Here is a 93,696-nt window from a genome sequence, read left to right as displayed (position 1 = left end):
GGCCGCGGTGGCCGGTGGGGCGGGGGCGGCTTCAGGCGGGGCCGCGGGCTGCGACGCGACGCGCAGGCCGCTGACCCGCCCCTTGGCCTGGTAGCGCTCGGGCGCGCCCAGCGAGCCTTGCCAGTTCAGGTCGATGCGCTCGACCAGCCCGCGCGGCGCATAGGCATCGAGCACGCGGTGCGTGGCATCGCCCAGCGGCAGTCGGTCGGCAATGAGGGCCAGCGCGGCCAGGTCGAGCCGGTCGGCGCGCAAGGCGCCCTGCTCCGGCGTGCGGCCCCGCGCGGGGGAGTGCTGCAGCCACAGGTTGCCGCCGGGCCAGCGCATGCCGTCCGCGGTGTCGAACTGCAGGGCGGCGGTCGAGAACTCGAGCTTTTCCTCGTCCAGCTGGCCGGCCAGCCGTCCGGTCACCGCGCGCAGCACCAGCGGCTGCAGGCCCCGGCCCAGCGAGGCGTCGATGCAGTCGAGCCCGAGGTCCGCCGCGCCGCCCACGATCTGCCCCCTCTTCACGTCGGCCCAGAGGCGCAGCGCGCCGCTGCCTTCGCGGATGCGGGCGTCGAGGGAGACATAGCGGCCCAGGCGGGTGACGTCCATGTAGGGCAGGTCGGCATAGACCTGGCCGTCCCAGGTCTGCCAGCGGCCCGAGCGCACCGACAGCAGCGGCTGACGGAACTGCCCGCGCAGCGTGAAGCGCTCGCCCCAGCCGACCGGCGGCGTGGCGTCGAGCCTGAGGCCGTGGCGCCGGGCCGTGTTGCGCGCCACGAAGCGCACGTCGGTCAGGAGCAGGGGCTCGGCCTGGCGCTGCTCGTCGGTCCAGCGCACGGTGCCGCCTTCGACCACCAGCTCGCGCTGGGCGAAAAACCAGTCGGCGGCGCGGGTCTCTCCGGTGGTGTCGGTGTCCATGTGGAGGCCCGCCACGTGCAGCTTGCCGAGCACGTCGCGCCGCACGTCGACCTGCGGCCCCTCGATATAGAGCTGCTCGAAATTGAGGCGCCACAGCGAGCGCGGCGATACGCTCGCCACCACCCGCACGAGACGCAGGGCTTCCCGCTTCTGGGCGTCGTGCAGCACCACGTCGCGCAACTCGAAAGCGGGAAAGAGACTATCGGAACGGGCCGTGATCGACCCGATGCGCACGGGTACCCCGATGGCCTTGCTGGCTTGTGCCTCGAGCGCGCCACGGTAATCGCCGATTCGCGGCACAATCCACGCGTGTAGGACAACCACTGACAGTGCCAGCAGAAGCCATGCAGCGATCAGTAAACCCAGCAGCCAGCGCGCCGTCGCAGCGGTGATCTTGAGCAGACGTGAAGGGGAAGACGCCGTGTCGTTCATTGAGGATCGCGCTGTGTCCGGAATTATGACCGCCAGCATTCAGAGGGGTTCCGCGGAAGCCGACACCAGTGTGAACCAGTTGCCAGCCACGCCATCGACAGAAGCGACCGAGGTCGCGTTCTCTTCCTATTCGCGCTTCGTCCAGCGCCTGCGCCGCAGGTATGCGGCCGAGCTTGCATTGCTTTCCCCTGGCGCGCCGCGGCGCGAGTCGATGTCGAAGGCCTACGAGGCACTGCGCGAACGCGGGGACGGCGTCGGCGATGCGCTGCGCATTGTGCGGCAGCTCGTGATGGAACGGCTTGTAACCCTCGATTGCGATGCGAAGGCGCCGCTGGCCGTGGTGACCACCGCCGTCACCGAGCTCGCTGAATTCGCGCTCGACGTCGCCTGCCGCGACGCCTGCCAGGAACTCGACGCGGTGCATGGCGCCCCGCTGGGCCCCGAAGGCCAGCGCGCGCAGCTCTGGGTGGTGGGCATGGGCAAGCTCGGCGCGCGCGAGCTCAACGTGTCGAGCGACATCGACCTGATCTACCTGTACGACCTGGACGGCGAAACCCGCGGCGATGCCGACGGCCGCAGCCGCCTCTCGAACCAGGAATATTTCTCGCGCGCCGTGAAGCGCATCTATGCGCTGGTGGGCGACATCACCGAGCACGGCTTCGTGTTCCGCGTCGACCTTGCGCTGCGGCCGAACGGCAATTCCGGGCCCAGCGTGGTGTCGCTCGATGCGCTCGAAGAATATTTCCAGGTGCAGGGCCGCGAGTGGGAGCGCTTTGCCTGGATGAAGAGCCGGGTCGTCGCGCCGCGCGACGTGGTCTCGGAAGGCCTTGCGCAGGGCCTGCGCGCCACCGTGCTGCCCTTCGTGTTCCGGCGCTACCTGGACTACAGCGTGTTCGATTCGCTGCGCACGCTGCACCGGCAGATCCGCGAGCAGTCGGCCCGCCGCAGCGCCGGGCGGCCCGAGCGCGCCAACGACGTCAAGCTCTCGCGCGGCGGCATCCGCGAGATCGAATTCACCGTGCAGCTGCTGCAGGTGGTGCGCGGCGGCCAGTTTCCCGAACTGCGCACGCGCCCCACGCTCGACGCGCTGCAGCGGCTCGCGCGCGCCGGCCTGATGCCGCAGGAAACCGCCGACACCCTGGCCGCGGCCTACGAGTTCCTGCGCCGCGTGGAGCACCGCATCCAGTACCTGGACGACCAGCAGACCCACGTGCTGCCGGTGGCCGACGACGACCTGCGCTGGGTCGCGCAGACCATGGGCTACGCCAGCTGCTGCCCGTTCCTCGAGCAGCTCGACACCCACCGCGAGTTCGTGGCGCAGGAGTTCGACAAGCTGCTCGGCGGCGAGAAGCCCTGCAACGGCAAATGCAACGGCAAGAAGGCCGCCGCCCCCACCGACCTGGCCGACCTGCTCGACGACCTGCCGCCGGCCTTTGCCGACCGCATCCGCAACTGGTGCGAGCAGCCCCGCGTGCTGGCGCTGCGCGAGGAAACGCGCGCCCGGCTGCGCCAGCTGGTGCAGCGCACCGGACACTGGCTGAAGGAGCCCGACGGCGACGGCCCCGGACAGACGCCGCGCCATGTGGACGCCGCCTTGCGCTGGGCCGACTGGATCGAGCCGCTGCTGCGGCGCGAGAGCTACCTGGCGCTGCTGGTCGAGCGGCCCGCGGTGCAGGAACGGTTGCTGCGGCTCTTGGGCGCCGCGAAGTGGCCCGCGCGCTACCTGATGCAGCACCCGGGCGTGATCGACGAGCTCGCGAGCGACGAAATGCTCTCGGGCCGCTTCATGGCGGCCGAGTTCGAGCGCGAGCTCGAGGCGCGCCACGCCTCGCTCAGCCGCACCGGCGAGGCCGACGAGGAGCGCCTGCTGAACCTGCTGCGCCACGCCCACCATGCCGAGGTGTTCCGCACGCTGGCGCGCGACGTGGACGGCCGGCTCACGGTGGAGCAGGTGGCCGACGACCTGAGCGCGCTGGCCGACACCACCTTGCGCGTAACCGCCCATTGGTGCTGGCCGCATGTGCGCAACAGGCACCGCGAGCTGCCGCAATTCGCGATCATCGGCTACGGCAAGCTCGGCGGAAAGGAACTGGGCTACGGCAGCGACCTCGACATCGTGTTCGTCTACGAAGACGACGACGAACGCGCGGGCGAGGTCTATGCAGCCTACGTGCGCAAGCTGATCAACTGGCTCACCGTGAAGACGCGCGAGGGCGACCTGTTCGAGATCGACACTGCCTTGAGGCCGAACGGCAATTCGGGCCTGCTGACCACCAGCTTCGAAGCCTACGAGCGCTACCAGCTGGGCCGCGGCAGCAACACCGCATGGACCTGGGAGCACCAGGCCATGACGCGCGCGCGCTTCGTGCTCGGCAGTACAGCGCTGGGCACGCGCTTCGACCAGGTGCGCGAAGCCGTGCTGGTGGCGCCGCGCGACCGCGAGGCACTGAAGGCCGAGATCATCGCAATGCGCAACAAGCTGCGCGGCGCGCGGCCAGTGAAGGCCGATCGCTTCGACGTCAAGCACAGCCCCGGCGGCATGGTGGATGCCGAGTTCGCGGTGCAGTTCCTGGTGCTGTCGGCCTCGGGCGAGCATCCGGAGCTGATTCCCAACGTCGGCAACATCGCGCTGCTGCTGCGCGCCGAAGAAGCCGGCCTGCTGCCCGAAGGCGTCGGCCGCAATGCCGCCGCCGCCTACCGCGAACTGCGCCGCGTGCAGCACCGTGCACGCCTCAACGAAGAACCGACCCAGGTCACCCCGCCCGCACTGGCCGCCGAGCGCGACGCCATGCTGGCCTTGTGGAAGGCGGTATTTGGCTGATTTGGCTCACCCCCAGGCTTCGCGCACTTCGTGTCGCTTCGCCACCCCCCTCACCGGGGGCAACACCGGCGGCCCGGCAAAGCCGGTTCCGCGGTGTTTCTGGCGCGAAATGCATCGAAAAGCAGCGGCGGTGTGTGCCATCGCCGTCGCCGTCCTTCTCGCGGGCTGCGCGAGCGGCACGCGCAGCGGCGGCGCACTGGGCGGCCGCGACGGCCCGGGCAGCAACATCCCGTCCGACCTGGACCGCGTGCCCGATGCCGAGCCCCGCATCGAAGCCATCCGAGGCAGCGGCGGCACCAGCAAGCCCTACACGGTGCTGGGCCGGGCCTACCAGCCGATCACCGACGACCGGCCGTTCCGCGAATCGGGCATCGCCTCGTGGTACGGCCGCAAGTTCCACAGCGCCTCGACCGCGAGCGGCGAGCCCTACGACATGTACGCCATGACGGCCGCGCACAAGACGCTGCCGCTGCCCAGCTACGTGCGGGTGCGCAACCCGGCCAACGGGCGCGAGGTGATCGTGCGGGTGAACGACCGCGGGCCCTTCGTCGACGGCCGCATCATCGACCTGAGCTACACCGCGGCGCTCAAACTCGACCTGCTGCGCGGCGTGGCGCCGGTGGAGATCGAGCGCATCACGAACGAGGACATCCGCACGGGCGCATGGCGGCGCGATTCGGGCACGGCGTATGCCTCGGCCTCGCAGCCGCCGCGCGCCGAGCCTGCACCGGTGGCCGTGCCCTCGGCCTGGGTGGCGCCGGTGGCGATGAACGCTGCAGCGCCGGCCTCGGCAATGCCGGTCGCGCCGCAAACGCCCATGGCATCCACGGCGCCCGCCGACCGGATCGCGCAGGCCGCGCCGGCGCCCGAGCCGGAGGCCGCATCGCCCCGCCAGCCGATCATGGTCACCGACCTCCCGCCGCTGGCGCCGCTCACGGCACCGCCGCCCGCGCCCGCAGTTGCCTCGCAGGGCGCGGCGCCCTCCTCGCCTTCAGCCGCGGCCGCAGGTTTCTGGGTGCAGCTCGGTGCCTTCCGCGAGCGCGATGGCGCCGAGAGCCTGCGGAGCCAGGCCGCGCGCGGCCTGCCCTCCATGGCGCCGCAGCTGCGCGTGTTCAGCGAAGCCGGCACGCACCGCCTGCAGGCCGGGCCGTTCGCCTCGCGCAGCGAAGCCGGCGAGGCCGTCACGCAGCTGCGCGAGAGCCTGCGCATCGCGCCGATGGTGGTCGAGCGACGCTGATTCGAGGCCTCAGGGCATCGCCTTGGCCGCCACCTGCGAGCGCATGCCGACGCCCAGGCGGTTCCAGGCGTTGATCTGCGCGATGGCGATCGAGAGTTCGACGATCTCGAGCTCGCTGAAATGCGCCTGGAGCGCTTCGAACTCGGCGTCGCGGGCTTGGTGATGGTCGGGCAGGCGCGTCAGCGTTTCGGCCCAGTCGAGCGCCGCGCGCTCGCGCTCGCTGAAGAAGCTCACTTCGCGCCAGGTGGGCAGGCTGTTGATGCGCTGCCAGTCCTCTCCCTGCTGGCGCAGGTCGCGCACGTGCATGTCGAGGCAGTAGGCGCAGCCGTTGATCTGCGAGACGCGGGCAAAGACGAGGTCGATCAGCACCTTGCCGAGCGTGCTCGACTCGATGGTGCCGTTGACGCCGATCATGGCCTGGAAGGCCTTGGGCGCGATCTTGAACCAGGTCAGGCGGGGGGCGATGGGGTTGCTCATGGTGCGTGCTCCAGGTGGTTGAGATGAAAAATCTGCTTGCTACCCACTGAAGACGGGCCAGCCATCGGCCCTGTGACACGCCATCCGAAAATTATTTCGACGAATAGATCTGCGCGATGCGCGCGAGCTTGTCGGGGTTGCGCTGCACGCGGACGCGCACGATGCGCTCGTCCTCGATCTCGAAGGTCTGGGCCGATTCGAGCTGCCCGTCGATGAAACGCAAGAGTCCGGGCTCGCCGTTGATCTCCACCAGTTCCATGCGCACCGCGGTGCCCATGCGGCGCCACAGCGCGAAGTACAGCTGCGCGAGCCGCTGGCTGCCGCGCAGGACCTTGCTGAAGCTCTGCACCTTGCCGCCGCCGTCGCCGATGAGTTCCACGTCTTCCGCCATCAGCGCCTTCAGCTCCTGCAGGCTGCCGCGCGCTGCCGCATCGGCAAAGGCGCGCAGCAGGCGCTGGTGGGTTTCGCGCGGCACCTGGAAGCGCGGGCGCGCCTCCTGCACCTGGGCCTTGGCGCGGTGCACCAGCTGCCGGCAGGCGGCTTCGCTCTTGCCGAGCGTGCGGGCCACCTCGTCGTAGTCGGCATCGAACACCTCGCGCAGCAGGAAGGCCGCGCGCGCCTCGGGCGCCAGGCGCTCGAGCACGGCCAGGAAGGCGACGGAAATGTTGTCGGCGCGTTCGAGCAGCTGCTCCGGGGTGTCCGGCCCGCCGGTCAGCGTGGGCTCGGGCATCCAGGCACCGACGTAGTGCTCGCGCTGGACCTTCGCGGCGCGCAGCCGGTCGATCGAAAGGCGCGTGACGACGGTGACCAGCCAGGCTTCGGCACTGCCCAGGTCGGCCTTGTCGGCCTCATGCCAGCGCAGCCAGGCGTCCTGCACCACCTCTTCGGCTTCCGCGACGGAGCCGAGCATGCGGTAGGCGATGCCCTGCAGGCGGCGGCGGTGGCTGTTGAAGGCGAGGGTGGGATCGTCCATGCTCACAAGACGGGCGACCCACCGGGTTTGTGACAGGTGCTATGCGCCCTGGTACTCGGGCCTGGGGCCGAGCGAGGCGGCCAGTTCCTTGCGGTAGCGGTTGAGTTCCTGCACGGTCTTGAAGCTGCGGTTCATCAGCAGGCTCAGGTTGTGCAGGATGCGCTCGCCGACCTTGCTTTCCCAGACCGCGTCGAACTTGATCTGCTTGTCCAGCCAGTGCTCGAGCCAGTCGGGGTCGGGCATGCGGCTCTGGATGGTGTCGTTGGGGAACAGCGCCTTGTTGACGTGCAGGTTGGTCGGGTGCAGCGCCTGGGCCGTGCGCCTCGCGCTGGCCATCAGCACGCCCACCTTGGTGAACGCGGCGCGCGCCTCGTCGCCGAACTTTTCCATGGCGCGCTTCATGTAGCGCAGGTAGGCGCCGCCGTGGCGGGCCTCGTCCTGGCTCAGCGTGGTGTAGATGTGCTTGATGACCGGCTCGGTGTGCCACTGGGCGGCGCGGCGGTACCAGTGGTTGAGGCGGATTTCGCCGCAGAAGTGCAGCATCAGGGTTTCGAGCGGGGGGGCCGGGTCGAAGTCGAAGCGCACCTCGTGCAGCTCCTGCTCGGTGGGCGCATGCTGGGGACTGAAACGCTTCAGGTACTCCATGAGCACCAGCGAATGCTTCTGCTCCTCGAAGAACCAGATCGACATGAAAGCGGAAAAGTCGCTATCGTGGCGGTTGTCGCGCAGGAACATCTCGGTGGCCGGCAGCGCCGCCCACTCGGTGATGGCGTTCATCTTGATGGTCTGCGCCTGCTCTTCGGACAGCAGCGAAGCATCGAACGACTGCCAGGGAATGTCCTTGTCCATGTCCCAGCGGACAGATTCGAGTTGTCTGAAGAGTTCCGGATAAAGCATCAAAGTCTTTCTAAGGCCGTCGATTTTAGTCGGCTCGTTTGGCGCACCCATGACAGACGCGCGATGATGTGTGGATAAGCGCGGTCTTATGGCGCGAAATGCACACTTTTTTGTCTTCAGGAGCCCTCTTATGCGAATCCCTGCCGCCCTGGCCGCATGCCTCCTTGCCGCTGGCACGGCGGTCGCCCAGGCCCCCTCTCCCAGCCCGTCTCCAACTCCCGCTGCTGCCCCATCCACCGCGGCCGACGGTGCCGCGGCCGCCGCCTGCCCGCCCATCCTGCAACACACCTTTCCGCGGCTGCAGGACGAAAAACCCCAATCGCTGTGCCAGTACGCGGGCAAGGTGGTGCTGGTGGTGAACACCGCGAGCTTCTGCGGCTTTACCCCGCAATACAAGGGGCTGGAGGCGCTGGACAGCAAATACCGCTCGCGCGGGCTGGTGGTGCTGGGCTTCCCGTCCAACGATTTCGCGCAGGAATCGGGTTCGAACAAGGAAATTGCCGATTTCTGCGAAAGCACCTTCGGCGTGAAGTTTCCGATGTTCGCGAAGTCGTCGGTGCGCGGCGCCAATGCCAACCCGCTGTTCAAGCAGCTCGCGCTGGCCTCGGGCACCACGCCGAAGTGGAATTTCTACAAGTACCTGATCGGGCGGGACGGCAAGGTGGTGCAGGCCTGGTCCAGCATGACGGCGCCCGACGAGAGCGCCTTCGTCAAGGTCATCGAGAGCCAGCTCGCGGCCGGGGGCTGACGGCTTGCCGCCGTGAACTAACGGTCACAAACGTTTACCACTGGAGGGGGAACCGGACTGGCACACTGTGCTCATAACGAACGAGTGCAGCAAATGCCTTCCAGTTTTCATGTTGCGAGGTCTTCCGGGCGTCTTGCCTGGTCGAAATCCCGAGGCGATTCTTCTCCTCCTCCCTCCCTCCCTCCTTCGCGTCGGGGCGCCTCGCAGCATTTTTGTATTTCCCGCACGGGCGGGGCGCGGCAGACGCCGGCGCCCTGAAACGAAAAAGGCGCCAGAGGCGCCTTTTTTCATGGTTGGGTGTCGATGAAGCTGGGCCGCAGCATCAGCTTGTCGTACAGCTTTGCGAGATTGGCGTGCTCATGGCGCCAGTCGATCTCGGGAAAGCGCAACCCCAGCCAGCCCAGCGCGCAGCCCACGGCGATGTCCGACAGGCTCAGGTGGATGCCGCTGCAAAAGGGCTTGTCGGCCAGCCCCTTGGCCATGGCGGCGATGCCGCCTTCGACCTTGGCGCGCTGGCGCTCGATCCAGGCGGCGCTGCGCTCGCCGTCGCTGCGGCCCGACCAGGTGGCTTCCAGCCGCCAGAGCACGCCGGCGTCCATGACGCCATCGGCCAGCGCTTCCCAGGTCTTGACCTCGGCGCGCTCGCGGCCCTGCTGGGGAATCAGCTTGCCCACGGGGGACAGGGTGTCGAGGTATTCGACGATCACGCGCGAATCGAACATCGCGTCGCCGCCTTCCATGATGAGGCAAGGCACCTTCCCGAGCGGGTTGGAGTGCGCGATGGTGGTGTCGGCCGCCCAGACGTCCTCGATCACGAACTGGTAGTCGAGACGCTTTTCGGCCAGCACCACGCGCACCTTGCGCACATAAGGGCTGGCGGCCGATCCGATCAGTTTCATGAAAGCTCTCTCCCCTTGCATTGATGACGTTTGTTCATGGTCATTTTAGGGGAAGGGCCAAAGATCGGGCCCCGATCCGTGGCAAACGTGCATCGGCGCCAAGCCACCTAAAATTCGGGGAATGAGCTTCTCCACCGTTTCCGCCCTCTCCCCACTTGATGGCCGCTATGCGGCCAAACTCGCGGCCTTGCGCCCGCTGATGAGCGAACAGGGCTACATGCACCGGCGCGTGCAGGTCGAAGTGGCGTGGTTCATCGCGCTGTCGGACTGCGGCTTTGCCGAATTCAAGCCGCTCACGGGCGGCGCCCGCAAGTACCTGCTGGGGCTGGTTTCGCACTTCTCCGAGGCCGACGCGCTGGCCATCAAGGACATCGAGAAGACCACCAACCACGACGTGAAGGCGGTCGAATACTGGATCAAGTCCAAGTTCGAAGCCCGGCCCGAGCTGCTGGCCGCCGCCGAATTCGTGCACTTCGCCTGCACCAGCGAAGACATCAACAACACCAGCCATGCGCTGCAGATCCAGGCCGCACGCGAAAAAGTCATGCTGCCGGCCATCGACGGCCTGATTGCCAAGCTGCGCGAAATGGCGCACCAGTTCGCCGGCGTCTCGATGCTGTCGCGCACGCACGGCCAGACCGCCAGCCCGACCACCGTGGGCAAGGAAATCGCCAACGTGGCGGTGCGGCTTTCGAAGGCGCGCGCGCAGATCGCCTCGGTGCAACTGCTCGGCAAGATGAACGGCGCCGTGGGCAACTACAACGCCCACCTGGCCGCCTGGCCCGACTTCGACTGGGAGGCATTCAGCCGCAAGGTCATCGAAACGCCGGCACCGCTCGGCCTGGGCCTGAGCTTCCAGCCCTACAGCATCCAGATCGAGCCGCACGACTACATGGCCGAGCTGTTCGACGCGGTGGCGCGCGCCAACACCATCCTGATCGACTTCTCGCGCGACGTCTGGGGCTACGTGAGCCTGGGCTACTTCAAGCAGCGGCTCAAGAAGGGCGAGATCGGCTCCTCGACCATGCCGCACAAGGTCAACCCGATCGATTTCGAGAACGCCGAGGGCAACCTGGGCCTGGCCAACGCGGTGCTGCGCCACCTGAGCGAGAAGCTGCCGATCAGCCGCTGGCAGCGCGACCTGACCGACAGCACGGTGCTGCGCAACATCGGCGTGGCCTTCGGCTATGCCACGCTGGCCTACGCGAGCCTGGCCACGGGCCTGGGCAAGCTGGAGCTCAACGAAGAAGCGCTGGCCGAAGACCTCGACGCCTCGTGGGAAGTGCTGGCCGAACCGATCCAGACCGTGATGCGCCGCTTCGGCGTGCAGGGCGCCTACGAGCAGCTCAAGGAAGTGACGCGCGGCAAGACCGTGACGGCCGAGGCGCTGCACGGCCTGATCCGCTCGCTCGACATTCCCGAAGCGGAAAAGGAGCGCCTGCTTGCCATGACGCCCGCGAGCTACGTGGGCAAGGCGGCGGAGCTCGCCAGTAGAATCTAGCCTCCCCGCACGCCGATGCAGCAGCCGCCCGAGGGCGGCTGTTTTCTTCGTGCCACGCCCCCTTTCCAGCCAACGCGCCCCGTGCGGCGCGCCAGCCAACAACCAGGCGGGGCCTTTTCGACGCCCCTGTTGTCCATGCTGCGCGCATCCCTCCGACGCCTCTGGCTCAAGATTCACCGCTGGATCGGCCTCTCGCTCGGTCCGGTCCTGGCCCTCACAGCGCTGCTGGGCGCCGTGCTGGTGGTGGCCTTGCCGATCGACCGCCATGCGCATCCCGCGCTCTTCGTCGCACGAAGCGCGGCCGAAGCGGCAACGGGGACGCCCACGCTGCCGCTCGAACCGCTGCGCCAGCACCTCGTGGCCGAGTTCGGCCCCGACACCACCTTCACGCTGCGCCCGCCGCGCAGCCCCGGCGAGACGCTCTGGGTGTACGTGCGCGGCCCCTGGGACGGCACCCTCTACCTCGACCCCGCCACCGGCGCGGAGCAAGGCCGGCGCGGCTCGCACGAAGGCGCCTACAACCTGCTCTTCGAGCTGCACAGCAGCCTGCTGCTGGAAGACACAGGCAAGGGCATCCTGGCCTTCGTGGCGCTGGCCTACCTCTTCCTGCTGGTCACCGGCGTGGTGCTCTGGTGGCCCGCGCGCTGGCCGCCGTCGCTGCGCATTTCGCTCGACCGCGGCCTGCTGCGCGGGCTGTTCGACCTGCACCGCACCGGCGGCGCGGTGCTCGGGCTGCTGATTGCGGTGTCGGTGTTCACGGGCGCCTACATGGCCTGGCGGCCGCTCGGCGGCTTCATTTCCACCGCCATGGGCCAGGAGCTGGTCAAGCCGCCCGCGGTTCCCAAGGGCTCGCCCACGAGCGCCCGGCTTTCGCTCGACGAACTGGTGGCCCGCGCGCAAAGCGTATTCCCGGGCCAGCCGGTCGGCTACGTGCAGGTGCCGGCCAGGCCGAACCGCCCGATGCGCGTGCGCTTCCGGCTGGCCGACGATCCGCATCCGAACGGCATCAGCTCCGTGTGGCTGCATCCGCTGACCGGCGAAGTGCTGGCGGTGCGCCGCTGGCAGGACCTGGACGCCGGCAACGGCGCGGTGGTGGTGATCTACCCGCTGCACACCGGCGTGCTGGGCGGGCCGGTGCACCAGGCGATCACCATGCTGCTCGGCCTGGCGCTCGGCGGCCTGGGCCTGAGCGGCATCTGGCTCTGGTGGCGCCGCCGCCGCGCGGCGGCCGCCGCCCGCGACATCGCGCTTTCGGGCGGCAACCGCACCACGTCCTGAGCCGGACGCCTGCAGCTTTCGATTTTTATGGATATCCGAGGAGAAGCCTTGTTCAAGCAAAAGAAGTGCGCCGCACTGGTCATGGCGCTGTTCCCCATCAGCTTCCAGAGCCTGGCGGCCGAGGCCGAGCCGGCCGGTGCCGCATCCGGCGCGAAGTCGCTGGAGGCGGTGACCGTCACGGGCGACTGGCTCGGCACGCCCAGCGAGACCAAGGTGCTCGAGCACCCGGGCGCGCGCAGCATCGTCGAGCGCACGCAGATCCAGGAAAGCGGCGCCACCAGCGTGCGCGAGGCGCTGCGCCAGGTTCCGGGTGTGCAAGTGCAGGAGAGCAACGGCACGGGCGGCAGCGACATCTCGCTCAACGTGGGCGTGCGCGGCCTCACCTCGCGGCTGTCGCCGCGCTCGACCATCCTGCTGGACGGCGTGCCGCTGGCCTATGCGCCCTACGGCCAGCCGCAGCTGTCGCTGGCACCGCTGTCGCTCGGCAGCCTGGAAGCGGTCGACGTTGTGCGCGGCGCGGGCTCGGTGCGCTACGGACCGCAGAACGTGGGCGGCATCATCAACTTCGTGACGCGCGCTATTCCCAAGCAGTTCGCGGGCGAAGTGAGTGTGGGCGTGGAAAGCGCGGGCCACGGCGGCGGCACCAAGACCACGCCCAGCCTGTTCATCGGCGGCACCAACGAGAACGGCCTGGGCCTGGCGCTGCTCTATTCGGGCACGCACGGCGACGGCTTTCGCCGGAGCAACGACCACACCAGCATCGACGACCTGATGCTCAAGGGCGCCTACCGCCTGTCGAAGACCGACGACATCGCGGTGACGCTGCATCACTTCGAGGGCAAGGGCCGCATGCCGGGCGGGCTGAGCACCGCGCAGTTCGCGGCCGACCCGTTCCAGTCGGACCGCCCGTTCGACGAATTCACGGGACGCCGCACCGACGGCTCGGTCAAGTACACGCACGACGACGGCGTGAACAAGTTCGAGATGCTGAGCTACTACACGGACTCCTACCGCAGCAGCTACCTCGAGCAGGAAGGCACCGGCGCCAACGCCGGCCGGCGGCGCCTGACCTCCGCGCCGCGCAACTACAAGACCTACGCCTTCGAGCCCCGCTACTCGCGCCTGATCGATTCGGGCAGCGTGGTGCAGGAGATCAGCGTCGGCGCGCGCTACCTCAAGGAAGAAGCCTCCGAAGTGGCGACGCGCAGCGCCTACTACCGGCCGAGCCCGGGCTTCGACGCCTATGCCCTCGCCCAGCCCGCCTACCAGTCGAGCAAGGGCGGCACCACCGCCCACGCGGTCTACATCGACGACCGCATCGACTTCGGCAACTGGACGGTCACGCCCGGCGTGCGCTACGAATCGATCCGCTCGCACAACGACGTCTTCACGCTGGCCAACGGCCGCGTTACCGGCGCGAACTATCCGAAGATCGATTCCAACGAGGTGCTGCCGACGCTCTCGGTGCTCTACCGCATGAACGAGCGCTGGTCGGTGTTCGCGAATGCCGGCGTTTCGTTCGGGCCGCAGCAATATGCGCAGCTCGCGCAGTCCACCACCGGCCTGCACCCCGAGAAGGCCAAGACCTACGAGATCGGCACGCACTACAAGGGCGAGGCCTGGAGCGGCGAGCTGACGCTGTTCAACATCAACTTCGACAAGGAGCTGCTGCTGGCCCGCTCGATCACCGGCGACGTCGGCCAGTGGACCGACCTGGGCGCCACGCGGCACCGCGGCCTGGAGTCGGCGCTGCGCTACCAGCTCGGCAGCCTGAGCGATTCGCTCAAAGGCCTGTCGGTGTCGGCCACTTACACCTACACGCAGGCGATTGCCAAGGCCGGGGCCTTTGCCGGGCGCGACCTGCCCTTCTACTCGCGCCAGGTGGCCACGCTGGGCGCGCGCTACGAGCGCGGGCCGTGGACCTTCAATGCCGACGTGTACGCGCAATCGAAGCAGCGCTCGCCGGGCTCGCCCGACGACGGCGCGCAATACATCACGCTGGAAGACCCGAACGGCCGGCTCGGCAATATCGCGGGCTACGCCACCATGAACCTGCGCGCGGCGTACGACTTCGGCCCCTCGATGAGCAACCTGAAGCTGGCCGTCGGCGTCAAGAACCTGTTCGACCGCCGCTACTACAACCGCTCGGTCGACAACAACGGCGGCAAGTACGTGGGCCAGCCGCGCACGCTGTACCTGCAGGCCTCGGTGGCGTTCTGACGCGGCCCGTGGGGGCGCATACACTCGCGCACCCATGGCCCTCAAATCCACCATCTTCAAGGCCGCCCTCGCGGTGGCCGACATCGACCACGGCTACTACGCCGACCATGCGCTGACCCTGGCGCGCCATCCGAGCGAGACCGACGAGCGGATGATGATCCGGCTCGTCGCGCTCGCGCTCAACGCGCACAAGCTGCAGGACGTTTGCCAGGGCGACGGCACGCTGGCCTTCGGCGCGGGCTTGTCGAACGTGGACGAACCCGATGTCTGGCTGCGCGATTTCACGGGCGAGACCAAGCTGTGGATCGAGGTCGGCCAGCCCGAGGACAAGCCCATCATCAAGGCCTGCGGCAAGGCGGACGAGGTGATCGTCTACTGCTTCAACCATGCGGCCGAGATCTGGTGGCGCGGCATCGAGAACAAGCTCACGCGGCCGCAGAACCTGCAGGTCTACCGGGTGCCGACGGAAGCCTCGCAGGCGCTGGCCGCGCTCGCGCAGCGCAGCATGCAGCTGCAGGCGACGATCCAGGAGAACACGCTGACGCTGGGCGACGGCACCCACAGCATCGACGTCGAGCTGCTGCGCTGGAAGTAGCCTCAGGCCACCGGCATCATCCGGCCGCAGTGCCAGCACTGCTCGAAGCCGCCTTCGATGCGCTCGCCGCAGATGCACTGCCAGTTGCGCTGCGGCCGGTGCTGGGCCGCATGCAGCACCTGCTGCGCGCGCTCGAACTGCGCTTCGTCGTCGATCCAGATCTCGGGCAGGCACTGGTCGGGCGGCAACTGGCCCATGACGGCGCCCAGGTATTCGCGCTGCACTGTCGCCTGCACGCCCTCCTCGCGCAGCGCATGCACCCACAGGGCCGCGATCGCGAGGTTCGGAGCCTGGGCAAGGCGGCGCATGGGGCGGCCTCCTTCAGGGCGCGTCGTCGGGGCCGAGGGGCTCGGCGGGATCGTCGGGCCACTGCGGCGGTTCGGCCTCGCGCGCACGCTCCGCATATTTGTTGAAGCGCCAGGCCGAGTCTTCCATGGTGATGCGGCGCCAGGTCACGCGCTTCTCGGCCGGCGACATGGCGGGCCAGTGCTGCACCTCGTCGAAGCTGCGGCCGCAGCCCTTGCACTGGTCGTCGCCCTGGCTGGTGGAGCAGATGGCGATGCAGGGGGTGTCGGGCGTGCTGTGGTACCAGTCGAGCCAGGCGGCCCAGGCTTTTTCGGGGAAGCCGAACTCGTCGACCTCGTCCTCGTGGTGGAACACCATGAGCGCGTAGACCTCGGCGAGCGCGCGCAATTCGGGCGCCAGCGTGATGCCGTCGGGCGAGGGGCTCTTCTCCCGCCAATGGTTGATGGCGGCCTCGATGTCGGTGATGTGAATGGCGGCCATGAAGAGAGAAAAAACAGCGAGCCGGCGATCATAGTCCGGCAATGTCCCGCGTCAGTCGAAGGTTATATGCGCTACACAACACATAGCAACATAACCAGCAACCACAAGGCTTTCGAGAGCATTCTTTTTGGATCTCGGTAATTTCGAGGTTGCCAGAACAGGGTTTGCAATGCTCTAATTCTCCTCACGAAGGGGAGTAGCTCCCAGCCGCCGTGCACCACGGCGGCCATCGACAGGTCGTCAATACGAAGCACAACACTTCCGGCCTGTTGGACAACACGTGCCCCCGGGCGCGCGCTGTCGAGCAAGACCTTCGATTTGAACCTGCGCAGGTTTGGTCGAAGCGTTCCTGAATCCCCGGTCATCGCCCGGTCTTCGCCATCGCTTCGGCCTACCCGCACGGGATGGATCGAAATGCAACGCATGCGCCGGACCGGCGCCATCCAGCCCAGGATGGACGGACCGCGCGAAGACAAGAGGAATCTATGGAACAGTTCATGACCCCGGAATTCTGGGTCGCGGTCGGTCAGATCATCATGATCGACATCCTGCTCGGCGGCGACAACGCCGTCGTCATTGCCCTGGCCTGCCGCAAGCTGCCGCCTGCGCAACGCACCAAGGGCATCCTCTGGGGCACGGCCGGCGCCATTGCGCTGCGGGTGATATTGATCTTCTTCGCGCTCACGCTCCTGGCCATTCCGTTCCTGAAGCTGGTCGGCGCCGCGCTGCTGGTGTGGATCGGCATCAAGCTGCTGGCGCCCGACCATGACGACGCGCACGGCAACATCCAGAGCAGCGACAAGCTGTGGGGCGCGGTCAAGACCGTGATCGTGGCCGACCTGGTGATGAGCGTGGACAACGTGATTGCCATTGCCGGTGCCGCGCAAGGCGCCGGCCAGGCCCACCAGATGCCGCTGGTGATCTTCGGCCTGCTGGTGAGCATTCCGATCATCGTCTGGGGCAGCCAGCTGGTCATCAAGCTGATGGACCGCTTCCCGGTCATCATCACGCTCGGCGGCATGCTGCTGGGCTGGATTGCGGGCACCATGGCGGTGTCCGACCCCGCGCTGTCGAACACCGCGGCCTGGACCTGGGTGCCGAAGCTGCCGCAGACCGATACCATCCGGTACGCCGCAGGCATTGCCGGCGCGCTGCTGGTGCTGGCCGTCGGCAAGTGGGTGGCCATGCGCCAGGCTCGCCAGAAGCCGGCCGAAGCCGCCACGTCCAGCTGACGGCCACCTGCAGGGGCCTGGCGAAAATGCTCTTCCCCTGCTGCCCGGTCTCTGCCACTCTAATTACTTGAAGGAGCACCCATGGAAAAGGTCATTCTGTACGTCGACGACGCCGGCTATGCGGCCGAGCAGTTCGCCGAGCTTGCCCCCGACGCCAGCAGCGTCGTGGCACGCCACTGGGTACTCGTGGCCTGCGCTCCGCGCATGACGCACCGCATCAGCAAGTGGGTGAGCCACAGCGCACGCGAGAACTGGCGCGCCAAATGGTTCAGCAAGGTGCAGGCGCAATTGCTGCCGCTGCTCGAGCGCAATGGCGGCCAGGTGACGCCGGTGCTGGCCAAGGGCCCGCTGGCCGACCTGACGCAGCAGCTCAAGCGCGAGCATTCGGCCACGCTCGTGGTCGATGCGCGCCGCCCCAAGATCGGCGTCGACCTGGAGCCGGTCACGCTCGACCAGGCGCCGCCGCGCCAGTCGGGCTGGGCCTTTCCCGGCGCCGTGATGGGCATGGGCGCGCTGCTGGTGCTTGCGAACGAACTGGCCGAATAAGCGCGCAACCCCGTCCTGACGAGCCCCGGTGCGGCAACGCGCCGGGGCTCGTTGTTTTGGGGCCTCTGGGGTATCCTGCGCCGCATGCGCATCATCATCAAATGGCTGCTCAGCGCTGTCGCGCTGCTGGCGGTGGCTTATCTCTATCCCGGTGTCCAAGTTGCCAGCTTCGGCTCCGCGCTGATCGCCGCGGCCGTCATCGGCCTGCTCAACATGGTCGTGCGGCCGGTGCTGGTGGTGCTGACGCTGCCGGTCACCATCGTCACGCTCGGGCTGTTCCTGTTCGTGATCAATGCGCTGCTGTTCTGGGCCGCATCGGGCCTGTTGTCCGGCTTCCAGGTCAACGGCTTCGTGGCGGCGCTGATCGGCTCGCTGATCTATTCGCTGCTGGGCCTGGTCATCGAAGCCGCGCTGGGCGGGCTGCTCTCCAAGGGCTGAGCCGCCAGGCGGGCGGCACTTTCTTTATCGCTGCTCGGCTCACTTCAGCGGCGGCTCCTCGGCCTGCCGCTTGACCAGCACCTCCACGGCCCGCGCGCGGGTGTCGATGATCGAGGCCTCGTAGTGGTCGACGGGCACGCCGGGCTTGCGCATCAACTCCTGCGCGGCCTTGAGGCGGTCGCGTGCGGCCGGATAGTCGAGGATGGCCACATTGGCCTCGGCATCGGCGCGCACCGCGCGCACCGAATCGTTCTGGGCGCCATACAGGTTGGCCAGGGCCCGCCAGGCGGTGGCGTCGCGCGGATTCGTGGCCACCCAGTCGCGCAGCACCGGCACCAGGGGCGCGGGCTGCCGCGTGGCCACGGCGGCATCGGCCGCAAGCAGCATCTCCGGCCGCTCCTTCGACTTGGCATCGAGCAGGCCCGCGGCCTTGGGCGCGTTGCCGCCGGCCAGTTCGATCTCGGCGTTGAGCCAGCGCGCCAGCCTGGCTGCGGAGGCGTCGTCGGCGGTGCGCGCCGTCAGCCGCTCGGCCATGGCGCGTGCGGCCCGGAAGTCGCGCAGCTCCTTGGCCGACAGCGCCGCCGCATAGAGCGTGCCGGCCTGCTGGGCCGCACTGCTCTTGGCGAACTCGCCGCTGGAGGCCGCATCGACCCACAGCCGCAGCACGTCCACACCCGGCCGCGTGAGCACGCGGGCACGCGCGGCGATCATGGCGTGGTCCATGGCCAGCGGCATGGCCGGGGCGGCATCGAGTCGGAACTGGAAGCGCCCCTGCATGTCCGAGATGCGCTCCGAGGTGAGCGGATGGCTGCGCAGGTAGGGGTAGGAGCCGTTGTCGTTCAGGCGCGAGGCGTACTGCAGCTTCTCGAACATCGCGGCCGCGCCCTGCGGCGCAAAGCCCGCCTGCGTCATCACGCCGAAGCCGACGCGGTCGGCCTCGCGCTCCATGTCGCGCGAGAAGCTCAGCTGGTTCTGCATGAACAGCGCCTGGCTGCCCATCATCACGGCCTGGCCCGCATCGGCGTTGCGGCTCTTGCCGGCCGCGATCATGCCGAGGATCAGGCCCGCCAGCATCAGCGGCATCTGCTTGCCCTGCTGGTTCATGATGCGCGAGATGTGGCGCTGCGTGACGTGCGACAGCTCGTGCCCGAGCACCGTGGCCAGCTCGTCGCGGCTGCCCACCGTGGCAATCAGGCCCATGTTGAGGCCCAGGTAGCCGCCCGGCAGCGCAAAGGCATTGATGTTGCGGTCGCGCCCCAGCAGGATGGTCCAGGCAAAACGCTCGTCGAGCTCGGGCGTGAGCTCGCCGCGCTGGCGGGCGGCAGCCAGCAGGCGCTGCCAGATGTCCTGTACGTAGGCGGCGACCACCGGGTCGTCGATGTAGTCGGTGTCGCGGTAGAGCTCGCGCGCGATCTGGTCGCCCAGCTGGCGCTCGGCACTGGCGGTCATTTCGCCGCCGTCGCCCAGGCCCGGCAGCACCTGCATCTGGGCGCGGGCCGGCACCGGCAGCAGGACCTGGCCCGCTATCAAAACGGCAGCACAGAGCGACCGCAAGGCGGGCGCGGCGGAAGTCTTTCTGGTGGCAAAGGGAGTCAAGCGCGGCATTCCTCGTCCATTGGCTCGGGCTCGTATGATGCACCTCCACACCGATCGTTCACACATGAGCTCCCTCACCCATTTCGATGCCCAGGGCCAGGCCCACATGGTCGACGTTGCGGCCAAGCCCGCCACCCATCGCGTGGCCGTGGCCACGGGCCGCATCGAAATGCAGCCCGCCACGCTGGCGCTGATCGAATCGGGTACCGCCAAGAAGGGCGACGTGCTCGGCATCGCCCGCATCGCGGGCATCCAGGCCGCCAAGAAGACCAGCGACCTGATCCCGCTGTGCCACCCGCTCGCGCTCACGCGCGTGGCGCTCGCGTTTGCGCTGGCCGAAAAAGGCAATGCGCCACAGGTGGTGTGCACCGCCACGGTCGAGACCGTGGGGCCGACCGGCGTCGAGATGGAAGCGCTGACCGCCGTGCAGGTGGCGCTGCTCACCATCTACGACATGTGCAAGGCGGTGGACCGGGGCATGCGGATCACCGACGTGCATGTGCTCGAGAAGCATGGCGGCAAGTCGGGCAGCTACCTGGCCGCCCCCCAGGGCTAGGGCGCCTGCCCATCCACGGGCAGCCCCTTCAGCCAGCGCTCGTACTCCGCCGGAAACGCGATGCGGAAGCGCTCCGCCTGGTCGCGGGGTGCCTCGCCCTGCCCCATCAGTTCGGCGCTTTCGATCAGCTTGACGATCACGCGCGGCTCGGGCGAGAAATGCAGCGTGCGCTCGGCCAGCGAGTGCATCGCGGCCGCATTGGCCGGCGTGACGGCCGTGAGCGTCAGTTCGGCAAAGTCGACCTGCCTGGCGAAGAGCCATGATTTTTTGGCCTTGGCGAGCGTGCCGTCTTCATAGGCCGGCAGGCGTTCGTCGCGCGGCAGGTAGATCTGGCTGATGCGGATGTAGTCCCAGGCGGCACAGCCGACCACCGCCATCAGCACCGCGGCCGCAATCGAAGACAACACCGGCGGCTCGAGCCACCGGGCCTTGAAGCGCTGCCGCAGCGATGAAGCCGTTGCGGCGCCCCACGCCGGCCACAGCATGCCCAGGCACAGCCCGAACACCAGCTGGAACGGCCCGTACCAGAGCGGATATTCGAGCAGGCTGTGCAGCGCGATCGCGCCCAGCATGCCCCAGGCCATGAGCCGCACCGGATCGCGCTCGCGCCAGGGCCTGGCCGCCATCACCATCCAGAGAAAACCGCCGCAGACCAGCACCGACACCGGAATGCCCATTTCCACCGCCAGGTGCAGCGGCAGGTTGTGCGCGTTGTCCAGGATCTCGGGGAAGCGCGGCCCGTCGTACAGCGTGCTGTAGTGCGCGAAGGCCAGTTCGCCCCAACCCCAGCCCGCGAGCGGATGCGCGGCAATCAGCGAGAGCACGTTGCGCCAGAGGATCATCCGCGTGTGGTCGCCCGGCGCGCCCTCCTGCAGCCGCTGCATCATGCCCTCGACCTCGCCCGCCGCAAGCTGCGGCAGCACCCAGGCGATGGCGAAATAGACCGGCACCATCGCCAGCAGCACCAGCGGCGGCGGCAGACTGAAGGGCGTGCCAGCGTGCTCGGCCGGTACGCCGCGGCGCTCCCGCCGCGCGATGAAGGCGGCAACGCCCACGATCGACAGCAGCTGGAGCAGCCCGGTGCGCGAGGTGGACGCCGCCGCGGCCACCAGCAGCAACAGCGCCGCCGCCACCAGCCAGCGCCGAATGCGCGCCGAAGGCTGCGCCGCATGGATCCAGAGCGCCGCCACCAGCGCCATGCTGATCAGCGTGGCGAACTGGTTGCGCTGGCGCAGGTTGCCATACGCCTGGCCCAGCGCGGGCGTGGTGGTCCAGGGCACCAGCGGCTCGGCCAGGCCGTAGTACTGGAGCAGGCCGAGCACCGCGCTGACGAGGCCGGCTGCGAGCACGCCCACCGCCAGCCCCTCCGATACGGCCGGCCCGCCGCGCGCCATGCCCGCTCCTATGCAGGCTGCGGCCGCCATGGCTGCCAGCACGACCACCGCGGGCAGCCATGCGGCGGCCGTGGCATGCGGGGAGGAAAAAAGCACGACCGCTGCCGCTCCGGCGCCGAGCCAGGCCCAAATGCCGCGCGCCGGCACGGCGACAGGAACGGCCAGAAGCATCGCCGCGAGGCAGACCCAGGTGGCCAGCAGCTGCCAAGCCTGGACCGAGGGACCGGCGACGAGCGGGCAGAGAAACGGGAACGCGACCAACCCGGCACGCAGGGCGCCGACGGCTTTAGGCGAGAGAGCGGCGGCCTCGGCAGGCGCTGCGCGGGAAGTCATTCCGCCGATTGTGACGAACGGGCGGGCCGACGAATGGCGGCGGGTGGGAGACGAGCGGCTTTGCGGGAAAACACATTTAGAGACATTCTTAGACAACTATCTACAACTGTTGCCCGCCCTCTAGCGGAAGGCCCGGAATCGGTCCGAAAGGTGTCTCTTGAAGAAACAAGCAAGCTATCTGCGTCGCGCTGTCCAGGCACGGGGCGGTTCGTCCGGCTTCACGCTCATCGAAGTGATGATCGTGGTGGCGATCATCGGCATCCTGGCGTCGATCGCGATTCCAGCCTACAACGACTATGTTCGCCGCGGCCAGTTGCCGGAGGCCTTCAATACGCTGTCCGCCTACCGGGCAACGATGGAGCAGTACTACCAGGACAACCGTAACTACGGCCCTTCCGGAACCAATTGCGCCGCCAATGCCGCGGCCGCATTCACGCCTTCCGGCGCCAAGTACTTCAGCTACACCTGTACGACTTCAAACAGCCAGCAGAACTATGTCATCACCGCCACCGGAAGCGCGGGGCGAGCGGTCGGACACACCTACACCCTCAACCACAATGGCGACCGCGCGACCACCCAGTTCAAAGGCAGCACCGTAACCCAATCGTGCTGGCTTACAAGCAGCAGCGCTTGCTGATCGAACCATGTCGATCACCATGCGGCAACGCGGCTTCACACTGGTCGAACTGGTCGTCACCATTGCGGTGTTGGCGCTGATCCTCTTCGCCGTCATGCCAAGCATCGGCACTTGGCTGGAAAACACCCGCATTCGCAACGTTGCCGATTCGCTGCAAAACGGGCTCCAACTGGCGCGCGGCGAGGCTGTGCGGCGCAATCAGAATGTGTCGCTCTGGCTGGTGTCGCTCGACAATCCGGCAGTGCTGAGCGATGACTGCTCTCTCTCAGGCGCCAGCGGCGCCTGGATAGTGAGTGTGAATTCGCCGATTGGGCATTGCGCCGACGCGCCGTCGACGACCAGTTCTCCCATGATCGTTACAGGACGTCCCGCCGGAGACACCGGCGGAAGAGTCACGGTGGCGGCGGTTCAAGCCGCTGACGGATCGACCGAGGGCACGAGCGTCACCTTCAACGGTTTTGGGCGCATTGCCAACAGCGATGCCATTGGCCAGATCGACGTGACCGGAACCACGACAGGCGCCCGTGCATTGCGCATCGTCGTCTCGCCCTCGGGCTCGGTGCGCATGTGCGAGCCGGCCATCGTCGACAGCACGGCAAAGGATCCCCGCAAATGCTGAACCGAGTGAATCGCATGCATACGCTCGGCCGAATCCGCCGTGTGCGGCGCGAGCCCCGCAAACCCCAGCACGCTCAAGGCGTTGCATTGATCGAAGTGCTCGTAGCGCTGCTTATCTTCATGCTTGGCGTGCTTGGGCTGGTCGGCCTGCAAGCGTCGATGACGCGCGCGCAGACCGACTCCAAGGTGCGCGCCGATGCTGCCTACCTGGCCAGCGAATTGAATGGACGCATGTGGTCCGACCTCACCAATCTCGCGGGCTATAACGGCACCGGCTGCGCCTCCCAAGCGCGATGCGGCGAATGGCAGAGAAAGGTCAGCAGCAGCCTGCCGGGCGGGACCGGCGCGGTCACCGTCAATGCGAGCTCCGGCGATGTCGCCGTCACCATCAGCTGGACGATGCCAAGCGGTGAAACGCACCAGTACGTCACGCACACAACCGTCGCCAAGGCTGCGAACTGATATGAAGCATCCTTACCAACGCGGTTTCACCCTGGTCGAGCTCATGGTCGGCCTCGTCCTGGGCCTGCTTACAGTGCTGGTCATCAGTCAGGTGCTCGCACTCGCCGAAGGCAAGAAGCGCTCGATCACCATGGGCAGCGATGCACAGGTCAATGGTGCGCTGTCGCTCTTCACGCTTCAACGCGATGTGCAGATGGCGGGCTACGGAGCAGCGGCCAGTCCCGATGCACTCGGCTGCCCAGTGACTGGCAAATACGACGCCAGCGGCGCTTCGTTTGTCTTTCCTCTGGCGCCGGTCGTCATCACCAACGGCACCAGCACAGACACCGGCGCACCAGACACGATCACTGTCTTGCAAGGCCGCACCACAAATTTTTCGGCGCCCATGGTCCTTAAGGAGGACCACCCGCAGTCCAGCAACTACTTCGAGGTGACGTCCTCATTCGGTGCCGTGGCGGGCAACATGATGATCGTCGTGCCGAAATTACAAGGTAGCGGCTTGGGGTGCACGCTGTTCAGCGTGACCAACGACACCTCGACCCCAGCCACAACGCTGGGGCCCACGCGCGTACCGCATGCCGCGACCGCTGCCAGCAAGTGGAACCAGAACAGCATATTTCCAGAAAGCGGATACACATCGGGCAGCTATCTGCTGAACATGGGCTCGATGGTCTATCGCAGCTACTCGGTCAGTAGCGCCAACAGTCTCCAGATGGTCGAACGCTCCCCTGCGAACGGGGCGCTGACCGACCCGCCACTGGAACTCTATCCGCAGATCGTCAACCTCCAGGCCATGTACGGCAAGGACACCAACGGTGATGGCGTTGTCGACACCTACGACAACGTGACACCCACCACCAATGCCGGCTGGCTGCAGGTGCTCGCGATCCGAATCGCGGTGGTGGCGCGCAGCAACCAGTACGAGAAGGAAACCGTCACCGCGAGCGCCCCCCAGTGGGACGTGGGAGCCAACGCCACCATCGCCGGCACCACGACATGCCACGGCAGCAGCAAATGCCTTTCGCTGAGGGTGAGCCACGTTCCCGAATGGGAGCACTACCGCTTCAAGGTCTACGACACGATCGTGCCGCTGCGCAACGTTCTCTGGAATTCCTGACCATCGCCATGCAAATCAGACCATTGAATTCTTCGCCACGCCTGCGCGATCAGCGCGGTGTCTCACTGCTCTTTGCCCTGCTGACCCTGGTCGCGCTCTTGCTTGCAACATTGGCGCTGGTGCGCTCGGTCGACACCAGTACCCTGCTACTCGGCAACATTGGTTTCAAGCAGGATGCTACCTCCGCCGCAGATCAGGCCGCGCGTCAGGCCATCGACTGGTTGACTGCCAACAGCGCCAGCCTGAACACCGATGCCGCGTCGAGCGGCTACTACGCAAGCACGCAGGAGCTTGCTGCCGACGGGGTCACGGCGAAACCTCCGATCGATGTGACCGGCCGGCAACTCTCCGCCAGCAACAACCGCCAGTTGATTGACTGGGATGGCAACACCTGCCAGTCCGCCACCACAGGCACATACAACGGTTGCACCGTAACGACTGCGAATGCCGGCACCATCAACAACAACAGCGCCCGCTTCGTCATCTTCAGGCTGTGCTCCAAAGCGGGCAACTACCTTACCGATGCAAGCATCCGTTGCGCCAAGCCGATTTCAAGCAGTGGCGCCAGCGTGACCAAGAAGGGCGAGATGAACTACGCCGAACAGCCTTTTGCCGCTGGCGCCTCCGGACCGTACTACCGCATCGTGGTGCGGGTGCTGGGTGCGCGCAATACAGCCAGCTTCACCGAAACCATCGTGCATTTCTGATGAGGGAGCGCCGACCTGGCGCCAGACAGAGAACCCAACACCATGAAAACTAGATCCACTCCTGTCCTCGACCGGAAGCCTCGCAGGCAGGCCATCTGCTGCACAGTGATGGCCTGTGCGTTGCTGCTGGGGGCGTTCGCCCCCATCGTCGATGCAGCATCCACGGACCTGTCGAACCAGCCGCTTGCGACACTGCCAGCGGTTCAAGCCAAGCCGAACCTGATGTTCGTTCTGGACGATTCGGGGAGCATGGACAACGACTACATGCCGGACCAAATGTCCAGCGGCAAGTATGGATACCGCTCTGCGCAATGCAATGGCGTGGCATACGACCCCACGATGACTTACTCGCCACCGCTCAATGCGGATGGAACATCCTTTCCCAATGCGGTTTTCACAGCCGCGCGCAGCGATGGCTACGACGCGTCGAGCTCAACGACCAATCTCAACAACCGGTTCTATTACACCTACAGCGGCACTCAACCGAAGATGGGATGGGCTTACACCAGCAGCGGAGCCATCCGGAACACCTTCTATAACGAATGCATGACGTCGACCAACTCGTCGACCAACCTTTTTCACTCGGTGACGGTCACGAGCAATTCCGCCGAAGCTCAAAACTATGCCAACTGGTATTCGTACTACCGCAAGCGCTACCTGCTGATGCGCACCGCCATGGGCCGGGCGATCTCGGCACTTGATTCGAGCTACCGCGTTGGCTTCAGCACGATCAGCGATGGAACTGCGGTGGATGGCGACAACTACTTTCGCGACGTCAAGGATTTCGACAGCGCGCAAAAAACCAACTTCTACAGCAGCCTCTACAGCGCCTCGCCGAACGGCTGGACACCATTGCGCTCAGCCCTGTCCAAGGCCGGGCGCTATTTTGCAAACAAGGCTCCCGACCAAAGCTACGACCCCGTCCAGTACTCCTGCCAGCGCAACTATGCGCTCCTCTCGACGGACGGCTACTGGAACATGTCCAAAGGCCTGAAGCTCGACGGTGTCACCGAGATCGGGCAGCAAGACGGCACCGAGGCTCGTCCGATGCGGGACGACACCCAGGTCATCGTGACCACCGTCACGCCCTATACCGTGGCGCTGACAAGAGACTTCGTCTCTGTCCAGACGCAAACAAAAACCTGGACACGTACCTCCACCACCGTTTCTTCGACGCAAAAGCCCAACAATCCGAACAGGGGGCAATACGCCGTCACCACCCGCACGAATCAGGCCTACACAGAGACACAAACCAGAACGCGCACGACGCGTCAGTCCGCAACTTCGTCTTATTCCGAGACGGTAGTGACTACCGATGGTGTCGAGACGTCAAGAACCACCAGCACACCCGTCACTTCCGCCTGGGTCAACACCCCGGACCCCACTGTCGAATCGATCACAGACAATGGCCCTCCTACCGCCAGCAGCAGTTTCACGAGCGGAACCCTAAGCTCAACAACCTACCAGACTACCAAGGGCGACGACGTACCGGTTTATTCGACCCCGGTCGCAGGCGCTTGGAGTGGATGGTCCGCTCCGCCGGCCACGTCCACTACGACACCGGTCGCCCAATCGCCCGTCCCCGGCACGCCAACCCAAACGCCTTCCACCTCGGGAGGCACCGGCAATACGCTGGCCGACGTTGCTCAGTACTACTTCGCGACAGACCTGCGCACCAGTGCACTCGGCAACTGCACTTCGAGTAGTTCCGGCAGCAGCCAGGATGTTTGCAGCAATATTGTTCGGACGCTGGACAGCGACAAGGCCACTTGGCAGCACATGAACTCATTCACGATCGGTCTTGGCGTGAGTGGAACCTTGCCTTATGACAAGAACTACCTGACGCAGACCGCTGGTTCCTATGTAGACCTGATCAGCGGCAGATTGAACTGGCCCGTGCCCGAAGGTGCGGACCTGAATGATGGCCAAGGCGGCAACGCCACCAACGTCGACGACCTGTGGCATGCTGCCGTCAACGGCCGTGGCCAGTATTACTCGGCGCTCAATGCCAGCGCGCTGAGCGAAGCCATCAACGGCGTCGTCACGTCAGTGCAGCAGGTCTCGGGATCGGGCGCCACGGCGTCGACCAGTTCGCTCCAACTGGTGGCTGGCGACAACAACCTGGTCTTCCGGGCGAGCTACACCACACAATTGTGGACCGGTGATCTGCAGGCCTTTGCAATCAATGGCACGACGGGCGTCATTGCGAATACCGCCACTTGGTCGGCTCAGGCAAAACTCGATGCGCTGGCTGCTTCGGATCGCAAGATCTATTTCAGCAACGGTTCAGCTCTCCAAAGCTTCGAGTACGCCAACCTGAGCACCGCACAGAAAGCCTACTTCAGCAATCTGTGCAGCCAGAGTCTCGTCTCTGCGCAATGCTCGGTGCTCTCTGACAGCAACAAGACGCTGGCCAACAACGGCACCAACCTCGTCAACTACCTGCGGGGCGTACGCACCTACGAAACGGCCAGTGTCGACAGCTCCAACAACAATGTCGCTGCGCTCTATCGCAAGCGCGACCATGTGCTGGGCGACATCATCAACGGCGCCCCGGTCTTCGTCGGAAAGCCTCCCTTCAGCTACGCCGACGCTGGCTATGCCGATTTCGTCACGGCAAAGGCGACGCGCACCCCCGTGGTGTACGTCGCCTCGAACGATGGCATGCTGCATGCCTTCTCGGCTGCCTCCGGCAGTGCAGGCGGTACCGAACTCTGGGCTTATGTTCCGGGCATGGTCATGCCAAATCTCTACAAGATGGCCGACACGAGCTATGGATCGAAGCATCAATACTCGGTAGACGGAGCCCCGGTCATGGGCGACATTAAGGTTGGAACCACTTGGAAGACCATTGTTGTCGGCGGCCTCAACAGCGGCGGCCGCGGCTACTACGCACTCGACATCACCGATCCCAACGATCCCAAGGCGCTTTGGGAGTTCACCGATGCCAACCTGGGCCTCAGCTTCGGCAACCCCGTGATTGCCAAACGCAGTGACGGCACCTGGATCGTTGCTTTTTCCTCCGGCTACAACAACACCGACGGGGACGGCAAGGGCCACCTCTACGTTCTGAACGCGAATACCGGCGCCCTGCTGCTGGACATTGCCACCAGCGATGGCAGCAGCGCCGACCCGAGCGGCCTCGCAAAGATCAACGCATGGATCGAAAGCTCCAGCGACAACACAGCCAAGCGTTTCTACGGCGGCGACCAGCAAGGCAACCTCTGGCGCTTCGACATCGACGGTCTCCTGCTACCCAACCGGGCTGCGATGCGACTCGCCAAGTTCCAGGTCAACGACACGACGCCGCAGCCCATCACCACAAAGCCGGAAACCGTGGAGATCTCAGGCAAGCCCGTGGTCGTGGTTGCAACAGGCCGGTATCTCGGCTCATCCGACATCGCGGATTCGACGCAGCAAAGCATCTATGCGGTGAAAGACACGCTGACCGCCACCGGATGGAGCGACGTGCGTGCCGACACTGATAACTTCGTCAGGCAGACATTCACGTTGAATGGCCCTGCCGCAACCGCGACCTCAGCCTCGGTATCCAACACGTCGGTCAACTGGGCGACCAAGGGCGGATGGTGGATCGATCTGCCGCATTCGCGTGAACGCGTAAATACCAACCTGGGCCTGCAATACAGCACCTTGTCGGTTGCGACCGCCATCCCCAACGGCGACGCCTGCGCGTCGGGCGGCACGGCTTGGCGCTACTACCTCAATGTGGCCAATGGCGGCGTTGTCACGACCAACCCGGCCGGCGGGCTCTTCAGCACCGACGGGCTGATCATGGGCATGACCTGGGTGCAGGACAGCAACGGCAATGCCCGGATCATTTACCAGAAGAGCAATGGCGACAACGTGATCGAGACGCCACCGGTGGCGACATCGTCCGGCTCAGGCAGCGTGCATAGAACCTCGTGGCGCGAGTTGGTGGACTGATTCGACGAGATGAAAGAAAGTGGCCTTGGCCCGGCATGCGCCGGGCCGGACAAGGATGCGATACGTACTTTTTGTGAGCGCAGTGCTCTCCGTGGCACTTCATGTCGCCGCGCTTTCGGCGCGCATTTCGCCCGCCGCCCCGAAGTGGGCCGCGGGCGATGTGATCGGAAGTGCCGCCTCCTCCATGCAGGTACGAACGGTCCCCCTCCTTCTTCCCTCGACGTCGCCTTTGCCTGTCCGTGAGCCCCTACGTCCGACCGAAGCGCTTCATACGTCCGACCGTGCACCCGCCTCCACGGAGGAACCGTCGACGAACACGTCGCCTGCTGCGCCTGCGCCCTCAGCCGCGGTCGAAGACAACAGCGATAGCTTCGTGCCACGCAACCAGCTGTCGACACCGCCCGTTGCCAAGACGGCCATCGTGCTCGAACCTCCGCCTGGCGAAATAGCGGCCGGCCGCGTTGTTGGCATTCTTTCGCTCTTCATAGACGAACAAGGTCGCGTTCAGCGCGTCGATGCCGAAGAGTCGAGACTTCCCCCCGCATTCGAGCAGGCTGCACGCGAAGCCTTCATGGCTGCGGAATTTTCTCCTGGCGAAGTTGACGGCCGTGCCGTCAAGTCGCGTCAGCGGGTGGAAGTGATTTTCGAGTACCGTCCTGAGTCCTAGGAAGAACAACCACAACTCGCACGCCGCTCTTTCAACGCGCGGCGTGCAACGGCGGTAGTGGCAGCAGGCCAATCGCCGGCAGCACAAGAACTGCCATCCTAGTCCTCCGGGTTTCTTGCCTGACCTCTCACGGCAAGCCCCTATCAATATCCCCATCAATGGATGCTTTAGGCCCGAGCAGCCTTATGCTGATTCGAACAGGCACTCGACGCATCTTGGTCCGACCGTATCCCGAGCCCTAGTTCTTTGCAATCAAGGCGGCAATATCAACCGCTTTAAATTCAGGATAATTGGAATCACTAGAAATAGTTTCCCAATTTTTTAGAACTTGACGACACACGCGAGGCATTTGAGTTTTGCAAATTAGCGCTAACGATTGGCTCGCGGCTTCTGGCCGCCCATTGAGTGCAGCTGCTATGGCGTATTTCGTCAATATCGATGGCTGTCCAAACCTTTCAGACACCCTCTTCATCCAGAGTAATTTTTTCTCAGGCATTCCTCGCTCGGGAACTATTTTTGCCATCTCGGCATAGTCACGCAATTGAGTGAGAAATTTCGGACGAGAATAATCGAATTCCCTCTCTAACGAGATATTGGCAAGAGAAAATCGCAATCGTCGCCAGTCACTTTCGAACCGAAGATACTCAATTGAAATCACCGCAAAGGCGATCAATACGATGATTTTCGCACCAACAAACGCGAAATGAAACAGCATGGCAGATTTAGGACGACCTACAATAAGAAGCTCTCCTCGACTCAATGCGCCCATAAAAAAACATACGGGCAATAGGATGTATGCATAGGCAAGAGGATATTCGACCATCGCATGGCAAAAAATCATTCCTATCGCCAGCAAGATACTCCACGATAGAGGGTCACGGCAATTAATTATTTGCTCTTTGACCCAGGAGAAGAGCCAAATAGAAAAGAGCAACGCTACCGGCAATCCGGCCCAAAGCCCAATATCCAAAAAAATATTATGCGCTGAATCGAAAAGCGCATAAGTCGGGGGATATTCTAGCGCGACTGCTTGCTGGGCCACCGACACTTGGCCCCACCCATACCCAAACCATGGAGCTCGGGCAAGGGCATCAACCATGCTATACCAAAGGTTAAGGCGCACATCATTAGTTGTGCGCTCAAGCATTGACACCGGAACCTTCAAAAGCAGCACGCTATTAATTGAAGACCAAGTCAAACTTGCTAGCGCGAAGAAACCGGAAAAAAGCAACACGGCTTTAACTGGGAGTTGCAAGCGAGCCTGTCGCCTTAATCCAAAATACAATGTCAATGCGAAAATCAGTACCAGAATCGCCATTCGGGATTGCGTCATAACCAATCCGAATAGCAAAAATAAAGCCAATGCACAACCCGGAACCGCACTCACAATTTTGCTCTCAAACAGAAAGACGCCGCACGCCAGTCCAATTAGAAGGAGAGCCGCCAGTTGATTCGGCTGCGCCAGATTTGCGCCAAATCTTATTCCATCCAATGGGGGAGAGACAAATTCGACATCTAGCCTAAACCACTGTGCGAGTGAAATACCTACCGAAATGACAGCCGCAATTACCAAAGCAATCACTATCGGTTGCAGTTCGTGGAGAGGATTTTCGAGCGTAGATTCGTTCATCAAGTTCGCTGCAGAAATCATTGTCAGGGCGGCGCCTAATATATATAGCCATGAGACCCAGCCATCGCCCCAAAACACGACCTCTCCAGCCATTGCTTGTAGCAATGGGACAAAGGAAAGTAGAACAAGAAAAAGTGCGGCCTTTGGAAGGCTGATTTGCCTCCACGCAGTGCCAAAGATTAATACGGAGAAGCCCACTCCGACCGCAACATCGTGTCTAAAAGCAGGCCATGGAAAAAAATGATCTGGAATCAAAAGACCGAGCGCCAGCATAAAACCCAAGAAATACATCGTGCGCTCTTTTGATTTTGTAAAACCTAAAAAAAAACGCTCCCTCGGGAGCGTTTTAGAGTTCTAGACAGAATTAACCGCGGCAGGAACCTGGCAGGTATTTAGGAGGAATTGTGGTACCGTCCGCGGAAGCACCACACCTCCAAGCGAAGATCGTCTTACCGGCGTCACTGGTGGTCAGTGCAGTAGCTGCGGCGCTAAGCGGACGGAGAGTAAGGACATCGGCAGAACCAGCGGTCAACTGCGTAATTCCCTGCGATGTCACGGTAACCATGCCATCAGCAGCAACTGCGATGCTTTTCACGTATTTGGAAACAGTTGCTCCGGAAGCGGCCCCTCCATCGCAAGGAAACATTGCGGCCGTAAGAGTCGTTGCGGAGGTCGACTGGACAGCTTCCGTAACGGTGGTGCGGCAAGAAGATGCTGCCAACACGATTTCCGAGACCTTTGCACGAACCGTGTAGTCCTGATAAGCCGGAAGAGCCACAGCAGCCAAAATACCAATGATCGCCACAACGATCATCAATTCGATAAGGGTGAAACCCTTTTGCACATTGCGTGCGATAGAACGACGGTTCATTCAAAACTCCAGGTTGGTTTGTAGAGCCCGGGAACCAAGCCCGGAGCGCAGCAACTTCCGCAGCATCTGTGCCACGCCATCCTGAGGTCCTGCTACGGCGAAACCGAGTACTTTGTACCGACTAAAGTTACACCGAGTGACAAAAACAGCGCTTAGATGCTACGAGTCGTGACAAATTTGTCAGCAAACCCAGCGCGTCCGACTCAAAACGTCAGCACCCCATCCGCCTTCAGCCATCGGATATCCCGCTGCGCCAACCCCGCCACCTGATGCCCGGCCAGGTCCTCGATCTGCCACATGATCTCTTCGGTTTCCGCCGGCTTGGTGTGGGTGATGTAGATCGGAAACTTCTTGGCCGGATCGATGTGCGCCAGCTCGTCGGCCAGCGCGCGGGGCGACAGGTGCAGGCTGCGTTCCGCCAGGGCCTGCTCGCGGTTGCTGAATGCCGTTTCTATGACGAGCATGGCCACGTCCAGGGCGTTGAGGCGGTCCCAGAAGGGGGTGTTGCGCTCGGTGTCCCCGGTGAAGACCCAGTTGGCGCCGCCCTCGGCGCGGCTCACGGCAAAGCCGCAGGCGGGCACGGTGTGCACGGCCGGCAGCACCTCGATGCGCTTGGGGGCGGCGGTGCCCAGTTGCAGCACCTGGCCCACCGCAATGTCGTGAAAGCTCACGAAGGGCGCCTCGGGGCTGGGAATGCTTTCGAAGTCGGGCCAGATGACGTTGTTGAACACGTGGGCGCGCAGCGCCTCGATGGTGGCGCGCAGGGCGTGCACGCGCAGCGGGCGGGTGCGGCGGCCGGCCACGGCGTCGAGCATGAGGGGCAGCGCGGCGATGTGGTCGAGGTGGCTGTGGGTGAGCACCACGTCGTCGATGCCTGCCATTTCTTCGAGGGTGAGGTCGCCCACGCCGGTGCCCGCATCGACGAGCAGGTCGGTGTCGATCAGGAACGAAGTGGTCCGGCAGTCCTTGGCAATGGCGCCCGAGCAACCCAGCACGCGAACCTGCATTGTGAGAGCCCCTCTGCTTGTGTCTTCTGCTGCCGTCATTTGGTTTCGAACCGGGTTGCGCCGTCCCATTCGGGGTCCTGGGGCCGCAACGCCATGGAGGCTAATCGTTGTGCGTAGAGCTGGTAAAGGACTTTTTTGGCATCCGCGGCCAAGAGCGGATCCAGCAAGTTCCGGCCCACGGCCCAGTCCTGGCGGCGGTAGGCGGCAAGCACTTCGGCCCAGCGCTGCAGCTGGGCGGATTGCTGCAGTGCGGCAGGCGTGGGCGCCCCGGGTTGCTCGGTGGCGGCGCCCAGCGGCGTGAACACGGCCACGGCCTGGGCGCGGCCCTTGACGAGCACGCTGTCGAGCTCCTGCCAGACGAAGCCGGGCGCGAGTTCGCGGGTGGCGCCGCTGGCGACGATCTCCACGCCGTAGTGCACGCTCAGGCCTTCGAGGCGGGAGGCGAGGTTGACCGCATCGCCCACCACGGTGTAGCTGCGCCGCGCGGCCGAGCCCATGTCGCCCACGCTCATGACGCCGCTGTTGAGGCCGATGCCCACGCTGATCTCGGGGCGGCCGGTGGTGCGGTGGATGTTGTTGATGTCGCGCACGGCCTCGGCCATGTCGAGCGCGGCGCGCACGGCCAGGGTGGCGTGGTCGGGGGTGTCGATGGGGGCGCCCCAGAAGGCCATGACGCAGTCGCCCATGTATTTGTCGACGGTGCCGCGGTGGGTGCTGATGACGTGGGTGAGCCGGTTGAACACGTTGTTCAGGAAGGCCTGCAGCTCGGCCGGGGCCATTTGCTCGGACAGGCGGGTGAAGTTGCGCATGTCGCAGAACATGACGGTCATGGTCTTGCTCTCGGCGCGCATGCTGTAGCGGCCGGGCGTTGCGAGCATTTCGTTGACGAGCTGCGGCGGCACGTAGGTGCCGAAGAGCCGCACCAGGCCCCGGCGGGCGCGCGATTCGACGAAGTAGCCCCAGCCCATGTTGAAGGCAAAGGCGAGCGCGGCCATGGCCAGCGCGGAAGCGAGCGGCAGCACGAGGCTGTGGTGCTGGTAGAGCCAGGCGTTGACGCCGACCAGGGCCGCGACGGTGGCAATGGCAAGCACCACCGCGCGCGGGGCCGGCAGCAGCGACAGGCCCAGCGCCAGCACCAGGCCCGCGGCCAGCACGCTGAGCACTTCGTAGCCGGGGGCGTAGTCGGGCACGGCGAGCAGGCGGTGGTCGAGCATGGCCGAGACGATGTTGGCATGCACTTCGACGCCGGGAAAGGCAGCGCCGACGGGGGTGGCGCGCAGGTCTTGCAGGCCCGGGGCGGTGGCGCCGACGAGCACGATGCGGTCCTTCAGCTCGCCGGGGGCGAGCCGGCCTTCGAGCACGTCGCCCGCGGACACGTAGCGAAACGACCCGCCCTGCGCGCCGCCGGGGCCGCGGAAGGGCACCTGCATGGAAGCGGCTTCGTTGACGGGTATGCGCAGGCCGCCGACCAGCAATGACTGGAGCGGGGGCGCGGCGCCGCCCGATGCAAAGGCCGGCCGCACGGGCGGCGTGTCGCTGGCGAGCCGGTAGACGGCGAGCCCCAGCGACTCGTAGTAGCCGGGCAGGGCACGGTCGCCTTCATAGCGGGCAATGAGCGGCACGGCGCGGATGACGCCGTCGCCGTTGGACATGACCAGGGTGTTGAGAAAGCCCGCCGCCGGCGCGGCAGCGGCCAGCAGGGGCAGGCTGGCGCCAAAGCCGTTCCAGGCCGTGGCATAGCCGCGGCCCGGCGGAAAGGCCCCGGCCTGCAGCACGGGGGCCGGCGGCAGCTGGCCCTTGGCGCCGGGCCTTTCGGTGCGCGTGAAGTAGTAGCCGAGCGCCACGCGCTGGCCTTGCATGGCGGCGGCAAAGATGGCGTCATTGTCGAGCGTGGGCGCGAGCCGGTCGATTTCCTCAGACAGGCCCGGCATGTCGCGCAGCGGGCCGCGTGCGATCTGGCGCAGCTTGTCGAGGCCGGCGCTCCGGTCGGGCTCGACGAACATCACGTCGAAGCCCAGCGCCGCCGCCTGCTGCCGCCCGGTGAGTTCCCGGGTGAGCCGGGCCAGCCTGTCGCGCGACCAGGGCCATTGGCCCTGCCGGGTGAGGCTGGCGTCGTCGACGTCGACGATCACGATGCGCGGATCGAGCGTGCCCGGCATGGTGGCGCGCAGTCGCGTGTCGTAGATCAGGTGGTCGAGCCGGTCGATGGCATCCAGGCGCCAGAGGCCGGTGGCATGCGCCAGCGCGAGCAGGACCGGCAGCAGGGTGATGGCAATGCGCAGTCCATGGCGCCTCATGGCAGTCACCAGCGCACCCTTGGCGCCGCCACTGCTGCGCCGCAAGAAAAATCAGACCCGCACGAACTGCATGCGCGTGGCGCCGCCGAGCTCGAGCACGTCGCCTTCCTGCAGCCCGACGGGCTCGGCGCCGAGCGGCGCGTCGTTGAGCGTGACGCCGCCCATGATGGTGGAAGCCAGGTAGCTCTGCCGGCGGCGCGTGACGACCGCCACCGCAACGCCGGGCTTGCCGATGGTGGTGACCACCTTCTGCAGCGGCACTTCCTGCCCCTGGTCGGTGCCCGAGAGAACGCGCAGCACGGGTATGCCGAGTTCGAGCAGCGCGCCGGCTTCGGTGGGCGCAGCCGACAGTGGAACGGAGGCCGCGTAGTCGCCACGCGCAGCGCGGGTGGAACCGGTATCGGAAGCCGCGCTGCTGCGGGCGCGGAAGTGCAGGCGGCAGCCGCCGATTTCGATGACGTCGTTGTCCTTGAGCTTCTGCTGCTTCTGGACGACGATCGCATTGACGTAGGTGCCGTTGGTGCTGTTGAGATCTTCAATTTCGACTTCGCCACCGCGCATGTGCAGCACGGCATGCTCGCCGCTGACCGCGAGATTGTCGAGCACGATGTCGTTGTAGGCGCGCCGCCCCAGCGTGGTCCGGTCCTTGGCAAGCGCCATTTGCCCGATGACAGTGCCATCGATCGAAATGATCATCTTCGGCATTGCCGACTCCCTGAATGCATGTTTTTATTCAGGCGCACTGCCAACGCGCGCCCTGGCCAGGACAACTGAAATATTGTCCCGGCCGCCATTGTCGTTGGCAACGGCCACCAGAAGTGAGGCTTTCTGCTGAAGCTCGACATCGTGATTCAAAAGCGTGAAAAGCTGCGCATCCGGGACCATCTCGCTGAGCCCGTCGGAGCAGAGCATATAGAGATCGTCGGGCCTTGCGGTGTGCTCGTGCATCTCGAGCACCACCTGCGGCTCCACGCCCATGGCGCGCGTCACCAGGTTGCGGTGCGGGGAGATCAGCGCTTCCTCGGCCGTGATGGCGCCGGCGTCGAGCTGCTGCTGGCGCAGCGAGTGGTCGCGCGTGAGCTGCTCGAGCTTGTTGTTGCGCAGGCGGTAGCAGCGCGAATCGCCGATGTGGCCGACCAGCACGCGCTGGGGCCGGAACGCGGCCAGCACCAGGGTGGTTCCCATCCCGTGGAGTTCTGCATTGGCCAGGCCGGCTTCGAGGATGGCGGAGTTGGCCTCGTCGGTGGCCGCCTGCAGGGCCCGCCGGACCACGCGCGCGGGCGCCTGCAGGCCGGCCTGCGCGAACCAGCGCGCGAAGCTGGCGCGTACCAGCGACACGGCCATGGCGCTGGCCACTTCGCCGCCCTTGTAGCCGCCCATGCCGTCGGCCAGCACGGCCAGGCCGAGCGCGGGGTCGATGTGAAGGGCGTCTTCGTTGTGGGCCCGTGCGCGGCCCACGTCGGTCAGCCCCGCAAAGTCCCAGGAGAGCTGGGGCCGGGTGGAGAAAAGCGACGCGCCGACACTTGCCATATGTTTTCAGAAGCGTGGACGCGCGACGGTTTCAGCGCCCCGCAGCGGCCTGCGCGCGCCGCTGAAGCAGGCGGCCCACGGCCACCACGAAGAAGGCGCCGGCGGCGGCTGCCGCATGGAGGAGCCACGGATTGGCGGCCAGCACCTCGCGCAGCGACACGTCGCTCGCTATTGTTTCGCCGCCGACCCAGCCGATCAGGGCGGCGCCCAGCATGACGACGATCGGAAAGCGTTCCATCAGCTTGATCATGAGCGTGCTGCCGAAGATCACCAGCGGAATGCTGATGGCCAGGCCAAGGACCAGCAGCACCATGTTGCCCTGCGCGGCGGCCGCCACGGCAATCACGTTGTCCAGGCTCATGACCAGGTCCGCCAGCAGGATGGTGCGCACGGCCGCCATCATGCTGCCGTATTCCTTGGCTTCGCCATCACCCTCGTCTTCTTCGCTCAGCAGCTGCAGGCCGATCCACAGCAGCAGCAGGCCGCCGACGATCTGCAGGTAGGGCAGCGCCAGCAGCCTGGCCGCCACCACCGTGAGCACGATGCGCAGCACCACCGCCGCGCCCGAGCCGAACAGCACTGCCTTTTTCTGCTGCGCTGGCGGCAGCGAACGGGCCGCCATGGCAATCACCACGGCGTTGTCGCCCGAAAGAATGATGTTGATCCAGACAATCTTGATCAGACCGATCCAGAAATCGGCGCCTTGAAGGAGTTCCATGTCTCTTGTTCCACTGTGTTGTAGTGAAAAAAGCGCCCGCAATCCAGATTGCGGGCGCTTTTTCTTTTTGCGTGGTGCGCGGAGAACTGCCGGGGCTTGTTAGAGCTGGGCCTTGAGCAGCTTCGCAAGTTCCGAGAAGTTGCGCGTCACGGTGAAGCCGCATTCTTCCATGATGGCGAGCTTGGCGTCGGCCGTGTCGGCACCGCCCGAGATCAGCGCGCCGGCGTGGCCCATGCGCTTGCCGGGAGGGGCGGTGACACCGGCGATGAAGCCGACCACCGGCTTCTTCATGTGTTCCTTGCACCAGCGGGCCGCGTCGGCTTCGTCGGGGCCGCCGATTTCGCCGATCATGATGACGGCGTCGGTGTCCGGATCGTCGTTGAAGGCCTTCATCACGTCGATGTGCTTGAGGCCGTTGATCGGGTCGCCGCCAATGCCCACGGCCGACGATTGGCCGAGGCCGATTTCGGTCAGCTGCGCCACGGCTTCATACGTGAGCGTGCCCGAGCGCGAGACCACGCCGATGCGGCCCTTGCGGTGGATGTGGCCGGGCATGATGCCGATCTTGATTTCGTCGGGCGTGATGAGGCCGGGGCAGTTGGGGCCCAGCAGCAGGGTCTTCTTGCCGCCGGCCGCTTCCTTGGCCTTCATCTTGTTGCGCACTTCGAGCATGTCGCGGACCGGTATGCCTTCGGTGATGCAGATCGCCAGGTCGAGGTCCGCCTCGACGGCTTCCCAGATGGCAGCGGCCGCGCCTGCCGGCGGCACGTAGATCACCGACACGGTGGCGCCGGTCTGCGAAGCGGCTTCCTTCACCGAGCCGAAGATCGGGATGTTGAAGATCGACTCGCCGGCCTTCTTGGGGTTCACGCCCGCCACGAAGCAGTTCTTGCCGTTCGCGTATTCCTGGCACTTCTCGGTGTGGAACTGGCCGGTCTTGCCCGTGATGCCTTGCGTGATGACTTTGGTGTCTTTGTTGATGTAGATCGACATGACTTGTTCCTTAGGCCTTCTTGACTGCTGCCACGACCTTCTGGGCCGCTTCCGCCATGGTGTCGGCACTGATGATCGGCAGGCCCGAATCGGCCAGCAGCTTCTTGCCTTCGACTTCGTTGGTGCCCTTCATGCGCACGACCAGCGGCACTTGCAGGTTCACGGCCTTGCAGGCTGCGATCACGCCGGTGGCGATGGTGTCGCACTTCATGATGCCGCCGAAGATGTTCACGAGGATGGCTTCCACGTTCTTGTTCTTCAGCATGATCTTGAAGGCTTCGGTGACCTTCTCGGGGGTGGCGCCGCCGCCCACGTCCAGGAAGTTGGCCGGCTCGCCGCCGAACAGCTTGATGGTGTCCATGGTGGCCATGGCCAGGCCGGCACCGTTCACCAGGCAGCCGATGTTGCCGTCGAGGCTGATGTAGGCGAGGTCGAACTTGGAGGCTTCGACTTCGGCCGCGTCTTCTTCGTCGAGGTCGCGCAGGGCCACGATTTCGGGGTGGCGGAACAGCGCGTTGCTGTCGAAGTTGAACTTGGCGTCCAGCGCCATGACCTTGCCCTTGCTGTCACGGTTGAGCGGGTTGATCTCGACCAGCGAGGCGTCCGTCTCCATGTAGCAGGTGTAGAGCTTCTTGAGGATGTCGACCGTCTGCGCGGTGGAGTCGGCCGGCATGCCGATGCCGTCGGCGATCTGCTTGGCCTGTTCGTCGGTCAGGCCCTTTTCGGGGTCTGCGAACACGGTGATGATCTTTTCGGGCGAGGAGTGGGCCACTTCCTCGATGTCCATGCCGCCTTCGCTCGAGGCGATGAACGCGACCTTCTGCGTGGCGCGGTCGGTCACGGCCGAGACGTAGTATTCCTTGTTGATGTCGGCGCCGTCTTCGATGTAGAGGCGGCGCACCTTCTGGCCTTCGGGGCCGGTCTGGTGCGTCTTGAGCTGCATGCCGAGGATTTCGCCGGCGAGCTTCTTGACGTCCTCGATGGACTTGGCGACCTTGACGCCGCCGCCCTTGCCGCGGCCACCCGCGTGGATCTGGGCCTTGACGACCCACACCGGGCCTCCAAGTTTCTGGGCGGCCTCGACCGCCTCCTGGACCGTATAGGCCGGGATGCCGCGCGGCACCGGCACGCCGAACTTGGCAAGGATTTCCTTGCCTTGGTACTCGTGAATCTTCATGAGGGATGTCTCTCGGAAGGAGGAGGTTGAGAACGGGAGATCTGGGGTCTGAGGCGTCTTTGGCTCTGTTGCTCGCGGGCGACGGCAGCCTGACGGCTGGGGGCGGCGAACAACCGCGGACTGTATCATGGTGCGGCGCACCAATACTCGACGTGACCTTGCGGTCAATACGTACTTTCTTCTAGCTCCCCTACGCATACTCCGATATGGCCAAGGTTTTCATCGACGGCGAAGCCGGCACCACCGGCTTGCAGATCCGCGAGCGGCTCCAGACGATGCCGCAGATCGAACTCGTGAGCATTGCGCCCGAGCTGCGAAAAGACGTGGCCGCCAAGCGCGAGCTGATGGCCGGCGTCGACCTCGTGGTGCTGTGCCTGCACGACGATGCGGCGCGCGAATCGGTCGCGCTGATCGACCAGTTGCCCGGCAGGAAGCCCAAGATCATCGACGCCTCCACCGCGCACCGCGTGGCGCCGGGCTGGGTGTTCGGCTTCCCTGAACTGGTGCAAGGCCATTGGCAGGCCGTGGCGGCGGCCGACCGCGTCGGCAACCCGGGCTGCTATGCCACGGGCGCCATCGCCATGGTGCGGCCGCTGGTCGATGCCGGCCTGCTGCCGGCCGACTTTCCGATTTCGCTGCCCTCGGTGAGCGGCTATTCGGGCGGCGGGCGGGCCATGATCGAAGACTACGAAAACGGCAAGGCGCCGCTTTTCGAGACCTACGCGCTCGGCCTCAAGCACAAGCACATCCCGGAGATCATGAAGTACACGGGCCTGACCCGCCGACCGGTCTTCATTCCTTCGGTGGGCAACTTCAAGCAGGGCATGCTGGTGCAGCTGCCGCTGCACCTCGACCTGCTGCCCGGCAAGCCGAAGGCCGGCGACCTGCAAGAGGCGCTGGCCGCGCACTACGCAAAGAGCAACACGCCCGAACAGTTCGTGAAGGTGCTGCCGCCGACCGATGACGGCAAGCTCGACGCGCTGGCGCTCAACGACACCAACAATCTCGAGATCCGCGTGTTCCCGAACGAGGACCACCGCCACGCCGTGGTGATTGCGCGCCTCGACAACCTCGGCAAGGGCGCCAGCGGCGCCGCGGTCCAGAACCTGAAGCTGATGCTGGCGCTCTGAGCCCGGCTCCGGCAGGCCGGCGCCGCGGGGCCGGCCGTCAGTCTTCGTCGAAATCGCTGCGCAGCACCTTGGCCACTACCGCGCCCGAAAAGCCGCGCGCCAGCAGGAAGCGCGTTTGCCTGGCGCGCTCCTTCGCATCGGCGGGCGGTGCGTCGAAGCGGCGGCGCCACAGGGCCGTGGCGCGCTCCACTTCGGTGTCCTGAAGGCTGGCCACGGCTTGTGCAATGGCCTCGGGCGCAATGCCCTTGGCCTGCAGTTCCTGCCGCACCCGCAGCGCACCCGACCGGGCGGCGCGCTGGTTCAGCACCGAAGCCACCACGCGCGGCTCGCTGATGAAGTCCTTGGCGGCCAGTTCGTCGAGCGCGCGGGCCAGCTCGCCGGGTGCTTCTTCGTGCTTTGCCAGCTTGCGCTCCAGTTCCGCGCGCGAATGCTCGCGCTGGCTCAGGAGCCGCAGCGCGCGGCCTTTGAGGGAGGGGGCGCCGAAAGCCATGCGCCGCTTCCGTGCGTGCTCGCCTGCTTACTCGCCCTTGTCGGCTTTGTCGGCCTTGGCCGCCTTCGCGGGCTTCTCGGCCTTTTCGGCGGCGGGAGCGCTGGCATCGGCCGCCAGCAGCGGAATGCCCAGCGATTCGCGCACCTTGTTCTCGATCTCGCGCGACAGCTCGGGGTTCTCGCGCAGGAACTCGCGGGCGTTGTCGCGGCCCTGGCCGATCTTTTCGCCGTTGTAGGCGTACCAGGCGCCCGACTTGTCGAGGATCTTGGCAGTCACGCCCATGTCGATGATCTCGCCCTCGCGGCTGATGCCTTCGCCGAACAGGATGTCGAACTCGGCCGTCTTGAACGGAGGCGAGACCTTGTTCTTCACCACCTTGACCTTGGTTTCATTGCCGATGGCCTCGTCGCCCTTCTTGATGGTGCCGATGCGGCGGATGTCCAGGCGCACCGAGGCGTAGAACTTCAGCGCGTTGCCGCCGGTGGTGGTTTCGGGCGAGCCGAACATCACGCCGATCTTCATGCGGATCTGGTTGATGAAGATGACCATGCAGTTGGTCTTCTTGATGGTGGCGGTGAGCTTGCGCAGCGCCTGGCTCATCAGGCGGGCCTGCAGGCCGGGCAGCGAGTCGCCCATTTCGCCTTCGATTTCGGCCTTGGGCGTGAGCGCGGCGACCGAGTCGACCACGATCAGGTCGACGGCGCCCGAGCGCACCAGCGAATCGACGATTTCAAGGGCCTGCTCGCCGGTGTCGGGCTGGCTGATGAGCAGGTCGGACAGGTTCACGCCGAGCTTCTGGGCGTACTGCACGTCGAGCGCGTGCTCGGCATCGACGAAGGCGCAGGTGCCGGCCTGCTTCTGCATCTCGGCGATGACCTGCAGCGTGAGCGTGGTCTTGCCCGAAGATTCCGGGCCGTAGATTTCGATGACGCGGCCGCGCGGCAGGCCGCCGACGCCCAGCGCGATGTCCAGGCCCAGCGAGCCGGTGGAGACCACCTGGACGTCTTCAAGCGCCTCACCCTCGCCGAGCCGCATGATCGTGCCCTTGCCGAACTGCTTTTCGATCTGGGCCAGGGCGGCCTGCAGTGCCTTGGCCTTTTCGCTGCCTGCGACCGAGATGCTGGTGCCTTTGACGAGTGCGTCCATGTGGAAATCTCCTTGAAAATCAACGGTTTGTGTGTGGTTGCGGTCCATCTGCTTTTAATTACAGGCTGGATGCTTGAACAGTAGTGTAGGGGCTCGTTGGTTTGAGTAAACCCATTTTTTGGTCAGTTTGCTTTACTATCTAGCCGATGGCCGAACAAGCTTTTCCGTCCGACCCGGACGCCTGGCGGCAAACCCACCTGGGCCGCCTGCTGGGCCATGCGATGCGCCGCTTCGACGAGCGCGTGCTCGAACTCATGGCGCACGACGTCGACGTGCCGCTGGCGCTGTCGAACCTCGCCGCGCGCGCGCAGGTGAGCGCCGCGCACATCCACATCACGCGGCACCTGGCGCGCGAAGGCTCGCGCCTCACCGAGCTGGCGGAGCGCGCCGGCATGACCAAGCAGGCGATGGGCGCGCTGGTGGACCAGTGCGAGGCCTGGGGCTTGGTGACGCGCGGGCCCGATCCGCTCGACGCACGGGCGCGGCGCGTGCTCTTCACCACCGACGGGCTCGCGTGGCTCGACGCCTTCCGCAGCGCGGTGACGCAGGCCGAGCGCGAGTTCCGCGCCAGCGTGGGCAACGACATTGCCACCGTGGTAACCATCGGACTGGAAGCCTACACGGGGGGCTAGACTCGGCGAAGAGACATATGTGAACGCGGCGCCGGCGCGGCGCCCGAACCGGCCGGAGGTGGCTCATGCGGATTCTGATTGCCGAAGACGACCAGGTGCTGGCCGATGCCCTGCTGCGCAGCCTGCGCACCTCGGGCGCGGCGGTCGACCACGTGGCGAACGGATCGCAGGCCGACACCGCGCTCATGACGCACAGCGAGTTCGACCTGCTGATCCTCGACCTGGGGCTGCCCAACCTGCACGGCATCGAGATCCTGAAGCGGCTGCGCGCGCGCGGCTCGCAGCTGCCGGTGCTGGTGCTCACCGCGGCCGACAGCGTGGAGGAACGCGTCAAGGGCCTGGACCACGGCGCCGACGACTACATGGCCAAGCCCTTCAGCCTGCAGGAGCTCGAGGCGCGCGTGCGGGCGCTCACGCGGCGCGGCATGGGCGCCACCAGCAACACGATCCGCCACGGCCCGCTGGTGTACGACCAGGCCGGCCGCGTGGCCACCATCGACGGCAAGATGGTCGAGCTCTCGGCGCGCGAGCTGGGCCTGCTGGAGGTGCTGCTGCAGCGCGCCGGCCGCCTGGTCAGCAAGGACCAGCTGGTGGAGCGCCTGTGCGAATGGGGCGAGGAGGTGAGCCTCAACGCGATCGAGGTCTACATCCACCGCCTGCGCAAGAAGATCGAGAAGGGGCCGGTGCGCATTGCCACGGTCCGCGGCCTGGGCTACTGCCTCGAGAAGATTCCTTGACGCGCCGCCACACGTAGTGCCCGAAGACCCCCGGGGGCGACTCCCTTGAAACTCTTTCAGCGCGCGCAGCGCTCCCTGTTCGGCGAGATCCTCGACTGGATGCTCACGCCGCTCCTGCTGCTGGTGCCGGTGAGCATCGGCGTGACCTGGCTGGTGGCGCAGGGCATTGCCAATGCACCGTTCGACCGCGCGCTCGAATACAACGTGCAGACGCTGGCGCGGCTGGTCACGGTGCAGCAGGGGCAGACGCAGTTCGTGCTGCCGCAGCCGGCGCGCGAGATCCTGCGGGCCGACGGCGCCGACCGCGTCTACTACCAGGTGCTCGACAGCCACGGCGCGCTGCTCAGCGGCGAGCCCGACGTGCCGCACCCCAGCACCGACGAGCCCCCGGTTCCCGGCGTGGTCCAGCTGCGCAACGGCGAGATGCGCGGCAAGTCGGTCCGCGTGGCCTCGCTCTGGCTCGCGGGCCCCGACAGCGACGCGGAGCCGGCGCTGCTGCAGGTGGCCGAGACGCGCGAGAAGCAGTCGGTGCTGGCCACCGAGATCATCAAGGGCGTGCTGCTGCCGCAGTTCGCGATCCTCCCGCTGGCCGTGCTGCTGATCTGGCTGGCGCTGGTGCGCGGCATCAAGCCGCTGTCGGTGGTGGAGGCGCGCATCCGCGAGCGCCGCCCGGGCGACCTGAGCCCGCTGGACGAATCGTCGGTGCCGCTCGAAGTGGTGCCGCTGGTCTCGTCGGTCAACGAGCTGCTCGACAAGCTCAATGACTCGATCCACACGCAGAAGCGCTTCCTGGCCGATGCAGCGCACCAGCTCAAGACCCCGCTCGCGGGCCTGCGCATGCAGGCCGACCTGGCGCAGCGCGAAGGCGCCAATGCCGACGAGCTCAAGCAGTCGCTCAAGCAGATCGGCCGCGCCAGCGTGCGCGCCACCCACACGGTGAACCAGCTGCTCTCGCTCGCGCGCGCCGAAAGCACCGGCGCCGGCACCGGCCGCCAGCCCTGCGACCTGGCGCGGCTCACCATCGAGGTGGTGCGCGAAGCGGTGCCGCGCGCGATCGAGAAGCGCATCGACCTGGGCTACGACGGCGCCGAGGCGGGCGCGCCCGGCGTGGTGATCGAAGGCAACCAGACGCTGCTCAAGGAGCTTGTGCGCAACCTGCTCGACAACGCGATCAACTACACGCCCTCGACCGCCGAGCGGCCCGGCGTGATCACCGCGCGCGTGCTGGCCGACCCCTTCGGCCACGTGGTGCTGCTGCAGGTGGAGGACAACGGTCCGGGCATTGCGGAGGCCGACCGCGAACTGGTATTCGAGCCGTTCTACCGCGTGCTCGGCAACGAGGCCGACGGCTCGGGGCTGGGCCTGCCGATCGTGCGCGAGATCGCCAACCAGCACCATGCGCAGGTGAAGCTGGAGGACGCGCATCCGGGCCGGCAGCCGCCGGGGGCGCGTTTCACGGTGCGCTTCGAAGGCGAAGAAGCCGCGGCCTGAGACGCGGCGGCGGGTTCGTCAGGGCGCGCCCTTGGCGTCCTTGCGGATCTGGAGCCACTCGGGATGCACCTGGCGCGCGAGGCGCTGCGGTTCGCGCTCGTTGAAGCCCGCGGGCGCCAGGCCGAAGCCGGCCAGGTCGCCGCGCGACCACAGCCAGTAGCCCAGGTTGGCGGCAAGCAGGGCGATCAGCAGCAGGCGCAGCTTCATGGTGGCCGGCCTCAGAACGCCATGCCGCTCGGGCGCACGCTGACTTCGTCGCTCGAGACCAGCTGCAGCCCGCCGGCGGTGCGCACCTGGAGCTCGCCGCCCCAGGCCACGCCCTCGCACAGGCCGAAGCTGCCGTCGCTGAGCTGGACTTCGCGCCCGCGCAAGGCGTCGCGCGCGGCAAAGCGTTCGGCAAACGGCCCGAAGCCCTCTGCCTCGAAGGCCTGCACGCTGCGCACCAGCGGCGCGGCCAGTTCGGCCAGCACCTGGGGCGCGGTGGCATCGGGGCGCCACTGGCGCAGCCAGGCCGGCGGGGTGCGCATGCCATCGCCCTCGCGCGGGCCGATGTTGATGCCGATGCCGATCACCAGGTAGCGCGGTGGGGCCGGCGCATCGGCGCGGCCCGCATGCGGCATGGCGGTTTCGATCAGGATGCCGGCCAGCTTGCGGTCCTCCACCCACAGGTCGTTGGGCCACTTGAGCGCGACCTTGGCCGCGCCCGTGGGATCGAGGCTTTCCGCCACGCTCACGCCCACGGCCAGCGAGAGGCCGGCCCAGTCGCGCGGTGCGAGCGGCAGGCCCAGCGAGAAGGTGAGGGAGGCGGCGCCTTGTTCCTCGCTCTGCTGCGCGCTCTGCCAGGGGCGGCCGAGCCGGCCGCGCCCGGCCGTCTGGCGCTCGGCCACCAGCAGCACCGGCGGGGTGCGGCCGGCGCGCGCGCGGCGCATGAGCTCGGTGTTGGTCGAATCGATCTCGGCCACGGCCTCGACCGCGAAGCCGGGCAGGAGCGGCGCCACCGCCGCGGCGATCCGGTCTTCGAACCAGGCGGCCTGGGTACCCATCATGCTCAGCCCTTGCCGGCTCCGTCGTCCTTTTTGGACTTCTTTTTTTCCGGTTTCTTTTCGGCCTTGTTCTCCGCCTTTTTCCCGGCCTTTTTTTCGGCTTTCTTGTCCGCCTTTTTGGCTTCTTTTTTCTCGGCCTTTTTCTTGTCGGCCTTCTTCCTGGCCTTTTTCTTCTTTTTCTTTTCTTCGTCTTCGTCCTTGGGCGTCAGCAGCGTGCCGCGGCAATTCTCGGAGCCGCACCAGCAGGGAAACTCGGACAGCAGCTTCGGCGTGTAGGGCTCGTCGATGATCAGGCCGTAGTCGTAGTTGAGTTCTTCTCCTGCAGCAATGTTGCGCAGCGCCTTGATATAAACGCGCCCATTGATCTCGTCGGCCTCGCAGTTCGGATCGCACGAATGGTTGATCCAGCGCGCATCGTTGCCCTTGACGTTGCCGTCGATCACGCGTCCGTCGTCGATGTGGAAGTAGAAGGTGTGGTTCGGCTGGGCCGGGTCGTGCGGGTGGCGGCGCAGCGCCTCCTTCCAGCTGATGACTTCGCCCTTGTATTCGATCAGCGTCTCGCCCTCGGCCAGGTCGTCCACGGCGAACACGCCGTTGCCGTGGACATCCGAGCGCCGCATCTGGATGCGGCGGCCGGCGAATTGTGGGGATTTGGAAGGCATCGCCGAAGTCTGTTAGGTTGAATATGCACACATGCGCGTGTGCGCGTGCGCACACGCGGGAAGCCGCAGATTGTATGTGGCCCCCACGCTCCCGCACTGCGTGTCGTCGCTGCCCCCCGAGGGGGCCGCAGGCCGCCTTGAGGCGGCTCGGCGCCGGCCAGAGAACACTTTTAGGAATTGTTGATGAAGACCTTGGTAATCGCAGAAAAGCCGTCGGTGGCACAGGACATCGTCCGCGCCCTCACGCCGGTGGCCGGCAAGTTCGACAAGCATGACGAGCATTTCGAGAATGACAGCTATGTCGTGACCAGCGCCGTCGGCCACCTGGTCGAGATCCAGGCGCCCGAGGAGTTCGACGTCAAGCGGGGCAAGTGGAGCTTCGCGAACCTGCCGGTGATTCCGCCGCACTTCGACCTGAAGCCGGTCGACAAGACGAAGACGCGCCTGAACGCCGTGGTCAAGCAGGCCAAGCGCAAGGACGTGACGCAGCTCATCAACGCCTGCGACGCGGGGCGCGAGGGGGAGCTGATCTTCCGCCTGATCGAGCAGTACGCGGGCGGCAAGACCGGCCTGAACAAGCCGGTCAAGCGCCTGTGGCTGCAGTCGATGACGCCGCAGGCCATCCGCGACGGCTTCGAGGCGCTGCGCACCGAAAAGCAGATGCAGGGCCTGGCCGACGCCGCGCGCTCGCGCTCCGAGGCCGACTGGCTGGTGGGCATCAACGGCACGCGCGCCATGACGGCCTTCAACTCGCGCGACGGCGGCTTCTTCCTGACGACGGTGGGCCGCGTGCAGACGCCCACGCTGTCGGTGGTGGTCGAGCGCGAGGAGAAGATCCGCAAGTTCGTGAGCCGCGACTACTGGGAAATCCACGGCGTGTTCCAGGCCGAGGCCGGCCAGTACCCGGGCAAGTGGTTCGACGCCAGCTTCAAGAAGCCGCCGCCGGGCCCCGACGGCACGGCCGACGCCGAGATCCGCGCCGACCGCGTGTGGAACGAGCGCGAGGCGCGCGAGATCGCCGATGCGGCGCGCGGCAAGCCCGCCACCGTCACCGAGGAAAGCAAGCCCACCACCCAGGCCTCGCCGATGCTGTTCGACCTGACCTCGCTGCAGCGCGAGGCCAACGGCCGCTTCGGCTTCTCGGCCAAGACCACGCTGGCGCTGGCGCAGAGCCTGTATGAGCGCCACAAGGCACTGACCTATCCGCGGACCGACTCGCGCGCGCTGCCCGAGGACTACCTGCCGGTGGTGAAGGACACCATGAAGATGCTCGCCGACAGCGGCATGAAGCACCTCGCGCCCTTCGCGCAGCAGGCGGTCGACGGCAGCTACGTGAAGCCGAACAAGCGCATCTTCGACAACGCCAAGGTGTCGGACCACTTCGCCATCATTCCCACGCTGCAGGCGCCGAGCGGCCTGTCCGAGGCCGAGCAGAAACTCTACGACTTCGTGGTGCGCCGCTTCATGTCGGTGTTCTTCCCGAGCGCCGAGTTCCAGGTGACCACGCGCATCAGCACGGTGGAAGCCGGTGGCAGGAAGTATCCGTTCCGCAGCGACGGAAAGGTGCTGGTCAAGCCGGGCTGGCTCGCGATCTGGGGCAAGGAAGCCATCAACGACGACGACGAGAAGGACGGCAAGAACCTGGTGGTGGTGAAGCCGGGCGAGACGGTGAAGACCGAATCGGCCGACCTGAAGGCGCTGAAGACCCGGCCGCCGGCGCGCTATTCGGAAGCCACGCTGCTGGGCGCCATGGAAGGCGCCGGCAAGACCATCGACGACGACGAGCTGCGCGAGGCCATGCAGGAAAAGGGCCTGGGCACGCCAGCCACGCGCGCGGCCACCATCGAAGGCCTGATCACCGAGAAATACATGCTGCGCGAAGGCCGCGAGCTGATCCCGACGGCCAAGGCCTTCCAGCTCATGACGCTGCTGCGCGGCCTGGGCGTGGAGGAACTCTCCAAGGCCGAGCTCACGGGCGAGTGGGAATACAAGCTCGCGCAGATGGAGAAGGGCGCGCTGAGCCGCGACGCCTTCATGCGCGAGATCGCCGAAATGACGCAGCACATCGTCAAGAAGGCCAAGGAATACGACCGCGACACCGTGCCGGGCGACTACGCCACGCTGTCGACGCCATGCCCCAACTGCGGCGGCGTGGTGAAGGAGAACTACCGCCGCTATGCCTGCACCGGCAAGTCCGGCACCGGCGAAGACGCCTGCGGCTTCTCGTTCGGCAAGTCGCCGGCCGGGCGCACCTTCGAGGTGGCCGAGGCCGAGGCACTGCTGGCCGACAAGCACATCGGCCCGCTCGAGGGCTTCCGCTCCAAGGCGGGCTGGCCCTTCACCTCCGAGATCATCCTGAAGTTCGACGAAGAGGCGAAGAACTGGAAGCTGGAGTTCGACTTCGGCGACGACAAGAACGCCGACACCGGCGAGATCGTCGATTTCAGCGAGCAGGACACGGTGGGCCCGTGCCCGATCTGCGGGGCGCCGGTGTTCGAGCACGGCAGCAACTACGTCTGCGAGAAGTCGGTGCCCACCACCGCGCAGCCGACGCCGAGCTGCACCTTCAAGACTGGCAAGATCATCCTGCAGCAGCCGGTGGAGCGCGCGCAGATGGAAAAGCTGCTCGCCACCGGCAAGACCGACCTGCTCGACAAGTTCGTGAGCATGCGCACGCGCCGCGCCTTCAAGGCCTTCCTGACCTGGAACGCCGAGGAGGGCAAGGTGACCTTCGAATTCGCGCCGCGCGAAGGCGGCAGCAAGTTCCCGCCGCGCAAGACCTTCGGCAAGGCCGCGCCCGCGGGCAAGACGGCGGCGGCCAAGAAGGTGGCGGCGAAGAAGACGCCCGCCGCCAAGAAGGCGCCGGCAGCGAAGAAAGCCGCGGCGCCGCGCAAGCCCGGTGCGGGTCTGAAGCCCAGCGACTCGCTGGCCGCGGTGATCGGCGCGGAACCGGTGGCGCGCACCGAGGTCATCAAGAAGCTCTGGGACTACATCAAGGCCAACGGCCTGCAGGACGCGGCCAACAAGCGCGCGATCAATGCCGACGCCAAGCTCAAGCCGGTGTTCGGCAAGGACCAGGTGACGATGTTCGAGCTCGCGGGCATCGTGGGCAAGCACCTGTCGGCGCCATGAGGGCGGGGCGCAGGCATTTCGCCACCGGCCTGGCGGCCGGCGCGGCGGTGTTGCTTGCCGGCGCGGCCGGCCGCGCGCAGGCCGCGGCCTGGCCCGAGCGGCCCGTGAAACTGGTGGTGCCGTTCCCGCCCGGGCAGGCCACCGACATCTTCGCGCGTGCACTGGCCGAGCAGCTCGGCAAGCGGCTGGGCCAGCCGGTGATCGTGGACAACAAGGCCGGCGCCGGCAGCAACATCGGCACCGAGTTCGTGGTGCGCTCGCCGGCCGATGGCTACACGCTGGTGGTGGCGGGCAGCGCGATGGCGGTGAACCAGACGCTCTACGCCAAGCCGGGCTTCGACCCGCGCAAGGACCTCGTGGGCATCTCGCTCATCGCCACGGTGCCGCTGGTCTTCCTGGCCACGCCCGAAAGCGGCATCCGCAGCATGGCCGACCTGGCCGCGCGCGCCAAGGCCGAGCCCGGCCGGCTCAGCTACGCGAGCGCCGGCATCGGCGGCACGCAGCACCTGTCGGGCGAGATGTTCAAGTCGGCCGCGCGCGTCTTCATCACCCACATTCCGTACCGCGGCAGCGGGCCGGCGCAGTCGGACTTCCTGGGCAACCAGATTCCGCTGATGGTCGACTCGGTGACGGCCGCGCTGCCGCACATCAAGTCGGGCAGGGCGGTGGCGCTGGCAGTGACCTCGGCCCAGCGCTCCTCGCAGTTGCCCGAGGTGCCCACCGTGCGCGAAAGCGGCGTGGCCGGCACCAAGGACTTCGAGGCTGTCGGTTGGCTCGGCCTGATGGCGCCGCGCGGCACGCCGCCCGAGATCACGGCGCGGCTGAACCAGGAAGTGACCGACATCCTCAAGAGCGAGCAGATGGCGCGCTTCATCCGCGACCGCGGCTCCGAGCCCGCGCCCACCACGGGCGCCGAGTTCGACCGCTTCGTGGCGAACGAGATCCAGCGCTGGGGCGGCGCGGTGAAAGCCTCGGGCGCCAAGCCCGAGTAGCGGCCCGCGGCGCGGAGCTCAGGGCAGGGCGGGCGGCGCCGGCTCCGCGGCGCGGTCGACTTCGGCCAGCAGCCAGCGGCGGAAGTGGTCGAGCGTGGCCAGCTGGCCGCGGCCCTCGGGGTAGCAGAACCAGTAGCCCTGGTCGCCGCGGTAGCCGCCGCCCGGCAGCGGCTCGTCCACCAGCCCCGAGGCGATCTCGTCCTGCACCAGGCAGCGCGGCACCAGCGCCACGCCCATCCCCACCATCACCGCGCGGATCATGGTCTGGAACTGGTCGAACTGCGGTCCGGCGAGCGGATCGAGCCCGCGCACGCCATGCGCCTCGCTCCACTGCAGCCACGATTGCGGCACCGTGACGTGGCGCAGCAGGGTGCAGCGCGCCAGGTCCTGCGGCGTGCGGATGGCGGCTTCGGCCAGCTCCGCGCGCGGCGCGATCAGCGCCACGTCCCGCCCCGCCAGGTAGTGCGAGCGCGCGCCGGGCCAGTGGCCGTCGCCGAACAGGATCGCGCAATCGAGCTCGGGCCGCTCGAAGTCGTAGCCATGCACGAAGGGCACGAAATGCAGCGTGATCTGGGGATGCAGGCGCTGGAACTCGGGCAGGCGCGGAATCAGCCACTTGGCGCCGAAGGTGGGCAGGGTCGACAGGTGCAGCGCGCCGCCGCCGTCGCCGCTGGTGATGAACTCCAGCGTGGCCGCCTCCAGCTGCACGAGCACGGCGCGCACGGCCTTCTCGTAGCGCTCGCCCGCGGGCGTGAGCGCGAGGCGCTTGCGGCTGCGCTCGAACAGCGGCACGCCGATCCAGCGCTCCAGCTCCTGCACCTGCTTGCTGACCGCGCCCTGCGTCAGGTGCAGCGCCTCGGCGGCGCGCGAGACACCGCCGAAGCGCACCACGGTGGAAAAGGCGCGCAGCAGGTTCAGCGGCGGATTGAGGCGGCGGAGCGACATGGCTGGATGCCCATTAAAACATTCCAAATCAGAATGTTAGCTGGTCTATCCTTTGCTTCAAGTAGCGGAGCAACTTTTGCTTCATTACTTTCGTCTCATTGGAGAAACCCCCATGCAACGTCGCCATCTTCTTTCCGCCCTGGCCGCAGTTTCTGTCGCTCCTGGAATATCCTTTGCCCAGCAAGGCAAGCCGATCCGCATGATCGTGCCCTTCCCGCCCGGTGGCGCCACCGACATCACGGCGCGCGTGCTGTCAGAGCCGCTGGCCAAGATCCTCCAGCAGCCCGTGGTCATCGACAACCGCGCCGGCGCCGGCGGCTCCATCGGCATGGCCGAGGTGGCCCGCTCCGCGCCGGACGGCCTCTCGTTCGGCGTGGCCACGCTCTCCACGCACGGCGTGAACCCGGCCGTGTACCAGAAGCTGCCCTACGACCCGGTCAAGGGCTTCGTCGCCGTGACCGAACTGGTGAAGGCGCCGGGCGTGGTCGTCATCAACCCGCGCGTGCTGCCGGTGCAGAGCTTCGCGGAACTCGTGAAGTACCTGAAGGCGAATCCGGGCAAGGTGTCGTACGCCTCGCCGGGCAACGGCACCATCGGCCACATGTGGGGCGAACTCTTCAAGAGCAGCACCGGAACCTCGATGGTGCACATCCCCTACCGCGGTGCGGGCCCGGCCATCAACGACGTGCTCGCGGGCGAGGTGCCGGTGTATTTCGACCAGGTGGCTTCTTCGCTGCCGCACGTGAAGGCGGGCAAGCTGAAGGCGCTGGCCGTGTCCTGGAGCGGCCGGCTCGACGTGCTGCCCGAGGTGCCGACCTACCGCGAGCTCGGCTATCCGGCCAACAACGATCCGTCGTGGTTCGGACTGGTGGCGCCCGCCGGCACGCCGGCCGACATCGCGCTGCGCATGCAGCAGGCCGTGGCCACGGCGCTCAAGGACGCCACGGTGCGCGAGCGGCTGGCGCTGCAGGGGCTCTATGCGTCGGGCACCACGCCGGCCGAGTTCGCGAAGCAGATCGACAGCGAGATCGAGAAGATGAAGAAGGTCGCGGCCTTTGCCCGCATCCGATTGGACTGACCTGGTACCTGCCTATGCATCCTGTCCTGAAACTGATCCAAACCCGCGCCCAGGTGACCAGCGTTGCCGGGCACACGCCGCTGGTGCTCGATTCGCCGCACAGCGGCACCGTCTACCCCGAGGACTTCCGGCCCGCCTGCGACCTGGCCACGCTGCGGCGGGCCGAGGACACGCACGTTGAAAAGCTCTACGCCTTTGCGCCCGCCATGGGCGCGGCGTGGATCGAGGCGCACTTTCCGCGCAGCTACCTGGACGCCAACCGCGACACCACCGAGCTGGACACCGCGCTGCTCGACGGCCCCTGGACCGAGCCCCTGTCGACCGACCCGCGTGTGCTTGCCAAGGTGCGGCTCGGCAAGGGCCTGATCTGGAAGCTCACCGACGAGGGCCTGCCGATCTACGACCGGCTGCTCGGCGTGGACGAGGTGCGCGCGCGCATCGACAACTGCTGGCGGCCCTACCACGCCGCAGTGGCCGAGGCCATCGACGCGGCGCATGCGCGGCACGGCTACAGCATCCACATCAACTGCCACTCGATGCCGGCGGTGGCGGGCAGCCACGCCACCGATTTTCCGGGGCTCGTGCATGCGGACTTCGTGATCGGCGACCGCGACGGCAGCACCGCTGACCCGGCGCTGTCGCAAAGCATCTGCGAGCACCTGCGCGCGCGCGGCTACAGCGTGGACTACAACCATCCCTACAAGGGCGTGGAACTGGTGCGCCGCCATGGCCGGCCGGCCGGGCAGCGGCACAGCATCCAGGTGGAGGTCAACCGCAGGCTCTACATGGACGAGGCCACGCTGGCGCTCGACGAGGCCGGTGCGGCGCGGCTGCGGCGGGACCTGCAGTCGATGGTGGCGATGCTGCTGGCCACCGATCCGCGCTGATCGACAACAACCCTGCCGCCGGCGCGTGTGTTGTTGCAGGGCCCGGGAAGCGCCGGCCTATAGTGGCCGCAAGTCCCACCCTTGCCTGGAGTTTTCCGTGAAGCCATTCATTGCAGCTGTTCTTGCCATCGCGATGGGCGCCCTGGCGGCGGGCTGCGCCGGCACGGGGCCGGCCGGCGGCAGCGACCGCGCCGCCGCGTCGTCCGGCAGCGGGGTGACGGTGTTCGGCACCATCGACGCTGGCGTCAGCGGCAGCACGAACCGTTCCGAGCGGCGCTAACCGGCCGGCGCGTCAGCGCCGCAGCAGCGCCTGGCGCAGCACCCGCGCCGCGCGGTCGCGGATCCGGCCGTGCCCTGCATCGGGCACGGTGCGCGGCGCCACCTTCGCGGTGGCGCAGGCCCAGAGAAAGTCGTGCAGGATCGGCGTGTCGTCCACCGTCTCGGTGCTGCCGTATTTGTGGAACTCGGGGTGCCACTGCGTGGCGGCGATGTAGCTGCGGCCCCTGTCGGAACGGCGGCGGATGGCCTCGGGCACGCGGTCGGGCAGGCTCCAGGCCTCGATCTCGAAGCCCGGCGCGAGGTCTTTCACGCCCTGGTGGTGGATGCTGTTGACCTTGGCGGTCTTCACCTCGGGGTAGAGCTTGGCCAGTCGCGTGCCCTCCACGATCTCGATCTGGTGGAAGTTCTGGTCGTAGGTCACCGGGTCGCGGTGACGGATGGTTTCGGGGTGCTCGTGCTGCGCCTCGATGTCCTGGTAGAGCGTGCCGCCGAAGGCCACGTTGATCAGCTGCAGCCCGCGGCAGACGCCGAAGATCGGCTTGCCGGCCTGTTCGAAGGCCTCGACCAGCGCCAGGTCGTACAGGTCGCGGATGCGGTCGCCCACCCAGGCATCCTTGAGCGGCTCCTCGCCGTAGCTGCCGGGCCAGACGTCGGCGCCGCCGTGCATCACCACGCCGTCGAGCCATTCGGCGTAGTGCGAGAGCTTGGTGTCGCCGCGCGCGGTTTCGCCCGTGGGGCAGGGCACCATCACCACCATGGCGCCGGCCGACATCAGCCAGTGCGCGATGGATTGCTCGACGTATTGCAGCGTCTTGTTGGTGAAGAGCGAACGCGCCGGATCGGCATGGGAAAAGCAGGCGGACAAGCCTATCTTCAGCCGGGCGGAAACGGGTTGCGGCATCGCGGGACGAGCAGGGCGTGCTGTGCGGAAAGGAAAGTCCATTGTGGCGCTTTGGCCTCTCGCACGGGGTCGGACGACACGCCAAAGTATGCTTTCAACGCCGCCACGACCAAGAAGGAAGACAAGCCATGAAAACGATCAAGGGCCCGGCCATATTCCTGGCCCAGTTCGCCGGGGACCAAGCCCCGTTCAATTCGCTCGACGCCATTGCCGGCTGGGCGGCCGGGCTGGGCTACAAGGGCGTGCAGATCCCGAGCTGGGACCCGCGCCTGTTCGACTTGAAGAAGGCCGCCGAGAGCAGGACCTACTGCGACGAAATCAAGGGCACGCTGGCCGCGCACGGCCTCGAGATCACCGAGCTGTCGACCCACCTGCAGGGCCAGCTGGTCGCAGTGCATCCGGCCTACGACGCGGGCTTCAACGGCTTCGCGGCGCCCGAGGTGCGCGGCGATCCGGTGCGGCGCCAGCAATGGGCGGTGGAGCAATTGCACTTCGCGGCCAGAGCCTCGGCCAACCTGGGACTCACGGCGCATGCCACCTTCTCGGGCGCGCTGGCCTGGCCGTACCTGTATTCGTGGCCACCGCGCCCGCCGGGACTCATCGAGGAAGCCTTCGACGAGCTCGCGCGCCGCTGGCGCCCGATCCTCGATGCCTTCGACGCGGCGGGCGTGGACGTGGGCTACGAGATCCACCCCGGCGAAGACCTGCACGACGGCGTGAGCTACGAGATGTTTTTGGAGCGCGTGGACAACCACCCGCGCGCCTGCCTCTTGTACGACCCGAGCCACTTCATGCTGCAGCAGCTCGACTACCTGGCCTACATCGACCACTACCACGAGCGCATCAAGATCTTCCACGTGAAGGACGCCGAGTTCAACCCGACCGGCAAGCAGGGCGTGTACGGCGGCTTCCAGAGCTGGATCAACCGGGCGGGGCGCTTCCGCTCGCTGGGCGACGGGCAGGTGAATTTCAAGGCCATCTTCTCGAAGATGGCGCAGTACGACTTCCCGGGCTGGGCGGTGCTCGAGTGGGAATGCTGCATCAAGCACCCCGAGGACGGCGCACGCGAGGGCGCGGCCTTCATTGCCGACCACATCATCCGCGTGGCCGACCGGGCCTTCGACGATTTTGCGGCGGGCGGCGTGGACGTGGCGGCCAACAAGCGGATGCTCGGGATCGGCTGAGGCGCCTTGTTGCTATATTTTTAATAGCACCAGACGCTCGGCCGGCGGGCATTTGATGCCTGATTCATCGATACGTTGTTTTTAAGGCAAGCAACTGTCATGCCCCGCGGGCTATAATGCCGGGTTCGTTTCGATACCACGACGAAGCACTTTTCGTCATCCGCCGGCTGACCTGCACCGTCCCTTGGATTTTTCAGGCCTCTTTTCCTCAAGCCGGCTTCACAGTGTGTTGGAGCGCCAGACCGGGCGCCCATGATTGCCACCACTGCCTTCGTTCTTGTTGAAGCGAATAGCGCGTCCGCCGCGCCATTCCGGCCGGCCCACGCCCGTTTTCAATTATTTTTTCGGCATCCCGCGCACACTTTCCGCGCAGGGTGCCAAGGCTTCATGGACATCATTCAACACAGTATCGCGGTGGGCAAGTACCTTGTTTCCCCGCTCATTCGCCACCAGGACGACGGCAATTTCGCCGCGTCCGTCTCGATCCGCTCCGGCCGGGGCAGCGGCATGCACGACCGCGTGATGCGTTTCACGCCGCGCTTTGCCAGCCACGCCGCCGCGGCACGCTATGCCGTCGCCCAGGGCCTCGGCTGGGTGCGCGAACGCCACCCCCGCAGCGCACCGCTGGCCTTGCCGTGCGCGGGCTGAAACAATTACGCCCATCTTCATCTCCAACACACATCGAACGAGAATTCAGAGGTAATCACACATGCCCAAGGAAGAACTGATCGAAATGAACGGCGCAGTGACCGAAGTCCTGCCCGACTCGCGCTACCGCGTGACGCTCGACAACGGCCACCAGCTGATCGCCTACAGCGGCGGCAAGATGCGCAAGCACCACATCCGCATCCTGGCGGGTGACAAGGTGTCGCTCGAACTCTCGCCCTACGACCTGACCAAGGGTCGCATCACCTTCCGCCACCTGGAGCGTCGCGGCCCGCCGCCGACCAACTCCGGCAACAACAACGCACCTCGCCGCTGATCCGCGACGGACGAAGGGCCTTGCAAGCGCCCCGCGGCAGGCGCTTGGCAAGGCCTTTGTTTTTGTTGCGGCCGTCCGGCTGCAAAACGATGACCACACCCTCTTCCACCGCCGGCGGCCCCCAGGCCGAGAACGGTTTTGCCGCGCTGGCGCTTTCGCCCCAGATGCTGGCCAACCTCACGCAGCTCGGCTACACGCAGATGACGGCGATCCAGGCGGCCGCGCTGCCGCCGGCGCTGCTCGGCAAGGACCTGATCGCGCAGGCCAAGACCGGCAGCGGCAAGACGGCCGCCTTTGCGCTGGCGCTGCTCTCCAACCTGAACCCGCGCCGCTTCGCCATCCAGGCGATGGTGCTGTGCCCGACGCGCGAACTGGCCGACCAGGTCACGACCGAAATCCGCCGCCTGGCGCGTGCGGAAGAGAACATCAAGGTGGTCACGCTCTGCGGCGGCGTCGCGCTGCGCGGGCAGATTGCCAGCCTGGAGCACGGCGCGCACATCGTGGTGGGCACGCCGGGCCGCATCATGGACCACCTGGAGCGCGAGAACCTGAACCTCGAGGCGCTCAACACGCTGGTGCTCGACGAGGCCGACCGCATGCTCGACATGGGCTTCTTCGACGACATCGTGAAGGTGGCGCGCCAGTGCCCCAAGGAGCGCCAGACGCTGCTGTTCTCGGCCACCTACCCCGAAGGCATCGCCAAGCTCGCGCAGCAGTTCATGAAGAGCCCCGAGCAGATCACGGTGCAGGCGCAGCATGAAGGCAGCAAGATCCGCCAGCGCTGGTACCAGGTGAAGGAAAGCGAACGGCTGCATGCCGTGAGCCTGCTGCTCGACCATTTCCGCCCCGTCAGCACGCTGGCCTTCTGCAACACCAAGCAGCAGTGCCGCGACCTCGTCGAGGTGCTGCAGGCCCAGGGCTTCAGCGCACTGGCGCTGTTCGGCGAGCTGGAGCAGCGCGAGCGCGACCAGGTGCTGGTGCAGTTTGCCAACCGCAGCTGCTCGGTGCTGGTGGCGACCGACGTGGCGGCGCGCGGGCTGGACATTGCGCAGCTCGAGGCCGTGATCAACGTCGACGTGACGCCGGACGCCGAAATCCACATCCACCGCATCGGACGCACCGGCCGCGTGGGCCAGCAGGGCGGCGCCGAGGGCCTTGCGCTGAACCTGGCGAGCATGGACGAGATGGGCAGCGTCGGCAAGATCGAGCAGCTGCAGGGCCGCGAATCCGAATGGCACCCGCTGGCCGAGCTCACGCCGGCCCAGGGCGCGCCGCTCGCGCCGCCCATGGCCACCTTGCAGATCGTGGGCGGGCGCAAGGAGAAGATCCGCGCCGGCGACGTGCTGGGCGCGCTCACCGGCGACTGCGGCTACGCCAAGGACCAGGTCGGCAAGATCAACGTCAACGAGTTCTCGACCTATGTGGCCGTGGAGCGCGGCATTGCGGCCGAAGCGGCACGCAAGCTCTCGAGCGGCCGCGTGAAGGGCAAGAGCGTGAAGGTGCGCCTGCTGGAGCTCTGAAAGTCACCCCGCCGTGCCGGTTGCTTCGGCTTCCGGCAGGCAAAATCCCCGCTGTGGCCTAATTGAGCCTCGAACATCACTTTTTTACCCGAGCTTTTCATGCCCAAGAAAATTCGTACCGAAGCCGACCGCGTTGCCACCCCGAAGCCGACGCCCCTGCCCGGCTACGCCCTGCCCAAGTCCGGTGGCGGCCAGAAGGTCAGCCTGGAACGCGGCACCGCCACGCGCAGCAAGAAGAACCCCGGCAAGCGCGCCAAGAAGGGCGGCTGATCCAGCCCCCGGAGGCTCGCAAGAGCCGCGACGAACGCGCCCCCGGGCGCGTTTTGTCATTGGGGCAGCCACAAATCCAATCCGCGATGTCCGACGACAACCAGATCTTCATCCCGCCCTCGTTCTTCGCGGTCTACAGCGATGCGCGCCAGCGCCTGTCGGAGCCGATCGGCGTGGTGCGCGAGCGCTACGAGATATGCGAGGACCTCGCCAGCCACCTCGTGGGCCACGCGCAGATCCAGCACCACACCGAGGTGCCGGTCGAGAGCGAGATCCTGCGGCGCATCCATGCCGGGCTCACGGCGCCCGAAGCCGGCGTGTCGGCGGCCGAGGCCGGCTGGATCGTGCAGCGGCTGGCCGAGCTGCTGGGCTGGCCCGGACCCGAGCTGGCCGCGGACTGAAGCAGCGGCCGGGCGCCCGTCAGGCGGGCGCGGCGCGCTTGAGCAGGCTCAGGTAGCCCGGCTGCACTTCCATGCGCGCGGTGGCGCCGCGCCGCTGCAGCAGGCGGTGCGCCTTCGGCAGGCTCCAGCAGGGCAGGCTGGTGAACATGTGGTGCTCGCAGTGGTAGTTGACCCAGTAGGGCGCCACCAGCGCGCGCTCCAGCCAGCCGGCGTGCGTGGTGCGCGCCTGGCGCAGCGGATCGGCCTCGTTCTGCGCCACCAGCGCATGTTCGGCGATGTTGCGCACGCGGCTCACGAGCGGCAGCCAGGTGGCCATCGGCAGCAGCCACATCAGGAGCCAGGCCCACCCATGCCCGGCCAGCGCGAAGGCCAGCAGGCCGAGGCCGTTGCCGGCGAGGAAGCGGCGGTCTTTCGCCAGCTCGCGCCCGAAGGCCTTCAGCGCCGATTCGCCGGGTGCGCGGTGCCGGATGCCTTCGGCGATGTGGCCGAAGCGCTGCTTGTAGAAGGTCTGGCCGCTCAGGTCGCGCACGGCCTTGCGCCACATCGAATCGCGCGTGATCGGGAAGGGCGCGGACAGCACCAGGTCCGGGTCTTCGGTCTGCTGCACGAAGCGGTGGTGCTGCAGGTGGTAGGGCCGGTAGTCGCGCAGCGTGGAGGAGCACAGCCAGTAACCCACCCAGTCGTTGACCCTGCGGCTGCGGTGCAGGCCTGCATGCGCGGCATCATGCATGAGGATGAAGAGACCGAGCTGCCGCGCGCCGACGATCGGCACCATGAGCGGCACGATCCACGGCCACTCGATGCCCGCGAGCATCGCGGCGCCGATGACGCCCCAGCAGTGCGCCACCAGGCACAGGCCCTTCCATGAAGAGCGGGCGGTGAGCGACTGCCACTCCTCGGTGCTGAAGAAGTCCTCGGGTTGGGCGCGGGGTGCGACGGCCATCGGGCCAGTATGCGCCGATGGCCACGCCGCGGCACGCGGAATTCCCCGGGCTTGCCGCCTGGCGGACGCGCCCGCAAACCGGGGCCTCAGTTGTCGATCACCTTGCGGGCGAACAGCTCGAGGTAGTCCATCAGGCGGTTGGCGCCCGCGACGGCCGCGGCCTCGTCGCCGGTTGCGATGCCCTGCGCGAGCTCGAGGTGCGCATTGGCGCCTTCCACGATCTCGCCTTCATGCTGGTAGGCATACCAGAAGCGGCGGCACTGCACGATGACCGGAATCACGGCCTTCACCGCCGAATCGTTATGGCTCGCCTGGTGGTTGACGAGGTCGAGCGCGCGGTCGGCCTGCATGTAGTCGTTCAGGTCGCCGCGATGGGCGGCCTTCACCATCAGCTCGGCACAGCGCACGATCTCCTTGCGCTGCAGCGCGGTGGCGCGGCGCGCCGAGCAGGCCGCAATCAGCCGTTCGAGCACGCGCCGGGTCTGGATCACGTCGAGGTGGTCGGCCAGGTCGATGGTCGACACCAGCAGGCCGCGGCGCGGCTGCTGCACGATGAGGCCGATGGACACCATGCGCATCAGCGCCTCGCGCACCGGGGTGCGGCCCAGGCCGGTGCGCTCGGCGAGGTCGGCTTCGACGATCTGGCTGCCGGGCTCCAGCTGCAGCGTGGACAGCAGCGTCTCGATCGCGTCATAGGCGAGGTCGGCAGCCCGTCGCTTGGGCTGGGGGCGGGGCACGGTCTTCGTGGCGGACATTGTTTTCTTTTGCTGCAGCTGCTTCGGGCTCATTGTCGGTCCACATCCTCATGGCCCGCGAGGCCGGCCAGCGTTGCGATGCGCGCCGGCGAGAGCGGCGGCCGCGGCGCGGGCGGCGTCCAGCCGAACAGGAACTGCGCCGCATCGCCGCACACGCGCCCCTGGCAGGCACCCATGCCGCAGCGGCGATGGAGCTTGGCGTCGATCCAGCCGCTGCAATCCGCCAATGCGGAGAAGGGTACGTCTTCGCAGCGGCATACGAGGGTGCCGGGCTGCGGCATCTGCCTGATGGCGGGGCCGAGGGCGAAGCTTCGGTGCAGCCGCGCCGCAAAGGCATTCCAGCGGGCGCGCTCAGCTTCGTGCGGCTTCGCCGCGCGCTCGCTCCCGACCGCCGCATGGCCGGCGATGGTTCCCTGGACCAGCGCGCGCTCGCTGCCGCCGAAACCGGTGCATTCGCCGGCCGCGTAGATGCCGGGCAGGCTGGTCGCTTGCAACGCATCGACAGCCAGCGCCTGTGCCCCGGCATCCGTGGGCGCGAGGGTGCAGCCCAGCATCCGGCCGAGCTGCGTGTTGGGCACGAGGCCGAAGCCGCAGGCGATGCGGTCGCAGGCGATCTCCACCTCGCGGTCGCCCTGGAGAAGCCGGACCGACTCGACCTGCGCCCCGCCGTGCGCCGAAACGATGCGCGATGAGGTGCGGTACTGCCCATCGGCCAACGTCACCGCCTGCATCGCCTTGCCCGGCCAGCGCAGCAGGCTGGCTGCAAAGCCCGCGACCGCCGCGAACGAGGCCTGCTCGGCAACGCGCACGACCTTGGCGCCCGCCGCGCGTGCGGTGGCCGCGGCGGCCAGCAGCAGAGGCCCGCTGCCCGCGATCACGATGCGTTCGCCTTCGACCGGCAGGCCCGCCTTGATGAGCGCCTGCAATCCCCCCGCGCCCGTGACGCCGGGCAGCGTCCAGCCCGGGAAGGGCAGCAGCAGCTCGCGCGCGCCGGTGCAGAGGATCAGTTTGTTCCACTGCATGCGCCAGCCGCGTTCGGCGTCTTCGAGCAGCAGTTCGTTGCGCGCAGGCGCCGCCACGACGCGCGTGCCGCTGCACACGCGGATGTTGGCATGGCGTTCGAGCGCATCGCGCCAGGTGCGCGCAGCCACGGGCAGCGATGCGCCGGGGCCGTCGCGCCAGATCTGCCCGCCGGGCGCGGGGTTGTCGTCGATCACGGCGATCGATGCGCCGCTCGGCGCAGCGGCCACCGCCGCGGCCATGCCGGCGGGGCCTGCGCCGACGATCAGCAGGTCGCAGTGCTCCAGCGCCAGAGCGGTCATTCCGAGGTCTCCACGCGCATGCCTTCGGCGCAGACCGCCTGGCAGGCGAGCCTGCGCCGGCCGTCGATCAGCACGCGGCATTCCTGGCACACGCCCATGCCGCAGAAAGGCGCGCGCGGCTGGCCCGTGACGGAGGTGCGCGCCACGCCCATGCCGCCGGCCACGCGCAGCGCCGCGGCGACCGAGCTGCCCGCCTTCACGCGGACGGGTTGGCCGTCGATGTGCAGCAGGGTCTGGCCGCTCACTGGTGCACCCTTGGCGCTGCGCTCATGCGCTCCTCCAGCAGGCCGCGCGGCGCATAGGGCGCCGCGTCGAACCCGGGCCCGGCGCCGGTCATCAGCGCTGCGAGCAGGTGCGCGCTGCCCGGCGCGGTGGTCACGCCCAGGCCTTCGTGGCCGACCGCGAGCCAGAGCTTCTCGCGCCACGGGTGCTTGCCCAGCAGCGGCAGCCCGTCGGGCGTGGCGGCGCGCATGCCGGTCCAGGAGCGGACCGCGTTGAGGTCCGCGAGCCCCGGCAGGTAGCCGATTGCGCGCTGCAGCATGCGCGCGAGCATCGGCGCTTCGACGGCCGGATCGGTGGTGCCGAACTGGCGCGAGGAGCCGATCAGCAGCTGGCCCGTGGGCCGCGGCTGCACGTTGAAGGCGACCGAATCGCCGTCGCTGTGGTGCGCGCTGGTCACATAGCCGAGTTCGACGAGCTGGTGGTGCACCGTGCCAGGGTAGCGGTCGGTGATCAACAGGTGGCCCTTCTTGGGACGGATCGGGAGTTCGGGGCACAGCGCCGTCGCTTCGATGCCGTTGGCCAGCACGACCTGCGGCGCGGTGCGGCGGCTGCCGTCGGCAAGCTGCAGCGTGCCGTCGTCTTCAATCGCATCGACCTGCGCGTGCTCGACGCAGATCGCATCGCCGCCCTGCGCGAGCAGCCAGCGCGCCGCGTTCGGCGCATAGAGGATGCCGTCGCCGGGCACTTCGAGCGCGCCAGCGAGGCCTTGGCGCAGCGCGGGCTCGGCGCGTGCGAGCGCAGGCGCATCGAGCAGGCGGCTGTCGATGCCGTGTGCATGCAGCCGCTGCCGCTTGCGCTCGGCCTCGGCCATTTCTTCTTCGTTGGCCGCGATCCAGAGCGTGCCGCAGGCGCTGTACGCGCAGTCTTCGCCCATGCGCGGCACCAGGGCGCGCCACTGCGCGATCGAATGGCGGCTCAACGCAAGTTCGGCCGGGTTGTCGTCCATCACCACGAGGTGGCCCATGCCCGCGCCGGTGGCGCCACCGATGCGCGCGTCGAGCACCAGCACGCGGCGGCCGGCCTGCGCCAGCGCATGCGCGCAGGCGGCACCGACGATGCCGGCGCCGATGACGATCACATCCGAATCCATGCCGGCCGGCGCTAGAGCCGGATTCCCCACCCGAAAGGATCGTTGCCGTCGATCAGCAGCGTCGCTTCGGCGCTGATGTGGGCGCGCCCGCGCAGCGTCGGAATGACCCTGCCGCCATCTTCCAACGCGTAGCTGGCCTCGAAGCGGCTGCCGATCACGCTGGCCTGCGTCCACACTTCGCCCGGCGCGAGCTTGCCGTCGGCCGCGAGGCAGGCGATCTTGGCGCTGGTGCCGGTGCCGCAGGGCGAGCGGTCGTAGGCATTGCCGGGGCACAGCACGAAGTTGCGGCTGTCGGCGCCTTCGTCGTCGGCGGCGAAGAGCTCGATGTGATCGATCTCCGCGCCGTCGGCGCCCCTGATGCCCTGCGCCGCGAGCGCGCGGCGCAGGGCCGCGGCGTAGCCGGTCAGCGCGTCGAGGTTGTCGCTGGCCACGCGCTGGCCGTGCTCGCTCACCAGGAAGAACCAGTTGCCGCCCCAGGCCACGTCGCCGCGCACCGTGCCATGGCCAGGCAGTTCCACCGCCGCCTGGCGCAGATGCCGGTACGCGGGCACGTTGCGCACGCTGACCGAACCATCGGCATGCAGCGTGGCCGTGACGGTGCCCACGGGCGTCTCGATGCGGTGCTGGCCGGCGCCGATGCGCCCCATGTGCGCGAGGCTCGCGACCAGGCCGATGGTGCCGTGGCCGCACATGCCCAGGTAGCCGGTGTTGTTGAAGAAGATCACGCCGGCCGCGGCGTCTTTCGACACGGGCTCGCACAGCAGCGCGCCCACCACCACATCGCTGCCGCGTGGCTCGAGCACGGTGGCCGCGCGCCATTTGTCGTGCCGGTCGGCCAGCAGCGCGCGGCGCTCGGCCATGGAGCCGCCGCCCAGGTCGGGAAACCCGCCGATGACCAGGCGCGTGGGCTCGCCGCCCGTGTGAGAGTCGATGATCTGGATGCGCTGCATGCGGCGTCGTCCGTTCAGTAGCTGGCGATGGGCACCGGGGCCGCGTTCTTGAAGGTGAAGACGGTGATGGGCGCCTGCTTCATGTTGCCCTTGTCGTCGTAGCTGTAGGTGGCGGCCACGCCCTTGTAGGTGTCCTTGTAGAGCTGCGCGCCCACCTTGTCGGGATCGATCGAGTTGGCCTTTTTCATCGACTCGCCGATGAAGAGCACCTGGTCGTAGTAGGAGGCGGCATACGCATCGGGGTCCGCATTGAAGCGCTTCTTGAATTTCTCCTTGAAGGCCGGACCGGTCTGCGCCTTCTCGAGCATGGAGCCGCCCTGCGCGCAGAACACCAGGTCGTTGACCGCGTCGCCGCCGATCTTGCCGGTGGCGGGGCTGCAGACGGTGTCGCCGCCCAGCAGCTTGCCGGGCACGGCGAGCTGCTTCATCTGGCGCGCCATGGGGGCGGCCTGCGGCGCATAGCCGCCGAAGAAAATGGCCTCGGGCGCCTTGGCCTTCATGTTGGTGAGGATGGCGGTGAAGTCCACGGCCTTGTCGGTGGTGAACTCCTGGCCGACCACCGTGAGGCCCTGCTTCTTCGCTTCCTTGGTGAACTCTTCCGCCAGGCCCTGGCCGAAGGCGGTGCGGTCGTCGATCACGCCGACCTTCTTCACCTTCAGCTCCTTGGCCGCATACACGGCCATGCTGGAACCGATCTGGTTGTCGCTCGCGATGATGCGATAGAGGTTCTTGTAGCCGCCCTGCGTGACCTTCGGGTTGGTGCCCACGGTGGAGACCATGGTGCCGCCGTCGGCATAGATGCGCGAGGCAGGGATGGCCACGCCCGAGCAGTACGGGCCCATGACGTACTTGACGCCGTCGTCCACGAACTTCTGCGCCACGCTCACGCCGGTCTTGGCATCGCACTGGTCGTCTTCGGACACCAGTTCGAACTTCAGCGTCTTGCCGCCGACGACGAGTTTCTTCGCATTGAGCTCCTCGATGGCGAGGCGCACGCCGTTTTCATTGTCCTTGCCCGCGAAGGCATTGGGACCCGAGAGCGGCCCGCTGTGGCCGATCTTGACGACCTGCTCCTGCGCATTCGCCAGGCCAGGGATGGCAAGTGCCACGAGGCCGACGACGCCGAGAAGTGGAACCATGCTTGCTTTTGTCTTCATGCTTCTTCCTGGGTTGGAACAATGAAAAGAGCGGTTATTACATGACCGACCGGTACTGCGCTGGCCGCGTGGCCAGCGCCTTCTTCACGATGGCCTCGATGGCCGCGCGCTCATTGCCGATGAGCGGCAGCCGCGGGCGTCGCATGTGCTCGCTGCCCACGCCCACCAGCACGTCGATCAGCTTGAGGTTCTGCACCAGCTTGGTCGACACGTCCAGGTGCAGCATCGGCGTCATCCACTGGTAGAGCTTCAGCGCCTCGGCGAACTTGCCCGCCTTCATCAGGTCGTACAGCGCCACCGTCTCGCGCGGGAAGGCGCAGCCCACGCCTGCCAGCAGGCCGTCGCAGCCCAGCGCCAGGCCTTCGTAGGCCAGGTCGTCCACGCCCAGGAACAGCTGGTAGCGATCGCCCACCGTGTTGCGCAGATCCGTGATGCGGCGGATGTCGTCCGAGCTTTCCTTGATGGCCGCGATCCATTCGCAGTCCGCGAGCTCCAGCATGTGCTCGGGCTTCAGGTCCACCCGGTAGGCCACCGGGTTGTTGTAGACCATGATGGGTTTTTGCGCCGAATTGGCGATGGTGCGCACATTGAGCATGGCCTCGCGCGCGTCGGCCACGTAGATCACCGAGGGCATCACCATGAAGCCGGCCACGCCGAGCTTGTTGGCGCCGTCCACGTAGCGCAGCGCCTCGCGCGTGCTGGTTTCCGACACATTGGCCAGCACCGGGATGCGGCCGTCGGCCGCTTCCAGCGCGATCTTCGCCACCTGCAGCTTCTCTTCGAGCGTGAGCGTGCTGGCTTCGCCCAGCGAGCCGCAGGTCACGAGGCCGTGGATGCCGTTGCGGATCTGGAAGTCGATATGCCGCGCGGTGCCTTCGGCATCGATGCTTTCGTCGGCGTGGAACTTGGTGGTGATGGCGGGGAAGATGCCTTGCCAGCGGGGTTGGGTCACGTGAGCGCTCCTGGATGTGCGGTGGGGAAGGGTCCTACTTTAAATATATTGATGATATATCGTCAAGATATGTGTAGGGGACGCACTCTTTCGGAGTTAAGGGCTTCTGTGATATCGGGGCACAGACGGGACCTTCGGGGCGCGATCACGCCGACGGGGTACCTTGCTCCGCGAATGTCCCCCGGCCTGCGGCCTCCTCCTTTATTTCGCTGCGCAAGGCACCCCATCGGCGTGCTCGTGTTCAGAGCACGGGTTGATCAGCCGCGAACCAACAGCGTGCCCTGTGCACAGGGCATCGGGTGCTCCCCGCAGCGAAATCAAGGAGGAGGCCGCAGGCCGGGGGACATTCGCGGAGGGGAGTACCCGGTGGCCTGTGCACGCGCCCCGAACAAGAGCGCCCCGAACAAGAGCGCCAAGAACAACAGCACAAGATCAGTCGATCTTCGCCCCCGAAGCCTTCACCACCGCGCCCATCGCATCCCAATCGGCACGCAGCAGCTTCTGGAACTCCTCGGCGCTTTGCGTGCGCGGCTCCACGCCCAGGCGCTTGAAGCGCTCCTGGATCGCCGGATCGGACAGCACCTTGTTGGTGGCCGCGTTGAGGCGCTCGACCTCGGCCTTGGGCGTGCCCGCCGGCGCGAGCAGGCCGATCCATGAATCGAAGGCGTAGCCCGGCAGGCCGCTCTCGGCCACCGTCGGCAGGCTGGGCAGGAACGGGCTGCGCGCCTGGCCGGTGGAGGCGAGCAGCTTCATGCGCGGATCGGCCTGGAAACCCATCACGCCGATGCTCGACGAGATCACGGCCTGCACGCGGCCCGCGAGCACCTCGTTGACGGCCTCGCCGGTCGACTTGGTCGGGATGTGCGTCATCTGCAGCCCGGCCTTGGCGAGGAACGACGCCATCGCCAGGTGCGTGGCGCTGCCGTTGCCGGCCGAGGCGTAGTTGTACTTGCCCGGATTGGCCTTGACCTCCTTGATGAAGTCCGCCGTGTTCGACACGTTGAGCCCGCTCGAGACCGCCAGCGCGTAGCCCGCGTTGCCGATGTTGGCCACGCCGACGAAATCCTTCAGCGGGTCGTACGACAGCTTGCTGTACAGGAAGCCCGCGATGTTGTGGCTCGCGGCCGCGAGCACCAGCGTGTTGCCGTCCGGCGGCGCCTTGGCCACCGCCGCCGCGCCCACCGTGCCGCCCGCGCCCGCGCGGTTCTCGACGATGGCGCTGGCGTTGAGCGCCGCGCCCAGTTCGGCGTTGAAGGCGCGCGCCACCGTGTCCTGCACCGCGCCCGTGCCGAAGGGCACGACGATGTGGATCACGCGCTGCTGCGCGTGCACGGGCGCAAGGGCGCCGAGTGCCGCGGCGGCTGCAAGGGCAGCGAGCGAACGCCGGGTGAACAGGGTGGAGGTCATCGGGTTGGCCGCTTTCATCATCGTCGTTGCAGTGGAAAACTTCTTCGCTCAGCCGCCCGACGGCAGCCAGCGCTGCACCAGCTTCACGAAGTAGCTGGCGCCGATCGGAATGATCTCGTCGTTGAAGTCGAACGAGGTGTTGTGGATGATGCAAGGGCCGGGCCCGTGGCCGTCGAGCCGGTGGTCGCCGTCGCCATTGCCCAGGAACGCATAGCAGCCGGGCCGCGCGAGCAGCATGTGGGCGAAGTCCTCGGCGCCCATCACGGCAGGGAAGTTGTCGGTGACCATGCCGTCGCCCACCACCTCGCGCATCACGCTGGCGGCAAAGCGCGCCTCGGCCGGGTGGTTGACCACCGGCGGCGAGGAACGGTTGAAGAAAACCTCGGCCGTGCAGCCGTGCGCGGCGGCCACGCCGGCCGCCACTTCGCGCAGCCGCGCCTCGATCTTGTCGATCGCCTCGATGGAGAAGGTGCGGATGGTGCCGCCGACCGTGGCCACATCGGGAATCACGTTGGGCGCATCCGAGCCCTGCAGCTGCGTGACCGCAAGCAGGGCGCGCTCGGTGCTCGGAATGGTGCGCGGCACGATGGTCTGCAGCTGCTGCGCGAGCGTGACCACCGCGGCCACGGGGTCGATGCCGGTGTGCGGCATCGAGGCATGCGTGCCGCGCCCATGCATGGTGATCCTGTAGGTGTTGCTCGACGCCATCAGCGCGCCTTCGTTGAGCGCGAAGCGGCCCACGTCGCCGACGGGAAAGTTGTGCAGCGCAAAGACCGCGTCGCACGGGAAGCGCTCGAACAGGCCGTCCTGGATCATCTTCTTCGCACCGGCCTTGCCCATCTCCTCGGCCGGCTGGAAGATGAAATGCACGGTGCCGTCGAAGTCGTCGGGCCCCTGCTGCGACAGGTGCCAGGCGGCGGCCAGCAGCATGGTGGTGTGGCCGTCGTGGCCGCAGGCGTGCATGCGGCCGGCATGGGTGGACTTGTGGGCGAACTCGTTGGCCTCGTGCAGCGGCAGCGCATCCATGTCGGCGCGCAGGCCGATGGTGCGCGTGCCGGTGCCCTTGCGCAGCACGCCGACCAGGCCGGTGCCGGCAATGCCGCGGTGCACCTCGATGCCCCATTCGGCAAGCAGGCCCGCCACCTTTTCGGAAGTGCGGTGCTCCTCGAAGCCGAGTTCGGGATGGGCGTGGATGTCGCGCCGGATGTCGACGAAGCGGGAGGCGTGGGCGGCAAAGGAATCGACGATGTTCATGATGGCAAGGGTCGTGGGGGCGAACGATTCTGGCGCAAGGCGGCGATCGGCGCCATGCGATCGGTCAGAGGCCGGCCAGCACCTGGTCCAGCGTCTCGACCAGCAGGTCGGCATGGGCTTCGGAAAACACCAGCGGCGGGCGGATCTTGAGCGTGCTGGCATGTTCGCCGGTGGCGCTCAGCAGCACCTGCCTCTCGCGCAGGCCGTTGACGATGCGCGCGGTTTCCGCGGTGGCGGGCGTGCGGACGCGGCGGTCCGTGACGAGCTCCACGCCCACGAACAGGCCCGCGCCGCGCACGTCGCCGATCAGCGCATGGCGCTCGGCGAGCTTCGCGATCTGCGCACGCAGGTAACGGCCGACGCGCTGCGCGTTGGCCATCAGGCCTTCGCGCTCGATCACGTCGAGCACCGCCATGCCCGCGGCCATCGAGACCGGGTTGCCGCCGAAGGTGTTGAAGTAGCGGCACTCGCGGCCGAAGGCGGCCAGCACCCCGGGCCGCACCGCAAGGCCGGCCAGCGGATGGCCGGCGCCGAGCGGCTTGCCCATGGTGACGATGTCGGGCACCACGCCATGCCGCTGGAAGCCCCAGAACGCGTCGCCGGTGCGGCCGAGGCCGGGCTGCACTTCGTCGGCGATGAAGAGGCCGCCGGCCTCGCGCACCGCGTCCACCGCCTCGGCCATGAAGCCGGGCGGGTCGGTGAAGATGCCGTCGCTCGAGAACACGGTGTCGACCATCAGGGCGGCCGGGCGCATGCCCTGCGCCTTGAGGTCGGCGATGGCCTCGCGCACGCCGTTCGCGAACGCGCGGCCCAGCTCGCCGGGCGCGATGCGGTAGCTGTCGGGCGCGGGCACGGTGCGCACTGCGTCGCCAAGCTGCACGAACTTGCCGAGCGAAGGCGAGGCCTCGGCAATCGACGCGGTGACGCCGTGGTACGCGAAGCGCGTGACGATCAGCCCCTCGGCCTTGGTGTGCGCGCGTGCGATGCGCATCGCCAAATCATTGGCCTCGCTGCCGGTGCAGGTGAACATCGCGTGCGCGAGTTCGGCCGGCAGGGTGGCGAGCAGCCGCTCGGCGTAGTCGAGCACGCCCTCGTGCAGGTAGCGCGTGTGGGTGTTGAGCACGCCGGCCTGGCGCGCGATGGCCTCGACCACGTGCGGATGGCAATGGCCGACGGAGGCGACGTTGTTGTAGGCGTCGAGATGGGGCCGGCCCTCGGCGTCGTACAGCCACACGCCTTCGCCGCGCACCGGGTGCAGCGGCGTGTCGTAGAACAGGCGGTAGGCCGGGCCGAGCACGCGCGCGCGACGCTCGACGAGGGCCTGGGTCGAAGGGGCGAGGGAAGTCATGGGCGGTCTCTCAGAGCTTCAGCGCGCGGCGAAAGGCTGCTGTCGCCGCGGCACTGCCGACGCGCTCGCAGGCCTGCAGCCGCGCCCACGACAGCGGGTTGTTGCGCAGCAGGTAGGGCGCGTTCTCGGGATAGCGCGCGGCGCGCCAGCCGCTGATGGCCACCACCATCACGAGCCGCGCCGTGATCAGGTCGAACAGCACGCCGGCCTCGGCCGTCGACAGCGGCCGCACCGCGTGGTACGCGGCGACCAGCGGCACGATGGCCGCGAGCGGATCGTCGCCCGTGCCGGCCTGGTAGGCGGCGGCCACGGCCAGGTCGTTGATGCACGGCGCGCGCACCATGTCGCCGAAGTCGAGGATCGCGGCGATGCGGTCGGTGTCGGCCGGGTCGACCAGCAGGTTGTAGATGTTGAAGTCGTTGTGGATCGGCTGCGCGGGCAGCGTGCGCAGCACCGGCCTGGCATCGCGCTCGAAACGGTCGAGCGCGGCGGCGGCCAGCGCGCGGCGCTCCGGCTCGGCGATGTGCGCGAGCAGGCCGCGCACGCTGTCGGCGCGCTGCAGGTCCCAGGGCAGCGGCAGCTCGCCGGCCGGGTGCTCGAAGCCCGCGAGCGCGAGGTCGAGCCGGGCCAGCATGCGCGCGAGGTTCTGCTGCTGCCGCGGCGTGCGCGGCGCCTCGGGCAGCGGCAGGCCGGGCAGGTAGCTGAAGAGGCGCACCACGCGCGGCAGGCCGTCGCCCGGGTCGCAGATGAAGGAGGCGGCGCCCTCGCGCGTCGGCACGATGCGCTGCACCGGCAGGCCGGGGTCGGTGGTCGCGAGGTGCAGCAGGGCCTGGGTCTGGAAGTCGGCGACCAGCGCGGTCTCGGCCGGGTGCGAGATCTTCAGCATGAAGCGGGCGCCGTCGGTGGCGCGCTCGAGCCGGTAGTTGCGGTCACGCTCGCCGGTCAGCGGCTTCATCTCGCCTTCGATGCCGTAGCGCTCGCGCGCGAGCTCGCGCACCCAGGCGTCGTCGAGCGCGGGCGAGGCTTCGCTGAGCACCTGCGCGTCGGCGAACTCTGCATTCGTCATGCGACGCTCTCGAAACCGCGCAGCGCACTCGCAATGTTCGGCCCCAGGTCGTCGGAAAGGTAGCCGCCTTCCTGCACCAGCACCGTGGGCAGCCCCAGGCGCGCGATCTCGGCCAGCAGCACGGCGAAGCCGGCGGTCTGGATCTTCATGCCCTTGTAGGGATCGCGCTCGTGCGCGTCGAGCCCCAGCGCCACCACGAGTGCGTCGGGCGCATAGGCACGGATGCTGTCGCAGGCATCGCGCAGCGCGGGCAGGTAGCCGTCGATGTCAGTGCCCAGCGGCAGCGGCTTGTTGATGTTGTAGCCCAGGCCTTCGCCTTCGCCGCGCTCGTGCGCGTGGCCGATGAAGAAGGGCGTGAAGTTGCGCGGGTCGCCGTGCAGCGAGATGGTCAGCACGTCGGCGCGGCGGTAGAAGATCCCCTGCGTGCCATTGCCGTGGTGCACGTCGATGTCGAGGATGGCCACGCGGTCGTGCACGCCGCGCAGGTGCTGCGCGGCAATGGCCACGTTGTTGAGGTAGCAGAAGCCATTGGCGCGGTCGGCGTACGCGTGGTGGCCGGGCGGCCGGCACAGCGCATAGGCCGCGCGCTCGCCACCGAGCACGAGCTGCGCCGCATGCGTGGCCATGTTCGCCGAGGCGATGGCGGCCTCCCAGGTGCGCGCGCCGATGGAGCAGGCGTTGTCGCCCATGTGGAAGCCGGCCTGGCCGACCACGCTGTCGGGGTAGGTGCAGGGCTGGCCCGGGAAGGGGTGGATGTTGGGCATCACTTCTTCCGACGGGTCGTCCAGCAGCTGCCAGCGCGCGTAGGCGGTTTCGAGGAAGCGCAGGTACTCGGGCGTGTGGATGGCGGCGCGCGGGCCGGCGCCGAAGTCGCGCGTGGCGACGATCTCGTGGCCTTCCTGCTGCACCGCCTCGAGCAGGCGGAATGCACGCTCGGGCTGCTCGTTGCTGCGCTTGAGCTTGCCGCGCACCATGAAGAGCTGCGGGTCGTGGTCCTTGTGGGTATCGCTGTAGACGACTTTCATCGGTGTGTCTCTCCGGTCTCAGGCATGGGCGGGAAGGGGCGCGGCGCCGTGCTGCTTCATGAACAGCGCGCGCACGTGCTGCCAGGCGTCTTCCAGGTGCACGCGCATCGCGGCCTTGGCGGCCTCGGGGTCGCGGCGCACCAGCGCATCGACGATGGGGCGGTGGGTCTCGGCCATGGCGGTGGGGTCGTGGTAGACCGCGTCGATCAGCGCGATGATCATCTGCATCTCGGTCTGCGTGTTCATGAAGATGCGGTGCAGGTGCGCATTGCCCGACAGCTCGCAGATCAGCGTGTGCAGCGCCAGGTCGTTGGCGATGCGGTGGTGCTGCGGCTGCGTGTTGGCCTCGCGCACCATGGCCTCGACCAGCGCCTGCACGCGCGCGATGCCCGCTTCGTCGGCCTTGCGGCAGGCCAGCTCGATGGAGGTGAGTTCGAGGCTCAGGCGCACCTCGAACAAATCGTCGATCTCCTGCACGCTGATGGTCCGCACCGCGAAGCCGTGGCGCGGTTTGGCCACCAGCACGCCCTGGCGTTCGAGCCGCCGCGCCGCCTCGCGCACCGGCGCGCGGCTCACGCCCATGCGGCGCGCGATGTCGGCCTCGACGATGCGGCTGCCGGGGGCCAGCCGTCCTTCGACGATGGCGCGCGTCAGCTGGGCCTCGACCAGCCCGACGAGGTCGGTCGACTCGACCGACTCGAACAGGGCCGCGTCGGCAGAAGGAGGAGTTGTTATGGAAGTTGCCATGTTGCTTGTCTCGTCATTGGGATGCTGCGCCAGGGGCGATTCTTCACCGGATGGCGTCCGGCGCGGCCGGTGCGCTCTTCAGGCCCCGCCCCGCGCGCGCCAGGTAGATGCCCGCAGCCATGATCAGCGCGATGCCGGCCATCGCGATCGCGTCGGGCGGCCGGCGGAACCAGAAGGTGCTGAAGGCCACGGCCAGCAGCAGCTGGAAGTAGTTGAGCGGCGCGAGCGTCGAGGCCTCCACGCGCTCGAAAGCGGCCAGCAGCAGCCATTGCGCCGCCGCGCTGCAGGCGCCGCCCGCGAGCAGCAGCGCCACGTCGCCCCAGGGCGGCTGCTGGGCCGGCAGGAAGAAGGGCGCAGGCAGCAGCGTGACGACGAAGCAGGCCAGCGCGGTCCAGGCGTACTGCACCGGCCCCGCGACCAGGCCCGCGAGCCGCCGCGTGAGCAGCTGGAAGATGGCGTAGCAGACGGCGGCCACGGCCATCAGCACCGTGCCGAGCAGCGGCAGGTCGGCCCCCGGCCGCACGATCAGCAGCATGCCGCCGAAGCCGACCGTCACCGCCACCCAGCGGCTGCGCCGCACCTGCTCGCCCAGCAGCCACGGCGACAGCGCCACCATCAGGAGCGGCGCGGTGAAGTAGATGGCCGTGGCCTCGGCCAGCGGCATCCAGATCAGCGCGGTCATGAAGCAGGTGGCCACCGTCGCGAGCATCAGGCCGCGCAGCAGCAGCAGGGGCTTGTGCGGCGTGCGCCACATGCGCAGGTCGCCATGGCGCAGCAGCATCGCGAAGGCAATGCCGCTCACCGCGACATAGCGCATCACGTTGACGAAGGGCGCCGGGTAGAACTGCAGCATGTACTTGCAGAACGCGTCGTAGGAGGCAAAGGCCACCAGCGCGCAGAAGAACAGCGCCACGCCGGCGCGCCTGGAGCCCGCCGGACGCAATGAGAGAGCCGTGGCGGCGGTGCTCATCGCGCGGCCTGGAAGCCCCGCAGGAAGTTGTCGAGCGCGGGGCCGATGGCCTCGACCATGTAGCCGCCTTCCTGCACGATCACCGTGGGCAGCTTCAGCGCGCCGACGCGCTCGCCGATGTGGCGGTAGGCGTCGAGGTCGAGCTTGAGCACGCTGATGGGGTCGTCCTTGTAGCTGTCGAAGCCGAGCGCGAGCACCAGCGCCTTGGGCGCGAATTCGCGCAGCGCGGCCGCGCCTTCATCCACCGCCTGCAGGAACGCCGCGTTGTCCGCGCCGTGCGCAAGCGGCAGGTTCAGGTTGAAGCCTTCGCCCGCGCCCGTGCCGCGCTCGTGCGCGTAGCCGGTGTAGAACGGGTAGTAGCCCGAGGGATCGGCATGCGTCGACACGGTCAGCACGTCGCCGCGCGCATAGAAGATGTTCTGCGTGCCGTCGCCGTGGTGCGCATCGACGTCGAACACCGCCACGCGGCCGTGCCGCCCGCACAGCCGCTCTGCCGCGATGGCGCTGTTGTTGATGTAGCAGAAGCCTCCCGCGCGGTCGCGGTGCGCGTGATGGCCCGAAGGGCGGCACAGCGCGTAGGCCGCGTCGCCGCTTTCCAGCACCGCATCCGCGGCGGCCACCGCGGTATGGGCCGAGCGCAGTATCGAGCGCCAGGTGTGCGGGCCGAGCGGGCACGAGAGGTCGCTGATGTAGTAGCCCGTGCGCGCCACCAGCGAGGGCGAAGGACAGGGCGCGCGCGCCACGCCCGGCGTGCCGTTGTAGTACGGCGAAAGATTCGGCAGCACCTCGATGCCGGGCTCCACGCCGGGCACCTTCAGTTCGCGCCACAGCGCGTAGGCGGTTTCGAGGTAGTCGAGGTAGTCGGCGCTGTGCACGGCTTCGAGCGGCGCGCGGCCATAGTCCCGCGGCTCGGCCAGCGCAATGCCGCGCAGGGCCAGCGCGTCGCGCAGCGCATGCGCGCGGCTTGGCAGGTCGGTCGGCTTGCAGAGGCGGCCCAGCCGCATGAACTGCTGCGGATCGTGCAGCAGCTGCTCGTCGGTGAAGAAGGCCTTCACGCGAAGCTTTCCTCGAAGATTGCCATCGCGCGGCCGAAGCGCGCGAACATGTCGTCGATCTGTCCGGCCGTGATGATGAGCGGCGGGCAGAAGGCAATGGAATCGCCCATCGCGCGCACGATGAGCCCCTGCGCCAGTGCGAGCTCGGCCAGGCGGGCGCCGGCCTTCTGCGCGGGACCGAAGGGCGTGCGCTTCGCGGGATCGGCATACAGCTCGATGGCGCCGATGAGCCCCACGCCACGCACCTCGCCGACGTACCTGCGCCCGGCGTGGGCCTGCAGCCCCTTCTGGAATTGCGGCACCAGCGACTGCACGTGCGCGAGGATGTTCTCGTCCTCGTAGACCTTGAGCGTCTCGAGCGCGATGGCGCAGGCCACCGGATGGCCCGAGTAGGTGAAGCCGTGGCCGAAGGTGCCGATCTTTCCGCTGTTGGCGGCCACCGCCGCATGCACTTTCTCGTTGACCATCACGGCCGAGATCGGCACGTAGCCCGAGGACAGCGCCTTGGCCGCGGTCAGGATGTCGGGCCTGAGGCCGAAGGTGGTGGAGCCGAACATCTGGCCGGTGCGGCCGAAGCCGCAGATCACCTCGTCGGCAATCAGCAGCACCTCGTATTTCGCGAGCACCTTCTGGACCTTGTCGAAGTAGGTGGCCGGCGGCACCAGCACGCCGCCCGCGCCCATCACGGGTTCGGCGATGAAGGCGCCGACCGTCTCGGGGCCTTCGTCGAGGATGCGCTGCTCGAGCGCAGCGGCCAGCCGCGTCGCGAAGTCTTGCTCGCTCTCGCCGGCCTCGGCGTAGCGGAAATGGTGCGGGCAGTCGACGTGCAGGATGCGGTCGATCGGCAGGTCGAAGTCGCGGTGGTTCGGCACCAGGCCGCTCAGGCTCGCGGCCGCGACGGTGACGCCGTGGTAGGCGTTGCGGCGCGCGATGATCTTCTTCTTTTCGGGCTTGCCGATGGCATTGTGGTAGTACCAGACCAGCTTGACCGCCGAGTCGTTGGCCTCCGAACCCGAGTTGGCGAAGAACACCTTGGACATCGGCACCGGCGCCAGCGACAAGAGCTTTTCGGCCAGCGCGATCGCGGCCGGATTGGAGCGGCCGTTGAACGTGTGGTAGTACGGCAGCCCGTGCAGCGCCCCGCTGCCGGCCTTGGCCAGGCGTGCGTTGCTGAAGCCCAGCGAGGCGCACCACAAGCCCGACATTGCTTCGAGATAGCGGCGGCCCTGGTCGTCCTCCACGAAGATGCCGTCGCCGCGCTGGATCACCAGCGGGCCGAGCTGCGGATGGGTCGCGAGGTTGGTGAAGGGATGGAGATGCGCGGCGATGTCGTTGGCGGCGTTCTCCGCGTGCGTGCTGGCGTTCATGAAGTCGGTTCCGGTTTGTGGGGAGTTCAATAGCCGCGCGCCAGGTCGACCTGGTTCGCGGGGCGCCGTCCCTCGCGCACCGACGCGAGGTTGTCGAGCGTCTGGCGGGCGATCACGAGGCTGTCGGTGCGCGTGGCGATGTGCGGCGTGACGAGGATGCGCGGGTCGCCCCAGAACGGATGCTCCGGCGGCAGCGGCTCTTGCGAAAAGGCATCGAGCGTGGCCGCCGAGAGCTGGCCCGCGTCGAGCGCCGGCTGCAGGTCGGCCTCGACCAGGTGGTCACCGCGGCCGACGTTGACCAGGTGCGCGCCGCGCGGCAGCTTGGCGAACAGCGCGGCATCGAGAAAGCCGTGCGTCTCTGCGGTCAGCGGCAGCAGGCACACCAGCGTGTCGCAGCCCGAGAGGAATTCGTCGAGCTGCGCGGCGCCGTGGAAGCCCTCGACGCCGGCCGGCAAGGCCTCTTTCGCGCTGCGGCTCCAGCCGCGCACCGGGTAGCCGATGGCGGCCAGCGCTTCGGCGCAGGCCATGCCCAAAGTGCCCAGGCCGGCAATGCCCACGCGATGGTGGCGCGGCGACACGATCGGCTGCTCCTCCCACCGGCGGGCGGCGGAACTCGCGACGTAGGCCCGCATGCCGCGATGCTGCTGCACCACGGCCCAGCAGACATAAGCCTTCATGCCGGCCGCCATGCCGGTGTCGACGATGCGGCACAGCGGCACCTGGCGCGGCAGTTCCGCGTCGGCCGTGATGTGCTCGATGCCCGCGGCCAGCGACTGCACGAGCCGCAGCTTCGGCATCCGGGCGAGCAGGCCGTGCGGCGGAAACCAGCAGACGGCCGCATCGATCTGGTCGAGCGCACCGAGCTCTGCGCCCAGGCGCAGGTCGATGCCGGGATGGGCCTCGCGGAAGGCCGCGGCGAGGTATTCCATGTCCAGCACCTCGCTCAGGATCGCCACGCAAGGCGTGCCGCCTTTGTCGTTCAGCGCCATCACGCGACCAGCGCCTCGGCCGGCGACGCGGCGGACACCAGCCGCGGCACCGCCTCGATCAGCTTGCGCGTGTAGGCATGCTTCGGATCGCCGAGCACCTTGTGCGTCTCGCCGTATTCGACGACTTCGCCGCGCTGCATCACCGCGATGTGGTCGCACATCTGGCCGGCCACGCGCAGGTCGTGCGTGATGAAGACCATCGCGAGCTGGAACTGCTCGCGCACCTGCGCGAAGAGTTCGAGCACCTGCGCCTGCACCGACACGTCGAGCGCCGACACCGGCTCGTCGGCCACCAGCAGTTCGGGCTGCATGGCGAGCGCGCGGGCAATGCCGATGCGCTGGCGCTGCCCGCCCGAGAACTCGTGCGGATAGCGCTCGGCCGCGTCGGCGCCCAGGCCGACGAGCTTGAGCAGCTCCATCGCGCGCGCCATGGCTTCGGCCTTGCCCACGCCCTGCGCGATCGGCCCGCCCGCGATGGCCGCGCCCACGCGGTGGCGCGGGTTCAGCGAGGCGTACGGGTCCTGGAACACCATCTGTATCCTGCCCGCGGCCTCGCGCCGGAAGGCGGGGCCCTGCGACAGGCTGCGGCCCTTGAAGAGGATGCGGCCGCTGTCGAACGGCGAGAGCCCCACCAGGCAGCGGCCCACGCTCGACTTGCCCGAGCCCGATTCGCCGACCAGCCCCAGCGTTTCGCCGCGGCGCAGCTCGAAGCTGACGTTCTTCGCGGCCTGCACCGAGCGGCCGCGCTTGAAGAGGCCGTTGCCCGAGGTGTAGGTCTTGCACAGGTCCTGCACCTGCAGCACGCGCGTGACTTCGCCCGTGGGCGTGTCGCGCTCGGCATTGCCGGTGGGAATGGCTGCGATGAGCTTGCGCGTGTACGGGTGCTGCGGCGCATCGAGCACCTGGCGCACCGGCCCGGCCTCGACCACCTTGCCGGTCTGCATCACGACCACATGGTCGGCAATTTCGGACACCACGCCGAAGTCGTGCGTGATGAACAGCACCGCCGTGCCGCGGCGCTGCTGCAGCTCGCGGATCAGCGCGAGGATCTGCGCCTGCGTGGTCACGTCGAGCGCGGTGGTCGGCTCGTCGGCAATCAGCAGCACGGGCTCCAGCACCAGTGCGCAGGCGATCATCACGCGCTGGCGCTGGCCGCCCGAGAGGCGGAACGGATAGGCGTCGATCAGCAGCTCCGGATCGGGCAGGCCCACGTCGGCCAGCGCGGCCAGGATGCGCCGCCGCTTCTCGGCCGCGGGCACGCTGCCGTGCGCGTCGAAGACTTCGCCGATCTGCTCGCCGATGCGCATGACCGGGTTCAGCGCCGTCATCGGCTCCTGGAACACCATGCCGATGCGGCGGCCGCGCAGCTCGCGCATCTGCGGCTCGCTGAGCTGCAGCAGGTCGCGGCCTTCGAAGAGGATCTGCCCCGCCACTGGCTCGACGTGCGGGCGCGGCAGCAGGCCCATCACGGCGTTGGCGATCATCGACTTGCCCGAGCCCGATTCGCCGACCACGCACAGCGTCTGCCCCGGCAGCACTGACAGCGTGGCGCCGTCGACGGCCAGCGCGCGGTCCGCGCCCCTGGGCAGGCGGATGCCCAGGCCGACGACGTCGAGCACCGGCTGCACCGGCTTCATGGGTGTGACGGTGGCGCTCATTTGCCCCTCCCGTCGAGCCGCGTGTTGAGCCCGTCGCTGAGACCCTCGCCCACCAAGTTGAGCGCGAGCACGGTCAGCACGATGGCCAGGCCCGGGAACAGCGCCATCCACCAGGCCTGGCGCAGCACGGTGCGCGCCGCGCCCACCATGTAGCCCCAGCTCATCTGGTTCGGATCGCCCAGGCCGAGGAAGCTCAGGCTCGACTCCAGCAGGATGGCCGTGGCCGTCATGAGCGAGGCCATCACGATGATGGGCGACATGGCGTTGGGCAATATCTGCGTGAGGATGATGCGCGGCGTCGACTGGCCCGCGAGCAGCGCGGCCTGCACGAAGTCGCGCTGGCGCAGCGTGAGGAACTCGCTGCGCACCAGCCGCGCCACCGGCGGCCACGAGACGATGGCAATGGCCACTACGATCGAATTGACCGAGGGCTGGAAGATCGCCACCAGCACGATGGCGAGCGCGAAGCTCGGCACGGCCTGGAACAGCTCGGTGAAGCGCATCAGCGCCGCGTCGATCCAGCCGCCGAAGTAGCCCGCAATGGCGCCGAGCGTCACGCCGATCAGCAGCGCCACCACGGTCGACACCAGCCCGATCAGGAGCGAGATGCGCGCGCCGTAAATCACGCCCGAGAGGATGTCGCGGCCCAGCGTGTCGGTGCCGAGCGCGAAGCCGGGCTCGGTCCACGGCCGCAGGAACGGCTGTTCGACCATGTTCCATGGATCGTTGGTCGCGACCCATGGGCCGATGATGGCGACGACGGCCACCAGCACCAGCACGGCCATGCCGAGCACGGCGCCCTTGTTGCGGCAGAAGCGCCGCCAGAATGGACTTTGCAGCAGGGTCATAGCTCGATGCGGGGATCGACCAGCGTGTAGACGAGGTCGGTGATGAGGTTGAACAACACGGCCATGGCCGCGGTCACGAGGAAGGCGCCGAGCAGCAGGTTGTAGTCGCGCTGCAGCAGCGCGTCGAACATCAGGCGGCCGATGCCGGGCCAGGCAAACACGGTCTCGGTCAGCACCGCGCCGCCGATCATTCCGCCGGCCTGGATGCCGGCGAGCGTGACCACCGGCAGCAGCGCATTGCGCAGCACGTGCGCGCGCAGGATGCGGCCGGGCTTCACGCCCTTGGCGCGCGCGGTCTTCACGAAGTCCATCTGCGCCACCTCGAGCATGGCGGCGCGCGTCATGCGCGCATACACCGCCATGTAGAAAAGCGCGAGCGTCAGTGCCGGCAGCATCAGGTGGCCCGCGATGTCCCAGGCCAGCGCCAGGCCGGTGGCGCCGGAGCCCACGGTGCTGAAGCCGAAGCCCGGCAGCCAGTCGAGCTGCACCGTGAACACCAGCACCGCCATCAGCGCGAGCCAGTAGAGCGGCGTGGCATAGAAGATGAGCGCCACCACAGTGATCGAGCTGTCGACCCAGGTGCCGGCACGCCGCGCGGCCAGCGCGCCCAGCGTGATGCCGAACAGCAGCGACAGCGCGAACGCCGTGCCCGTGAGCAGCAGCGTGGCGGGCAGCCGGTCCATGATGAGCTTCAGCACCGGCTGCTGCTGCCGGTACGAGAAGCCCAGGTCGAGTTGCACTACCTTGCCGACGTAGGTGGCGAGCTGCGTGGTGATCGGCTGGTCGAGCCCGAACTGCGCGCGCAGCTGCGCCACGAACTGCGGATCGGACGCGCCCGCCTCGCCCGCCAGCACCGACACCGGATCACCCGGCGCGGCGCGCACCAGCATGAAGTTGACCGTGGCGATCAGCAGGATCGCCAGCAGGCCCTGCATCACGCGGCCCAGCATGAACTGCGTACGTTTCATCGGCGGCTCCTGTGAGGTGGCGTGCGCAGGCTGGCCGTCATGCGAGCGTTGCCGTACCGAGGCTGTCGTTCAGGCCGATGCCCGAGCTGATGATGTTGTTCAGCTTGGTGCGGTACAGCGTCGGAAAGTTGAGCTCGTGCAGCCAGGCGACGGGCACCTCGTCGAGCAGGATCTTCTGCACCTGCAGGTAGATGGCCCTGCGCTTCTCGGGGTCGCTCTCCTTCGCGCCGGCGTCGAACAGCTCGTCCACCTTCGGGTTCGAGTAGCCCTCGACGTTGTTGAAGGGCGAGCCCTTGGCGATGTTGGCGGTGGTGTAGTTGCGCGCCACGCCCAGCGCCGGGTCGCCGTACTGGTAGACGTAGGTGAAGGCGAGGTCGTAGTCCCACTCGTTGAGCTTCTGGTTCCAGCCGGCCACGTCGGTGGCCACCAGCTCGACCTTGATGCCGGCCTGCGCGAGGTTCTGGCGCAGGATCTCGGCCGAGCGCGCCCAGGTCTCGCCATAGGGCAGCGGCAGCAGGCGCAGCGTCTCGCCCTTGTAGCCGGCTTCTTCCAGCAGCTTCTTGGCGGTGGCCACGTTGCGCGGGTACTTGGCGACGTCGGTGCTGTGGAACTTGATGTTGCTGTTGAACGGCCCGGTCGCCGGCTTGGCGAAGCCCTGCCAGGCGATCTTGGCCATGGCCTCGCGGTCGATCGCGTACATCACGGCCTGGCGGAACTTGACCTTGTCCATCGGCGCCTTGCGGTTGTTGAGCCACAGCCACGAATGGGGCGCAAAGAACTCCCAGCCCTTGGTGGTGACCGCCGCGCCCGGCAGCTTGGAAAGCCGCAGCACGTCGAAGTATTCGACCGCGCCGCCCGGCACCAGGTCGACCTTGCCCGACTCGAAGGCCGCCGCGCGCGAGGCCGCGTCGGGAATCACGTGGAAGTACACACTCTCGACCAGCGGCACGTCCTTGACGTGGTATTTGTCGTTGGCCACGAGCTGGATGTACGAGCCCTTGACCCATTCCTTGAACTTGAACGGCCCGGTGCCGATGGGCGTGGCGTTGGCCGGGTTGGTCGCGAAGTCGGTGCCTTCGTAGATGTGCTTCGGGATCATCGGCATGCTGCCGACCTCGAAGATGCCGATGAACGGACCGAAGGGGTACTTGAGCTTGAACTCGACCGTGAGCGGATCGATGGCCTTGATGCTCTCCACCGACGCCAGGTTGGCGCGCAGGCGCGCATGCGTCTTGCGCAGGAACACGTCGGCCGAGAACACCACGTCGGCCGAGGTGAAGGGCTTGCCGTCGTGCCAGGTGACGCCGGGCTTGAGCTTGAAGGTGTAGAGCGTGCCTTCCTTGTTGACGGTCCACGAGGTGGCCAGCGAGGGCAGCGGGTTGATCTTCTCGTCGTAGCGCAGCAGGCCTTCGTAGATGTTGCCCGAGATCATCTGCGTGGGGCCGTTCTGCGTGATGCCCAGCATCAGCCCCGGCGGCTCGGGCTGCACGACGGCGTTGATGACGCCGCCTTTCTTGCCCTGCGCCAGCAAATGCAGCGGGACACCCGCCAGCGTCAATCCGGCGGCCGAGGCGGCGCCCATCTGGATGAGGTTGCGACGTTTCATGTGCGGAAACTCCTTGTGGCTCTGTGCGAGCGGGTGGGGACGAGGAAACGGGAACGGAAGAACGCGGGCGCCGCGCGCGGCGCCAGGTTCAGTCGCGGTACGAGGTGGCGGGAAGCGGATCGATGCGCTGCAGCAGCGCGCGCCATTCGCGCGCGTTCGGATCGGGCTGGCCCGGCTGGCGCACGCTGTCGCCGCTTTCGTATTGCTGCGCGGTCTTCTCGCAGACCTCGGCCGGCACCGGATACACCGGCAGGCCGCTCGACTGGATCGCCACCTGCACGCGGCAGGCGCGCTCCAGGTTGAGCATCAGGATGAAGGCCTCCGACACCGTGCGCCCGAGCGTGACCAGGCCGTGGTTGCGCAGGATCAGCGCACGCGCCGCCGGGCCCAGGTCGGCCACCAGGCGCTCGCGCTCGTCGGCGTCGAGCGCGATGCCCTCGAAGTCGTGATAGACCACGCGGTTGTAGAACTGCAGCGCCCACTGGTTGCACGGCTGCAGCCCGCCGGCCAGCGACGACACCGCCACGCCGGCCACCGTGTGCGTGTGCAGCACGCAGGCCGCGTCGTGGCGCGCCGAATGCACGGCGCTGTGGATGGTGAAGCCGGCCGGGTTCACGTCCCAGGGCGAGTCGTCGAGGATGCGGCCGTCCAGGTCGATCTTCACCAGCGACGAGGCCGTGATGTCCTTGAACAGCATGCCGAAGGGGTTGATCAGGAACTGGTCCTCGGTGCCCGGCACACGCGCGGAGATGTGCGTGTAGATGCTGTCGTCCATGCCGTAGTGCGCTACCAGGCGGTAGGCGGCGGCCAGGTCTTCGCGCACCTGGCGCTCGGCCTCGGAAACGGGTGGGGCCTTGCGGCCCACTGCCTGCAATTGCATGTCGCGTTCCTTTTTCAGGCCCGGCGGGAGAGCGCCGGCGCCATGTTCGGGGTTCATCGGATCGACTGTGAAAACTGTCGACAGTCAACCGACGACAGTCTTAAGCAATATGCAGGCCTGCGTGATGGGGTAAGCCCTCGGTGGTGCGGGCTGAAGCACGCAGAGGCGCGCCAGCAAAGGGCTGGCGCCAAGCAAAACGCCGCGCGCACGGTGCGGGGTGCGCGCGGCGGGAGGGCCGAAAGAGGTTTCTTGGGGGCCGTTCCCGCGCCATGAAGGCGCTGGATGCACCGGCGAAGTGCCGTTCAGGGCATCGGCACGGCGCTGCAGCAGGGGCCGACGCGCCGTGCGCCCCGGCTCTCAGCGCAAGCGGCCCTGCTCGCGCAGCCGCGCACCGATGCGGCGGATCTCGGCCTCGCCCTGGTCGAGCGCCGCCTGGCTGGTGTGCACCGAGTAGTGGCCCATCACCAGTTCGTGCGGATGCTTCGCGGCCGAGCCCAGCACGAAGGACGCGTCGCCCTGGGCCACGAAGTCGATGGCCGCGCCGGACTCCTCGAACACCGCCAGCTCACCGGCGGCGACCGGTTCGCCGTCGCCTGCATCGAGCCGGCCCGCGTCGACCGCGATCCAGCCCACCGTGTGGCCGGCGGGCGGCGTGTAGCGCCAGTGTTCGCCATCCTTCAGCTGCACGGCCAGGTAATTCATCGGCGCCGGCGCCGGAATGGGGCTCTGCGCCGCGCCCAGGCGCCCGAGCAGCACGCGCGCCGGGCCTTCCCGCGGCACCTGCGAGGGTGCCAGGTAGATGCTTTGCGCCGGCGCGTTCTCTTCCGAGGCCGGCAGGGCCACCCAGAGCTGGAAGCCCTGCACGCGCTTCGTGTCCGGCGCGGGTGCGCCGTCGTGCCACACGCCGTTGCCGGCGCGCATCCACTCGACGCCGCCGGCCGGCAGCACGCCCTGCTCGCCGGTCGTGTCCTCGTACAGCGTGTCGCCTTCGATCAGCCAGGTCAGCGTGGCAATGCCCGAATGCGGGTGCATGCCGAAGCCCTTGCGGCCGCCCGAGGTGTCGAAGCCGAACAGGTCGAGGAACACGAAGGGCTTGAGGAATTCGCCCAGGTCGCCCGGGCTCACGAGCCGCGTGATCGGCCCATGCTGCGAGCCGCGCGTGCGGTAGACGATGGCGCGGGCTTCGGTGGTGGTGGTGGCAACGGCGGTGGTCATGGGGTGCTCCAGAACCGGGTTGGGGAAGCGGGAGATGAGGAAGTCATGGGCAGAAGGTTAGGGCTGCACCCATTGATCGACTAGACGGCAGAATCGGATTGCACTCGTCTACCATTAGAAGGAATCCCCGCCATGCTCGACCTCAACGACATCGCCATGTTCGTGCAGGTGGTGCGCCACGGCAGCTTTGCCGGGGCGGCGCGCCGGCTGGGCCTGCCGCCCAACACCGTGAGCCGGCGCGTCCAGCAGCTCGAGGCGCAGTTGGGCACGCGGCTCATGCAGCGCTCCACCCGCAAGCTCACGCTGACCAGCGCCGGCCAGGCTTTTCACGAGCGCTGCGCGGGCGCGGTCGACGGGCTGGTCGAGGCCGGGCAGGAGCTGATCACCGGCAGCCAGCAGCCCAGCGGCCTGGTGCGCGTGGCGGCGACGGCCGACTTCTTCGATTTCTTCCCGATGGAGTGGGTGGCCGACTTCCTGGCCGCGCATCCGCTGGTGCGCATCGACTTTGTTCTGAGCGACGCCAGGGCCGACCTGATCGCCGAGCAGATCGACATCGCATTCCGCGGCGGCGCGCTGCCCGACTCCGGCTACGTCGGCCGCCAGCTGCTGGGCGCCCGGACCGACGGCATGGTCGCGAGCCCCGCCTACATCGCCGCGCGCGGCGCGCCCGCCACCTTGCAGGACCTGGCGGACCACGATTGCGTCACCTCGCCCCACCCGAGCGGCCGCACCCTCTGGCGCCTGGCCGGCCCCGGCGGCGCGGAGGAAGAAGTGCAGGTCGCGGGCCGCTTCAGCGGCAACACCGCGCAGGCGCTGCGCAAGGCCGCGCTCGCCGGCCTGGGCGTCGCGCTGCTGCCGCCCACCATGGCCAGGCTCGACCTGGAGGCCGGCCGGCTGGTGCCGGTGCTGCCGCAGTACCAGCGCACGGGGCAGGGGCTGAGCGTGCTCTATCCGAGCCGCAAGCACCTGCCGCTGGCGGTGTCGGCGTTCATCGGGATGGTGAAGGAGAAGCTCAGCACGGTGGAGGCGCTGCCGGAGATGTTGCGGGCGGCGCGGGCCCCGTCCCGCTGAGCGATCGATTTCCACAGAAAATGTCCCCATGAAAATCGAAAAAGACACCGTCGTCACCCTCAAGTACAAGGTCGCCGACGCCCAGGGCAAGCTCATCGAAGCCAGCCCCGAGCCGATGGCCTACCTGCATGGCGGCTACGAGAACACGCTGCCCAAGATCGAGGAAGCACTCGATGGCAAGGAAAAAGGCTTCCAGACCACGCTGAACCTCGCGCCCGAAGACGCCTTCGGCCTGCGCGACGAGTCGCTGGTGCGCAGCATCCCCAAGTCCGAATTCCCGCCGGGCGTGAAGGTGGGCGGGCAACTGCAGGGGCGGCTCGACGATGGCACCGAGCACCTCTTCACCGTGATGAAGATCAAGGGCCCGGTCGTGCTGCTGGACGGCAACCATCCGTGGGCCGGCAAGGCGCTGAAGTTCAGCCTCCAGGTGACGGACGTGCGCGCGGCGCTGCCGGTGGAAATCGAGCATCGGCACGTGCATGGTGCGCATGGGCACCATCACTGATCCTTCCGGATCAGCTCTCTAATTCCTCTTTTTCCAGAACCGCGGCGCCTTCCCGATCCTGCCCAGCGCCTTGCGGCAGGCCTTCGCGCCCGCCGCACGGCGCGCGCTGAACCAGCCGACGGCAAACCATGCGCGGGCATCGCGCGCGGTGGCTTCGCGGTAGAGCGCGAGCGCCACGGCTTCGTCGTTGAATTCGCCGAGCGCGTCCTGCGCGGGGCGCAGGCGCTTCAGGTAGCGCTCGGCGGGCGATGACTTTTCGTCTTCATCATCCCCATCGGCGAACAGCGGCGCCACGAATTCGGCCAGGTAGCGCAGGCGCTTGAGCCGCTTGCGCGTGCGGTGCTGGTCCTCGGCCGACAGCGATTCGAAACGGCGGCCGTCGCGCACCGCCTGCCGATGCAGCCTCTGCAGGCGCTTGCGCAGATGGCGGCGCGCCTCGGTGGCGCCGAGCGGCGCTGACGCGGGCTGCCCGGCGCCTTCGGCACTGGCGTGTGGCGCGGCCGTTGCCGCGGTGAAGCCGATCAGCGAAACCAGCACCGACTGGAACGCGGGCGCTCGCATCACTTCGCCGGGCGACGGCGCTTCGGCCGCCGCCTCGTCGCCAGCCAAGGGATCGAACTCCGGCGCCCCCGCATCGCGCAGCTGCGGCTGCGCCAGCTTCACGACCTGCTCGCGGTCGCGCAGTTGGCCGAGCGCGCGGAAGGCTTCGACCAGCGGCGGCTCCCATTCGGCGCTGTCGAAAAGACCGGCGCGCGGGTCGAGCCCCGCGAGTTCGCGCAGCGCGGTGCGCAGGCGCCGGATGCCGATGCGCAGCTGGTGGACCTGTTCTTCATCCGTGCTGCCCGCGGCGATCTCGCTTGCGTTGGGCAGCATCTGCGCCAGGCAGGACGCGACCACGGCCTGCTGGATGGCGCGGCCGTCGAGCTCGCCTTTCTCGCCAGCAAAGCGTGGCGCCTCGGCCTTCACGGCCGGCACCACGTCGAGCTTCGCGAGCAGGCGCGCGCCGCGCTCGGCCTTGGACACGGTGCTGAACCACAGGCCGTGCTGCTGCGACCAGCGGCGCGCGAGCGCGACCAGCCCCTGCACGTCGCCGCGCTTGAGTTCGAGCTCCAGCTCGCATACGGGCGATTCGCGCTCGTCCGACGTACCCGCGTGGGCGATGACCTTGCCGACATCGAGCGCCAGCTCCACCACGGCCGCGCCGGCGCCGGAGGTGCGCACATCGCGCGTGAGCCGCACGATGTCGGTGGACTGCCGTTCGACCAGCGGGGCACCGCTCGCGGCCAGCACCTTGGCAAGCCGCTCGCCCACGGGCGTGCCGTGGTGGCGCTGCGGATCGATGGCCGGCGCGGCGCGGCTGGCCGCCGCGGCGCCCAGGTCGACGTTGTGTTCGAGCCGATGCAGCGCGTTGTCCCCGGTGGCCTTGGCGGTCTGCACCCAGCGCCGCCCCTCCTTGCGCAGGCGCAGCACGATGCCCTCGGCGGCCAGCGCCTGGTCGGCGGTGTCGAAGTAGCGCGCCTGCAGCCGGGTACGCACGACGCTGCCGCGCCGCATGGCGGCTTCCACGGCTTTCAGGCGCTGTGCGGGAACATGAAACTTGAACTCGATTTCCATGCCGGCCATGATGCCCGGTCTTTCTCCGCACGCCATGCGGGCACTGTCGCTGGAATGGACAAGCAGCAGAAAGGCACAGACCATGACCGCCCTCGATCCCACCACCCTCCTGGCCGCCGGGGCCGCACGGTCGGCCAAGGCGCTCGCCGCCAGGCAAGTGAGCGCGGTCGACTTGTGCGAAGCCGCGATCGCCCGCATCGAGGCGCTCGACGGCCCGCTCAACGCGGTGGTGGTGCGCGACTTCGACCGCGCGCGCCGGCAGGCCGCCGAAGCCGACGCGGCGCTCGCGCGCGGCGAGCGCCGGCCGCTGCTGGGCGTGCCGATGACGGTGAAGGAGGCCTTCAACGTCGCCGGCCTGCCGACCAGCTGGGGCCTGCCGCAGTACCGCCATTTCGTGCCGCGGCAGGACGCCGTCGCCGTGGCACGCCTCAAGGCGGCAGGCGCGGTGATTCTCGGCAAGACCAACGTGCCGCCGGCGCTGGCCGACTGGCAGTGCGACAACCCGGTGTATGGCCGGACGGTGCACCCGCTCGATGCCAGGCGCACGCCGGGCGGTTCGTCGGGTGGCGGCGCAGCGGCGGTGGCCACCGGCATGGTGGCGCTGGAGCTGGGCTCCGACCTCACGGGCTCGCTGCGCGTTCCCGCGAGCTTTTGCGGCGTGTACGCGCACAAGCCGAGCGAGGGCCTGCTGCCGACGCGCGGCTTCGCATTTCCGGGCACCGAGGAGGCGCCGGCCGCGCTGCCCTCGGTGATCGGGCCGATCGGCCATGGCGCGGACGACCTCTCGCTGGCGCTCGATGTGCTGGCCGGGCCCGATGCGGCCCACGTGGCGCAGGGCCGCTTCATGCTGCCGGCGGCGCGCCATTCGGCGGCGAAGGACTGGCGCGTGCTGGTGGTCAGCGCGCATCCGCAGGCCTCGGTGGCGGCCGATGTGCGCGCCGCCGTCGAAGGCGCCGGGCAGCGGCTGGCGAAGGCCGGCGCCTCGGTCGCCCAAGCCTCGGACCTGCTGCCCGATCTGGCCGAGGTCGGCGACACCTACGGCCAGATCGTGCAGACCGTGCTCGCGCATGCCGAGCCCGGCGGCCGTTCGCCGATGCGGCTGCGCACCTGGTTCGACCTGCTGGCCACGCGCACGCGCATCCGGGCGCAGCTGCGCACGCTCTTCATGCAATTCGACGCCGTGCTGTGTCCGGCGGCGGGCTGCGCGGCCTTCGAACACGTGACCGAGCCTGATTTCGAGAAGCGCACGCTCACTATCGATGGAAAGCCCACACGCTACGACGCACTGGCCGCCTGGTCGGGGCTTGCGAGCCTGGGTGGCCTGCCCGCCACGGTCGCTCCCGTGGGCTTCACGGCCGGTGGATTGCCGCTGGGCGTGCAGATCGTCGGCCCGTATTTCGAGGACCGCAGCACCCTCGCGCTGGCCGGGCTGCTGGGAAAAAGTGCCCTCCGATAAAAATAATGTGGACACCGTACATTTTCTTTGCTATCTTTTGTGGACGGCGTACACAACACGCCGGCAAACCTCCGATCCACTCTTCATCAACATAGGAAGACAACCATGGCCAACAAGCAGATCTTCGTGAACCTCGCCGTCAAGAACCTCGACAAGTCCAAGGCATTCTTTGCCGCGCTGGGCTACACCTTCAACGAGAAGTTCACCGACGCCAACGCCGCCTGCATGGTGATCCAGGAAGGCAGCATCCACGCCATGCTGCTGGTGGAAGACTTCTTCAAGACCTTCACGAGCAAGAGCCTGGCCGACACCAGCAAGAGCACCGAGGTGCTGCTGTGCCTCTCGTGCGAAAGCCGCGCCGAGGTCGACGAGATGGTGGCCAAGGCGGTGGCCGCGGGCGGCACGGTGCCGCGCGAGCCGCAGGACTACGGTTTCATGTACGGCCACGGCTTCCAGGACATCGACGGTCACTTGTGGGAGCTGATGTACATGGACCCGAACGCCGAAGTGACCCATCAGAACGCCTGATGCTGCGCTGCTGACGCACAAGAACGATGCCCATCGTTCCATATGCGCTCCTCACTGTTGCGCGGAAGGCCCCTTCCCTGAAGCGGGTGCGCCCCGATATTCCACAAAGCAGCGCCGCCGCGCATTCAGCGGCGGCGCGCCCAACCGAAAGGAATACCGAGGTGTCCAGCAACAACGACAGCAGCAGCCACATCGAGGAAGGCCGCAGCCCCGTCCTGCAGGTGAGCCCGCTCGGCTTCCCGTGGCAGACGATCGACCCGTTCCTGTTCTGCGTCTATCACGACGACGCCTACCCGAAGGCCAACGCGCAGATGGGGCCCGAGGCCCCGCTAGCGGGCCGCCAGATCGGCCAGGACTTCAGCCGCAAGGACGGCTGGAGCATGTACCACGGCGACACGGTGCCGGGCTTTCCCTCGCATCCGCACCGGGGCTTCGAGACGGTGACCATCGTGCGCAAGGGGCTGGTCGACCATTCCGATTCGCTGGGCGCCACCGCGCGCTTCGGCGGCGGCGACGTGCAGTGGCTCACGGCCGGCAAGGGCATCGTGCATTCGGAGATGTTTCCGCTGCTCGATGCGAACGCGCCGAATCCGCTGGAGCTGTTCCAGATCTGGCTCAACCTGCCGGCCAGAAGCAAGATGGCCGAGCCGCACTTCACGATGTTCTGGTCGGAATCCATTCCGCACTTTGCGTCCGACGATGCGGCGGGCGGGCGCACCGAGGTCGCGGTGATCGCGGGCCGCTTCGGCGGCACCGCCGCAGACGGCGGACCGGCGCCGATCCATCCGCTCGCGCCGCCGCCGGATTCCTGGGCCGCGCAGGCCGATGCCGACGTGGCGATCTGGACGCTCAAGATGACGCCCGGCGCCCAATGGACGCTGCCGGCCGCCGCGGGCGATGGCACGCGGCGCATGCTGTACTTCTTCAAGGGCGCGGTGGCGACCATCGCAGGCCGGCGCGTGGAAGGCCCGGCCGCCATCGAACTGCGCGCCGACACGGCCGTCGAACTGCGCAATGGCGATGAAGAGCCGGGCGAATTCCTGCTGCTGCAGGGCCGCCCCATTGCCGAGCCGGTGGTGCAATACGGTCCGTTCGTGATGAACACGCAGGCCGAGATCAGCCAGACGCTGGCCGACTACCGCCGCACGCAGTTCGGCGGCTGGCCCTGGAGCGATCCGGCGCCGGTGCATGGCCGCGATGCGGCGCGCTTTGCGCGGCACCCCGGCGGGCGCGAGGAAAAGCCGGCGGCCTGAGCCACGCGGCTGCGCGGCCTCAAAGCGCCTTGAGGATCTCGGTCGCGGGCGCGGTCATGCTGGGTACGAACTCGATCACCTGCGTGCTGGCCGCGCCGTTCTGCACGAACGGGTCGCGTGCGAGCACGGCCTCGAGCTCTGCCCGGTCGCCCGAGCGCGCGAAGATCACGCCGCCCTTGCGCGGCACCTGCCGGCCCGAGGCCAGGAACAGACCGCTTTGGTAGTGCTTTCGCAGCCACGCCATGTGCCCATCCATCAATACATCGAGCTCTTCAAGCGGACGGATGTAGGTGAGCGTGACGATGAACATGGCAGCAGCGGCAAGTGGATCGGAAGGCTCCGATCGTATGGCCTGGAACGCAGCCATCTCATGACCAGAAGTAACGGAGTGATCCAGGTTTTACGGCTTTCTGATACCGTCTTTTTCGTTGCCCTCAACTGCAAAGGAGAGTCGCCCATGCCGCTTCGCTCGCCGGGCCTTTTGCCGCCCAGCTTCGTACCGCCGTACCTGCTGGACCGGCTGGCGCAACATGCCGGTGCACATGCCAGCGCGAAGGCGGCGCAGACGCTGATGATCGACCGCCAGCACCGCGGCCTGCGCGAGGCGGTGGCCGGGCAGGGCGTGTCGTCGGGCCCCGCGCCCAGTTACCTGCGGCGTGACTCGCCCGCACGCGCCATCCACGACGCGGAACACACCATGGCCCTGCCGGGCCGGCTGGTGCGCGCCGAAGGGCAGGCCGCCACCGGCGACATCGCCGCCGACGAGGCCTACGACTACCTGGGCGCCACCTACCGCCTGTATCACGACATCTTCGAGCGCGATTCCATCGATGGCGCGGGCATGCCGCTCACGGGCAGCGTGCACTACGGCAACGACTACGACAACGCCTTCTGGAACGGCAGGCAGATGGTGTTCGGCGACGGCGACGGCGAGGTCATGAACCGCTTCACCATCGCGGTGGACATCATCGGCCACGAGCTCACGCACGGCGTGATCGACCACGAGGCGAGCCTGGTCTACCAGGGGCAGCCGGGCGCGCTCAACGAATCGATCTGCGACGTGTTCGGCGCGCTGGTCAAGCAGCACCTGCGGAAGCAGACGGCCCAGCAGGCCGACTGGCTGGTGGGCGCGGGGCTCTTCACCGACCGTGTGAAGGCGCGCGCACTGCGCTCGATGGCCGAGCCCGGCACGGCCTACGACGATCCGGTGCTCGGCAAGGACCCGCAGCCTGCCCACATGAAAGACTTTGTCGACACGCGGCAGGACAATGGCGGCGT

90 protein-coding genes (1 of these 90 cut by a window edge) are annotated in these 93,696 nt (G+C 67.5%); 39 read left to right on the top strand and 51 right to left on the bottom strand.

Translation table 11 applies throughout. The features are described 5' to 3' along the window. A partial coding sequence (locus IB278_RS19635; protein ID WP_412556331.1) for a YhdP family protein occupies positions 1–1,200 on the bottom strand: 1,200 nt, incomplete at its 3' end. 157 nt (positions 1,201–1,357) lie between these two features. On the opposite strand from IB278_RS19635, the gene glnE reads away from it, so the two are divergent. Together glnE and IB278_RS19625 are read left to right on the top strand one after the other, a co-directional pair. After that, positions 1,358–4,153: a bifunctional [glutamate--ammonia ligase]-adenylyl-L-tyrosine phosphorylase/[glutamate--ammonia-ligase] adenylyltransferase gene (gene glnE / locus IB278_RS19630; RefSeq protein ID WP_192324912.1), complete on the top strand. Its 2,796-nt coding sequence runs from the start codon at positions 1,358–1,360 to the stop codon at positions 4,151–4,153. A gap of 109 nt (positions 4,154–4,262) precedes the next feature. Further along, a complete protein-coding gene (locus tag IB278_RS19625) occupies positions 4,263–5,390 on the top strand; it encodes a septal ring lytic transglycosylase RlpA family protein (protein ID WP_192324910.1) in 1,128 nt (375 codons plus the stop codon). Between the two features lie 9 nt (positions 5,391–5,399). Here IB278_RS19625 and IB278_RS19620 read toward each other — a convergent pair whose 3' ends face one another. The 3 genes from IB278_RS19620 to IB278_RS19610 form a co-directional block, all read right to left on the bottom strand. After that, positions 5,400–5,867, bottom strand: coding sequence for a carboxymuconolactone decarboxylase family protein (locus IB278_RS19620; RefSeq protein WP_192324908.1), 468 nt, complete (start codon positions 5,865–5,867; stop codon positions 5,400–5,402). Between the two features lie 91 nt (positions 5,868–5,958). Further along, positions 5,959–6,840, bottom strand: coding sequence for an RNA polymerase sigma-70 factor (locus tag IB278_RS19615; protein ID WP_192324906.1), 882 nt, complete (start codon positions 6,838–6,840; stop codon positions 5,959–5,961). A gap of 39 nt (positions 6,841–6,879) precedes the next feature. Beyond that, positions 6,880–7,737, bottom strand: a complete 858-nt coding sequence (locus IB278_RS19610; RefSeq protein ID WP_145739146.1) for a ferritin-like domain-containing protein — start codon at positions 7,735–7,737, stop codon at positions 6,880–6,882. Between the two features lie 130 nt (positions 7,738–7,867). On the opposite strand from IB278_RS19610, the gene IB278_RS19605 reads away from it, so the two are divergent. Further along, positions 7,868–8,485 (top strand): glutathione peroxidase, encoded by a 618-nt coding sequence (locus IB278_RS19605; protein WP_145739144.1) that lies wholly within the window; start codon positions 7,868–7,870, stop codon positions 8,483–8,485. Between the two features lie 287 nt (positions 8,486–8,772). On the opposite strand, the gene IB278_RS19600 is transcribed toward IB278_RS19605, so the two are convergent. Next, positions 8,773–9,384 carry a glutathione S-transferase N-terminal domain-containing protein gene (locus IB278_RS19600; protein WP_145739142.1) on the bottom strand — a complete coding sequence of 204 codons (612 nt, stop codon included), beginning with the start codon at positions 9,382–9,384 and terminating at the stop codon, positions 8,773–8,775. A gap of 121 nt (positions 9,385–9,505) precedes the next feature. Between IB278_RS19600 and purB the strand changes: the two genes are divergently transcribed. From purB to IB278_RS19580, 4 genes are all read left to right on the top strand, one after another. Then, complete coding sequence (gene purB, locus IB278_RS19595; protein WP_145739140.1) at positions 9,506–10,885, top strand: adenylosuccinate lyase; 1,380 nt, start codon at positions 9,506–9,508, stop codon at positions 10,883–10,885. A gap of 135 nt (positions 10,886–11,020) precedes the next feature. After that, positions 11,021–12,163 (top strand): PepSY-associated TM helix domain-containing protein, encoded by a 1,143-nt coding sequence (locus IB278_RS19590; RefSeq protein WP_192324904.1) that lies wholly within the window; start codon positions 11,021–11,023, stop codon positions 12,161–12,163. A gap of 81 nt (positions 12,164–12,244) precedes the next feature. Next, the gene (locus tag IB278_RS19585; protein ID WP_225613027.1) at positions 12,245–14,383 is read left to right on the top strand and encodes a TonB-dependent receptor family protein; all 2,139 of its coding nucleotides are present in this window, start codon (positions 12,245–12,247) and stop codon (positions 14,381–14,383) included. Between the two features lie 34 nt (positions 14,384–14,417). Continuing rightward, positions 14,418–14,978 (top strand): YaeQ family protein, encoded by a 561-nt coding sequence (locus IB278_RS19580; RefSeq protein WP_145739134.1) that lies wholly within the window; start codon positions 14,418–14,420, stop codon positions 14,976–14,978. A 2-nt stretch (positions 14,979–14,980) separates the two neighbouring features. On the opposite strand, the gene IB278_RS19575 is transcribed toward IB278_RS19580, so the two are convergent. Both IB278_RS19575 and IB278_RS19570 read right to left on the bottom strand, forming a co-directional pair. After that, the gene (locus IB278_RS19575) at positions 14,981–15,286 is read right to left on the bottom strand and encodes a putative signal transducing protein (RefSeq protein WP_145739132.1); all 306 of its coding nucleotides are present in this window, start codon (positions 15,284–15,286) and stop codon (positions 14,981–14,983) included. A 13-nt stretch (positions 15,287–15,299) separates the two neighbouring features. After that, positions 15,300–15,764: a DUF3717 domain-containing protein gene (locus tag IB278_RS19570; RefSeq protein ID WP_192324900.1), complete on the bottom strand. Its 465-nt coding sequence runs from the start codon at positions 15,762–15,764 to the stop codon at positions 15,300–15,302. 485 nt (positions 15,765–16,249) lie between these two features. Here IB278_RS19570 and IB278_RS19565 point away from each other — a divergent pair, with 485 nt between their 5' ends. From IB278_RS19565 to IB278_RS19555, 3 genes are all read left to right on the top strand, one after another. Then, positions 16,250–16,996 (top strand): TerC family protein, encoded by a 747-nt coding sequence (locus IB278_RS19565; protein WP_145739128.1) that lies wholly within the window; start codon positions 16,250–16,252, stop codon positions 16,994–16,996. 81 nt (positions 16,997–17,077) lie between these two features. Then, positions 17,078–17,542 (top strand): hypothetical protein, encoded by a 465-nt coding sequence (locus IB278_RS19560; protein ID WP_145739126.1) that lies wholly within the window; start codon positions 17,078–17,080, stop codon positions 17,540–17,542. 84 nt (positions 17,543–17,626) lie between these two features. Continuing rightward, positions 17,627–17,980 carry a phage holin family protein gene (locus IB278_RS19555; protein WP_145739124.1) on the top strand — a complete coding sequence of 118 codons (354 nt, stop codon included), beginning with the start codon at positions 17,627–17,629 and terminating at the stop codon, positions 17,978–17,980. A 39-nt stretch (positions 17,981–18,019) separates the two neighbouring features. Here the strand turns inward: IB278_RS19555 and IB278_RS19550 are convergent, their stop codons facing one another. Continuing rightward, positions 18,020–19,585 carry a M48 family metalloprotease gene (locus tag IB278_RS19550; protein ID WP_192324898.1) on the bottom strand — a complete coding sequence of 522 codons (1,566 nt, stop codon included), beginning with the start codon at positions 19,583–19,585 and terminating at the stop codon, positions 18,020–18,022. A 55-nt stretch (positions 19,586–19,640) separates the two neighbouring features. Here IB278_RS19550 and moaC point away from each other — a divergent pair, with 55 nt between their 5' ends. Beyond that, positions 19,641–20,132 (top strand): cyclic pyranopterin monophosphate synthase MoaC, encoded by a 492-nt coding sequence (gene moaC, locus IB278_RS19545; RefSeq protein WP_192324895.1) that lies wholly within the window; start codon positions 19,641–19,643, stop codon positions 20,130–20,132. On the opposite strand, the gene IB278_RS19540 is transcribed toward moaC, so the two are convergent. Next, a complete protein-coding gene (locus tag IB278_RS19540; RefSeq protein ID WP_192324893.1) occupies positions 20,129–21,859 on the bottom strand; it encodes a PglL family O-oligosaccharyltransferase in 1,731 nt (576 codons plus the stop codon). The genes moaC and IB278_RS19540 overlap by 4 nt on opposite strands. A gap of 157 nt (positions 21,860–22,016) precedes the next feature. Between IB278_RS19540 and IB278_RS19535 the strand changes: the two genes are divergently transcribed. From IB278_RS19535 to IB278_RS34295, 7 genes are read left to right on the top strand one after another with little or no spacing between them, the layout of a single operon-like run. Then, on the top strand, positions 22,017–22,496 hold the full coding sequence (locus IB278_RS19535) for a type IV pilin protein (RefSeq protein WP_225613013.1): 480 nt from the start codon (positions 22,017–22,019) through the stop codon (positions 22,494–22,496). A 7-nt stretch (positions 22,497–22,503) separates the two neighbouring features. Beyond that, positions 22,504–23,115: a GspH/FimT family pseudopilin gene (locus IB278_RS19530; protein ID WP_192324927.1), complete on the top strand. Its 612-nt coding sequence runs from the start codon at positions 22,504–22,506 to the stop codon at positions 23,113–23,115. After that, positions 23,109–23,576: a prepilin-type N-terminal cleavage/methylation domain-containing protein gene (locus IB278_RS19525; protein ID WP_192324891.1), complete on the top strand. Its 468-nt coding sequence runs from the start codon at positions 23,109–23,111 to the stop codon at positions 23,574–23,576. Before IB278_RS19530 ends, IB278_RS19525 begins: the two co-directional genes overlap by 7 nt. A 1-nt stretch (position 23,577) precedes the next feature. Continuing rightward, a complete protein-coding gene (locus tag IB278_RS19520) occupies positions 23,578–24,693 on the top strand; it encodes a PilW family protein (protein WP_192324926.1) in 1,116 nt (371 codons plus the stop codon). 8 nt (positions 24,694–24,701) lie between these two features. Further along, entirely contained in the window at positions 24,702–25,400 is a 699-nt protein-coding gene (locus IB278_RS19515) for a pilus assembly protein PilX (RefSeq protein WP_192324889.1), read from the top strand. Positions 25,401–25,442: 42 nt separating this feature from the next. Further along, on the top strand, positions 25,443–29,345 hold the full coding sequence (locus IB278_RS19510; protein ID WP_192324887.1) for a PilC/PilY family type IV pilus protein: 3,903 nt from the start codon (positions 25,443–25,445) through the stop codon (positions 29,343–29,345). 55 nt (positions 29,346–29,400) lie between these two features. After that, positions 29,401–30,012 carry an energy transducer TonB gene (locus IB278_RS34295; RefSeq protein ID WP_412556330.1) on the top strand — a complete coding sequence of 204 codons (612 nt, stop codon included), beginning with the start codon at positions 29,401–29,403 and terminating at the stop codon, positions 30,010–30,012. Between the two features lie 238 nt (positions 30,013–30,250). Here the strand turns inward: IB278_RS34295 and IB278_RS19500 are convergent, their stop codons facing one another. From IB278_RS19500 to sucC, 9 genes are all read right to left on the bottom strand, one after another. Next, on the bottom strand, positions 30,251–31,933 hold the full coding sequence (locus tag IB278_RS19500; RefSeq protein ID WP_192324883.1) for a PglL family O-oligosaccharyltransferase: 1,683 nt from the start codon (positions 31,931–31,933) through the stop codon (positions 30,251–30,253). Positions 31,934–32,006: 73 nt separating this feature from the next. Further along, on the bottom strand, positions 32,007–32,513 hold the full coding sequence (locus tag IB278_RS19495) for a pilin (RefSeq protein WP_192324881.1): 507 nt from the start codon (positions 32,511–32,513) through the stop codon (positions 32,007–32,009). A gap of 203 nt (positions 32,514–32,716) precedes the next feature. Further along, positions 32,717–33,520, bottom strand: coding sequence for a 3',5'-cyclic-nucleotide phosphodiesterase (locus IB278_RS19490; RefSeq protein ID WP_192324880.1), 804 nt, complete (start codon positions 33,518–33,520; stop codon positions 32,717–32,719). Positions 33,521–33,555: 35 nt separating this feature from the next. Then, positions 33,556–35,826 (bottom strand): CHASE2 domain-containing protein, encoded by a 2,271-nt coding sequence (locus tag IB278_RS19485; RefSeq protein WP_192324878.1) that lies wholly within the window; start codon positions 35,824–35,826, stop codon positions 33,556–33,558. A gap of 42 nt (positions 35,827–35,868) precedes the next feature. After that, entirely contained in the window at positions 35,869–36,522 is a 654-nt protein-coding gene (locus tag IB278_RS19480; protein ID WP_145739097.1) for an FHA domain-containing protein, read from the bottom strand. Positions 36,523–36,546: 24 nt separating this feature from the next. Continuing rightward, complete coding sequence (locus IB278_RS19475) at positions 36,547–37,347, bottom strand: Stp1/IreP family PP2C-type Ser/Thr phosphatase (RefSeq protein ID WP_192324876.1); 801 nt, start codon at positions 37,345–37,347, stop codon at positions 36,547–36,549. 31 nt (positions 37,348–37,378) lie between these two features. Further along, on the bottom strand, positions 37,379–38,065 hold the full coding sequence (locus IB278_RS19470; RefSeq protein ID WP_145739094.1) for a TerC family protein: 687 nt from the start codon (positions 38,063–38,065) through the stop codon (positions 37,379–37,381). 99 nt (positions 38,066–38,164) lie between these two features. After that, complete coding sequence (gene sucD, locus IB278_RS19465; protein WP_015867930.1) at positions 38,165–39,058, bottom strand: succinate--CoA ligase subunit alpha; 894 nt, start codon at positions 39,056–39,058, stop codon at positions 38,165–38,167. 10 nt (positions 39,059–39,068) lie between these two features. Continuing rightward, positions 39,069–40,235: an ADP-forming succinate--CoA ligase subunit beta gene (sucC, locus tag IB278_RS19460; RefSeq protein WP_007828709.1), complete on the bottom strand. Its 1,167-nt coding sequence runs from the start codon at positions 40,233–40,235 to the stop codon at positions 39,069–39,071. Positions 40,236–40,441: 206 nt separating this feature from the next. Between sucC and argC the strand changes: the two genes are divergently transcribed. Next, entirely contained in the window at positions 40,442–41,365 is a 924-nt protein-coding gene (gene argC / locus IB278_RS19455) for an N-acetyl-gamma-glutamyl-phosphate reductase (RefSeq protein WP_145739092.1), read from the top strand. Positions 41,366–41,402: 37 nt separating this feature from the next. On the opposite strand, the gene recX is transcribed toward argC, so the two are convergent. Next, positions 41,403–41,855: a recombination regulator RecX gene (recX, locus tag IB278_RS19450; RefSeq protein ID WP_047787445.1), complete on the bottom strand. Its 453-nt coding sequence runs from the start codon at positions 41,853–41,855 to the stop codon at positions 41,403–41,405. 27 nt (positions 41,856–41,882) lie between these two features. Continuing rightward, the gene (recA, locus tag IB278_RS19445) at positions 41,883–43,001 is read right to left on the bottom strand and encodes a recombinase RecA (protein WP_145739089.1); all 1,119 of its coding nucleotides are present in this window, start codon (positions 42,999–43,001) and stop codon (positions 41,883–41,885) included. Between the two features lie 146 nt (positions 43,002–43,147). On the opposite strand from recA, the gene IB278_RS19440 reads away from it, so the two are divergent. The 3 genes from IB278_RS19440 (at position 43,148) to IB278_RS19430 (ending at position 45,861) form a co-directional block, all read left to right on the top strand. Next, complete coding sequence (locus tag IB278_RS19440; RefSeq protein ID WP_145739088.1) at positions 43,148–43,633, top strand: MarR family winged helix-turn-helix transcriptional regulator; 486 nt, start codon at positions 43,148–43,150, stop codon at positions 43,631–43,633. 65 nt (positions 43,634–43,698) lie between these two features. Beyond that, on the top strand, positions 43,699–44,370 hold the full coding sequence (locus tag IB278_RS19435; protein WP_015867936.1) for a response regulator transcription factor: 672 nt from the start codon (positions 43,699–43,701) through the stop codon (positions 44,368–44,370). Between the two features lie 45 nt (positions 44,371–44,415). Continuing rightward, positions 44,416–45,861 (top strand): sensor histidine kinase, encoded by a 1,446-nt coding sequence (locus tag IB278_RS19430; RefSeq protein WP_145739086.1) that lies wholly within the window; start codon positions 44,416–44,418, stop codon positions 45,859–45,861. Positions 45,862–45,879: 18 nt separating this feature from the next. Here IB278_RS19430 and IB278_RS19425 read toward each other — a convergent pair whose 3' ends face one another. Genes IB278_RS19425 through IB278_RS19415 form a run of 3 tightly spaced genes read right to left on the bottom strand, consistent with a single transcriptional unit; the run spans position 45,880 to position 47,566 of the window. Continuing rightward, positions 45,880–46,068, bottom strand: a complete 189-nt coding sequence (locus IB278_RS19425; RefSeq protein ID WP_145739084.1) for a sporulation protein — start codon at positions 46,066–46,068, stop codon at positions 45,880–45,882. Positions 46,069–46,079: 11 nt separating this feature from the next. After that, positions 46,080–46,907: a biotin--[acetyl-CoA-carboxylase] ligase gene (locus IB278_RS19420; RefSeq protein ID WP_192324874.1), complete on the bottom strand. Its 828-nt coding sequence runs from the start codon at positions 46,905–46,907 to the stop codon at positions 46,080–46,082. A gap of 2 nt (positions 46,908–46,909) precedes the next feature. Next, positions 46,910–47,566: an SET domain-containing protein gene (locus IB278_RS19415; protein ID WP_145739081.1), complete on the bottom strand. Its 657-nt coding sequence runs from the start codon at positions 47,564–47,566 to the stop codon at positions 46,910–46,912. Between the two features lie 183 nt (positions 47,567–47,749). Between IB278_RS19415 and IB278_RS19410 the strand changes: the two genes are divergently transcribed. After that, a complete protein-coding gene (locus IB278_RS19410) occupies positions 47,750–50,698 on the top strand; it encodes a DNA topoisomerase III (protein ID WP_225613011.1) in 2,949 nt (982 codons plus the stop codon). Further along, positions 50,695–51,690, top strand: coding sequence for a tripartite tricarboxylate transporter substrate binding protein (locus IB278_RS19405; RefSeq protein ID WP_145739078.1), 996 nt, complete (start codon positions 50,695–50,697; stop codon positions 51,688–51,690). The genes IB278_RS19410 and IB278_RS19405 overlap by 4 nt, the downstream gene beginning before the upstream one ends. Positions 51,691–51,708: 18 nt before the next feature. On the opposite strand, the gene IB278_RS19400 is transcribed toward IB278_RS19405, so the two are convergent. Next, positions 51,709–52,635 (bottom strand): LysR substrate-binding domain-containing protein, encoded by a 927-nt coding sequence (locus IB278_RS19400; RefSeq protein ID WP_145739076.1) that lies wholly within the window; start codon positions 52,633–52,635, stop codon positions 51,709–51,711. Positions 52,636–52,747: 112 nt separating this feature from the next. Between IB278_RS19400 and IB278_RS19395 the strand changes: the two genes are divergently transcribed. From IB278_RS19395 to IB278_RS19385, 3 genes are all read left to right on the top strand, one after another. Then, positions 52,748–53,713, top strand: a complete 966-nt coding sequence (locus IB278_RS19395; protein WP_145739074.1) for a tripartite tricarboxylate transporter substrate binding protein BugE — start codon at positions 52,748–52,750, stop codon at positions 53,711–53,713. 14 nt (positions 53,714–53,727) lie between these two features. Then, positions 53,728–54,600, top strand: a complete 873-nt coding sequence (locus IB278_RS19390) for an N-formylglutamate amidohydrolase (RefSeq protein WP_192324870.1) — start codon at positions 53,728–53,730, stop codon at positions 54,598–54,600. A 97-nt stretch (positions 54,601–54,697) separates the two neighbouring features. Further along, entirely contained in the window at positions 54,698–54,880 is a 183-nt protein-coding gene (locus IB278_RS19385; protein WP_192324868.1) for a hypothetical protein, read from the top strand. A gap of 12 nt (positions 54,881–54,892) precedes the next feature. Here the strand turns inward: IB278_RS19385 and IB278_RS19380 are convergent, their stop codons facing one another. Beyond that, positions 54,893–55,780, bottom strand: a complete 888-nt coding sequence (locus tag IB278_RS19380) for a gamma-glutamyl-gamma-aminobutyrate hydrolase family protein (RefSeq protein WP_145739068.1) — start codon at positions 55,778–55,780, stop codon at positions 54,893–54,895. A gap of 128 nt (positions 55,781–55,908) precedes the next feature. Between IB278_RS19380 and IB278_RS19375 the strand changes: the two genes are divergently transcribed. The 6 genes from IB278_RS19375 (at position 55,909) to IB278_RS19350 (ending at position 60,137) form a co-directional block, all read left to right on the top strand. Next, positions 55,909–56,964, top strand: a complete 1,056-nt coding sequence (locus IB278_RS19375) for a sugar phosphate isomerase/epimerase family protein (protein ID WP_192324866.1) — start codon at positions 55,909–55,911, stop codon at positions 56,962–56,964. Between the two features lie 387 nt (positions 56,965–57,351). Next, positions 57,352–57,612, top strand: coding sequence for a hypothetical protein (locus tag IB278_RS19370; protein WP_015867949.1), 261 nt, complete (start codon positions 57,352–57,354; stop codon positions 57,610–57,612). A 61-nt stretch (positions 57,613–57,673) separates the two neighbouring features. Next, positions 57,674–57,946 carry a translation initiation factor IF-1 gene (gene infA, locus IB278_RS19365; RefSeq protein WP_015867950.1) on the top strand — a complete coding sequence of 91 codons (273 nt, stop codon included), beginning with the start codon at positions 57,674–57,676 and terminating at the stop codon, positions 57,944–57,946. Positions 57,947–58,035: 89 nt separating this feature from the next. Further along, positions 58,036–59,466: an ATP-dependent RNA helicase DbpA gene (gene dbpA, locus IB278_RS19360; RefSeq protein WP_145739064.1), complete on the top strand. Its 1,431-nt coding sequence runs from the start codon at positions 58,036–58,038 to the stop codon at positions 59,464–59,466. 99 nt (positions 59,467–59,565) lie between these two features. After that, positions 59,566–59,736, top strand: coding sequence for a hypothetical protein (locus tag IB278_RS19355; RefSeq protein ID WP_164547821.1), 171 nt, complete (start codon positions 59,566–59,568; stop codon positions 59,734–59,736). Between the two features lie 86 nt (positions 59,737–59,822). Beyond that, the gene (locus IB278_RS19350; RefSeq protein ID WP_145739062.1) at positions 59,823–60,137 is read left to right on the top strand and encodes a hypothetical protein; all 315 of its coding nucleotides are present in this window, start codon (positions 59,823–59,825) and stop codon (positions 60,135–60,137) included. A 19-nt stretch (positions 60,138–60,156) separates the two neighbouring features. Here the strand turns inward: IB278_RS19350 and IB278_RS19345 are convergent, their stop codons facing one another. The 24 genes from IB278_RS19345 to IB278_RS19230 all read right to left on the bottom strand — a co-directional run bounded on the left by IB278_RS19345 (position 60,157) and on the right by IB278_RS19230 (position 85,991). Then, entirely contained in the window at positions 60,157–61,080 is a 924-nt protein-coding gene (locus IB278_RS19345) for a fatty acid desaturase family protein (RefSeq protein ID WP_192324864.1), read from the bottom strand. A gap of 86 nt (positions 61,081–61,166) precedes the next feature. Beyond that, a complete protein-coding gene (locus IB278_RS19340) occupies positions 61,167–61,835 on the bottom strand; it encodes a GntR family transcriptional regulator (RefSeq protein ID WP_145739058.1) in 669 nt (222 codons plus the stop codon). Positions 61,836–61,864: 29 nt separating this feature from the next. After that, a complete protein-coding gene (locus IB278_RS19335) occupies positions 61,865–63,157 on the bottom strand; it encodes an FAD/NAD(P)-binding oxidoreductase (RefSeq protein ID WP_192324862.1) in 1,293 nt (430 codons plus the stop codon). Continuing rightward, complete coding sequence (locus tag IB278_RS19330; protein ID WP_145739054.1) at positions 63,154–63,402, bottom strand: (2Fe-2S)-binding protein; 249 nt, start codon at positions 63,400–63,402, stop codon at positions 63,154–63,156. Before IB278_RS19330 ends, IB278_RS19335 begins: the two co-directional genes overlap by 4 nt. Further along, positions 63,399–64,529, bottom strand: coding sequence for an NAD(P)/FAD-dependent oxidoreductase (locus IB278_RS19325; protein ID WP_192324860.1), 1,131 nt, complete (start codon positions 64,527–64,529; stop codon positions 63,399–63,401). The genes IB278_RS19330 and IB278_RS19325 overlap by 4 nt, the downstream gene beginning before the upstream one ends. 11 nt (positions 64,530–64,540) lie before the next feature. Continuing rightward, positions 64,541–65,479 (bottom strand): 4-hydroxyproline epimerase, encoded by a 939-nt coding sequence (locus tag IB278_RS19320; protein ID WP_145739050.1) that lies wholly within the window; start codon positions 65,477–65,479, stop codon positions 64,541–64,543. 14 nt (positions 65,480–65,493) lie between these two features. Then, on the bottom strand, positions 65,494–66,636 hold the full coding sequence (locus tag IB278_RS19315) for a branched-chain amino acid ABC transporter substrate-binding protein (protein WP_145739049.1): 1,143 nt from the start codon (positions 66,634–66,636) through the stop codon (positions 65,494–65,496). Between the two features lie 37 nt (positions 66,637–66,673). Beyond that, positions 66,674–67,588: a dihydrodipicolinate synthase family protein gene (locus IB278_RS19310; RefSeq protein ID WP_145739047.1), complete on the bottom strand. Its 915-nt coding sequence runs from the start codon at positions 67,586–67,588 to the stop codon at positions 66,674–66,676. 432 nt (positions 67,589–68,020) lie between these two features. Then, positions 68,021–69,013, bottom strand: coding sequence for a tripartite tricarboxylate transporter substrate-binding protein (locus tag IB278_RS19305; RefSeq protein WP_192324924.1), 993 nt, complete (start codon positions 69,011–69,013; stop codon positions 68,021–68,023). A gap of 30 nt (positions 69,014–69,043) precedes the next feature. After that, entirely contained in the window at positions 69,044–70,249 is a 1,206-nt protein-coding gene (locus tag IB278_RS19300; protein WP_145739045.1) for a M20 aminoacylase family protein, read from the bottom strand. Between the two features lie 64 nt (positions 70,250–70,313). Beyond that, positions 70,314–71,597, bottom strand: coding sequence for an aspartate aminotransferase family protein (locus IB278_RS19295; protein WP_192324858.1), 1,284 nt, complete (start codon positions 71,595–71,597; stop codon positions 70,314–70,316). Positions 71,598–71,607: 10 nt separating this feature from the next. Further along, positions 71,608–72,663, bottom strand: a complete 1,056-nt coding sequence (locus IB278_RS19290; protein ID WP_145739041.1) for a phosphotransferase — start codon at positions 72,661–72,663, stop codon at positions 71,608–71,610. Further along, complete coding sequence (locus tag IB278_RS19285; RefSeq protein WP_145739039.1) at positions 72,660–73,688, bottom strand: histone deacetylase family protein; 1,029 nt, start codon at positions 73,686–73,688, stop codon at positions 72,660–72,662. The genes IB278_RS19290 and IB278_RS19285 overlap by 4 nt, the downstream gene beginning before the upstream one ends. 18 nt (positions 73,689–73,706) lie before the next feature. Beyond that, on the bottom strand, positions 73,707–74,435 hold the full coding sequence (locus tag IB278_RS19280; protein WP_145739038.1) for a GntR family transcriptional regulator: 729 nt from the start codon (positions 74,433–74,435) through the stop codon (positions 73,707–73,709). A gap of 43 nt (positions 74,436–74,478) precedes the next feature. Then, positions 74,479–75,405: a DMT family transporter gene (locus tag IB278_RS19275; protein WP_145739036.1), complete on the bottom strand. Its 927-nt coding sequence runs from the start codon at positions 75,403–75,405 to the stop codon at positions 74,479–74,481. Further along, on the bottom strand, positions 75,402–76,460 hold the full coding sequence (locus IB278_RS19270; RefSeq protein ID WP_192324856.1) for a histone deacetylase family protein: 1,059 nt from the start codon (positions 76,458–76,460) through the stop codon (positions 75,402–75,404). Before IB278_RS19270 ends, IB278_RS19275 begins: the two co-directional genes overlap by 4 nt. Beyond that, positions 76,457–77,827, bottom strand: coding sequence for an aspartate aminotransferase family protein (locus tag IB278_RS19265; RefSeq protein WP_192324854.1), 1,371 nt, complete (start codon positions 77,825–77,827; stop codon positions 76,457–76,459). The genes IB278_RS19270 and IB278_RS19265 overlap by 4 nt, the downstream gene beginning before the upstream one ends. 26 nt (positions 77,828–77,853) lie before the next feature. Further along, positions 77,854–78,816: a 2-hydroxyacid dehydrogenase gene (locus tag IB278_RS19260; RefSeq protein WP_192324852.1), complete on the bottom strand. Its 963-nt coding sequence runs from the start codon at positions 78,814–78,816 to the stop codon at positions 77,854–77,856. Continuing rightward, positions 78,816–80,474 carry an ABC transporter ATP-binding protein gene (locus tag IB278_RS19255; protein ID WP_192324850.1) on the bottom strand — a complete coding sequence of 553 codons (1,659 nt, stop codon included), beginning with the start codon at positions 80,472–80,474 and terminating at the stop codon, positions 78,816–78,818. The genes IB278_RS19260 and IB278_RS19255 overlap by 1 nt, the downstream gene beginning before the upstream one ends. Beyond that, positions 80,471–81,322: an ABC transporter permease gene (locus IB278_RS19250; protein ID WP_047784595.1), complete on the bottom strand. Its 852-nt coding sequence runs from the start codon at positions 81,320–81,322 to the stop codon at positions 80,471–80,473. Before IB278_RS19250 ends, IB278_RS19255 begins: the two co-directional genes overlap by 4 nt. After that, a complete protein-coding gene (locus tag IB278_RS19245) occupies positions 81,319–82,290 on the bottom strand; it encodes an ABC transporter permease (RefSeq protein WP_192324848.1) in 972 nt (323 codons plus the stop codon). The genes IB278_RS19250 and IB278_RS19245 overlap by 4 nt, the downstream gene beginning before the upstream one ends. A 37-nt stretch (positions 82,291–82,327) precedes the next feature. Next, the gene (locus IB278_RS19240) at positions 82,328–83,896 is read right to left on the bottom strand and encodes an ABC transporter substrate-binding protein (protein ID WP_192324846.1); all 1,569 of its coding nucleotides are present in this window, start codon (positions 83,894–83,896) and stop codon (positions 82,328–82,330) included. An 88-nt stretch (positions 83,897–83,984) separates the two neighbouring features. Next, complete coding sequence (locus IB278_RS19235; protein ID WP_186454095.1) at positions 83,985–84,776, bottom strand: class II aldolase/adducin family protein; 792 nt, start codon at positions 84,774–84,776, stop codon at positions 83,985–83,987. 357 nt (positions 84,777–85,133) lie between these two features. Continuing rightward, on the bottom strand, positions 85,134–85,991 hold the full coding sequence (locus IB278_RS19230) for a pirin family protein (protein ID WP_145739024.1): 858 nt from the start codon (positions 85,989–85,991) through the stop codon (positions 85,134–85,136). Positions 85,992–86,123: 132 nt separating this feature from the next. Here IB278_RS19230 and IB278_RS19225 point away from each other — a divergent pair, with 132 nt between their 5' ends. After that, positions 86,124–87,062, top strand: a complete 939-nt coding sequence (locus IB278_RS19225) for a LysR family transcriptional regulator (RefSeq protein ID WP_145739023.1) — start codon at positions 86,124–86,126, stop codon at positions 87,060–87,062. Positions 87,063–87,090: 28 nt separating this feature from the next. Continuing rightward, positions 87,091–87,567 carry an FKBP-type peptidyl-prolyl cis-trans isomerase gene (locus IB278_RS19220; protein ID WP_192324844.1) on the top strand — a complete coding sequence of 159 codons (477 nt, stop codon included), beginning with the start codon at positions 87,091–87,093 and terminating at the stop codon, positions 87,565–87,567. Between the two features lie 18 nt (positions 87,568–87,585). On the opposite strand, the gene IB278_RS19215 is transcribed toward IB278_RS19220, so the two are convergent. Further along, positions 87,586–89,190: a CYTH and CHAD domain-containing protein gene (locus tag IB278_RS19215; RefSeq protein ID WP_192324842.1), complete on the bottom strand. Its 1,605-nt coding sequence runs from the start codon at positions 89,188–89,190 to the stop codon at positions 87,586–87,588. A gap of 73 nt (positions 89,191–89,263) precedes the next feature. Between IB278_RS19215 and IB278_RS19210 the strand changes: the two genes are divergently transcribed. The 3 genes from IB278_RS19210 (at position 89,264) to IB278_RS19200 (ending at position 92,418) form a co-directional block, all read left to right on the top strand. After that, on the top strand, positions 89,264–90,637 hold the full coding sequence (locus IB278_RS19210; RefSeq protein ID WP_192324840.1) for an amidase family protein: 1,374 nt from the start codon (positions 89,264–89,266) through the stop codon (positions 90,635–90,637). A 105-nt stretch (positions 90,638–90,742) separates the two neighbouring features. Further along, the gene (locus IB278_RS19205; protein ID WP_145739015.1) at positions 90,743–91,165 is read left to right on the top strand and encodes a VOC family protein; all 423 of its coding nucleotides are present in this window, start codon (positions 90,743–90,745) and stop codon (positions 91,163–91,165) included. Positions 91,166–91,242: 77 nt separating this feature from the next. Beyond that, positions 91,243–92,418: a pirin family protein gene (locus IB278_RS19200; protein ID WP_225613023.1), complete on the top strand. Its 1,176-nt coding sequence runs from the start codon at positions 91,243–91,245 to the stop codon at positions 92,416–92,418. 19 nt (positions 92,419–92,437) lie between these two features. Here the strand turns inward: IB278_RS19200 and IB278_RS19195 are convergent, their stop codons facing one another. Next, positions 92,438–92,728, bottom strand: coding sequence for a YciI family protein (locus tag IB278_RS19195; protein ID WP_145739013.1), 291 nt, complete (start codon positions 92,726–92,728; stop codon positions 92,438–92,440). Positions 92,729–92,875: 147 nt separating this feature from the next. On the opposite strand from IB278_RS19195, the gene IB278_RS19190 reads away from it, so the two are divergent. After that, positions 92,876–93,696, top strand: the 5' portion of a protein-coding gene (locus IB278_RS19190) for a M4 family metallopeptidase (protein WP_145739011.1). 250 nt of this gene lie beyond the right edge of the window; 821 of the gene's 1,071 nt are visible here — the first part of the coding sequence; the start codon lies at positions 92,876–92,878; its stop codon lies beyond the right edge, outside the window.

The organism is Variovorax sp. VRV01 (assembly GCF_014852545.1).
Lineage (GTDB): Bacteria > Pseudomonadota > Gammaproteobacteria > Burkholderiales > Burkholderiaceae_C > Variovorax > Variovorax beijingensis_A.
The sequence above is the reverse complement of the archived record's forward strand: the minus strand, read 5'-3'. Positions and strand labels throughout refer to the sequence as shown.

Excerpts from the sequence above, each read along its gene's own strand:
- IB278_RS19555 (WP_145739124.1), top strand. The coding sequence starts at position 17,627 with ATGCGCATCATCATCAAATGGCTGCTCAGCGCTGTCGCGCTGCTGGCG.
- IB278_RS19345 (WP_192324864.1), bottom strand. The coding sequence starts at position 61,080 with ATGGCCGTCGCACCCCGCGCCCAACCCGAGGACTTCTTCAGCACCGAG.
- IB278_RS19510 (WP_192324887.1), top strand. The coding sequence starts at position 25,443 with ATGAAAACTAGATCCACTCCTGTCCTCGACCGGAAGCCTCGCAGGCAG.
- IB278_RS19230 (WP_145739024.1), bottom strand. The coding sequence starts at position 85,991 with ATGACCACCGCCGTTGCCACCACCACCACCGAAGCCCGCGCCATCGTC.
- IB278_RS19220 (WP_192324844.1), top strand. The coding sequence starts at position 87,091 with ATGAAAATCGAAAAAGACACCGTCGTCACCCTCAAGTACAAGGTCGCC.
- IB278_RS19530 (WP_192324927.1), top strand. The coding sequence starts at position 22,504 with ATGTCGATCACCATGCGGCAACGCGGCTTCACACTGGTCGAACTGGTC.
- IB278_RS19290 (WP_145739041.1), bottom strand. The coding sequence starts at position 72,663 with ATGACGAATGCAGAGTTCGCCGACGCGCAGGTGCTCAGCGAAGCCTCG.
- IB278_RS19525 (WP_192324891.1), top strand. The coding sequence starts at position 23,109 with ATGCTGAACCGAGTGAATCGCATGCATACGCTCGGCCGAATCCGCCGT.
- IB278_RS19265 (WP_192324854.1), bottom strand. The coding sequence starts at position 77,827 with ATGAACGCCAGCACGCACGCGGAGAACGCCGCCAACGACATCGCCGCG.
- purB (WP_145739140.1), top strand. The coding sequence starts at position 9,506 with ATGAGCTTCTCCACCGTTTCCGCCCTCTCCCCACTTGATGGCCGCTAT.
- IB278_RS19340 (WP_145739058.1), bottom strand. The coding sequence starts at position 61,835 with ATGTCCGCCACGAAGACCGTGCCCCGCCCCCAGCCCAAGCGACGGGCT.
- IB278_RS19625 (WP_192324910.1), top strand. The coding sequence starts at position 4,263 with ATGCATCGAAAAGCAGCGGCGGTGTGTGCCATCGCCGTCGCCGTCCTT.
- IB278_RS19370 (WP_015867949.1), top strand. The coding sequence starts at position 57,352 with ATGGACATCATTCAACACAGTATCGCGGTGGGCAAGTACCTTGTTTCC.
- IB278_RS19570 (WP_192324900.1), bottom strand. The coding sequence starts at position 15,764 with ATGGCCGCCATTCACATCACCGACATCGAGGCCGCCATCAACCATTGG.
- IB278_RS19315 (WP_145739049.1), bottom strand. The coding sequence starts at position 66,636 with ATGAAGACAAAAGCAAGCATGGTTCCACTTCTCGGCGTCGTCGGCCTC.
- IB278_RS19520 (WP_192324926.1), top strand. The coding sequence starts at position 23,578 with ATGAAGCATCCTTACCAACGCGGTTTCACCCTGGTCGAGCTCATGGTC.
- IB278_RS19440 (WP_145739088.1), top strand. The coding sequence starts at position 43,148 with ATGGCCGAACAAGCTTTTCCGTCCGACCCGGACGCCTGGCGGCAAACC.
- IB278_RS19605 (WP_145739144.1), top strand. The coding sequence starts at position 7,868 with ATGCGAATCCCTGCCGCCCTGGCCGCATGCCTCCTTGCCGCTGGCACG.
- IB278_RS19205 (WP_145739015.1), top strand. The coding sequence starts at position 90,743 with ATGGCCAACAAGCAGATCTTCGTGAACCTCGCCGTCAAGAACCTCGAC.
- IB278_RS19300 (WP_145739045.1), bottom strand. The coding sequence starts at position 70,249 with ATGAACATCGTCGATTCCTTTGCCGCCCACGCCTCCCGCTTCGTCGAC.
- IB278_RS19425 (WP_145739084.1), bottom strand. The coding sequence starts at position 46,068 with ATGAAGCTGCGCCTGCTGCTGATCGCCCTGCTTGCCGCCAACCTGGGC.
- IB278_RS19320 (WP_145739050.1), bottom strand. The coding sequence starts at position 65,479 with ATGCAGCGCATCCAGATCATCGACTCTCACACGGGCGGCGAGCCCACG.
- IB278_RS19580 (WP_145739134.1), top strand. The coding sequence starts at position 14,418 with ATGGCCCTCAAATCCACCATCTTCAAGGCCGCCCTCGCGGTGGCCGAC.
- IB278_RS19255 (WP_192324850.1), bottom strand. The coding sequence starts at position 80,474 with ATGAGCGCCACCGTCACACCCATGAAGCCGGTGCAGCCGGTGCTCGAC.
- IB278_RS19215 (WP_192324842.1), bottom strand. The coding sequence starts at position 89,190 with ATGGCCGGCATGGAAATCGAGTTCAAGTTTCATGTTCCCGCACAGCGC.
- IB278_RS19475 (WP_192324876.1), bottom strand. The coding sequence starts at position 37,347 with ATGGCAAGTGTCGGCGCGTCGCTTTTCTCCACCCGGCCCCAGCTCTCC.
- IB278_RS19590 (WP_192324904.1), top strand. The coding sequence starts at position 11,021 with ATGCTGCGCGCATCCCTCCGACGCCTCTGGCTCAAGATTCACCGCTGG.
- IB278_RS19375 (WP_192324866.1), top strand. The coding sequence starts at position 55,909 with ATGAAAACGATCAAGGGCCCGGCCATATTCCTGGCCCAGTTCGCCGGG.
- IB278_RS19515 (WP_192324889.1), top strand. The coding sequence starts at position 24,702 with ATGCAAATCAGACCATTGAATTCTTCGCCACGCCTGCGCGATCAGCGC.
- IB278_RS19415 (WP_145739081.1), bottom strand. The coding sequence starts at position 47,566 with ATGCCTTCCAAATCCCCACAATTCGCCGGCCGCCGCATCCAGATGCGG.
- IB278_RS19325 (WP_192324860.1), bottom strand. The coding sequence starts at position 64,529 with ATGGATTCGGATGTGATCGTCATCGGCGCCGGCATCGTCGGTGCCGCC.
- argC (WP_145739092.1), top strand. The coding sequence starts at position 40,442 with ATGGCCAAGGTTTTCATCGACGGCGAAGCCGGCACCACCGGCTTGCAG.
- IB278_RS19565 (WP_145739128.1), top strand. The coding sequence starts at position 16,250 with ATGGAACAGTTCATGACCCCGGAATTCTGGGTCGCGGTCGGTCAGATC.
- IB278_RS19355 (WP_164547821.1), top strand. The coding sequence starts at position 59,566 with ATGCCCAAGAAAATTCGTACCGAAGCCGACCGCGTTGCCACCCCGAAG.
- IB278_RS34295 (WP_412556330.1), top strand. The coding sequence starts at position 29,401 with ATGCGATACGTACTTTTTGTGAGCGCAGTGCTCTCCGTGGCACTTCAT.
- IB278_RS19390 (WP_192324870.1), top strand. The coding sequence starts at position 53,728 with ATGCATCCTGTCCTGAAACTGATCCAAACCCGCGCCCAGGTGACCAGC.
- IB278_RS19435 (WP_015867936.1), top strand. The coding sequence starts at position 43,699 with ATGCGGATTCTGATTGCCGAAGACGACCAGGTGCTGGCCGATGCCCTG.
- IB278_RS19620 (WP_192324908.1), bottom strand. The coding sequence starts at position 5,867 with ATGAGCAACCCCATCGCCCCCCGCCTGACCTGGTTCAAGATCGCGCCC.
- IB278_RS19305 (WP_192324924.1), bottom strand. The coding sequence starts at position 69,013 with ATGAAAGCGGCCAACCCGATGACCTCCACCCTGTTCACCCGGCGTTCG.
- IB278_RS19575 (WP_145739132.1), bottom strand. The coding sequence starts at position 15,286 with ATGCGCCGCCTTGCCCAGGCTCCGAACCTCGCGATCGCGGCCCTGTGG.
- recX (WP_047787445.1), bottom strand. The coding sequence starts at position 41,855 with ATGGCTTTCGGCGCCCCCTCCCTCAAAGGCCGCGCGCTGCGGCTCCTG.
- IB278_RS19395 (WP_145739074.1), top strand. The coding sequence starts at position 52,748 with ATGCAACGTCGCCATCTTCTTTCCGCCCTGGCCGCAGTTTCTGTCGCT.
- IB278_RS19210 (WP_192324840.1), top strand. The coding sequence starts at position 89,264 with ATGACCGCCCTCGATCCCACCACCCTCCTGGCCGCCGGGGCCGCACGG.
- recA (WP_145739089.1), bottom strand. The coding sequence starts at position 43,001 with ATGGACGCACTCGTCAAAGGCACCAGCATCTCGGTCGCAGGCAGCGAA.
- sucD (WP_015867930.1), bottom strand. The coding sequence starts at position 39,058 with ATGTCGATCTACATCAACAAAGACACCAAAGTCATCACGCAAGGCATC.
- IB278_RS19610 (WP_145739146.1), bottom strand. The coding sequence starts at position 7,737 with ATGCTTTATCCGGAACTCTTCAGACAACTCGAATCTGTCCGCTGGGAC.
- IB278_RS19560 (WP_145739126.1), top strand. The coding sequence starts at position 17,078 with ATGGAAAAGGTCATTCTGTACGTCGACGACGCCGGCTATGCGGCCGAG.
- IB278_RS19225 (WP_145739023.1), top strand. The coding sequence starts at position 86,124 with ATGCTCGACCTCAACGACATCGCCATGTTCGTGCAGGTGGTGCGCCAC.
- IB278_RS19470 (WP_145739094.1), bottom strand. The coding sequence starts at position 38,065 with ATGGAACTCCTTCAAGGCGCCGATTTCTGGATCGGTCTGATCAAGATT.
- IB278_RS19380 (WP_145739068.1), bottom strand. The coding sequence starts at position 55,780 with ATGCCGCAACCCGTTTCCGCCCGGCTGAAGATAGGCTTGTCCGCCTGC.
- IB278_RS19235 (WP_186454095.1), bottom strand. The coding sequence starts at position 84,776 with ATGCAATTGCAGGCAGTGGGCCGCAAGGCCCCACCCGTTTCCGAGGCC.
- IB278_RS19550 (WP_192324898.1), bottom strand. The coding sequence starts at position 19,585 with ATGCCGCGCTTGACTCCCTTTGCCACCAGAAAGACTTCCGCCGCGCCC.
- glnE (WP_192324912.1), top strand. The coding sequence starts at position 1,358 with ATGACCGCCAGCATTCAGAGGGGTTCCGCGGAAGCCGACACCAGTGTG.
- IB278_RS19500 (WP_192324883.1), bottom strand. The coding sequence starts at position 31,933 with ATGTATTTCTTGGGTTTTATGCTGGCGCTCGGTCTTTTGATTCCAGAT.
- IB278_RS19280 (WP_145739038.1), bottom strand. The coding sequence starts at position 74,435 with ATGGCAACTTCCATAACAACTCCTCCTTCTGCCGACGCGGCCCTGTTC.
- IB278_RS19295 (WP_192324858.1), bottom strand. The coding sequence starts at position 71,597 with ATGACTTCCCTCGCCCCTTCGACCCAGGCCCTCGTCGAGCGTCGCGCG.
- IB278_RS19405 (WP_145739078.1), top strand. The coding sequence starts at position 50,695 with ATGAGGGCGGGGCGCAGGCATTTCGCCACCGGCCTGGCGGCCGGCGCG.
- IB278_RS19410 (WP_225613011.1), top strand. The coding sequence starts at position 47,750 with ATGAAGACCTTGGTAATCGCAGAAAAGCCGTCGGTGGCACAGGACATC.
- IB278_RS19600 (WP_145739142.1), bottom strand. The coding sequence starts at position 9,384 with ATGAAACTGATCGGATCGGCCGCCAGCCCTTATGTGCGCAAGGTGCGC.
- IB278_RS19250 (WP_047784595.1), bottom strand. The coding sequence starts at position 81,322 with ATGACCCTGCTGCAAAGTCCATTCTGGCGGCGCTTCTGCCGCAACAAG.
- IB278_RS19350 (WP_145739062.1), top strand. The coding sequence starts at position 59,823 with ATGTCCGACGACAACCAGATCTTCATCCCGCCCTCGTTCTTCGCGGTC.
- IB278_RS19585 (WP_225613027.1), top strand. The coding sequence starts at position 12,245 with ATGGCGCTGTTCCCCATCAGCTTCCAGAGCCTGGCGGCCGAGGCCGAG.
- sucC (WP_007828709.1), bottom strand. The coding sequence starts at position 40,235 with ATGAAGATTCACGAGTACCAAGGCAAGGAAATCCTTGCCAAGTTCGGC.
- IB278_RS19420 (WP_192324874.1), bottom strand. The coding sequence starts at position 46,907 with ATGATGGGTACCCAGGCCGCCTGGTTCGAAGACCGGATCGCCGCGGCG.
- infA (WP_015867950.1), top strand. The coding sequence starts at position 57,674 with ATGCCCAAGGAAGAACTGATCGAAATGAACGGCGCAGTGACCGAAGTC.
- IB278_RS19275 (WP_145739036.1), bottom strand. The coding sequence starts at position 75,405 with ATGAGCACCGCCGCCACGGCTCTCTCATTGCGTCCGGCGGGCTCCAGG.
- IB278_RS19285 (WP_145739039.1), bottom strand. The coding sequence starts at position 73,688 with ATGAAAGTCGTCTACAGCGATACCCACAAGGACCACGACCCGCAGCTC.
- IB278_RS19400 (WP_145739076.1), bottom strand. The coding sequence starts at position 52,635 with ATGTCGCTCCGCCGCCTCAATCCGCCGCTGAACCTGCTGCGCGCCTTT.
- moaC (WP_192324895.1), top strand. The coding sequence starts at position 19,641 with ATGAGCTCCCTCACCCATTTCGATGCCCAGGGCCAGGCCCACATGGTC.
- IB278_RS19260 (WP_192324852.1), bottom strand. The coding sequence starts at position 78,816 with ATGGCGCTGAACGACAAAGGCGGCACGCCTTGCGTGGCGATCCTGAGC.
- IB278_RS19480 (WP_145739097.1), bottom strand. The coding sequence starts at position 36,522 with ATGCCGAAGATGATCATTTCGATCGATGGCACTGTCATCGGGCAAATG.
- dbpA (WP_145739064.1), top strand. The coding sequence starts at position 58,036 with ATGACCACACCCTCTTCCACCGCCGGCGGCCCCCAGGCCGAGAACGGT.
- IB278_RS19240 (WP_192324846.1), bottom strand. The coding sequence starts at position 83,896 with ATGAAACGTCGCAACCTCATCCAGATGGGCGCCGCCTCGGCCGCCGGA.
- IB278_RS19335 (WP_192324862.1), bottom strand. The coding sequence starts at position 63,157 with ATGACCGCTCTGGCGCTGGAGCACTGCGACCTGCTGATCGTCGGCGCA.
- IB278_RS19495 (WP_192324881.1), bottom strand. The coding sequence starts at position 32,513 with ATGAACCGTCGTTCTATCGCACGCAATGTGCAAAAGGGTTTCACCCTT.
- IB278_RS19615 (WP_192324906.1), bottom strand. The coding sequence starts at position 6,840 with ATGGACGATCCCACCCTCGCCTTCAACAGCCACCGCCGCCGCCTGCAG.
- IB278_RS19245 (WP_192324848.1), bottom strand. The coding sequence starts at position 82,290 with ATGAAACGTACGCAGTTCATGCTGGGCCGCGTGATGCAGGGCCTGCTG.
- IB278_RS19490 (WP_192324880.1), bottom strand. The coding sequence starts at position 33,520 with ATGCAGGTTCGCGTGCTGGGTTGCTCGGGCGCCATTGCCAAGGACTGC.
- IB278_RS19540 (WP_192324893.1), bottom strand. The coding sequence starts at position 21,859 with ATGACTTCCCGCGCAGCGCCTGCCGAGGCCGCCGCTCTCTCGCCTAAA.
- IB278_RS19195 (WP_145739013.1), bottom strand. The coding sequence starts at position 92,728 with ATGTTCATCGTCACGCTCACCTACATCCGTCCGCTTGAAGAGCTCGAT.